The sequence below is a fragment of the Ruminococcoides intestinale genome (genome assembly GCF_040095935.1).
GTDB classification, from domain to species: Bacteria; Bacillota; Clostridia; order Oscillospirales; family Acutalibacteraceae; genus Ruminococcoides; species Ruminococcoides intestinale.
Window position 1 is genome coordinate 288357 of record NZ_JBBMFQ010000002.1, and the last position, 112792, is coordinate 401148.

At 42.6% G+C, this 112792-nt stretch carries 124 protein-coding genes and 1 pseudogene (2 of these 125 only partly in view); 88 read left to right on the forward strand and 37 right to left on the reverse strand.

Annotated elements, in window-relative coordinates; genetic code table 11:
• The 4 genes in view from rfbF to WMO31_RS05035 are tightly spaced (at most 58 nt apart) and all read right to left on the reverse strand, a layout consistent with a single transcriptional unit that may run on beyond the window.
• On the reverse strand, nucleotides 1-185 hold the beginning of the coding sequence (rfbF, locus tag WMO31_RS05020) for a glucose-1-phosphate cytidylyltransferase (RefSeq protein WP_303806672.1). Its footprint begins 595 nt before the window's first position; 185 of the gene's 780 nt are visible here — the first part of the coding sequence; the start codon lies at nucleotides 183-185; the stop codon falls past the left edge of the window.
• 12 nt (nucleotides 186-197) lie between these two features.
• On the reverse strand, nucleotides 198-866 hold the full coding sequence (locus WMO31_RS05025) for a sugar transferase (protein ID WP_303675543.1): 669 nt from the start codon (nucleotides 864-866) through the stop codon (nucleotides 198-200).
• Nucleotides 867-924: 58 nt separating this feature from the next.
• Nucleotides 925-1638 (reverse strand): CpsD/CapB family tyrosine-protein kinase, encoded by a 714-nt coding sequence (locus WMO31_RS05030; RefSeq protein WP_015523144.1) that lies wholly within the window; start codon nucleotides 1636-1638, stop codon nucleotides 925-927.
• 22 nt (nucleotides 1639-1660) lie between these two features.
• Nucleotides 1661-2383, reverse strand: a complete 723-nt coding sequence (locus WMO31_RS05035; RefSeq protein ID WP_015523145.1) for a YveK family protein — start codon at nucleotides 2381-2383, stop codon at nucleotides 1661-1663.
• Nucleotides 2384-3203: 820 nt separating this feature from the next.
• On the opposite strand from WMO31_RS05035, the gene WMO31_RS05040 reads away from it, so the two are divergent.
• Genes WMO31_RS05040 through WMO31_RS05050 form a run of 3 tightly spaced genes read left to right on the forward strand, consistent with a single transcriptional unit; the run spans nucleotide 3204 to nucleotide 5355 of the window.
• Complete coding sequence (locus WMO31_RS05040) at nucleotides 3204-3794, forward strand: hypothetical protein (protein ID WP_117847034.1); 591 nt, start codon at nucleotides 3204-3206, stop codon at nucleotides 3792-3794.
• A 5-nt stretch (nucleotides 3795-3799) separates the two neighbouring features.
• Nucleotides 3800-4525 (forward strand): class D sortase, encoded by a 726-nt coding sequence (locus tag WMO31_RS05045; protein WP_117847035.1) that lies wholly within the window; start codon nucleotides 3800-3802, stop codon nucleotides 4523-4525.
• Entirely contained in the window at nucleotides 4525-5355 is an 831-nt protein-coding gene (locus WMO31_RS05050; RefSeq protein ID WP_367999324.1) for a hypothetical protein, read from the forward strand. The genes WMO31_RS05045 and WMO31_RS05050 overlap by 1 nt, the downstream gene beginning before the upstream one ends.
• Nucleotides 5356-5558: 203 nt before the next feature.
• Here WMO31_RS05050 and WMO31_RS05055 read toward each other — a convergent pair whose 3' ends face one another.
• The 3 genes from WMO31_RS05055 to WMO31_RS05065 form a co-directional block, all read right to left on the reverse strand.
• Nucleotides 5559-6332, reverse strand: coding sequence for a TatD family hydrolase (locus WMO31_RS05055; protein WP_367999325.1), 774 nt, complete (start codon nucleotides 6330-6332; stop codon nucleotides 5559-5561).
• A 298-nt stretch (nucleotides 6333-6630) separates the two neighbouring features.
• A complete protein-coding gene (gene metG / locus WMO31_RS05060) occupies nucleotides 6631-8577 on the reverse strand; it encodes a methionine--tRNA ligase (RefSeq protein WP_293639966.1) in 1947 nt (648 codons plus the stop codon).
• Nucleotides 8578-8771: 194 nt separating this feature from the next.
• Nucleotides 8772-10127, reverse strand: coding sequence for a sodium-dependent transporter (locus tag WMO31_RS05065; protein WP_046431473.1), 1356 nt, complete (start codon nucleotides 10125-10127; stop codon nucleotides 8772-8774).
• A 326-nt stretch (nucleotides 10128-10453) separates the two neighbouring features.
• On the opposite strand from WMO31_RS05065, the gene WMO31_RS05070 reads away from it, so the two are divergent.
• The 7 genes from WMO31_RS05070 to WMO31_RS05100 all read left to right on the forward strand — a co-directional run bounded on the left by WMO31_RS05070 (nucleotide 10454) and on the right by WMO31_RS05100 (nucleotide 18193).
• Nucleotides 10454-12634: an RNA degradosome polyphosphate kinase gene (locus WMO31_RS05070; protein WP_117965913.1), complete on the forward strand. Its 2181-nt coding sequence runs from the start codon at nucleotides 10454-10456 to the stop codon at nucleotides 12632-12634.
• A complete protein-coding gene (locus WMO31_RS05075) occupies nucleotides 12631-13707 on the forward strand; it encodes a 6-phosphofructokinase (RefSeq protein WP_367999326.1) in 1077 nt (358 codons plus the stop codon). The genes WMO31_RS05070 and WMO31_RS05075 overlap by 4 nt, the downstream gene beginning before the upstream one ends.
• A 101-nt stretch (nucleotides 13708-13808) precedes the next feature.
• Complete coding sequence (locus WMO31_RS05080) at nucleotides 13809-14210, forward strand: MmcQ/YjbR family DNA-binding protein (protein ID WP_367999327.1); 402 nt, start codon at nucleotides 13809-13811, stop codon at nucleotides 14208-14210.
• Between the two features lie 175 nt (nucleotides 14211-14385).
• On the forward strand, nucleotides 14386-14904 hold the full coding sequence (locus WMO31_RS05085) for a hypothetical protein (protein WP_367999328.1): 519 nt from the start codon (nucleotides 14386-14388) through the stop codon (nucleotides 14902-14904).
• Between the two features lie 21 nt (nucleotides 14905-14925).
• Nucleotides 14926-15900, forward strand: a complete 975-nt coding sequence (dusB, locus tag WMO31_RS05090; RefSeq protein ID WP_046431532.1) for a tRNA dihydrouridine synthase DusB — start codon at nucleotides 14926-14928, stop codon at nucleotides 15898-15900.
• A 58-nt stretch (nucleotides 15901-15958) separates the two neighbouring features.
• On the forward strand, nucleotides 15959-17215 hold the full coding sequence (glyA, locus tag WMO31_RS05095; RefSeq protein ID WP_015523157.1) for a serine hydroxymethyltransferase: 1257 nt from the start codon (nucleotides 15959-15961) through the stop codon (nucleotides 17213-17215).
• Between the two features lie 570 nt (nucleotides 17216-17785).
• The gene (locus tag WMO31_RS05100; RefSeq protein ID WP_293641867.1) at nucleotides 17786-18193 is read left to right on the forward strand and encodes a type II toxin-antitoxin system HicB family antitoxin; all 408 of its coding nucleotides are present in this window, start codon (nucleotides 17786-17788) and stop codon (nucleotides 18191-18193) included.
• 111 nt (nucleotides 18194-18304) lie between these two features.
• Here the strand turns inward: WMO31_RS05100 and WMO31_RS05105 are convergent, their stop codons facing one another.
• Complete coding sequence (locus WMO31_RS05105; RefSeq protein ID WP_367999329.1) at nucleotides 18305-18493, reverse strand: hypothetical protein; 189 nt, start codon at nucleotides 18491-18493, stop codon at nucleotides 18305-18307.
• 109 nt (nucleotides 18494-18602) lie between these two features.
• On the opposite strand from WMO31_RS05105, the gene WMO31_RS05110 reads away from it, so the two are divergent.
• Entirely contained in the window at nucleotides 18603-18944 is a 342-nt protein-coding gene (locus WMO31_RS05110) for a DNA-processing protein DprA (protein ID WP_101070530.1), read from the forward strand.
• 126 nt (nucleotides 18945-19070) lie between these two features.
• Here the strand turns inward: WMO31_RS05110 and WMO31_RS05115 are convergent, their stop codons facing one another.
• The 3 genes from WMO31_RS05115 to WMO31_RS05125 form a co-directional block, all read right to left on the reverse strand.
• Nucleotides 19071-19619: a phosphatase PAP2 family protein gene (locus tag WMO31_RS05115; protein WP_367999330.1), complete on the reverse strand. Its 549-nt coding sequence runs from the start codon at nucleotides 19617-19619 to the stop codon at nucleotides 19071-19073.
• Between the two features lie 142 nt (nucleotides 19620-19761).
• On the reverse strand, nucleotides 19762-20772 hold the full coding sequence (locus WMO31_RS05120; RefSeq protein ID WP_367999331.1) for a stage V sporulation protein AD: 1011 nt from the start codon (nucleotides 20770-20772) through the stop codon (nucleotides 19762-19764).
• Nucleotides 20773-20845: 73 nt separating this feature from the next.
• On the reverse strand, nucleotides 20846-22564 hold the full coding sequence (locus tag WMO31_RS05125; protein ID WP_367999332.1) for a VanW family protein: 1719 nt from the start codon (nucleotides 22562-22564) through the stop codon (nucleotides 20846-20848).
• 450 nt (nucleotides 22565-23014) lie between these two features.
• On the opposite strand from WMO31_RS05125, the gene WMO31_RS05130 reads away from it, so the two are divergent.
• The 5 genes from WMO31_RS05130 (at nucleotide 23015) to ymfI (ending at nucleotide 29839) form a co-directional block, all read left to right on the forward strand.
• Nucleotides 23015-24157, forward strand: a complete 1143-nt coding sequence (locus tag WMO31_RS05130) for an MGDG synthase family glycosyltransferase (RefSeq protein ID WP_367999333.1) — start codon at nucleotides 23015-23017, stop codon at nucleotides 24155-24157.
• Entirely contained in the window at nucleotides 24154-25503 is a 1350-nt protein-coding gene (locus tag WMO31_RS05135; protein WP_367999334.1) for a serpin family protein, read from the forward strand. Before WMO31_RS05130 ends, WMO31_RS05135 begins: the two co-directional genes overlap by 4 nt.
• Nucleotides 25504-25756: 253 nt before the next feature.
• Nucleotides 25757-27211, forward strand: coding sequence for a glutamate--tRNA ligase (gltX, locus tag WMO31_RS05140; RefSeq protein WP_367999335.1), 1455 nt, complete (start codon nucleotides 25757-25759; stop codon nucleotides 27209-27211).
• Between the two features lie 25 nt (nucleotides 27212-27236).
• Nucleotides 27237-28928 carry a glutamine--tRNA ligase/YqeY domain fusion protein gene (locus WMO31_RS05145; protein ID WP_015523166.1) on the forward strand — a complete coding sequence of 564 codons (1692 nt, stop codon included), beginning with the start codon at nucleotides 27237-27239 and terminating at the stop codon, nucleotides 28926-28928.
• 173 nt (nucleotides 28929-29101) lie between these two features.
• On the forward strand, nucleotides 29102-29839 hold the full coding sequence (ymfI, locus tag WMO31_RS05150; protein ID WP_367999385.1) for an elongation factor P 5-aminopentanone reductase: 738 nt from the start codon (nucleotides 29102-29104) through the stop codon (nucleotides 29837-29839).
• Nucleotides 29840-29916: 77 nt separating this feature from the next.
• On the opposite strand, the gene WMO31_RS05155 is transcribed toward ymfI, so the two are convergent.
• The gene (locus WMO31_RS05155) at nucleotides 29917-31383 is read right to left on the reverse strand and encodes a UDP-N-acetylmuramoyl-L-alanyl-D-glutamate--2,6-diaminopimelate ligase (protein ID WP_015523168.1); all 1467 of its coding nucleotides are present in this window, start codon (nucleotides 31381-31383) and stop codon (nucleotides 29917-29919) included.
• 525 nt (nucleotides 31384-31908) lie between these two features.
• On the opposite strand from WMO31_RS05155, the gene WMO31_RS05160 reads away from it, so the two are divergent.
• From WMO31_RS05160 to WMO31_RS05200, 9 genes are all read left to right on the forward strand, one after another.
• The gene (locus tag WMO31_RS05160) at nucleotides 31909-33246 is read left to right on the forward strand and encodes an extracellular solute-binding protein (protein ID WP_118144367.1); all 1338 of its coding nucleotides are present in this window, start codon (nucleotides 31909-31911) and stop codon (nucleotides 33244-33246) included.
• A 250-nt stretch (nucleotides 33247-33496) separates the two neighbouring features.
• Complete coding sequence (locus WMO31_RS05165; RefSeq protein ID WP_303675822.1) at nucleotides 33497-34996, forward strand: carbohydrate ABC transporter permease; 1500 nt, start codon at nucleotides 33497-33499, stop codon at nucleotides 34994-34996.
• Nucleotides 34993-35856, forward strand: coding sequence for a sugar ABC transporter permease (locus WMO31_RS05170; RefSeq protein WP_046431438.1), 864 nt, complete (start codon nucleotides 34993-34995; stop codon nucleotides 35854-35856). Before WMO31_RS05165 ends, WMO31_RS05170 begins: the two co-directional genes overlap by 4 nt.
• A 71-nt stretch (nucleotides 35857-35927) precedes the next feature.
• Nucleotides 35928-37583 (forward strand): alpha-amylase family glycosyl hydrolase, encoded by a 1656-nt coding sequence (locus WMO31_RS05175; protein ID WP_367999336.1) that lies wholly within the window; start codon nucleotides 35928-35930, stop codon nucleotides 37581-37583.
• 915 nt (nucleotides 37584-38498) lie between these two features.
• Entirely contained in the window at nucleotides 38499-38918 is a 420-nt protein-coding gene (rpsL, locus tag WMO31_RS05180) for a 30S ribosomal protein S12 (protein ID WP_015523173.1), read from the forward strand.
• Between the two features lie 157 nt (nucleotides 38919-39075).
• Complete coding sequence (gene rpsG / locus WMO31_RS05185; RefSeq protein ID WP_021882688.1) at nucleotides 39076-39546, forward strand: 30S ribosomal protein S7; 471 nt, start codon at nucleotides 39076-39078, stop codon at nucleotides 39544-39546.
• Between the two features lie 31 nt (nucleotides 39547-39577).
• Nucleotides 39578-41677, forward strand: a complete 2100-nt coding sequence (gene fusA, locus WMO31_RS05190) for an elongation factor G (RefSeq protein WP_015523174.1) — start codon at nucleotides 39578-39580, stop codon at nucleotides 41675-41677.
• A gap of 115 nt (nucleotides 41678-41792) precedes the next feature.
• Nucleotides 41793-42995: an elongation factor Tu gene (gene tuf / locus WMO31_RS05195; RefSeq protein ID WP_015523175.1), complete on the forward strand. Its 1203-nt coding sequence runs from the start codon at nucleotides 41793-41795 to the stop codon at nucleotides 42993-42995.
• Nucleotides 42996-43523: 528 nt separating this feature from the next.
• Nucleotides 43524-44288: a zinc ribbon domain-containing protein gene (locus tag WMO31_RS05200; protein ID WP_367999337.1), complete on the forward strand. Its 765-nt coding sequence runs from the start codon at nucleotides 43524-43526 to the stop codon at nucleotides 44286-44288.
• Between the two features lie 59 nt (nucleotides 44289-44347).
• Here WMO31_RS05200 and spoVAC read toward each other — a convergent pair whose 3' ends face one another.
• On the reverse strand, nucleotides 44348-44803 hold the full coding sequence (spoVAC, locus tag WMO31_RS05205; protein ID WP_367999338.1) for a stage V sporulation protein AC: 456 nt from the start codon (nucleotides 44801-44803) through the stop codon (nucleotides 44348-44350).
• Between the two features lie 149 nt (nucleotides 44804-44952).
• Between spoVAC and WMO31_RS05210 the strand changes: the two genes are divergently transcribed.
• The 6 genes from WMO31_RS05210 to WMO31_RS05235 all read left to right on the forward strand — a co-directional run bounded on the left by WMO31_RS05210 (nucleotide 44953) and on the right by WMO31_RS05235 (nucleotide 51366).
• Nucleotides 44953-46080 (forward strand): cysteine desulfurase family protein, encoded by a 1128-nt coding sequence (locus WMO31_RS05210; protein WP_367999339.1) that lies wholly within the window; start codon nucleotides 44953-44955, stop codon nucleotides 46078-46080.
• A 39-nt stretch (nucleotides 46081-46119) separates the two neighbouring features.
• Nucleotides 46120-47301 (forward strand): tRNA uracil 4-sulfurtransferase ThiI, encoded by a 1182-nt coding sequence (thiI, locus tag WMO31_RS05215; RefSeq protein ID WP_367999340.1) that lies wholly within the window; start codon nucleotides 46120-46122, stop codon nucleotides 47299-47301.
• Nucleotides 47291-49276: a class B sortase gene (gene srtB / locus WMO31_RS05220; RefSeq protein WP_367999341.1), complete on the forward strand. Its 1986-nt coding sequence runs from the start codon at nucleotides 47291-47293 to the stop codon at nucleotides 49274-49276. The genes thiI and srtB overlap by 11 nt, the downstream gene beginning before the upstream one ends.
• Nucleotides 49277-49287: 11 nt before the next feature.
• Complete coding sequence (locus WMO31_RS05225) at nucleotides 49288-49701, forward strand: hypothetical protein (protein WP_015523180.1); 414 nt, start codon at nucleotides 49288-49290, stop codon at nucleotides 49699-49701.
• Between the two features lie 365 nt (nucleotides 49702-50066).
• A complete protein-coding gene (locus WMO31_RS05230) occupies nucleotides 50067-51134 on the forward strand; it encodes a trans-sulfuration enzyme family protein (protein WP_367999342.1) in 1068 nt (355 codons plus the stop codon).
• Between the two features lie 10 nt (nucleotides 51135-51144).
• Nucleotides 51145-51366 (forward strand): RDAC family protein, encoded by a 222-nt coding sequence (locus tag WMO31_RS05235; RefSeq protein WP_046431414.1) that lies wholly within the window; start codon nucleotides 51145-51147, stop codon nucleotides 51364-51366.
• 398 nt (nucleotides 51367-51764) lie between these two features.
• On the opposite strand, the gene WMO31_RS05240 is transcribed toward WMO31_RS05235, so the two are convergent.
• Both WMO31_RS05240 and WMO31_RS05245 read right to left on the reverse strand, forming a co-directional pair.
• Nucleotides 51765-51974 (reverse strand): DUF4368 domain-containing protein, encoded by a 210-nt coding sequence (locus WMO31_RS05240; protein ID WP_117885774.1) that lies wholly within the window; start codon nucleotides 51972-51974, stop codon nucleotides 51765-51767.
• Nucleotides 51975-51983: 9 nt separating this feature from the next.
• On the reverse strand, nucleotides 51984-52151 hold the full coding sequence (locus WMO31_RS05245) for a hypothetical protein (protein WP_181984210.1): 168 nt from the start codon (nucleotides 52149-52151) through the stop codon (nucleotides 51984-51986).
• Nucleotides 52152-52276: 125 nt separating this feature from the next.
• Between WMO31_RS05245 and WMO31_RS05250 the strand changes: the two genes are divergently transcribed.
• Nucleotides 52277-53296, forward strand: coding sequence for a toll/interleukin-1 receptor domain-containing protein (locus tag WMO31_RS05250; RefSeq protein ID WP_117885775.1), 1020 nt, complete (start codon nucleotides 52277-52279; stop codon nucleotides 53294-53296).
• A gap of 65 nt (nucleotides 53297-53361) precedes the next feature.
• Here the strand turns inward: WMO31_RS05250 and WMO31_RS05255 are convergent.
• Nucleotides 53362-53733: pseudogene (locus tag WMO31_RS05255) on the reverse strand (TnpV protein).
• Nucleotides 53734-53925: 192 nt separating this feature from the next.
• On the opposite strand from WMO31_RS05255, the gene WMO31_RS05260 reads away from it, so the two are divergent.
• The 4 genes from WMO31_RS05260 to WMO31_RS05275 all read left to right on the forward strand — a co-directional run bounded on the left by WMO31_RS05260 (nucleotide 53926) and on the right by WMO31_RS05275 (nucleotide 58284).
• Nucleotides 53926-54894 carry a M23 family metallopeptidase gene (locus WMO31_RS05260; protein WP_367999343.1) on the forward strand — a complete coding sequence of 323 codons (969 nt, stop codon included), beginning with the start codon at nucleotides 53926-53928 and terminating at the stop codon, nucleotides 54892-54894.
• Nucleotides 54895-55014: 120 nt separating this feature from the next.
• Nucleotides 55015-55434 (forward strand): DUF4854 domain-containing protein, encoded by a 420-nt coding sequence (locus WMO31_RS05265; RefSeq protein WP_015523184.1) that lies wholly within the window; start codon nucleotides 55015-55017, stop codon nucleotides 55432-55434.
• 258 nt (nucleotides 55435-55692) lie between these two features.
• On the forward strand, nucleotides 55693-57087 hold the full coding sequence (locus WMO31_RS05270; RefSeq protein ID WP_101105928.1) for an MBOAT family O-acyltransferase: 1395 nt from the start codon (nucleotides 55693-55695) through the stop codon (nucleotides 57085-57087).
• Between the two features lie 39 nt (nucleotides 57088-57126).
• Nucleotides 57127-58284 (forward strand): DHHW family protein, encoded by a 1158-nt coding sequence (locus WMO31_RS05275; protein WP_367999344.1) that lies wholly within the window; start codon nucleotides 57127-57129, stop codon nucleotides 58282-58284.
• A 230-nt stretch (nucleotides 58285-58514) separates the two neighbouring features.
• On the opposite strand, the gene WMO31_RS05280 is transcribed toward WMO31_RS05275, so the two are convergent.
• Nucleotides 58515-59030, reverse strand: a complete 516-nt coding sequence (locus WMO31_RS05280) for a cob(I)yrinic acid a,c-diamide adenosyltransferase (RefSeq protein WP_015523186.1) — start codon at nucleotides 59028-59030, stop codon at nucleotides 58515-58517.
• Between the two features lie 510 nt (nucleotides 59031-59540).
• Between WMO31_RS05280 and rpsJ the strand changes: the two genes are divergently transcribed.
• From rpsJ to rplQ, 32 genes are all read left to right on the forward strand, one after another.
• Nucleotides 59541-59852, forward strand: a complete 312-nt coding sequence (gene rpsJ / locus WMO31_RS05285) for a 30S ribosomal protein S10 (protein WP_015523187.1) — start codon at nucleotides 59541-59543, stop codon at nucleotides 59850-59852.
• Nucleotides 59853-59925: 73 nt separating this feature from the next.
• A complete protein-coding gene (gene rplC, locus WMO31_RS05290) occupies nucleotides 59926-60558 on the forward strand; it encodes a 50S ribosomal protein L3 (protein ID WP_015523188.1) in 633 nt (210 codons plus the stop codon).
• A 16-nt stretch (nucleotides 60559-60574) separates the two neighbouring features.
• On the forward strand, nucleotides 60575-61198 hold the full coding sequence (rplD, locus tag WMO31_RS05295) for a 50S ribosomal protein L4 (protein ID WP_367999345.1): 624 nt from the start codon (nucleotides 60575-60577) through the stop codon (nucleotides 61196-61198).
• Nucleotides 61195-61488, forward strand: a complete 294-nt coding sequence (gene rplW / locus WMO31_RS05300; protein WP_015523190.1) for a 50S ribosomal protein L23 — start codon at nucleotides 61195-61197, stop codon at nucleotides 61486-61488. Before rplD ends, rplW begins: the two co-directional genes overlap by 4 nt.
• A 102-nt stretch (nucleotides 61489-61590) precedes the next feature.
• Nucleotides 61591-62424 carry a 50S ribosomal protein L2 gene (gene rplB / locus WMO31_RS05305; RefSeq protein ID WP_367999346.1) on the forward strand — a complete coding sequence of 278 codons (834 nt, stop codon included), beginning with the start codon at nucleotides 61591-61593 and terminating at the stop codon, nucleotides 62422-62424.
• Between the two features lie 19 nt (nucleotides 62425-62443).
• Nucleotides 62444-62716: a 30S ribosomal protein S19 gene (gene rpsS / locus WMO31_RS05310; protein WP_015523192.1), complete on the forward strand. Its 273-nt coding sequence runs from the start codon at nucleotides 62444-62446 to the stop codon at nucleotides 62714-62716.
• A 20-nt stretch (nucleotides 62717-62736) separates the two neighbouring features.
• A complete protein-coding gene (gene rplV, locus WMO31_RS05315) occupies nucleotides 62737-63078 on the forward strand; it encodes a 50S ribosomal protein L22 (protein WP_015523193.1) in 342 nt (113 codons plus the stop codon).
• 14 nt (nucleotides 63079-63092) lie between these two features.
• Nucleotides 63093-63764 carry a 30S ribosomal protein S3 gene (gene rpsC, locus WMO31_RS05320; RefSeq protein WP_015523194.1) on the forward strand — a complete coding sequence of 224 codons (672 nt, stop codon included), beginning with the start codon at nucleotides 63093-63095 and terminating at the stop codon, nucleotides 63762-63764.
• Nucleotides 63764-64183: a 50S ribosomal protein L16 gene (gene rplP, locus WMO31_RS05325; RefSeq protein WP_015523195.1), complete on the forward strand. Its 420-nt coding sequence runs from the start codon at nucleotides 63764-63766 to the stop codon at nucleotides 64181-64183. The genes rpsC and rplP overlap by 1 nt, the downstream gene beginning before the upstream one ends.
• A complete protein-coding gene (gene rpmC, locus WMO31_RS05330; RefSeq protein ID WP_015523196.1) occupies nucleotides 64183-64386 on the forward strand; it encodes a 50S ribosomal protein L29 in 204 nt (67 codons plus the stop codon). The genes rplP and rpmC overlap by 1 nt, the downstream gene beginning before the upstream one ends.
• A 17-nt stretch (nucleotides 64387-64403) precedes the next feature.
• Nucleotides 64404-64661 (forward strand): 30S ribosomal protein S17, encoded by a 258-nt coding sequence (gene rpsQ, locus WMO31_RS05335; protein ID WP_021883488.1) that lies wholly within the window; start codon nucleotides 64404-64406, stop codon nucleotides 64659-64661.
• Nucleotides 64662-64700: 39 nt separating this feature from the next.
• Nucleotides 64701-65069, forward strand: a complete 369-nt coding sequence (gene rplN, locus WMO31_RS05340; RefSeq protein WP_021883487.1) for a 50S ribosomal protein L14 — start codon at nucleotides 64701-64703, stop codon at nucleotides 65067-65069.
• Nucleotides 65070-65083: 14 nt separating this feature from the next.
• A complete protein-coding gene (gene rplX, locus WMO31_RS05345) occupies nucleotides 65084-65401 on the forward strand; it encodes a 50S ribosomal protein L24 (protein ID WP_015523197.1) in 318 nt (105 codons plus the stop codon).
• A 14-nt stretch (nucleotides 65402-65415) separates the two neighbouring features.
• A complete protein-coding gene (gene rplE / locus WMO31_RS05350) occupies nucleotides 65416-65955 on the forward strand; it encodes a 50S ribosomal protein L5 (protein ID WP_015523198.1) in 540 nt (179 codons plus the stop codon).
• Between the two features lie 12 nt (nucleotides 65956-65967).
• Nucleotides 65968-66153, forward strand: coding sequence for a type Z 30S ribosomal protein S14 (locus WMO31_RS05355; RefSeq protein ID WP_021883486.1), 186 nt, complete (start codon nucleotides 65968-65970; stop codon nucleotides 66151-66153).
• Between the two features lie 19 nt (nucleotides 66154-66172).
• Nucleotides 66173-66571 carry a 30S ribosomal protein S8 gene (gene rpsH / locus WMO31_RS05360; RefSeq protein WP_015523199.1) on the forward strand — a complete coding sequence of 133 codons (399 nt, stop codon included), beginning with the start codon at nucleotides 66173-66175 and terminating at the stop codon, nucleotides 66569-66571.
• A 15-nt stretch (nucleotides 66572-66586) separates the two neighbouring features.
• The gene (rplF, locus tag WMO31_RS05365) at nucleotides 66587-67129 is read left to right on the forward strand and encodes a 50S ribosomal protein L6 (RefSeq protein ID WP_303828690.1); all 543 of its coding nucleotides are present in this window, start codon (nucleotides 66587-66589) and stop codon (nucleotides 67127-67129) included.
• A gap of 18 nt (nucleotides 67130-67147) precedes the next feature.
• Nucleotides 67148-67507, forward strand: coding sequence for a 50S ribosomal protein L18 (gene rplR, locus WMO31_RS05370; protein ID WP_015523201.1), 360 nt, complete (start codon nucleotides 67148-67150; stop codon nucleotides 67505-67507).
• A gap of 17 nt (nucleotides 67508-67524) precedes the next feature.
• The gene (gene rpsE / locus WMO31_RS05375; RefSeq protein ID WP_021883485.1) at nucleotides 67525-68022 is read left to right on the forward strand and encodes a 30S ribosomal protein S5; all 498 of its coding nucleotides are present in this window, start codon (nucleotides 67525-67527) and stop codon (nucleotides 68020-68022) included.
• Nucleotides 68023-68039: 17 nt separating this feature from the next.
• On the forward strand, nucleotides 68040-68210 hold the full coding sequence (gene rpmD, locus WMO31_RS05380) for a 50S ribosomal protein L30 (RefSeq protein WP_015523202.1): 171 nt from the start codon (nucleotides 68040-68042) through the stop codon (nucleotides 68208-68210).
• Between the two features lie 18 nt (nucleotides 68211-68228).
• On the forward strand, nucleotides 68229-68672 hold the full coding sequence (gene rplO / locus WMO31_RS05385) for a 50S ribosomal protein L15 (RefSeq protein ID WP_015523203.1): 444 nt from the start codon (nucleotides 68229-68231) through the stop codon (nucleotides 68670-68672).
• Nucleotides 68673-69983, forward strand: coding sequence for a preprotein translocase subunit SecY (gene secY, locus WMO31_RS05390; RefSeq protein WP_021883483.1), 1311 nt, complete (start codon nucleotides 68673-68675; stop codon nucleotides 69981-69983). It abuts the gene before it with no gap.
• Between the two features lie 23 nt (nucleotides 69984-70006).
• Entirely contained in the window at nucleotides 70007-70639 is a 633-nt protein-coding gene (locus tag WMO31_RS05395) for an adenylate kinase (RefSeq protein WP_015523204.1), read from the forward strand.
• A gap of 3 nt (nucleotides 70640-70642) precedes the next feature.
• Nucleotides 70643-71395 carry a type I methionyl aminopeptidase gene (gene map / locus WMO31_RS05400; protein ID WP_015523205.1) on the forward strand — a complete coding sequence of 251 codons (753 nt, stop codon included), beginning with the start codon at nucleotides 70643-70645 and terminating at the stop codon, nucleotides 71393-71395.
• A 10-nt stretch (nucleotides 71396-71405) separates the two neighbouring features.
• A complete protein-coding gene (locus WMO31_RS05405; protein ID WP_015523206.1) occupies nucleotides 71406-71651 on the forward strand; it encodes a KOW domain-containing RNA-binding protein in 246 nt (81 codons plus the stop codon).
• Between the two features lie 4 nt (nucleotides 71652-71655).
• Nucleotides 71656-71874 (forward strand): translation initiation factor IF-1, encoded by a 219-nt coding sequence (gene infA / locus WMO31_RS05410; RefSeq protein ID WP_015523207.1) that lies wholly within the window; start codon nucleotides 71656-71658, stop codon nucleotides 71872-71874.
• 41 nt (nucleotides 71875-71915) lie between these two features.
• The gene (rpmJ, locus tag WMO31_RS05415; RefSeq protein ID WP_015523208.1) at nucleotides 71916-72029 is read left to right on the forward strand and encodes a 50S ribosomal protein L36; all 114 of its coding nucleotides are present in this window, start codon (nucleotides 71916-71918) and stop codon (nucleotides 72027-72029) included.
• A 54-nt stretch (nucleotides 72030-72083) separates the two neighbouring features.
• Complete coding sequence (gene rpsM, locus WMO31_RS05420; protein ID WP_015523209.1) at nucleotides 72084-72452, forward strand: 30S ribosomal protein S13; 369 nt, start codon at nucleotides 72084-72086, stop codon at nucleotides 72450-72452.
• 15 nt (nucleotides 72453-72467) lie between these two features.
• Nucleotides 72468-72869 carry a 30S ribosomal protein S11 gene (gene rpsK, locus WMO31_RS05425; RefSeq protein WP_015523210.1) on the forward strand — a complete coding sequence of 134 codons (402 nt, stop codon included), beginning with the start codon at nucleotides 72468-72470 and terminating at the stop codon, nucleotides 72867-72869.
• Between the two features lie 26 nt (nucleotides 72870-72895).
• Nucleotides 72896-73498 carry a 30S ribosomal protein S4 gene (gene rpsD, locus WMO31_RS05430; protein ID WP_015523211.1) on the forward strand — a complete coding sequence of 201 codons (603 nt, stop codon included), beginning with the start codon at nucleotides 72896-72898 and terminating at the stop codon, nucleotides 73496-73498.
• A 74-nt stretch (nucleotides 73499-73572) separates the two neighbouring features.
• On the forward strand, nucleotides 73573-74526 hold the full coding sequence (locus WMO31_RS05435) for a DNA-directed RNA polymerase subunit alpha (RefSeq protein ID WP_015523212.1): 954 nt from the start codon (nucleotides 73573-73575) through the stop codon (nucleotides 74524-74526).
• A 72-nt stretch (nucleotides 74527-74598) separates the two neighbouring features.
• Nucleotides 74599-74940 carry a 50S ribosomal protein L17 gene (gene rplQ / locus WMO31_RS05440; RefSeq protein ID WP_015523213.1) on the forward strand — a complete coding sequence of 114 codons (342 nt, stop codon included), beginning with the start codon at nucleotides 74599-74601 and terminating at the stop codon, nucleotides 74938-74940.
• Nucleotides 74941-75292: 352 nt separating this feature from the next.
• On the opposite strand, the gene WMO31_RS05445 is transcribed toward rplQ, so the two are convergent.
• The gene (locus WMO31_RS05445) at nucleotides 75293-76240 is read right to left on the reverse strand and encodes a cohesin domain-containing protein (protein WP_303675513.1); all 948 of its coding nucleotides are present in this window, start codon (nucleotides 76238-76240) and stop codon (nucleotides 75293-75295) included.
• Between the two features lie 306 nt (nucleotides 76241-76546).
• Between WMO31_RS05445 and WMO31_RS05450 the strand changes: the two genes are divergently transcribed.
• The 3 genes from WMO31_RS05450 (at nucleotide 76547) to WMO31_RS05460 (ending at nucleotide 80636) form a co-directional block, all read left to right on the forward strand.
• Nucleotides 76547-78475 (forward strand): CotH kinase family protein, encoded by a 1929-nt coding sequence (locus WMO31_RS05450; RefSeq protein ID WP_367999347.1) that lies wholly within the window; start codon nucleotides 76547-76549, stop codon nucleotides 78473-78475.
• A 207-nt stretch (nucleotides 78476-78682) separates the two neighbouring features.
• A complete protein-coding gene (pyk, locus tag WMO31_RS05455; RefSeq protein WP_021883478.1) occupies nucleotides 78683-80125 on the forward strand; it encodes a pyruvate kinase in 1443 nt (480 codons plus the stop codon).
• 1 nt (nucleotide 80126) lies between these two features.
• Nucleotides 80127-80636, forward strand: coding sequence for a shikimate kinase (locus WMO31_RS05460; RefSeq protein ID WP_101070506.1), 510 nt, complete (start codon nucleotides 80127-80129; stop codon nucleotides 80634-80636).
• Nucleotides 80637-80748: 112 nt separating this feature from the next.
• Here the strand turns inward: WMO31_RS05460 and WMO31_RS05465 are convergent, their stop codons facing one another.
• The 10 genes from WMO31_RS05465 to WMO31_RS05510 form a co-directional block, all read right to left on the reverse strand.
• Complete coding sequence (locus tag WMO31_RS05465; protein ID WP_303806642.1) at nucleotides 80749-81408, reverse strand: sigma-70 family RNA polymerase sigma factor; 660 nt, start codon at nucleotides 81406-81408, stop codon at nucleotides 80749-80751.
• The gene (spoIIAB, locus tag WMO31_RS05470) at nucleotides 81398-81838 is read right to left on the reverse strand and encodes an anti-sigma F factor (protein WP_367999348.1); all 441 of its coding nucleotides are present in this window, start codon (nucleotides 81836-81838) and stop codon (nucleotides 81398-81400) included. The genes WMO31_RS05465 and spoIIAB overlap by 11 nt, the downstream gene beginning before the upstream one ends.
• Entirely contained in the window at nucleotides 81835-82137 is a 303-nt protein-coding gene (locus tag WMO31_RS05475) for an STAS domain-containing protein (RefSeq protein ID WP_021883474.1), read from the reverse strand. Before WMO31_RS05475 ends, spoIIAB begins: the two co-directional genes overlap by 4 nt.
• 100 nt (nucleotides 82138-82237) lie before the next feature.
• Nucleotides 82238-83548, reverse strand: coding sequence for a bifunctional folylpolyglutamate synthase/dihydrofolate synthase (locus tag WMO31_RS05480; RefSeq protein ID WP_367999349.1), 1311 nt, complete (start codon nucleotides 83546-83548; stop codon nucleotides 82238-82240).
• Nucleotides 83549-84373, reverse strand: a complete 825-nt coding sequence (rsmI, locus tag WMO31_RS05485) for a 16S rRNA (cytidine(1402)-2'-O)-methyltransferase (RefSeq protein ID WP_117847070.1) — start codon at nucleotides 84371-84373, stop codon at nucleotides 83549-83551.
• Entirely contained in the window at nucleotides 84370-85110 is a 741-nt protein-coding gene (locus WMO31_RS05490; protein WP_304015515.1) for a tRNA1(Val) (adenine(37)-N6)-methyltransferase, read from the reverse strand. The genes rsmI and WMO31_RS05490 overlap by 4 nt, the downstream gene beginning before the upstream one ends.
• A gap of 76 nt (nucleotides 85111-85186) precedes the next feature.
• Nucleotides 85187-85357: a 4Fe-4S ferredoxin gene (gene fdxA, locus WMO31_RS05495; RefSeq protein ID WP_367999350.1), complete on the reverse strand. Its 171-nt coding sequence runs from the start codon at nucleotides 85355-85357 to the stop codon at nucleotides 85187-85189.
• A gap of 144 nt (nucleotides 85358-85501) precedes the next feature.
• The gene (locus WMO31_RS05500; protein WP_303806641.1) at nucleotides 85502-86368 is read right to left on the reverse strand and encodes a PSP1 domain-containing protein; all 867 of its coding nucleotides are present in this window, start codon (nucleotides 86366-86368) and stop codon (nucleotides 85502-85504) included.
• Nucleotides 86356-87219: a DNA polymerase III subunit delta' gene (locus tag WMO31_RS05505; RefSeq protein WP_303806640.1), complete on the reverse strand. Its 864-nt coding sequence runs from the start codon at nucleotides 87217-87219 to the stop codon at nucleotides 86356-86358. The genes WMO31_RS05500 and WMO31_RS05505 overlap by 13 nt, the downstream gene beginning before the upstream one ends.
• Nucleotides 87220-87280: 61 nt before the next feature.
• Complete coding sequence (locus WMO31_RS05510; protein ID WP_117519783.1) at nucleotides 87281-87751, reverse strand: metallophosphoesterase; 471 nt, start codon at nucleotides 87749-87751, stop codon at nucleotides 87281-87283.
• 57 nt (nucleotides 87752-87808) lie between these two features.
• On the opposite strand from WMO31_RS05510, the gene WMO31_RS05515 reads away from it, so the two are divergent.
• Genes WMO31_RS05515 through WMO31_RS05525 form a run of 3 tightly spaced genes read left to right on the forward strand, consistent with a single transcriptional unit; the run spans nucleotide 87809 to nucleotide 88699 of the window.
• Entirely contained in the window at nucleotides 87809-88045 is a 237-nt protein-coding gene (locus tag WMO31_RS05515; RefSeq protein WP_015523224.1) for a hypothetical protein, read from the forward strand.
• 1 nt (nucleotide 88046) lies between these two features.
• Nucleotides 88047-88400 (forward strand): hypothetical protein, encoded by a 354-nt coding sequence (locus WMO31_RS05520; protein ID WP_021883467.1) that lies wholly within the window; start codon nucleotides 88047-88049, stop codon nucleotides 88398-88400.
• A gap of 14 nt (nucleotides 88401-88414) precedes the next feature.
• On the forward strand, nucleotides 88415-88699 hold the full coding sequence (locus WMO31_RS05525; RefSeq protein ID WP_021883466.1) for a hypothetical protein: 285 nt from the start codon (nucleotides 88415-88417) through the stop codon (nucleotides 88697-88699).
• On the opposite strand, the gene WMO31_RS05530 is transcribed toward WMO31_RS05525, so the two are convergent.
• The 6 genes from WMO31_RS05530 to acpP form a co-directional block, all read right to left on the reverse strand.
• Entirely contained in the window at nucleotides 88700-89944 is a 1245-nt protein-coding gene (locus tag WMO31_RS05530) for a glutamate-5-semialdehyde dehydrogenase (protein ID WP_117949377.1), read from the reverse strand.
• A gap of 13 nt (nucleotides 89945-89957) precedes the next feature.
• Nucleotides 89958-90773: a glutamate 5-kinase gene (proB, locus tag WMO31_RS05535; protein WP_015523227.1), complete on the reverse strand. Its 816-nt coding sequence runs from the start codon at nucleotides 90771-90773 to the stop codon at nucleotides 89958-89960.
• A 121-nt stretch (nucleotides 90774-90894) separates the two neighbouring features.
• Nucleotides 90895-91827, reverse strand: a complete 933-nt coding sequence (metA, locus tag WMO31_RS05540; protein WP_117949375.1) for a homoserine O-acetyltransferase MetA — start codon at nucleotides 91825-91827, stop codon at nucleotides 90895-90897.
• An 84-nt stretch (nucleotides 91828-91911) separates the two neighbouring features.
• The gene (locus WMO31_RS05545; RefSeq protein WP_117949373.1) at nucleotides 91912-92091 is read right to left on the reverse strand and encodes an antitoxin VbhA family protein; all 180 of its coding nucleotides are present in this window, start codon (nucleotides 92089-92091) and stop codon (nucleotides 91912-91914) included.
• Nucleotides 92092-92131: 40 nt separating this feature from the next.
• Complete coding sequence (proS, locus tag WMO31_RS05550) at nucleotides 92132-93571, reverse strand: proline--tRNA ligase (protein ID WP_015523229.1); 1440 nt, start codon at nucleotides 93569-93571, stop codon at nucleotides 92132-92134.
• Nucleotides 93572-93844: 273 nt separating this feature from the next.
• Nucleotides 93845-94072 carry an acyl carrier protein gene (acpP, locus tag WMO31_RS05555; protein ID WP_015523230.1) on the reverse strand — a complete coding sequence of 76 codons (228 nt, stop codon included), beginning with the start codon at nucleotides 94070-94072 and terminating at the stop codon, nucleotides 93845-93847.
• Between the two features lie 246 nt (nucleotides 94073-94318).
• On the opposite strand from acpP, the gene WMO31_RS05560 reads away from it, so the two are divergent.
• From WMO31_RS05560 to WMO31_RS05595, 8 genes are all read left to right on the forward strand, one after another.
• Nucleotides 94319-95164, forward strand: a complete 846-nt coding sequence (locus WMO31_RS05560; protein WP_303693561.1) for a shikimate dehydrogenase family protein — start codon at nucleotides 94319-94321, stop codon at nucleotides 95162-95164.
• Between the two features lie 18 nt (nucleotides 95165-95182).
• Entirely contained in the window at nucleotides 95183-95719 is a 537-nt protein-coding gene (locus WMO31_RS05565) for a shikimate kinase (protein ID WP_021883460.1), read from the forward strand.
• Between the two features lie 110 nt (nucleotides 95720-95829).
• Nucleotides 95830-96846 carry a 3-deoxy-7-phosphoheptulonate synthase gene (aroF, locus tag WMO31_RS05570; RefSeq protein ID WP_015523232.1) on the forward strand — a complete coding sequence of 339 codons (1017 nt, stop codon included), beginning with the start codon at nucleotides 95830-95832 and terminating at the stop codon, nucleotides 96844-96846.
• 88 nt (nucleotides 96847-96934) lie between these two features.
• On the forward strand, nucleotides 96935-97765 hold the full coding sequence (locus WMO31_RS05575) for a prephenate dehydrogenase (protein ID WP_367999351.1): 831 nt from the start codon (nucleotides 96935-96937) through the stop codon (nucleotides 97763-97765).
• Nucleotides 97766-97783: 18 nt separating this feature from the next.
• Complete coding sequence (gene aroB, locus WMO31_RS05580; RefSeq protein ID WP_302115301.1) at nucleotides 97784-98833, forward strand: 3-dehydroquinate synthase; 1050 nt, start codon at nucleotides 97784-97786, stop codon at nucleotides 98831-98833.
• Between the two features lie 36 nt (nucleotides 98834-98869).
• Nucleotides 98870-100168 carry a 3-phosphoshikimate 1-carboxyvinyltransferase gene (gene aroA, locus WMO31_RS05585; protein WP_367999352.1) on the forward strand — a complete coding sequence of 433 codons (1299 nt, stop codon included), beginning with the start codon at nucleotides 98870-98872 and terminating at the stop codon, nucleotides 100166-100168.
• Entirely contained in the window at nucleotides 100149-101219 is a 1071-nt protein-coding gene (gene aroC, locus WMO31_RS05590; protein WP_367999353.1) for a chorismate synthase, read from the forward strand. Before aroA ends, aroC begins: the two co-directional genes overlap by 20 nt.
• Nucleotides 101220-101226: 7 nt before the next feature.
• Complete coding sequence (locus WMO31_RS05595; RefSeq protein ID WP_101029739.1) at nucleotides 101227-102369, forward strand: bifunctional chorismate mutase/prephenate dehydratase; 1143 nt, start codon at nucleotides 101227-101229, stop codon at nucleotides 102367-102369.
• A 203-nt stretch (nucleotides 102370-102572) separates the two neighbouring features.
• Here the strand turns inward: WMO31_RS05595 and WMO31_RS05600 are convergent, their stop codons facing one another.
• On the reverse strand, nucleotides 102573-104108 hold the full coding sequence (locus tag WMO31_RS05600) for an alpha-amylase family glycosyl hydrolase (protein WP_367999354.1): 1536 nt from the start codon (nucleotides 104106-104108) through the stop codon (nucleotides 102573-102575).
• Nucleotides 104109-104336: 228 nt separating this feature from the next.
• On the opposite strand from WMO31_RS05600, the gene WMO31_RS05605 reads away from it, so the two are divergent.
• Entirely contained in the window at nucleotides 104337-104891 is a 555-nt protein-coding gene (locus WMO31_RS05605; protein WP_046431338.1) for an adaptor protein MecA, read from the forward strand.
• Between the two features lie 89 nt (nucleotides 104892-104980).
• On the opposite strand, the gene WMO31_RS05610 is transcribed toward WMO31_RS05605, so the two are convergent.
• Nucleotides 104981-105157 (reverse strand): hypothetical protein, encoded by a 177-nt coding sequence (locus WMO31_RS05610; protein ID WP_015523241.1) that lies wholly within the window; start codon nucleotides 105155-105157, stop codon nucleotides 104981-104983.
• Nucleotides 105158-105271: 114 nt separating this feature from the next.
• Here WMO31_RS05610 and WMO31_RS05615 point away from each other — a divergent pair, with 114 nt between their 5' ends.
• Entirely contained in the window at nucleotides 105272-105610 is a 339-nt protein-coding gene (locus WMO31_RS05615; protein WP_015523242.1) for an SLOG family protein, read from the forward strand.
• 123 nt (nucleotides 105611-105733) lie between these two features.
• Here WMO31_RS05615 and WMO31_RS05620 read toward each other — a convergent pair whose 3' ends face one another.
• Nucleotides 105734-106111, reverse strand: coding sequence for a hypothetical protein (locus WMO31_RS05620; protein WP_367999355.1), 378 nt, complete (start codon nucleotides 106109-106111; stop codon nucleotides 105734-105736).
• 208 nt (nucleotides 106112-106319) lie between these two features.
• Here WMO31_RS05620 and WMO31_RS05625 point away from each other — a divergent pair, with 208 nt between their 5' ends.
• The 4 genes from WMO31_RS05625 to WMO31_RS05640 form a co-directional block, all read left to right on the forward strand.
• Nucleotides 106320-109013: a valine--tRNA ligase gene (locus WMO31_RS05625; protein ID WP_367999356.1), complete on the forward strand. Its 2694-nt coding sequence runs from the start codon at nucleotides 106320-106322 to the stop codon at nucleotides 109011-109013.
• A gap of 732 nt (nucleotides 109014-109745) precedes the next feature.
• On the forward strand, nucleotides 109746-110846 hold the full coding sequence (locus tag WMO31_RS05630) for a zinc-binding dehydrogenase (protein WP_367999357.1): 1101 nt from the start codon (nucleotides 109746-109748) through the stop codon (nucleotides 110844-110846).
• Between the two features lie 33 nt (nucleotides 110847-110879).
• Nucleotides 110880-111581 carry a beta/alpha barrel domain-containing protein gene (locus WMO31_RS05635; RefSeq protein WP_367999358.1) on the forward strand — a complete coding sequence of 234 codons (702 nt, stop codon included), beginning with the start codon at nucleotides 110880-110882 and terminating at the stop codon, nucleotides 111579-111581.
• Between the two features lie 42 nt (nucleotides 111582-111623).
• Nucleotides 111624-112792, forward strand: the 5' portion of a protein-coding gene (locus WMO31_RS05640) for an MFS transporter (RefSeq protein ID WP_304000402.1). Its footprint extends 220 nt past the window's final position; the window shows 1169 of its 1389 coding nt (coding positions 1-1169); the start codon lies at nucleotides 111624-111626; its stop codon lies off the right edge, out of view.

Below are 112792 nucleotides of genomic sequence, written 5' to 3' on the forward strand. Positions count from 1 at the left end.
TCCTTGATTACATGCTGTTTGTAACCTGCACATATGATGAACTCATTCACACCGTAGTGGGTGTACAGCTTCATAATGTGCCACAAAATAGGCATTCCGCCGATTTCAATCATTGGTTTAGGTTTGAACTGGGATTCCTCGGAAATTCTTGTTCCGTATCCTCCTGCGAGTATAACAGCTTTCAAAACTCTGCCTCCTTAAACAGCACCCTCACCCTTGAAAACAGAGGTGATAGTTTTGAGAATAATTTTCAGGTCAAAGCAGACAGAGCGGTTTTTGATATAGCAAATTTCCATTGCCCTTCTGCGTGTGTATGTAGTACAGCTTCTGCCGTTTGCCGCCCAGAAACCCGTAAGCCCCGGCTTAACGCTCAAAAGCATATCACGGTAGTTGCCGTAAATTTCAGTTTCAATCTCCATAACGGGTCTTGGTCCTACAATAGAGATGTCGCCTTTTAAAATATTGAAAAGCTGAGGCAACTCGTCAAGGCTTGTTCTTCTCATAAATTTGCCGACCTTTGTTACTCTGGGATCGTCTTCAAGCTTGAAATTTCTTTCGTACTCAGCTTTTTGCTCGGGAGTAAACTGCTTGATAAGATCTTCGGCATTCGTTACCATACTTCTGAATTTATATATGTTTAAGGGTTTTCCGTCTTTTCCTACACGCCTATGAGTAAAAAATACAGGACCTTTGTCTGTTGTTTTGATAGCTACTGTAAGAATTAAAAAGACAGGCGACAATATAATCAGAGCGGCTGACGAGCATATGATGTCAAAAATCCGTTTAAAAAAATCATAAACGGGCTTTTGTTCAGTTGTATGTCCGCTTGATGGCGCACTTTTGTTTATGCTTTTTACTGATTCCATTTTCCCCTCCGTGGGCAGGACTAGCCTGTTAGTTTATGTTTGCAAAGGCGGTTTGGCATCAGTCATTTGTTGATGTCTTGTAATATCCGCCGTATCTTGAGTAATAGCCCTTGCCCTTACGGGTTTCGTGAGGCTTTACACGGTTAAGAATAACACCGAGAATTTTTGCATTGGTTCTTTTGATAACTTCAACTGTTCTTGAAAGCTCGGGATATGTTGTTGAGTTATTTTTTACAACAATAACAACACCGTCAGACGCCTTCATAATAGGCAGGGCGTCAATAACAACGCCGATTGGCGGTGTATCGAAAATAATGTAGTCGTAATTTTTTTCAAGAGTTTTGATAAGATCAAACATGGATTCACTCGAAAGAAGCTCTGACGGGTTCGGCGGAATAGCGCCGTATGTAATTGCCTTGAGATTCTCGATTTTTGTATCCTTTACAATATCCTCAAGTGAACATTCCTCGTTGAGGTAGTTTGTAAGACCGGGAGTAGGTGTGATTTTTAAAGCTGTGTTAACTCTCGGACGGCGAAGGTCACATTCAACAACGACGACCTTTGTGCCAACCTGCTGAGCAAGAGCAGATGCAACATTGATTGAAGTTACGGTTTTGCCCTCACCTTTTGTTGAAGAAGTAAAGGCTACCTTTTTACAACCCTTTTTGAAAATTGAGTATGCGATGTTTGTTCTTGCTGTTTTGTATGATTCACGAACCTGAAAGCCAAGTGCCTCAGTGTCGATTGAACGGTCGATTTTAGTCTTTTTCATTGCAGTTTCACTCCTTTAACAATTAATAACCCGATTCGTAGTTACCGTACTTCTTTTCGGCTGCCTTCTGATTTGAAAAATATTCAAAATCGGGAATAGCGGCAAGCAACGGAAGGTCAAGAACGGTTGTCATTTCATCATTGTACTTGATTTTAACATCAAGGAAGTCACGGACGAATGAAATGATGAGTGAAATAATGAGACCTGCGGCGAAAGCTATCATAACATTTCTCGAAACATTCGGGGATGTAGGAGCTTTCGGTGTTGTAGCCTTGTCAACAATTTTAAGCTTTGCATTGTCCTTTACATTGGCAATTGTATCTGGTGCAATTTTTGCAATTGCGTTGCCTATGTTTTTTGATTCGGACGGACTGCCCGAATTTACAAGCGCCTTAAAAACCTCGGTATCTTCAATGCTTTCAAACTTAATCATTGATTTAAGCTGTGACGCCGTGTATTTTTCGTTGAGTTCCTTTGAAACGGAATTGTAGAAAGAATTTGAATCGAGCAACTCGATATAGGTGAGAACAAGGTTCTTTGCGTAGTTGATACTCTGATAGTCGTCATAAGCCGACTGGCTTTTGTAGTTGGTTTCAACATAAAGCTTTACGGTTGATGTATATGTTTTCTGAACCAAAAATGTTGTTACAAAATATGACGCAGCCGCACATAAAAGCGACAGCACCGCAATAAACACAATATTTTTCTTGATAATTCTCGTTATGTCCTTGAATGTTATCTCCATTAAATTACTCCTCTTCTCGGCTTTTGTACGCTTATGGCAAGATAATGCCACAGTCGACACGAAAGTGCTGTAGGCGAAAAACGGCACAAAAGCACAAAATACTTTTAAACATGATACTCCTATTATATTTTAAATCAGTAAAAAAATCAATATGAACAAAGGTTTCAATAAAGGAAAAAGATGTCTTTTTTTGCAGAATATGCAATTACTCTGATTTTTCATATGTACAAAATACACATAAAATATGTGATTATTTTGTTGCAGTTAGCCGATAAGTATATAAAATAACGAGCTGAAATAAAGCTCAGGTAAAATTTGCAAAAAAAATAAACAAAAATATGGCAAATAACCGATAAATTTTCTACTTATATATTAGTATGTCACAATATGTCATAATAAGAAAACAATGACAGAAAAAGGTGTAGGGTAAACGGATGAGGTCTATACACGAATATTTGAAAAAGAAGGAATTTATAAATCGGCAGGTGCATTTTTATGTAAAAGGCAAGTGTACAAATGAATTAAAATACAAGATCAGAAGAAAACGATGCAGCGCAAAATTGATTTAAAACGGCATAATGCACAATGAAAATGCCTGATTTGACAAAAGGATTGTAATTTTTCCGAATATAACAAATTTTTATAATAAAATGCTTTACAAAATGCGAAATGTGGTGTATAATACTGTACAAAGAAGTTAAATGGTGAAGTTTTCCATTGTGTTCCCTGCAGTTTTCGGCTTGCAGATGCGTATTATGCCAATGAATCCGTGAGGCTTCTTGCTGATGAAAACAAAATAAAATACAAGGTGGTATGAACTATGAAAAAGTTATCAGCAATGTTAGTAGCGTTCATCCTTGTTGCAGCAACTGCTTTCACTGCTTTTGCAGCAGGAATCAATGACAGCGAACAGGCTGTTCTCAACGAACTCAAGACATCTGTTAAGATGAACGGTTCGGAGATGGTTATTCCGAGCGAGTTTGTAAACCAGGCTGAAAACTACTTTAACACAATCGATATGACAGCAGATGAGTCATCTCAGATCGTTGCTGTTCTCAAGAAGGGCGAGAGCTTCCTTGAGAACTCAGGTGCATCTAATATTGCAGATCTCACATTTGCTCAGAAGCAGACACTTCTTTCTTACGGTAAGGAAGTTGTCGGTGTGCTTGATATGACAATGTCATATGACACATCTTCAAAGAAGCTTACAATTTACGGCAAAGACGGCAAGGTTGCATTCTCAGCTGTTCCTACACTTACAAAGGCAGGCAGTGTTCAGGATAACAGTGTGATCAAGACAACAGGCGCAGAGGCTGACTTCAGCGGCATTATCGCTGTTTCTGCTGTTGCATTTGTAATGGTAGCAGGCGGTGCTTTCTACCTTGCAAAATCTAAAAAAGAAAGAGCTTGATTCTAATGTCTGATAAAAAAATCAGACACGGTCATAAATCAAAGAATGGGAAGAGTTTTATAATTCTTCCCATTATCTTTTGTTTGATAACATATCTTGTGCTGTATCTTGCTTTTGTTCCGTCCTTTTCACCTGTGATTTCGGCAGTAGGTATGTTCTTCTCAGATAATGAAAAGGATTATTCAACAGAGTACGATAATATTTTTGTGCCCGTGTCAGAAAACTCAACCGTTCCTACCGTTACAAAAAAGGATTCAAACGGTCAGGAAAAAACTTATGTTAAAAACGACTCCGTTCAGTACCCTAACTACGGAAATCTGTTCGGTGAGCTTATAATCAATGACTGCAATGTTGACGCAAATCTTTTTTTCGGTGACAATGATGTTGCGCTCAGAAACGGTGTTGGTATTTATGCCGGAAGTTTTGTCCCCGGTTACGGCGGAACAATCCTTGTTGCAGGTCATAACAACACTTATTTCAACGGCCTTAAAAACGCAGCAGTCGGTCAGAAGGTTGAAATCAAGACAAGCTACGGTAATTACATCTATGAAATCACCGACACGGCTGTCAAAAAAGCGACTGACAGAACCGCATATGACCTTTCGGCGGATTATGAAAATCTCATAATGTACACATGCTATCCGTTTGATGCACTCGGTCTTACACCACAGAGATATTTTGTGTATGCAAAGTTAGTGTCGGGTACTCCGATTGATAAGGAGGCGAACTGATGAATTCTAAAGTAAGACATATTATTTACGGAATAATTTCGTTCGTTCTCTCGTTTGTACTGTTTTTGATTTCGTTTGCAATAGTTCTTCAGTCAACAATCCTCAACCCATCGTATATTATGGATAATATGAATGCGAGCAACTATTTTGTTGACAAGCGTGACGAAATCAAAGAGAGCCTTGTTGACCTCGGTTATGCGTCGGGACTTGATGAAAAGTTTTTTGAAAATGTTGTTGACGAAGTGACAATTCACGATAATACACAGGCCTATCTCAACAGCTTTTATGCAGGCGAGAAGGCTAAGATTGACACAACAGCGTTTAAGCAGAAATTCAACAGCGAGCTTGACAGCTACATAAGTAAGAATAATCTCAAGGTTGCAAACGATGGGAGCAGAGAATATCTCATCAATCAGGCTGCTAACATTTATGCGGCGGCGCTCAGAATACCGCTTTTTGCCACACTTTCTGTTTATCTCGTTGCATTGAAAAATATGATGCCGTTGATTATCGGCGGTCTTGCAGTCCTTGTCGCAATTCTATGCGTAATCATCATCTTTACAAATAGTTGGAAGCACAGAGCGGTAAGGTATATCTGTTATTCAACATCTGCGGCATTCCTTACGGTTGGTATAATTCCGGCGGTGTTGCTTTCAACAGGCTATATGAGCAAGATTAATATTGATTCAAGGGCGTTCTACAACCTTTTTGTTCAGAGTATGAACAATATTCTTATTGCCCTTGCAATCTGTTCTGTAATCTTTTTTATAGTTTCGATCGGACTTTTCTTCCTGCACAAGAGTATGCGCAGACACGCAAGTGAAGACTGATGAAATTGAAAGTTGAAAATTGAAAATGTAAAATTACGGTCGGGAAGATAGTTTGCAAATGCAAAACACTGTCTTCCCGACCGTTTTTTATATGAAAGTTGTTGTCTGTTTGTAGGGACAACACGGTTCGCCACTACTAAAATAATGAAAAAATAACACGGTCGGATTTCCAAACGGGGATTCCGACCGTGTTTTTTTATGAATTAATCATCAATATTGTAAAATCGTTTTGCGTTGTCGCAGGTGATTTGCAGAAGTTCGGAAATGCTCATATTACGCAGAGATGCGATTTTTTCTGCGGCATAGATAATCATAGAGCTGTCGCAACGCTTGCCACGGAACGGCACGGGCGCCATATACGGAGCATCGGTTTCGAGCAGAAGCCTGTCAAGCGGAATTTCCGAGGCGACCTCAAGACTGTGACGGGCATTTTTGAATGTAACAACACCGCCGAGGCTGATGTACATTCCCATACGAACCGCTTCACGCATAAGCTCAACACTGCCCGAAAAGCAATGAATCAGCGCATTTGGTTTGTATTTTCTCAGAAGATCGTACACATCACCGTGAGCCTCACGATCGTGAACTATAAGCGGCATTTCAAGGTCAAGAGAAAGCTGGATCTGTTCCTCAAAAACACGCTTTTGCAAGTCTTTCGGAATGTCCCAATGATAATCAAGCCCTGTTTCGCCGATTGCGACAACCTTTTTATGTTTTGAAAGCTGTGCAAGCTGTTCAAGATAATTGTCCGGAATATTTTCGAGATTTTCGGGATGAAATCCGACTGCGGCATACATAAAATCATATTTTTCGGCATATTCAATGCAGGTTTTTGCCGTTTCAAGGTCAACTGCATTGTTGACAATTCCGCACACACCCTTTGTGTGAATGTTTTCCAAAAGTTCAAAACGGTCATCGTCAAACCATTTGTCATCATAATGCGCATGCGCATCGAAAATGTTGTTGTAAAGTGACATCGGTATATCTCCCTAAAAGTATGGGCGGTCATTGACCGCCCACATTGATGAATTTATATGTCCATACACATATGTTTTGATATAACATATGTGTATTCAATTTTGCACGCAATGCGTGCAATCGTGTGAAACGCACACGAACTATGCTACGCTCGGGCATAGATAGCTTTTAATTTATCAAACTATCTACACGAACGGGGAACGGCGGCTCGCCGTGCGGGCAGATGATATCCGCTCCTACAGTTACGCTCGGGCATAGATAGTTTTTAATTTATCAAACTGTCTACACGAACATAAATCAACAGATTTTTGAGCCGACAGGCATATTGTCAACAAAAACAACCTTTAAATCATCGCCGTGAACTGCAGAAAGAATCATACCGCAGCTTTCAACACCGCAAAGCTTTGCAGGCTTGAGGTTCTGAACAAGAATAATCTTCTTGCCGATAAGCTCCTCTGGTTTGTAGTAGTTTGCAATACCGCTGACAACGGTCCTGTCCTTTACACCGTCAAAAATTGTGAACTGTAAAAGCTTTTTGCTCTTTTTAACGGGTTCGCAGGTCTTAACCTCGCACACACGGAGGTCAACCTTGGCAAAGTCATCAATGCCAATCTGTGCAACACCCTCGAGTTCTTCACGGAGTGCCTTTGTTTCTTCACTTTCACCCTCGTTGTTCTTGATGATGCTGTTGAGTTCTTCAATTTCCTTTTCAACATCAATTCGTGGGAAGAGTGCATCTCCCTTGTGAACCGTGACATCAGCAGGAAGAACACCGAACTTGTCGCAGTTTTCGTAGCCGGCACATTTTTCACAAGCACCGATCTGCTCAAGAGCCTTTGGCATTGTTGTTGGCATAAATGCCGAGAGAAGGGTGCAGGCAATACGGATTGCCTCAAGAAGGTTGTAGAGAACCGTTGCGAGTCTTGCTTTCTTTGTTTCGTCCTTGGCAATAACCCACGGAGCGGTTTCGTCAATGTATTTATTTGCACGGGAAACAAGCTTGAAAATTTCGGCAAGTGCGTTCTGGAGCTGAGTCTTGTCCATGAAATCGTCAACCTTTGCACGGAGCGATGTTGCGGTTTCGATAAGGTCATCGTCAAATTCGCCGCTCTCACGCTCTGTGGGAAGTGTGCCGCCGAAATATTTCTGAACCATTGCAACTGTTCTTGAAACAAGGTTGCCAAGACCGTTTGCAAGGTCGGAATTGATACGGTTAATCATAATTTCGTTTGAGAATGAGCTGTCTGCACCGAGAGCCATTTCACGCATAATGTGGTAACGGATTGCGTCAGCGCCGTAACGCTCACCGAGTACAAACGGATCAACAACATTGCCGAGTGACTTTGACATCTTCTGTCCGTTGAAAGTAATCCAACCGTGAACGGCAAGATGCTTTGGAAGCGGAAGGTCAAGAGCCATAAGCATTGCAGGCCAGATGATAGCGTGAAAACGCATGATGTCCTTTGCTACCATATGAACATCGGCAGGCCAGTATTTGTCAAATTCGTCAAATTTTTCATTCTTGTAGCCGAGAGCGGAGATATAGTTTGAAAGTGCGTCAATCCAAACATAAACAATATGCTTTTCGTCAAATGTAACCGGAATGCCCCATTTGAAGGTTGTTCTCGATACGCAAAGGTCTTCAAGTCCCGGCTTGATAAAGTTGTTTACAAGCTCAACCGCTCTTGTCTTTGGCTGTAAATAGTCTGTTTCCGTGAGGAGCTTTTCAATTCTGTCGGCAAAAGATGACATCTTAAAGAAGTATGCCTCCTCCTTTGCCTCTGTAACCTCTCGTCCGCATTCGGGACATTTGCCGTCAATAAGCTGGCTTTCTGTCCAGAAGCTTTCGCAGGGGGTGCAGTATTTGCCCTTGTATTCTCCCTTGTAGATGTAGCCCTTGTCATACAGCTCCTTGAAAATTTTCTGAACTGTTTCAATGTGATAATCGTCTGTTGTGCGGATATATCTGTCATAGCTTATGTTCATAAATTTCCATAAGCCTTTAAAGGTTTTTACAATTTCGTCAACATACTCTTTGGGAGTAACACCCTTTTCGGCAGCCTTCTGTTCAATTTTAAGACCGTGTTCATCCGTACCCGTAAGGAACATAACATCATATCCCTGCATTCGTCTGTAACGGGCGATAGAATCGCACGCAACGGTGGTGTAGCAATGACCGATGTGGGGATTGCCTGACGGATAATAAATAGGCGTTGTAATGTAAAATGGTTTTTTCTGACACATAGTATTTGTCCTCCCTAAAATTCAGCAAATGAGCTGTAACTGTAATTATACCAATTATTGCATATAATTTCAAGAGTTCATGGTATAAACGGAGAATAGTTAATTGTTGTATGCTTAATTTAAAGACAATTACTTATGATTCATTCGGTGATATTACTGTTTGAATTCATAATTAATCGTGTTAAAGTGTCGGGTTAAAGTGAAATAATGCCGAACTGCGCAAGTGTGTAGGAAATTAAGATGAACACAAGGCAGATTGGAGCTATATATTTAATCATAACATCAAACAAAGCCCTTCTGCTGAAACGCTCGCCGTTCCTTGTGACTTCGTCTGCAATAGTCTTTGGCTTGATAACCCAGCCGATGAGAATACAAGTGCAAAGTGCGACAATCGGCATAATAATGCTGTTGCTCAAGAAGTCAAAGAATGTAAGGAAGTCCATTCCGAGAATCTTAACATTTGACCATATACCGTTGCCGAGTGACGACGGAATACCCATAATAAGACAGATGCCGATAACGATAAGACAGGACTTGATTCGTGTAAGCTTGAACTTGTCCATAAGCGAAGAAACAATTGCTTCCATTACGGAGATTGAGCTTGTGATAGCTGCAAAGAATACAAGAATAAAGAACAAAAATCCGATGATTACGCCGGCAGGCATTTCGTTGAATACCTTTGGAAGTGTGATGAACATAAGTCCGGGACCGCTTGCACCAAGACCTTCTTCACCGCTGAATACATAAACCGCAGGAACTACCATAAGACCTGCGAGAAGTGCAACGGCTGTGTCGAAAATCTCAATTTGGTTAACCGACTTTGTGAGGTTTACCTCATTCTTTGTGTATGAACCGTAGGTTACCATAATTCCCATTGCAATGCTCATTGAGAAGAACAGCTGACCGAGTGCCGCCGCAAATGTCCAAATTGACAGTTTGCTGAAATCGGGAATGAGGTAGTACGAAACACCCTCCATTGCGTTTGGGAGCGTGAGTGTGTAGATTGAAATTCCGACTGTCAGAACAAGCAGAACAGGCATCAAAAATTTGCTCAGTCGCTCAATGCCCTTGTTTACTCCGAGCATAATTACCACTGCACTCAACAGCATAAATATTAAGAAAAACACAATGGGTGACAACGGGTCGGAAATAAAGTCCGAGAAAAAGTTGTCCTGTGCCGCAGGGGCAACAAGTCCCTGTGCATAAACGCACATATATTTTGTAACCCAACCGCCGATAACGCAGTAGTACGGAATAATGATTATAGGAACAAGCGTTGCAAGGTAGCCTAAAAACGAAAATTTGCTACATAGCTTTTTGTAGGCGAGAATCGGACTTAGCTTTGTTTTTCTGCCGATTGCGATTTCGGCAGTCAAAAGTGAAAAGCCGAATGTAAGCGCAAGGATTATGTAGATAAAGATAAATGTTCCGCCGCCGTACTTAGCTGCATAATACGGAAATCTCCAGAGATTTCCCAAGCCTACTGCACTTCCCGCAGCGGCAAATACAAATCCGAGTCCGCCGGAAAAGCTTCCCCTTTTTTTACTCATGATAATTACCTCTCATTTTCTTTAGAATTTTTTAAAATCTGTAAATAAAACAATCAACGCAAGTATAACATAATACAGAGATTAAAACAATATTTTTTGAAATTTTTTGAATATTTTGCAAAAAGAAAATTTTGGTTTTATCTTTGCGAATTTTGTCAAATCTATTGCAAATCAATTTTATTTGTGCTATTGTAAAATATATGTAAAGAATGCGTTGCCAAAGGTAAAATTTAGTGCAATTCGCTTGAAATAATCCGTTTTGTATTTTATACTTAATCAGATATATTAAATTGAGTTATATATCAAATTTTATGGTGGTGAATTATATGTCAAATTCAAAAAATAACAATAAAAAAACATCCGAAAAGGCAAAGCTTATGTCAAAATGGCAAAAGATGCCTTATACTAACAGAGAATTAAGCTGGGTTGACTTTAATGCAAGAGTGCTTGAAGAGGCGTTCAAAAAGACCAATCCAATTATGGAAAGATGCAACTTCCTTTCAATTACGGCATCAAACCTTGACGAATTTTTTATGGTTCGTGTTGCAGGTGTGCTTGACCAGATTCATCACGGCAGAACAAGCCGTGACGCATCAGGCATGACTCCTACAGAGGTTATGGACGGACTTGTTGAAAAAATTCACGAGTTTGCCAAAAAGCAGTACAGCTGTTACAACCGTTCAATAATTCCGTCACTTCGTTCGGCAGGCATTGTGTTCAAAGAGGCTGACGAGCTTGACGGCGACCAGAAAGCGTTTGTTGAGGAGTACTTTAAAAAAGTAGTTTTCCCCGTATTGACGCCTATGGCTGTTGATACAAGCCGTCCGTTCCCGATGCTTGCAAACAAAAGTCTTAACATTGCTGTTCGCCTTACAAATGCCGAGAATGAAGAATTTTTCGCATTGGTTCAGGTTCCGTCAATTCTTCCGAGATTTCTTGAGCTTCCGACTCACGAGGGCAGAGCGTTTATTCTGCTTGAAAAAATAATCGCAATGCACCTTGGCGAGCTTTTTGAGCTTTACAACATTAAGCAGTACGATCCTTTCAGAATCACCCGAGATTCCGACCTTGACATTGACGAGGATACCGAGGATCTTATGGCTGAAATTAAAAAGTCAATCAGAAAGCGTAAGAGAGGAGAGCCTGTCCGTCTTGAATTCGGCAAGAAATGCAACCGAGAAATTCGTGAATTTCTTGTTGACGCTCTTGATGTTACGGAGCGTGAAATCTACTTTCAGAGAGGTCCTCTTGACCTTACATTCCTTTCAAAATTTGCCCACATCAAGGGCTGTGAGGATATGTGCTTTGAACCAATCGTTCCCGTAAATCCGCCTGCGGAATTCTGCGGTTATGATGATATTTTTGAGGCTATCCGTGAAAAGGACAGACTTGTGCATCATCCTTATGAAAGCTTTGATGTTGTGGTTGATTTTGTCAAAAAGGCGGCAACCGATCCGAATGTTCTTGCCATCAAGCAAACCTTGTACCGTGTCAGCGGAAATTCACCGATTGTTGCGGCTCTTATCAAGGCGGCTGAAAACGGCAAACAGGTAACTGTTCTTGTTGAACTCAAGGCGAGATTTGATGAGGAAAACAACATTCAGTGGGCAACAAAGCTTGAAAAGGCGGGCTGTCATGTAATTTACGGTCTTACAGGACTTAAAACCCACTGCAAAATCTGTCTTGTAGTAAGAAAAGACAAGGACGGAATCAGAAGATATTTGCATATGGGTACGGGTAATTATAACGACAGCACTGCGAGATTCTATACCGATATCGGTATGTTCACCTGCCGTGAAGAATACGGTGTTGACGCATCATCACTCTTTAATGTATTGACAGGTTACTCAACTCCGCCTGAATACAACAAATTTATCGTTGCACCTCACGGAATGCGTCCGTTCTTTGAGGCTATGATTATTCAGGAAACCGAGAACGCAAAGCTCGGACTTCCTGCCAAAATTACTGCAAAGGTGAACTCGCTTGTTGATCCTGAAATCATCAGCCTTTTGTACGATGCGTCAAACGCAGGCGTAAAAATTGACCTCATAGTAAGAGGTATCTGCTGTCTTGTTCCGGGGGTTCATGGATTCAGCGAAAACATCAGAGTAATTTCAATTGTCGGTCAGCTTTTGGAGCATAGCCGAATATTCATATTTGAAAACAATTCGAATCCGCTTTATTATATGGGAAGTGCCGACTGGATGCCGAGAAACCTCGACAGACGAGTTGAGCTTGTGTTCCCTGTTGAGGACGAGGATATCAAAAAGCGTGTGCAGGAGGTTATCACGGTTTCATTTAAGGATACCGTAAATGCACGCCAACAGCTTTCAACAGGTGTATATAAGTCTGTTGACAAGCGTGGAAAACACAAAACAAATTGTCAGAAATTCTTTTCAAAACTTGCGTTAAAGGCTCAAAAACAGGCGATGAAAAAAACATATGCGAGCACTGTCGGAACTCCGATTGTACCCGTTGAAGTGAAAAAGGAGGACTCCGAACAATGAAAAGAGTAGGCATTTTAACAAGCGGCGGTGATTGTCAGGGACTTAACGCAACAATCCGTGCCGTTGCAAAAACACTTTATAATCAGCTGGGCAATGATGTTGAAATCATAGGCATTATTGACGGCTACAGAGGTCTTATCTATGGCGAAACAAGAAAGATGAAACCCGAGAATTTTTCGGGTATTCTCACAATGGGCGGTACGATTCTCGGCACATCAAGACAGCCGTTCAAGCTTATGCGTGTTGTTGACGAGAACAGCGTTGACAAGGTTGAGGCTATGAAGAAGAACTACAAAAAGCTTGGTCTTGACTGTCTTGTCGTACTCGGTGGCAACGGAACTCAAAAAACCGCAAATCTTCTTCGTGAAGAAGGACTCAATGTGGTTTCACTTCCTAAGACAATCGACAATGACCTTTGGGGTACAGACAAGACATTCGGTTTTCAGAGTGCCGTTGATATTGCAACAAATGTAATCGACTGTATCCACTCAACCGCAACATCTCACGGCAGAGTTTTCATTATTGAGGTTATGGGACATAAGGTTGGCTGGCTCACACTTTATGCAGGTATTGCAGGCGGTGCGGATATTATCCTTATCCCCGAAATTCCGTATGATATAGATTCCGTTGTCAAGACAATCAAGGCGAGAACAGCAAGCGGTAAGAACTTTTCAATTCTTGCAGTTGCCGAGGGTGCAATTTCAAAAGAAATTGCAGCTTTGCCTAAAAAGCAGAGAAAAGCTGCTGTTGCAGAGATGAAATATCCGTCAATTTCCTATCAGATTGCCCATGATATTGAGGAGGCAACAGGTCAGGAAACAAGGGTTACAGTACCGGGTCACTTCCAGAGAGGCGGCAGTCCCGATGCATATGACCGTGTGATTTCAACTCGTTTCGGCGTTAAAGCCGCAGAGCTTATTATCAATAAAGACTACGGCAAAATGGTTGCCCTTGTAAATAATAAGGTAATTGCCGTTCCGCTTGAGGACATCGCAGGCAAGCTCAAGAGCGTTCCGAAAGACAGCGAGGTTGTTGAAACAGCAAGAAAAATGGGTATCAGCTTTGGCGAATGATTTTCACCTTTTGGTTGACATATGCCTTTGTTGTGATAAAAATGAAATCACAATACAGGAATATATTTCACTCATCAAGAAAAAACAGGAGTTAAGGCTTAATGGCATACAATGACAATTCCATGAACAGAGATGTAATTTTAAATTATGCCTTTAGCACATACGGAACAGAACCCGAATATCCGTGGGAGAGCAGTCCCGATAATGCGGTTCTGCGGAATACGATGTCGGGCAAATGGTACGCAATAATTATGCGTGTCAAAAGGCAGATTTTAGGGCTTGACAGCGATGGCTTTGTCGATGTGATGAATGTCAAGTGCGATCCGATTCTTGTCGGCTCACTCAGAATGAAAAACGGCTTTCTGCCAGCCTATCATATGAACAAGGACAAGTGGATAAGTATTTTGCTTGACGGCTCTGTGAGCAAGGAAGAAATCTTTCCGCTGATTGACGAAAGCTACAATCTTGTTATGCCAAAGGCTAAAAAACGCTCAAAAATCTGACATAATAATCAAGTCGGAAAATCGGTTTTGCAATCGGTTTTCCGACTTTTTGTTGTTTGAGCATTAAATGTGTGCAGAAAAATTGTCTGAAATCTTGCAATGAACGCCTGCTTTTGTTATAATCGTAGTATGTATATGAAAATATGTGCCACGCAGAATGAACGGGGTATTAAATATGAAGTCAGATTTTAAGAAAATTTTTAGGAAAAGAATACTTCCGACCGTACTTGCGGTTCTTGCATTGTCGGTTTGTTCAATAACCGCCTTTGCGGTAGGAGAGGACGATCCGCAAACTCCCGATCCCCAGCCTGATCCCGTAGTGACGGAGTATGTTCCCGAAGAAACCGAACCGCAATACACAGAGCCTGTTTATACCGAGCCTGTTTACACCGAAGCGCCTACGACCGAGTATGTTGAGCCCGAAACGGAAGAACCCACAACTGAGTATGTTCAGCCCGAAACGGAAGCTCCGAAACAGGAAGAAACGCAGTATCAGAATCAGTATGTTGAAACTCAGGCGACCGATTCAACGGAATTTCAGGCTCCGACAATCGCAAAAACAGTCAGCGAAAAAAAGTATTCCACAAGCTACACGGCGGGAATCGTTTCGTGGATTTGCGTAGGTCTTGGAATAGTTGCAATTGCGGTTGTAATGATCAGCACAAAAGTCGGTGCAAGAAAAAGAATAAGGTAACAGCATTAAATGTGTAAAAATATGGATAATCTTAACATCGGCGGTGTTCCGCTGAAATCCCACGCAGTTCTCGCACCCATGGCGGGGGTAAGCGACAGGGCCTACCGTGAGCTTTGCGTAAGATTCGGTGCGGCATACTGCGTAAGCGAAATGGTCAGCTCAAAGGCGCTTTCTTTCAACAGTAAAAAGAGCGAAGAACTGATGGAAATTTCAGACTTAGAGCGTCCTTGCGGAATTCAGATTTTCGGTGATGATCCGAAATGTATGGCTGATGCCGCAAAGCACGCACTTGAAAACAAACCTGATATTATTGATATCAATATGGGATGCCCTGCTCCGAAGATAAGCTCAAACGGCAGCGGAAGTGCATTGATGAAAAATCCTCGGCTTTGCGGAGAAATCGTCAAGGCTGTGACAGCCGTTACCGACATACCCGTAACCGTAAAAATCCGCAAGGGCTGGGATGATGACAGCGTAAATGCCGTTGAAGTTGCAAAAATCTGCGAATCGGCAGGTGCGGCGGCAATCACCGTTCACGGCAGGACAAGACAGCAATATTATAAGCCTCCCGTTGATTACGATATCATAAAGGCTGTAAGAGAATCCGTCAGCGTTCCCGTAATCGCAAACGGAGACATTGACAGTGCCGAAAGGGCAAAGGAGGTTATGGACATCACGGGCTGTGACCTTGTTATGATCGGTAGGGCAACGCTCGGAAATCCGTGGATTTTCTCGCAGATTAACGCATACCTTGAAAACCCGAATGTTAAAATTCACACTCCCGACCTTGAAGAAAGGCTCGGTGTAATGATTGAACATATCGGCAAAATGGTTGAATACAAGGGTGAGCATATGGCAATGCTTCAGGCAAGAAAACTTGTAGTCGGCTATTTCAAAGGCATGAAGGGTGCGGCAGCCTTGAGAAATGAGGCAGGAAAAATTAAAACGCTTGATGATTTGTACGAATTAAGGCAAAAAGCCCTTTCGTTGCAATGACATAAATTCAAACGGGATACACAGTATCCTAAAATAAAAATATAAGGGGAATGTAACAATGAGTGAAAAAACAAATATCGCTACTCTTGATTACCTCAACGAGTACGATCCCGCAATCGGTAACGCAATGACAGACGAGCTTAAAAGACAGCGCAGAAACCTTGAACTTATCGCAAGTGAAAACATCGTTTCTCCGGCAGTTATGGCTGCAATGGGCAGCTTGCTCACAAACAAATATGCCGAGGGTTATCCGGGAAAGAGATACTACGGCGGTTGTCAGTGCGTTGATGTAGTTGAAGAAATTGCCCGTCAGCGTGCGTGTGAGCTTTTCGGTGCCGAACACGCAAATGTTCAGCCTCACTCAGGCGCTCAGGCTAACACAGCGGTATATTTTGCAATGCTTAATCCCGGTGATACGGTAATGGGTATGAACCTTAACGAAGGCGGTCACCTTACACACGGTTCACCTGTTAATATTTCAGGTAAATACTTCAATTTTGTTCCATACGGTGTTGATCCAGAAACGCACAGAATTGATTATGATAAGGTTCTTGAAATTGCAAAGGAATGCAAGCCTAAGATGATTGTTGCAGGTGCGTCTGCATACCCAAGAATCATCGATTTTGCAAAGCTCCGTGAGATTGCCGACGCAGTAGGCGCATATCTTATGGTTGATATGGCTCACATCGCAGGTCTTGTTGCCGCAGGTGTTCATCCGAACCCTGTTCCGTATTGTGAGTTCGTTACAACAACAACACACAAAACTCTCCGTGGTCCTCGTGGCGGTCTTATCCTCTGCCGTGAAGAATTTGCAAAGCAGATTGACAAGGCTATCTTCCCCGGTACACAGGGCGGTCCTCTTATGCATGTTATTGCCGCAAAGGCTGTTTGCTTCGGCGAGGCATTAAAGCCTGAGTTCAAGGAGTACGGCAAAAAGATTGTTTCTAACTGTAAGGCTCTTGCAGATGGACTTCTCAAAAGAGGCAACAAGCTTGTTTCAGGCGGTACGGACAACCATGTTCTTCTTATGGATCTCCGTGATACAGATGTAACCGGCAAGGAGCTTGAGGCTCGTCTTGACGATTGCTACATCACAGTAAATAAGAACACAATTCCGGGCGAACCCCGTTCACCGTTCGTAACAAGCGGTGTAAGAATCGGTACTGCCGCTGTTACTACAAGAGGTCTTAACGAGGAAGATATGGACAAGATTGCCGAGTACATCACCCTCGTTCTTAACGACTATGAGAACAGCAAGGAAAAGGTTAGAGCAGGTGTTGAAGAAATCTGCAAAAAATATCCGCTTTATGAGTAATCGTGAGTAATAAATTACTCGGGTAGAAAGTAAAAATGAATAATTAAAAAGTCAGTCGGTTGGTATATTGCCAACCGACTGCTTTGCTGTTACAGTTTGTAATATTAAAATATATTATGCCCGAGCGGAAGTTTTTTAAATTGAAAGTTGAAAATGGAAAATTGAAAATTGTGGTCGGGCAGACAGTTTGAAAAATGCAAATCATTGTTGCCCGACTGTTTTTTTATATATAGAAGTTGTGTTTAAATGTAGTGGCGGATATTATCCGCCCGCACGGCGAGCCGCCGTTCCCTGTTCGTGAAGACAGTTTGTAATATTAAAAACATATTATGACCGAGCGTAACATTGCAATTGTTCGCACAATTCTGTAACGGCGAACACGGTTCGCCGTTACAATATAACAATAACAGTGTGATATTTATAAAATCTTATTTAATATACAATCTGTACCATTATCTAAGGATAATAAAAAATAGTTGACATGTATTGATTGGATATGTATTTTTAAGTATAATGAAACTGTGAAGTAGTTATGAGAATAATATTAGGCAATTTGAAAGGAGCACATGTATGTTATCTATTTATCCTGCGTGTTTTTATAAAGAAAAAGAGGGCAATTATTCCGTGATTTTTCCCGTTCTCGGTATTGCAACCTGCGGTGATACAATTAACGAGGCTATGGAAATGGCTGTTGATTGCCTTGCCGGATATTTGTACGATGCAAAAATTGAAAAGGCAGAAGTTCCCAAACCGCCTAAAATGGAAGATATTAATATTGATTCGGAATATGATGAATATGAAACGGGATTTGTCAATATGGTTACTGTTGATGTTGACGAATACGCAAAAAAGCATTTTGAAGTAAAGAAAACGCTCACCATTCCTTCATGGCTTAATGATTTGGCAGTTAAAGATGGCGTAAACTTTTCTCAAGTATTGCAAAAGGCTTTAAAGGAACAACTCCATATTACCGAATAATAATAGTATTTTAGCCGACTGTTTATAAAACGACAGTCGGCTGTTTTATAATGTTTGTTGATATAACAAAAAGACCGAAAAATTGCTTTTTCGACCTTAAATTAATTTTGATTATTCTGTTTTACTGTCGGAGACGGTGGGGATTTCACCGTGTTTTTCTTCAAAATCCACAATTTCATTTTTAATCAGATGAAGAAGATACCAATTCATTGACCTGTCATCATACTTTGCGACATACTCAAATTTACGCAACAAATCTTCATCAATGCGTAGTGACAAATGTTTTGGCTTTCCTTTCATAAAATTGCACCTCAAATGAACCTATTATGGGTTTATTATAAGTCCTTATTGTGCTATAATGTAAAAGTGAACCCATAATGGGTTCATAAAAAGAGGGAGTGCTTTGTTAATGAAAATTGCGGTTATCGGTTCAAGGACGCTTACAGTCAGAGATCTTGAAAAATATATTCCGAAAGATACAACAGAAATCATTTCGGGAGGTGCAAATGGAATTGACAGATGTGCAAAGGAATTTGCGGTAAAAAACAATATCAGATACACGGAATTTCTTCCTGAATATAAAATACATGGAAGATATGCTCCGCTGAAACGTAATCTTGAAATCATTGACAATGCAGATTTTGTTTTGGCTTTCTGGGACGGAAAAAGCAGAGGTACTAAATTTGTTATAGATAATTGCAGAAAAATAAATAAACCGATAAGAGTGTTGATTAGCAAAGGATGTTTATAACATAATGTTATTGCCACATATTACATAGTGTTTTCGTCACTCAAAAGTTATGTGTACAAACAAAAATGCATCGGAGCCTTGTTCGGGCGACCGATGCATTTCATTTATCACATTATTTTTAAAAAGTTATACCATAGGAAACCACATCGGAACTACGGTATTGAAAATAAGGACAGAGCAGATTCCGCAGGTTAAGCCTAAAATCATACCGGCGATAACATCCGTAAGGTAGTGAACGCGCAGATAAATTCTTGAAAACGCAATCAACATTGCAAGCATAAGAATCGGCATAAAGGTTATGACTTTGCAACGCATAAGCGCAACCCCGACCATTGCAAACGATGCCGTCGTGTGACCTGACGGAAACGAGTAGAATCTCGGTCTGTCAATAAGCTGTTCGTCATCATCAAGGGAGTGGCAAGGTCGCACACGCTTTACTATATGCTTGATAATAATCTCTCCCATAAGGTGAGCCCACGCAAGTCCGAACACAAAGTTTGCACCTGTTGCCCTCCAGTTGGAGTTTATAAGAAACGGCAGGCAGATTGCCCACCATACAATACCTGCATTGCCTGCACGAGATGCAGTAATCATTATTTTGTTTAGTGCCGGCTTATGAATTCGGGATATGTTATCAAGTACCCTGTTGTCAATGTTTTGAATTCTGCCAAACATAAACACAACTCCTGTTCGTAATATTTATCCTGTCTGTCGCAAAATATGCTCGCAAAACAGGCTGATTAAGCATTCTATCATTACTCATACAGGTTCATTATAACACATTAAAATTCATTTGAACAGATATTTTGCAAAAATTTTACTTAATTTTCAGATTCACCAAATGTGCAATTGACGGGATATTTGCCCCCTGTCCGCTTGATGTCGGACTCATGAGCGCACCCGTTGCCATAAACAGGATGTTTTGAACGAGTCCATTTTGAAAATCGTCCATAATTTTTGAACAAAGAACCGATGCGGCGCATCCGCAGCCCGAACCGCCTGCATGAACATCCTGATTGGAGCGTTCAAAAATCATCAGTCCGCAATCGTTGTGTTGTTTCCTTATATTGATTCCGTCACGCTCAAGCAAATCATAAAGTGATTTACTGCCGACTTCGCCCAAATCACCCGTAATAATCATATCGTAATCCTCGGGCGATGTTTTGGTATCCTCAAGATAACATTCAAGGGTCTGAGCTGCCGCCGGAGCCATTGCCGCCCCCATGTTATTGGCGTCGCTTACACCGAGGTCAACTATTCTGCCGACTGTCGCTCTTGCAACGCAGATTCCTTTTTTAAGGCTTTTCAGAATAGAGCTTCCCGCACCCGTAACTGTCCATTGTGCGGTTGGAGTGCGAACTCCGCCGTATTCAAGCGGAAAACGGTACTGCCGTTCCGCCGATGCAAAGTGTGACGAGGTGACACATGCGGAAACTTTTGCTCCGCCGCTTTCAACGGCAGATGCCGCCATAATAAGACTTTGCGCCATTGTTGAACACGCTCCGTACTGCCCAAGATACGGGATTCCGAATTTCATAAGTCCAAAGCTTGATCCGATGCATTGGTTGAGCAAATCTCCTGCGAAAACGCAGTCAACCTCGTTTGCGTGTGTTTTTGAACGCTCCAGAGCTTTTTCAAGAGCTTCGCCCTGAAACATACTTTCCGCCTGTTCAAAGGTGTCACAGCCGTCATAGCTGTCGTAAATAATCTTGTCGAAATAGTTTTTAAGGGGACCTTCGGCTTCCTTTTTTCCGACAACCGACCCCCAGCCGGCAATAACAGGCTGGCTTTCAAAAGCAATTGTATATGCACCTGTTCGTTTTATCATACAAAAACTCCCTTCCGCTTTTATTATCTGCGAAAGGGAGTTTTTTATTATTATCGGAAGTTGTTTTGCTTAATTATTCTTCGCTTGATTCAGGTTCTGTAGGCGTCGGTTCGGGATCGGGTTTTGGCTGTGGCTCGGTTTTTGATTCCGAACTTGACTGGCTTGATGAACTGTGGCTTGATGAACTGTGGCTCGATGAGCTTGATGATGAACTGTTGCTTGAATGACTTGATGAAGAACTGCTTGAATATGACGGTTCACTGTATGATGACTGTGAACTTGATGAGCTTGAACTGCTGTCGTCATTCTTCGGAACTGTTTCATCCGGGATTACAACATCATCACCGTATTTTGCACGGGGATCATTGTTGGCATCAATGAAAACATATCCGTTTTCGGTATCATAGGTTGATGAACTGAGTGACTCGGAATCAATCTCCTTGCCGTCCTTGTAATAAACTCTCCAAGCCTTTACCGTGTAGCTTGAACTACCCTGATTCGTGAGCTTGTTACGAGTCATAATAAGGTCGTATGAATCCGATTTCCAACCCCAGAATGAAACATAAAGTGTGTTGTCAACAACCTTACACTCAAGGAACATCTGGTAATCTGTCGGGTTAGAAAGTTTAAGGTCAAGGTTGCCGTAGTCGATTGTTGCGTCAAGACCTGTGGGAACATAGCTTGATGCCCACTTGTGACAATAACGCTCCTCAACCTTCATATTGGCTCTGACAGCCGCATTGTAGATTGTTGAACTTGACTGACAGATACCGCCGCCGATACCGATGTCGGACTTACCGTTTGAAATTACACCTGCCGGCTTGTAGCCGAGAGATTCAAGGTTTGAGTTGCCTGTGCATTTGTTGAATGACCAAGTTGCACCGGGTTCAATAACCGAACCGTTGCAGGCTTTGAGCGAAACACGCATATTTTCTGTTCCGTTCTCCGTATTGGTGGAAACGGTTTCATATGTTGAAAGAAGAACGATGTTTTTCTTCAAATCGTCAACCGAGATTTTTGCATCTGTTTTTTCAACATCGGCAATAATTCTGTATTCGCTTGCACCGCTTGCAAACACACCCTTAAACTGATTTGCAAGGTCTGTTTCGTTTACTTTCTGTCCCTGTGACGCCTCTGTATATTCAAAACGCTTTTTGGCATAGGGGTGGAACTTTGAAACTCTTGCGTTCTCAGCCTCTTTGTAATTTTTCTTTGCAACCTTCTTTGCTGCTTCGTCAACACTTTCTGCGGTTACGGTAGCTGTTATCGTGTAACTCTTTTTGCTTGTTGAAGTTTCAACAGACGGATCGGTTGCTTCATTTTTGATTTCATTAAGTACAGACTCAATGTCATAAGTATATTTGAAATCCTTTTCGGTCACTTTACTGATGACTCCGTTTACATCAACCGAAATGTCAAGAGGCTTAATAAAGCTTTCTTCCTTTTCTTCAAGAGCTTTTTTTGCCTCGTCGTATGTTTTTCCCGAAATTGAAACACCCGAAACGGTTGTTCCGTCAGGAAACTTAAACTCACCGGCAATAGCCTCCTCAACGCTGTTGAACAGGTTTCCTCCGAAAATGCAGAAACCTGCCACACCGAGAGCTACTGCAACTGCGGCAACGGATGAAATGATGATTGCAAGCTTTTTCTTGCTTTTCTTTTCGCCTTTAGCCATACGACCGCCCGATGAATGTTTTCCTTTCTTGTTATCAGACTGTCTGTTGCCGTCGCAGTTGATGTCAACAAGATCTTCATCAACAACAAGAATATCGTCCATAAAATTCCTGTTCAAAAAAATTCACCTCATATATACCCAATAATTGCCCTTTGAAAACCTACTGCATTTGATTTTCAAAAAGGGAAACGCTTTTATTACTTTCTTTAATTACCCTATACTGAAATATATTACAGTACAGTCTTTATTTTACAATATAATTTCAAAAAAATAAAGTGTGAAAACACAAAATTTAGAAATTATTTTTATAGAAATTTAAGTCCTTTTTACCAAAAGATTTTAGCAATATTTCCGACTCGTATTCCGAGTGTGAATTTTTACCGCCTTAAAAGCTCGGAACAGTTGCCCCGATTAAAAAACACAAACGAAAATTTAATTATTTTTATTTAAAATTCAGATGAAATGCAAAAATAATCTATTGAAATACTTGCAGATTAAAAGTATAATAGTAAAAGCACCCCTGTGTGCAAAACCGTTTTCGGTTATTTTGAATTACGGAGAACTGATATGAAAATAATCATCTTCACAGCATCAACAGGCGGAGGGCATAAGAGAGCCGCTGCGGCTATTGAGGCAAAAATAAAAGCCGTCAGTCCCGACACGAAGGTCAAGGTTATTGACGCCATGAAGACAATCGGCAGGGTATATGATAAAACTGTTTGTGACGGCTATCATTTTATGGCAACGAAAATTCCAAAGGTTTACGGCAAATTCTATAAGATTACCGACAGAAGAACCCTTATGTACAAGGCTGTTATGCAGTCCAACACAATGATGTCGGCAAAGCTGCTTGACACAATCAATGAATACAAGCCCGACGCAATTATTATGTGTCATCCGTTTGTTACAACAATGGTTTCAAAGCTTCGCCGTCAGCACAAGATTGATGTTAAGGCAATCAGCCTTATAACTGACTATGACGCACACAGAACATATATTGTTCCGTATGTTGACGCATATGTGCTTGCAGAGCCTGATATGGCGACAAAGCTTATTGATGAATACGGTGTTGACAAGAGCATAATATATCCGCTCGGCATACCGATTTTTGACCGTTTTACAGAGCCTTTTGACAAAAAGGCGATTTGTGAGCGTGAAGGGCTTGATCCTAACAAGCCTACAATTCTGCTTATGGCAGGTTCTTTCGGTGTTACAAGCGTGCTGAGCTTCTACAAAGCTCTTGCGGAGCGAGCTCCCGAAATGCAGTTTATTGTCATCACCGGCAGAAATATCAAGCTTTTTGCAAACCTTGAAAAGGTAATTGAAGAAACGGGTATGCAGGATAACACAAAGCTTTTGTACTTTGTAAAAAATGTTGAGGATTATATGCACATCTCAGACCTTATTGTTACAAAGCCGGGCGGACTTACCGTTACCGAAAGCCTTGCCTGTTCGCTTCCCATGGCAATCTACAGCGCATTTCCGGGTCAGGAACGGGACAATGCGGAATTTTTACTCAACAAGGGTGCGGCAATTATGCTCCGAAAAAAGACAGGTGCAGATGATATCGTAAACCTTGTTAAAGACAAAGAAAAACTTAATGAGATGAAGGAAAAGTGCAGAGAGTTGCACCGCCCCGATTCGGCAGAAAAAATATTCAGACTGGCGCAAAAGCTTTGTAACGATTCCAAAGGAGGAAATGACAAATGATGAAAAAAGCACTCTCTGTTGCATTGTGTATTCTTATGGCAGGCACGGTGCTTACTGCGTGTTCAAATCCCGATGAATTTTCGGACAGCGAAAACCTTTCGCTGAAATACACACGCTCCGACAAAACCGATGATACATTCAATTATGCCGACGGTGCAAAAACCGCCCCGTCATCATATGATACCTATTCCGCAAAAATAACCGATTTTGAACTCAGGCTTTTCAGAAACCGTCACAAAAGCGGTTCGTATGTATTTTGTCCCGCAAATGCGGTTCTTAATCTTGAGGCTATGGCTAACGGTGCGTCGGGCGATACTCAGGAAGAAATCACCAATGCACTTTGCAGCGGTGTGACGCTTGAAAATATGAACCAATGTGCGTCATATTTTGCAAGCCGTATTCAATCGGTTGCATCTTCGGACAAATCGCCCGAAAGCTCGCAAAGCTCGGAAAAAGATTCCGAAAAGAACAGCGACAAAAGCTTTGTAAAGCTTTGCAACTCGCTGATTTCAAATGACAATGCCGACATTATGACGGGCTTTTTGCAGACAACAAAGGATTATTATGATACTAATGTTCTGCGTTTTAATTTTTCGGACAGCGACGCCTTGAAAAAGCTTGACAAAAAATATGCCGATTTTACAAACAACGGTTCTGTTTTTGAAAATCTTGACACAAAGCAGAGTGTGATTTCACTTTCTGCGACAGATATCTGTGACAGATGGCTTAATCCTTATGCACAGACCGACATTGAAAAGGCTAAATTTAAGTCGGCTGACGGTGAAAAAGAAGTTACATATATGACCTCAAACGAAACATATATGAAGACAAACAAGGCGACTGCCGTTATGAAATATTTCTCGCAGACACCTCTCAAAATGATGGTTATTATGCCGAACGAAGGTATTTCGCTTGATGATTACGCAACCGATTTTACGAGCCTTGAATACACAACATTGCTTGACAGCGTTGATGTGACCAAAACAGCCAAGGCAAAAATTCCTGAATTTTCAGTCAGCGGAGATAAGTCTGCAGAAAATATAACGCAGATTGTTGAAAAAAGCGGAATCAATTCATCATTCACGGCTGACCGTTCAAGATACAAGAATCTGAGCCGTTCAGATGATATTGCGTTCAGCGCAATGTATGACATCGCTCCGTCGCTTTCAATTAACGCAGGCGGTATCGGCGGAACACAGTCAAACGGTGACAAGGCAGAGCTTGAGAAAAGAACAAAAGAACTTTCAAAAACCGATGTGACGGTAGAATTTAATCGTCCGTTTATGTTTGTTATCCTCGACAACGAAAGTGACATTCCGCTGTATATGGGAACTTTTACTGGCTAATCTTTAGATTTTAATTGAAAGTTGAAAATGGAAAATTGAAAATTAAGGTCGGGCAGACAGTTTGCAAAACGCAAAACAAGGTTGCCCGACCGTTTTTTATATGAAATTTTCGGATTGTTCGTAGGTGTATTCATCGGACTTGAAAATGAAAAAACGGTATGATATAATAAATCGTATATATGTAACAACGGTGTTGCGGGCGAAATATGCGCTGACCGACACACCTAAACATAAATTTCGGAGGGATATTATTATGGCTGAAAAAACTGTCCGTACACGATATGCACCAAGCCCTACAGGTTTTATGCATGTCGGCAATCTGCGTACTGCTCTTTATGAGTACCTCGTTGCAAAATCACAAAACGGCAAATTTATTCTCAGAATTGAAGACACCGACCGTGAACGCCTTGTTGAGGGTGCGGTTGATGTTATATATGATACAATGAAGCTTGCGGGACTTAAACACGATGAAGGTCCCGATATCGGCGGTGATTTCGGTCCTTATGTTCAGTCCGAAAGAAAGGATATGTATCTTCCTTATGCCGAACAGCTTATAAAAGAGGGAAAGGCTTACCGTTGTTTCTGCACAAAGGAAAGACTTGAAAAGTTACAGGACAGCATTGGCGGTGGTTATGACAGACATTGCCGTAATCTTCCGCAGGAAGAAATCGACAGACTTCTTGCCGAGGGTACACCTTATGTAATTCGCCAGAAAATGCCGATTGAGGGCAGTACAACATTTACAGACGCAGTTTTCGGTGAAATCACCGTTGACAACAGCGAACTTCAGGATCAGATTCTCATTAAGACTGACGGCTACCCGACATACAACTTTGCAAATGTAATTGACGACCACACAATGGGCATTACTCATGTTGTCCGTGGTTGTGAATATTTAAGCTCCACACCGAAATATAATCTTCTTTATGAAGCATTCGGATGGGAAATTCCGACATATATCCACCTTCCGCTCATTATGGGCAAGGATGCCGACGGCAATGTTTCAAAGCTTTCAAAGCGTCACGGCGCAACAGGCTTCTATGACCTTATTAACGAGGGCTACCTCCCACAGGCAATTATCAACTATATTGCACTTCTCGGCTGGTGTCCAAAGGATAATCAGGAAATCTTTACCCTTGCAGAACTTGAAAAAGAGTTTGATGTAAGCGGTATCAGCAAGTCACCGTCAATTTTTGACTATGACAAGCTTTCATGGTTCAACGGTGAGTATTTAAAGGCTATGACTCCCGAAGAATTTACGGATGTTTGTATGCCATACTATAAGAAGGTTTTCGGTGACAGAGAAATGCCCTTTGAGAAGTTTGCCGAAATTCTTCAGAAAAGAACTACAAAGCTTACGGATATTCCCGAAATGCTCGGTTTCTTTGCAGAACTTCCCGAATATGACAAGGAGCTTTTCGTAAATAAGAAGAGCAAGACTAATCTTGAAAATGCTCCCGTTGTATTGCGTGAGGCTTACGAAAGATTAAAAGCTCTGCCGACATGGGACAACACTTCAATTCACGATTGCCTCATCAATATGGCGGTTGAAAAAGAGATTAAAAACGGCACAGTTATGTGGCCTGTAAGAATTGCCGCAGCAGGCAAAACAGTAACTCCGGGCGGTGCTGTTGAAATTCTTGACATTCTCGGAAGAGAAGAGTCGCTCAAAAGACTTGAAATCGGTCTTGAAAAGCTCGGCGCATAATTCTACTGACGGAGGTACACGGCAAATGGCTGATGAAATAAAGAATGTTGAGGGTGAAGCTGCCGTTCAGGGCAACTTCATCTGGGATTTTATAAAAGAGGATACTGCCGAGGGCGGAAAATTTGAGGGTAAAAAGGTTCACACCCGTTTTCCTCCCGAACCGAACGGCTATCTTCACATAGGTCATGCAAAGGCTCTTTGCATTGACTTTGGTACTGCCGAGCATTTCGGCGGAATCTGCAATCTTCGTATGGATGATACCAACCCTACAAAGGAAGATGTAGAATATATTGACGCTATCAAAGAGGATATCAAGTGGCTTGGTTATGATTGGGACGACAGATTTTTCTATGCATCACAGTATTTTGATCAGATGTATGAATTTGCCGTTGAGCTTATCAAAAAGGGACTTGCATATGTTTGCGAGCTTACTCCCGACAAGGTGAGAGAATACAGAGGCGACACACAGACACCTGCAAAGAGTCCGTATCGTGACCGTCCTATAGAAGAAAGCCTTGATTTGTTTGAAAGAATGAAAAACGGCGAATTTGAGGACGGCAAAATGACTCTCCGTGCAAAGATTGACCTTGCGTCGGGTAACTTTAATATGCGTGATCCTGTTATCTACAGAATTAACAGACTCAAGCATCACAGAACAGGCGACAAGTGGTGCATTTATCCTATGTATGACTTTGCTCATCCGATTGAGGATGCTCTTGAGGGTATTACGCACAGCCTTTGTTCACTTGAATTTGAGGCTCACCGTCCGCTTTATGATTGGGTAATTAACAATATTTCCGTTCCGTGCAAGCCAAGACAGATTGAATTTGCAAGACTCGGAATTAACAACACGGTAATGTCAAAGAGAAAGCTCCGTGAACTCGTTGAAAAGAACTATGTAAGCGGTTGGGACGATCCGAGAATGCCTACACTCTGCGGACTTCGCAGAAGGGGTTACACACCAAAGTCAATTCGTTCGTTCATTGAGCAGATTGGTGTTTCAAAGGTTAATTCAATTGTTGAATACGGCTTTCTTGAGCATTGTCTGCGTGATGACCTTAACGAAACAGCAGAGCGTACAATGTGCGTTTTAAAGCCTGTTAAGCTTGTTATTACAAACTATCCCGAGGGACAGAGCGAAGAATTTGAGGTTGAGAATAACCCGAACCGTCCCGAGGACGGCACAAGAAAGGTTACTTTCAGTCGTGAGCTTTACATTGAAGAAACCGACTTTATGGAAGAACCCGTAAAGAAGTATCAGCGCCTTTATCCCGGCAACGAGGTAAGAATCAAGTCTGCATACATCGTAAAATGCACAGGCTGCAAAAAGGATGAAAACGGCAATGTTGTTGAGGTTTATGCAGAGTATGATCCAGAAACAAAGGGCGGAAATACTCCCGACGGCAGAAAGGTAAGAGGCACAATCCATTGGGTTGACGCTAACAACTGTCTTGATGCGGAAGTAAGACTTTACGATAACCTCTTTACGGTTCCGGATCCCGATACAGGCGACAGAAACTTCCTCGATTATCTTAACGAAAATTCACTTGAAGTTCTCACAGGCTGTAAGGCTGAAAAGAATATTGCAGGTGCAACGGCTCCGAAGAGCTATCAGTTTATGCGCCACGGTTATTTCTGCATTGACAACAAGGACAGCTCACCCGAACACCTCGTATTCAACCGCAGTGTAAGCCTTAAAGACAGTTTTAAGAAGTAAAATAAACAAAGGGCGGTCTTTTCTTTGACCGCCCACTTTAATAGGAATTTGTGTTCATTAAATATGGTTTTGATGTAATCAATAATATGTTTAAATTTGAACACAATGTGTTCAATCGTGTGCAATACACACGAACGGGCGGATGATAACCGCCCCTACCGGGTATTAATATGATGAAAAAAATACTTGTAACAGGTGCGTCCGGCGGAATCGGTTCGCAGACTGCTGTCGCTTTTGCAAAATGCGGTTGCGATGTTGCGTTGCATTACTCGAAAAATTCCGAAAAAGCCGAAAGCCTTGCCAAAAAGCTTACAAATGAATACGGTATAAATACCTTTGCTGTTCAGGCGGATGTTTCCGATTATGAAAGTGTTTGCAAAATGTTTGACGAAATCGACAGCCGTTTCGGTAACCTCGATGTGCTTGTCAACAATGCGGGAATTGCACAGCAAAAGCTGTTTACCGACATAACTCCCGATGAATGGAAGAAAATGACGGGGGTTAATCTTGACGGTGTTTTCTACTGCTCGCAACAGGCACTCAAAAGATATATGATTAAAAGCCACAGCGGTGTTATTCTCAATATCAGCTCAATGTGGGGACAGGTCGGTGCGTCTTGTGAGGTACATTACAGTGCGTCAAAGGCGGGTGTAATCGGACTTACCAAAGGTCTTGCCAAGGAGGTCGGTCTGTCGGGAGTGCGTGTCAACTGTATTTGTCCCGGCGTGATTATGACCGATATGATGAAAGGCTTTGATGAGCAGACCGTACAGGAGCTTAAGGAGGAAACCCCGCTTAATATGCTTGGTATGCCCGATGATATTGCAGAAACTGCTGTGTTTCTCTGCAGCGACAGGGCAAGGTTCATCACGGGACAGATTGTCGGTGTAAACGGCGGAATGATTATTTAACTTAATAAGAGTATGAAAAAACGGTCGGAATTTGATTTCCGACCGTGATTTTTTACTGTGTTTATATGTTAATGGGTTTAGCTTTTGCCGTTGAGAATATCGGCAATGATTTCTCTCTCGTCCATATGGTACTTAACACCCTTGATTTCCTGATAATCCTCATGACCTTTGCCTGCAAGTACGATAATATCTCCGTCCTCGGCATTGTCCATGCAATATTTAATTGCATCTCTGCGGTTCGGCACGACAACATACTTGCCGTCGGTTTTTGCAAGACCTGTCTTGATGTCCTCAATGATGTCCATAACATCTTCAAATCTTGAGTTGTCTTCCGTTACAACCGAAAGGTCTGAAAGTCTGCCCGAGGTTTCGCCCATTTCATAACGGCGAACCTTAGGACGGTTGCCGCCTGCACCGAACATTGTAATAAGTCTGTGCGGATTGTACTGGCGAAGTGTTTCAAGTACATTTTCCATTGAAAGTGCGTTGTGTGCGTAGTCGATGATGAGTGTGTAGTTGTAGGGAACAGGCACACGCTCAACTCTGCCCTTGACCTTGGCAACCTTGAGAGCGTCAATAATCATCTGATCTTCAATTTCGTCAAAGAATGAAACTGCCGAAATTGCCGCAAGTGCGTTGTATGCATTGAATTTGCCGGGAATGTCAACATCAACAGAAAGGTTTTTGATTCCCTCTGTTTCAAAGTGAACACCGACAAATCCGTTTTCGGAGAGAAGATGAGCATTTTTGCCCTTCAAGTCCGCATTGTCGGCAAAACCGTAGGTGAGAACAGAACCCTTGAAATCCTTTGTGATATCCTTCCATGCGGGATCGTCAATATTTGCAGCGGCAAATTTGCATTGTCTGAAAAGCAGACTCTTGCAGTAGAGATATTCCGCAAGGTCTTTGTGTTCAACACCGCCGATGTGGTCATCCGAAAAGTTTGTAAAGATGCCGACATCAAAAGTCATGCCTGCAAGACGGCTGTGTTTAAGTCCGATTGACGATGCCTCAATTACCATAGCCTTGCAGCCGGCGTTAATCATATCACGCATTGATTTCTGAATAATGTATGATTCGGGAGTTGTGTTGTCGGTTTTGTGGGTTTCTCCGCCGTAAACAACACCGAGTGTTCCGATTGTGCCGGTCTTGATTCCTGCGTGTTCAAAAATTTCCGCAACCATTGCTGTTGTTGTGGTTTTGCCCTTTGTGCCTGTGATTGCAACCGTGTAGAGCTCATCCTCTGGATGTCCGAAAAATTCAATGCTCATAAGCGAAAGAGCGTATCTTGTGTCCTCAACCTTTACAACGGCAACATCACTCGGCACTTCAAAGTCGAGGCTGTCGCTGATAACGAGTGCCGACGCACCTTTTTCAACGGCTGACTTTGCGTACCTGTGTCCGTCTGAGGTATAGCCCTTAAGGCACACAAAGGCTGTGCCTTTTTCAACCTTTCGTGAATCATAGATAATATCCGAAATTTCGGTATTAAGATTGCCCTGAACCGTGTATTCAACATTTATAAGAAGGTCTTTCAGTTTCATCATATATATCTCCGTTTCCCCGACATAAAGTCGGCTTGCTTATTTTCGCTGTTTTTATAATTATAACAATTGTCAGCACTTATTACAACTGTATGTTAAAAAATTAATGTGTGATGTTTGAAATAAATGACTTTGTTTTGTGATTGGTCATTTTTTACTAAAATCAGGAAAATTTGCCGAAATTCAAGCTTATTTTATGAATAAAGAATATAATTTGGGTGTTATGTCACATAACCGTCGGGTGTGATTGTGTAACTTGTACAAATGGCATTTTAGCAAAATAAACAATTCAAGTCAATGTAATTTGTGCAATAGGTAAAATTTCAATAAAAAAGATATCATATTGCACAAAAATAATTTTGATTTTTAACAACATAGATAAAAAGTACAAAGGGAGTTGAAATTCAGGCGATTTTTTGATATGATTATATAGCGGATATGATGTACTTCGTGCGTTATATCCTCAAAGAAAGTATGTAATCCGAAAGGACACTACGAAAATATTCAGAAAGAGGGATTTTTCCAATGAAAAAGATTCTCGCCATTTTATTGGCAGGTATGATGACTGCTACTGCACTTGTTGGCTGCGGCGGCGGAGACGCATCATCGAAAACAGACAACGGTTCAAAAGCAGACAACGGTTCTTCGGACGGTGCTGCTAAGATTGAAGGCTCAATCGTTGACGACAGCTACTTCGGCGATGAAGGTACAGACAGCAAGCCTGTAACTCTTAAGGTATGGGCTCCTGATGCTGCTGTAAGCCTTGTTAAAGAGCAGGTTGAGGCTTTCAAAAAGGCTTATCCTAACAGAAAATTTAAGGAAATCTCAGTTGTAGCACAGGGCGAAAAAGATGCTGCTACAAATATGCTTAACGATGCTACAACAGCTGCAGATGTATTCAGCATCCCGAGTGACCAGCTCAACAAGCTCGTTGACGCAGGCGTTATTTCTCAGGTTGCATTTAAGGATGCCGTAACAGAGGCTAATTCTGAGGAAACTGTAAAAGCAGCTACACTTAATGATACTCTCTATGCTTATCCTGAAACAAACGATAACGGTTACTATCTCGTTTATGATAAGTCAGTAGTTTCCGACGAGCAGGCTAAGACACTTGAGGGTATTCTTGAGGCTTGTAAGAAGGCAGGCAAGAAGTTCATTATGAATGCCGGTGACGGTTACTATGCTTGTACTTTCGCTTTCACTGCAGGTGTTAAAATTGACGGTCTTGAAAAAGACGGTATTACACAGAAATTTGTTAAATATGACGAAGATGAAGCTGTTAAAACACTTCAGGCTTTTGCAAAGCTCATCAAGGATTACAGAGGTACATTCCAATCGCTTGACGTTGCTAACATCGCTTCAGGTTTTGCAAGCGGTAAGTGTGGCGCAGGTATCGACGGTTCATGGGATACAGCTTCTAACCAGAAGGCTCTCGGTGACAACTTCGGTGCTGCAAAGCTTCCTACAATCAATGTCAACGGCACAGACAAGCAGCTTATCTCAATGTTCGGTTATAAGTACATCGGTGTAAACGGTTCTTCTAAGTTCCCGGCAACAGCTCAGATTCTTGCTCACTATCTTGCAGGTGAAGAGTGCCAGCTCCAGAGAACTGAGAAGCTCGGTTGGGGACCTGCAAACAAGAAGGTTCAGGAAAGCAAAGCTGTAACAGGTTCTCCTGTTCTTAAGGCTATCGGTGAGCAGTCTCTGAATGCTTGTGTACAGGTTAATATTGCTTCAACATTCTGGGATCCTATGGCTAACCTTGGCAACAAGATCATCGCTGACACATGCGATCCTTCAGATGCAGCTGCTATGAAGAAGCTTCTTAACGAAACAATTTCTAACGTTAGGGATGAGGGCTAATCGTTAAGTAAGTTAAATTAAGTAAGTTAAATTGATTTAATTTAATCGATTAATTAGCTGCGGGACACTCCGAAAACGGAGTGTCCCGTAAAAAAAGAAAAAATGCGGACTGTCCGCTTGCGTTATCAATTTGTGTATTCGCCTGACTAATAATGTTTTATTACGAACGGCAACTATTATAGGATAGCGTAAAAAGTATTATTAGTTTGGTGTATTAGAGAGATTTGCAAATTATTAAGGAGAGCGCCTAATGACATATGTTGAATACAAACAGCTCAATCCTTTCCAGAGATTTGCCTACAACACAAAGAAGTTTTTCTGTAACGTTCCTCATGCCGTTGCCCATTTTTTCACAGCACTCGGCAAGGCAATAGTTAAGTTCTTCGTAGGCATCGGCAAGGGCTTTGCCAACTACGGCAAGACCTTCGTAAAAGGCGACTGGGCTACAAAACTTTCCTACCTTATTTTCGGTGTAGGTGATCTTAGCAAAGGTAAATATTACAAGGGTATTCTTTTCTTCGCTGTTGAAGTTCTCTATATCCTTTATATGGCTTTTTTCGGTTGGGGATATCTCAAAATGTTCCCGACACTCGGTATTCAGGCTCAGAGAACTGAATATATCAACGGTATCATTCCAAAGCAGGTACCCGGCGATAACTCAATGCTTATTCTGCTTTACTCGGTATTGACACTCGTAATCACAGTAGTGGTTTTCGCTATTTACATAACAAACATCAAAGATGCGTACAGACATCAGATTATGAAGGCTAACGGTCAGAAACCGACTTCATTCAAATATGATATGAAGCAGTTCCTTGACGGTAAGTATCATATCACACTTATGTCATTCCCTGTACTTATGATCGGTATCTTCAATGTTCTGCCGCTCATATTTATGATTTTGATTGCATTTACCAACTATGATAAACAGCATATGCCTCCGGGAACACTGTTCTCATGGGTTGGTTTTGACAACTTCGGCTCACTCTTCAACCTCGTTGAAGGTGCTAAGAAGGGTTATACATTTGTTAAGCTCACAGAATGGACTCTTATCTGGGCTGTTGCAGCTACATTCTCAAACTATATCCTCGGTATGATCTTTGCTCTTATGATCAACAAGAAGGGTATCAAGTTTAAATCACTCTGGAGAACACTTTTCGTTATCACAATTGCTGTTCCTCAGTTCGTATCACTTCTTCTCATGAACCAGATGCTCCAGTCAAACGGTGCTGTAAATATCCTGCTTTCAAACATTACAAACAGTCATGTTGAAATTCAGTGGCTGAATCAGGATGCGACGCTGGCTCGTTGGGTAGTTATCATCATTAACTGTTGGGTAGGTATTCCGTATACCATCCTCTCTATGTCGGGTATTCTTATGAATATTCCTGAGGATCTCTATGAATCTGCAAGAATTGACGGTGCAGGTCCTGTCAAGACATTTACGGCTATCACACTTCCGTATATGCTCTTCGTTACAACTCCTCAGCTCATTACCCAGTTTGTCGGCAACATCAATAACTTTAATGTTATTTACCTGTTGTCAAACGGTAATCCGACAACCGAAAAATATTATCAGGCCGGTGAAACCGATATCCTTGTTACATGGCTCTTTAAGCTGACCATGAACTCTCAGGACTACGGACTTGCCGCCGCGATAGGTATTTTGGTATTTGTTATTTGCGCAACGCTCTCACTCATTGTGTATAATAACTCAAAATCAATGAAGGATGAGGAGGCGTTCTCATGATAAAAAGTTACAAATTAAGAAGACATATTGCGAACGCTTTTGTTTACCTGTTCCTTATTGTAATGGGTTTCGTTTGGATTTCTCCGTTCATCTATCTTTTAATGCATTCATTCCGTGGCGGTGCTGAAATTTACGGAAGTACAATTATCCCGCAGGAATGGACACTCCAGAACTACATTGATTTGTTCACGGGTTCAGGCGGTACTGCAAGCCTTAACTTCCCGAGATGGTTCCTTAACACATTCGTAGTTGCTTGTTTCAGCTGCGTAATTTCTACAATTTCGGTTCTTATGGTTAGTTACGCATTCAGCCGACTCAGATTTAAGGCTCGTAAAAAGTTTATGAATGTTGGTATGATTCTCGGTATGTTCCCCGGCTTCATGACAATGATTGCTATTTACTATCTTCTCAAGGCAATGGGTCTTACTCAGACTCTCGTTGCTCTTGTAATCTGCTACAGCTGCGGTGCCGGTCTTGGTTTCCAGATTTCAAAGGGCTTCTTCGATACAATTCCAAGAGCACTTGACGAGGCGGCAACCATTGACGGTGCTACCAAAAACCAGATTTTCTGGAAGATTATTCTTCCTATGTCAAAGCCGATTGTTGTTTACACGGTTCTTACTTCATTTATCGGACCGTGGACAGACTTCATTCTTGCTAAGATTATCATGGGTGACGCTCGTGACAACTATACTGTTGCTATCGGTCTTCAGCTAATGATTGATCAGGACTTTAAGAACACATACTACAAGCAGTTCCTTGCAGGTTCTGTTGTTGTTGCTGTTCCGATTACACTTCTCTTCCTCAAGATGCAGAAGTATTATGTTGAAGGTGTAACAGCCGGTGGCGTAAAGGGTTAATCCCAATATATACAAGCTCTCACGGGCGGCAGTCACAGGCTGCCGTCCGTTTTAATTTTACGGAGGATACTATGAAAAAAATTCTTTCCATTCTTCTTGCCGGTGCAATGCTTGCGGGCTGTGTGCTTACAGGCTGCTCTGATTCTTCATCATCAAAATCAGATTCATCCGACGGAAATACTGCAAAAGTTGCCGACCCGATTGAAGGCGTTAAGGCAACTGCATCAACCGATAAATACAGAAACTACTACGAAATTTTCGTAAACTCTTTCTGCGATTCAAACGGTGACGAAACAGGCGACCTTCAGGGAATCATCTCACAGCTTGACTACCTTAATGACGGCGATCCGAATTCTGGTGACGACCTCGGTGTTGACGCAATCTGGCTTACTCCGATTATGCCGTCAAAGTCATATCATAAGTATGATGTTGAAGATTATTACAATATTGATCCCGACTTCGGTACGCTCGACGATTTCGACAAGCTTATTGAAGAATGTCACAAGCGTGGCATAAATGTAATTCTTGACCTTGTTTTGAATCACGCATCTTCAAAAAATCCGCTTTTTACAAAGGCTGTTGAAGAGGTTGCCGATAATAAGCTTGACGGCAATGCCGAATATTTTGAAATTCACAAGGCCTCATATTTTGACAGCGATACACAGACTATCAGTCTTGGAAACGGTTATGCCTGTGAGGCGAACTTTTCTCAGGAGATGCCCGAATGGAATCTCAATTCTAAAAAGACGAGAGAAGAATTTACAAAAATTGCGAAATTCTGGCTTGACCGAGGAGTTGACGGTTTCAGACTTGATGCTTGCAAATACTTTACAAATAAGGAAACCGACGGAACAGAATTTCTCAAGTGGTTCTACGACACCTGCAAGGGTATTAAGGAAGATGTCTATATGGTTGGCGAGAACTGGTCCGATGATTCCGATATTCAGGAGCTTTACAAATCCGGCATCGACAGCCAGTTTGCATTTAAGTTTTCAACCTCAACAGGCACAATTATCAGCAACATCATTTCGCAGGGCGGTATGGCTACTGCCAAAAAAATTATGAACTACGATAACAAAATGACAGAGTCAAATCCCAATGCTATCAATGCAATGTTCCTTTCAAACCACGATCAGGTTCGTAGCGGAAACGCACTTGAATCTCAGGGACTTTCTTCTCAGAAACTTGCAGCCGCAGTTTATATGCTTGCGCCTGGTAATCCGTTCATCTATTACGGAGAGGAAATCGGTGTTAAGGCTCCGAATACCACAAACGATGCGGCATACAGAACACAGATGGTTTTTGACAGTGAGAACCTTCCCGATATTTATGTAAACGGTATCGGAGATGAGCCAGAGGTGCCTACCGGTGGCGGTGTAAAACAGCAGCTTGCCGACAAGGATTCTCTCCTCAACTACTATCGTAGAATTATCACAATCAAAAATCAGAACCCCGAAATTGCAAGGGGCAGAATTGTGGGCACACAGGGCTTTGATGATAAGGCAGTCGGCGCTTACTATGTTGAGTATGAGGATTCAAAGCTCCTCATTATTCACAACTTCAGCAAGAATGACGCAAAGGAGCTTACAATTACAGACGATATGATTAAGAATGCAACTCTCCGTGCAGACCTTATCCCCGAGAGCAGTTCAAAGCATACCGAACTTAAAGACGGAAAAATCTCTGTACCGCCACAGTCAACGGTAATCATTAAGTCTGCTGAATGATTTTTTGTTCGTGCAGACAGTTATTTTGTATTAAAGACTATATCTCCCGAGCACAACAATGTGCCGAAGTTGACTTTTTTCGTTCGTGAAGACAGTTATTTCGTAGCGGTATCACAGAAGCTTTGCAACATTTGTATAAGGATATATATAAACCACAAAAGGCACATAACCGAAAACAATGACGGTTATGTGCCTTCTTGTTTTTGTAAGGCTGTTATTTCACAGCCCTGCAAGTAATATCACAAAATGTTTGACAGATGTAATTTTATAAATGTCGCAAAATGACTGCTGTTTTGTAGGCGAGAACCATGTTCTCCCGTGAGTAACGGCAGAAATTATATTTAAAAACAAATTTTATAAATTCTCAAATACATTGTTTGCTACTACAAATGATAAAAATTGAAAATTCCGAAAACTTTCTTGTTTTTGTCACACAGTTGTCAATATTGGTGTGGTATAATAAAGTCACAACATAAGGGAACGGCGAACATCGTCCCGATAAAACAGTGTATAAGTATTTATTTGATATATTTTCCTCTCTCCTAAATAAAAAATGAAAACGGAGGCTGTGAAGAACGAAGTCTTAAACTTCATTTCTTTACAGCCTCTTTTTCATTACGGTGTGCCGCCGTTGTCAATTCGTGCAGACAATTTTTTGCTAGTCGCTGTGATTAATAACAGCTTTCATAATATCAAAACATATTCGTGGGAATGTATAATATTTATCAAGCATAAGCCTCGCTTAAATTTTACAAAAAAATGCTTGACAAAAAGTGAGCGGATAGTTTATAATGTTTAATCGTGGGACATTCTGTAATTGCGCCCGTTTTTGGGGATATTATTGATGTTTCACAGGGCTTTGCAAAAGCAAAGCAGTTTTATCAATTCTTATATTTTTTGAAAGGAGGACAAATAATGCCTACATTTAACCAGTTGGTACGCAAGGGCAGACAGGTTTCCGAGAAGAAGGCAAAGGCACCTGCTCTCTTAAAGGGTTGGAACTCAAAAAAGCGTGTTGCTATTGATCAGAGCTCCCCACAGAAGAGAGGTGTTTGTACTGCAGTAAAGACCGCTACACCTAAAAAGCCTAACTCAGCGCTCAGAAAGATTGCCAGAGTAAGACTTTCTAACGGTATTGAAGTCAGTTCCTATATTCCCGGCGTAGGTCACAACCTTCAGGAACACAGCGTTGTTCTTATTCGTGGTGGCCGTGTTAAGGACTTGCCTGGTGTTCGTTACCACATCGTTCGTGGTACACTCGACGCTCAGGGTGTTTCGGGCCGTATGCAGAGCCGTTCAAAGTACGGTGCTAAGCGTCCGAAGAAAGGTAAATAAGGAATTGACAAAACTCTCTTGACTTAAATTATTTAAGTTCTGCTATGCGGCAGGAATTTTACTATATATATTATGGTAGAATGTCTTGTTGGCATACGGGAGTTTGTCGCTTTCGAGTACCTATGATATCTCAATTATTGTGAAGGAGGGAAGCAAAGTGCCAAGAAGAGGTTCTATTGCGAAGCGTGACGTATTACCGGATCCGCTTTATAATTCAAAACTCGTAACTCGTCTTATCAACAACATTATGTACGACGGTAAAAAGGGCGTTGCTCAGAAAATTGTTTACGGTGCATTCGACATTATTGCTGAAAAGACAGGTAACAACCCGCTTGAGGTTTTTGAACAGGCTATGGAAAATGTAATGCCCGTTCTCGAAGTAAAGGCTCGTCGTGTCGGCGGTGCTACTTATCAGGTACCTATGGAGGTTCGTCCTGAAAGACGCCAGACACTCGGTCTCCGCTGGATTTCTACTTATTCAAGAGCTCGCAGCGAAAAGACAATGAAGGAAAGACTTGCAGGAGAAATCCTTGATGCCACAAACAGTGCCGGCGGTGCTTTCAAGAAGCGTGAAGACACTCATAAGATGGCTGAAGCTAACAAGGCTTTCGCTCATTACAGATGGTAATTTTATCATCAGCGTTTATTAGGAGGATTTTATGCCAAGACAGGTTTCACTTGAAAAAACAAGAAACATCGGTATCATGGCTCACATTGATGCCGGTAAAACCACAACAACTGAGCGTATCCTGTATTATACCGGCGTAAACCATAAAATCGGTGAGACACACGACGGTGCTTCCACAATGGACTGGATGGTTCAGGAAAAAGAGCGTGGTATCACAATCACCTCTGCTGCTACAACTGCATTCTGGTTCGGCAGCAAGCATCAGTATGACAAGCACAGAATCAACATCATCGACACCCCCGGTCACGTTGACTTCACTGTTGAAGTTGAGCGTTCACTTCGTGTTCTTGACGGTTCTGTAACAGTCCTCTGCGCAAAAGGCGGCGTTGAGCCTCAGTCTGAAACAGTATGGCGTCAGGCTGATAACTACGGCGTTCCGAGAATGGTTTATGTAAACAAGATGGACATCATGGGCGCTAACTTCTACCATGTTGTTCAGATGATGAAGGACAGACTTAAATGTAATGCTGTTCCGATTCAGCTTCCGATCGGTGCTGAGAGTGATTTCAGAGGCATCGTTGACCTCGTTACTATGAAGGCCGAAATCTATCACAACGAAGACGGCACAGACTACAGTGAAGAGGAAATTCCGGAAGAGATGCAGGATCTCGCTAACGAGTATCATGAGAAACTTATCGAATCAGTTGCTGAACTCGATGAGGATCTTATGGAGAAATACTTCGGCGGCGAAGAGCTTACAATCGACGAAATCAAGAGCACAATCAGAAAGGCTACTATTGACAACACAATGGTACCTGTAACCTGCGGTTCTTCTTACCGTAACAAGGGTGTTCAGATGCTCCTTGATGCTATCGTTGATTATATGCCTGCTCCGACAGATGTACCTGCTATCAAGGGTGTTGACCCTGAAACAGGCGATGAGGTTGAAAGACCGTCATCAGATAAAGAGCCATTCGCAGCTCTCGCATTCAAGATTGCTACTGACCCGTTTGTTGGTAAGCTCTGCTTCTTCAGAGTTTACTCCGGTACAGTTTCTGCCGGCACAACTGTTTACAACTCAGTTAAGGACACCAACGAGCGTCTCGGTCGTATCTTGCAGATGCACGCTAACGACAGAAAAGATATCGACTGCGTATACGCAGGTGACATCGCTGCTGCCGTTGGTCTTAAAAATACAACAACAGGTGATACTCTCTGTGATGAGAAGGCTCCTGTTATCCTTGAGTCTATGGAATTCCCTGATCCTGTAATTCGTGTTGCTATTGAGCCGAAGACAAAAGCAGGTCAGGAAAAGATGGGTATCGCTCTTGCAAAGCTTGCAGAAGAAGATCCTACTTTCAAGGCTTATACAGACGAAGAAACAGGCCAGACAATCATCGCAGGTATGGGTGAACTCCACCTCGAAATCATTGTTGACCGTCTTCTCCGTGAATTTAAGGTAGAAGCAAACATCGGTGCTCCACAGGTTGCATACAAGGAAACTATCCGCAAGGAAGCTTCTGTTGACGAAAAGTATGCTCGTCAGTCAGGTGGTAAGGGTCAGTACGGTCACGTTAAGATCAATATCTATCCTAACAAGGACAAGGGCTATGAGTTCGTTAACAACATTGTCGGCGGTGCTATTCCAAAGGAATACATTCCGGCTGTTGACCAGGGTATTCAGGGCGCAATGCTCAGCGGTGTTGTTGCAGGCTACAATGTAGTTGATGTTAAGGTTGAGCTTTATGATGGTTCTTATCATGAAGTCGACTCATCAGAAATGGCATTTAAGATTGCCGGTTCAATGGCATTCAAGAACGCTATGAAGAAGGCAGATCCTGTACTTCTCGAACCGATCATGAAGGTTACTGTTATCACTCCTGAGGAATACCTCGGTGATGTAATCGGCGACCTTAACTCTCGTCGTGGTATGATCCAGAGCATGGAAGCTGACAACGGCGTTCAGAGAGTTATCGCTCATGTTCCGCTTTCAGAGATGTTTGGTTACGCAACAGACATGCGTTCCAAGACTCAGGGTCGTGGTCAGTATGTTATGGAGCCTGACACATATGCAGAGGTTCCGAAGAACATTGCTGAAAAGATTATGAGTGAAAGAGCTAAAAAGGACTAATCATACCTTTTAAAGCACTTTTTTCAAAAATGTATTGATTTTTTTAGAAAAAATTGATACAATATGATTAAATCTATTGTAAATTCTTTTTACAACAATAAGGAGGAAATTTCCAATGGCAAGAGAAAAATTTGAAAGAAATAAGCCCCATGTTAACATTGGTACAATTGGCCACGTTGACCATGGTAAAACAACACTTACTGCTGCTATCACAAAGGTTCTCAACCTCGAAGGCGATGCTGATTTCGTTGATTACGCTAACATCGATAAGGCTCCTGAAGAGAGAGAGCGTGGTATCACAATTAACACAGCTCACGTTGAGTATGAAACAGACAAGCGTCACTATGCACACGTTGACTGCCCAGGCCATGCTGACTATGTAAAGAACATGATCACAGGTGCTGCTCAGATGGACGGCGCTATCCTCGTTGTATCAGCTGCTGACGGTCCTATGCCACAGACAAGAGAGCACATCCTTCTTTCTCGTCAGGTAGGTGTACCTTACATCGTAGTATTCATGAACAAGACTGACCAGGTTGACGATCCTGAGCTTCTCGAGCTCGTAGAGATGGAGATCCGTGACCTCCTCAACGAGTATGAGTTCCCGGGCGATGATACACCAATCATCAAGGGTTCAGCTTATCTTGCTCTTACAAGCACATCTAAGGATCCTAACGCTCCTGAGTACAAGTGCATCCACGAGCTTATGGACGCTGTTGACGAGTATATTCCAACTCCTGACCGTAAGGCTGACCAGCCATTCCTTATGCCTGTTGAGGACGTATTCACAATCACAGGTCGTGGTACTGTTGCAACTGGTAGAGTTGAAAGAGGTCAGATTAAGACTGGTGAAGAAGTTGAAATCGTTGGTCTTACAGACGAAAAGAGAAAAGTTGTTGTTACAGGTCTTGAAATGTTCAGAAAGACTCTTGACTTCGCTGAAGCAGGCGACAACGTAGGTGTTCTTCTCCGTGGTGTTCAGAGAACTGAAATCCAGAGAGGTCAGGTACTTGCTAAGCCAGGTACAATTCACCCACACACAAAGTTCCGTGGCCAGGTTTATGTTCTTACTAAGGACGAAGGTGGCCGTCATACTCCATTCTTCAACAACTATCGTCCGCAGTTCTATTTCAGAACAACTGACGTAACAGGTACAATCTCACTCCCAGAGGGCGTAGAGATGTGCATGCCTGGTGATAACGTTGAAATGGACGTTGAACTTATCACTCCTATCGCTATCGAAGTTGGTCTTCGTTTCGCTATTCGTGAAGGCGGCAGAACAGTAGGTTCAGGCGCAGTTATCGCTATTAACGAATAATTTTAACCGATTATCGTTTATTTTCTAACATTCAGAGCCGATACATTTGTATCGGCTCTTTTTGTGTTCGCATCGTGTGCAAACACGATACGATTGGTAGCCTTGCGACCGCCGCCGGTGGCGGATAAAGGGGGCAAAGCGCTGTCTGAAATAATGAGCAAAAGGCAGCACATTTATGTGCAACGCATTGCGACTATTTTTCAGACGGGAGAACTCGGTTCGCTGCTACAGATAAAACTTGACTTTGCGATATTTATATGCTTTGTAATTATCATAATGCATGTGCTGTTACCTGCGGGAGAATGAGGTTTTCCCCTACAGATTATACACAACATCCATTACATCAAAACATTTTTTTCAAACATAAGATTTTATCAAGCGGGCGTCAGATGAGCGTCCCTACGGTTTGTTTTGTTCTTTTAATATCAAACTGTCTACACGAATTGGGTACGGCGGTTCGCCGTGCAACAGCAAGTTGCTTGTGAAAAATCACGCTCTGCATTATAATATACGCAAGAGGTGACGGCTATGGATACAAAAGAAATTTTACTGAAATTAAGAACAAAATCGGGCTTTTCTCAGGATGAGTTGGCTGAAAAACTGTTTGTAACAAGACAGGCTGTTTCTCGTTGGGAAAACGGCGACACAGTTCCAAATACGGAAACATTAAAACTTCTCTCAAAGCTTTATAATGTGTCAATCAATACCCTGCTCGGTTCACCCCGAAAATTGATATGTCAATGTTGCGGTATGCCGTTGGAAGATGAGATTATCAGCAGAGAGAAAGACGGCTTTATGAATGAAGATTATTGCAAGTGGTGTTATGCCGACGGAAATTATATGTACAGCGATATGGACGATTTGATTGATGTCTGCGTCAAAAATATGGCAAACGAGGAACATTCCGAAAAAGAGGTGCGTGAGTATCTGTTGAGAACACTCCCGAAGCTCGACTATTGGAAAAGATATAAGGAACTCGGCGGAAACAAGGCTTTTGAGGAATTCAAAAATGTTCTTATTGATGAGATAAATGCCCTAAATATTGAGGGTATGCCAAAACTTACAAAGCTGAATGCGCTTGTCGGAAGATTTGTTAATTTGGGATACAGACTTCCGAACGGCAACACGGTTAAGTTTTTGGATGACAACGCAACATATCTCGGCAATCAGCTTGAATGTGAGTTCGGCGGTGACAGATATTTCGGCATTGTCGGAAATACAGACTTTATCCTGATTTCAACTTATGAGGAAAATCTTAAAAATCCGGAGCTTGTTTTGTACAAGAAAAGATAACAGACAAAGAGGTGTCAGCGTTTGCGACACCTCTTTTTGCAGTTTAAATTATTGAAAAGTCAGAATAAGGTAATCCCGAACATATGCAGTACCCATAAAACAGCACCGAAAACAACAGATGCGGTAACACCGTAAACTATGACAGGTCCTGCGATGATGAACAGCTTTGCGCCGAGTCCTGCAACATATCCCTCGGATTTGAATTCAATTGCAGGCGATGAAACCGCATTTGCAAAACCTGTAATCGGAACAAGCGTACCGGCACCGCCATGCTTGGCGATTTTATCGTAAACACCGATTGCTGTCAGCAAAATTCCTATGAAAATCAGCGTTACCGATGTCAGCGTTTTTGCATCATCTTTGCCGATGTCAAGCAATGAATAGCTGTCGGTCAAAATCTGTCCGATAAGACAGATGAAACCGCCGATGAAAAAAGCCTTAGTCCCGTTCACAAAACATTTACTTTTCGGTGAATTATTTTTCACAATCGTGCTATATTCTTTTTTTGAAATCATAAAATGCCACCTTTGCACCGTTAATTAATTTACATATATTTTTGCCGTATAAATTTCAATTATGTTTGAATTATCACTTTATTTTTTTTGACTGTTGTAGTATACTTATTAATATGTACAGCTATGTAAAACGAAATGAGGGTAAAGTAATGGAGCATTATCTCGATAACAGCGCAACTACGAAGGTGTCGCAAAAGGCGGCAGAAAAAGCGTTTGAGATAATGACCGAAAATTACGGCAATCCTTCGTCACTCCATTTGCGTGGAATGTATGCAGAGCAGGAGCTTGTAAAGGCTCGAAAAGAGGTTGCAAGAAAGCTTGGTGCAACTGCCGACGAAATCTATTTTACAAGCGGCGGCACAGAGGCGAATAACCTTGCAATTTTCGGTGTTGCCGAGGCTAAAAAACGCAGAGGAAAGCGGATTGTTGTGTCTGCCGTTGAACACAGCAGTATTATGGAATCTGCAAAAAAACTTGAGGATAACGGCTTTGATGTTGTCTATATAATGCCCCGTGAGGACGGCACAATTCACAAGGAAGATGTGCTTGAAAATGTTGACGAAAACACAATTCTTGTGTCTGTAATGTGCGTCAACAACGAAACGGGCGCAATTATGAATGTTACGGATATTTTTTCTGCCGTAAAGGCGAAGAACTGCGATGTAATCTGCCACACGGATGCCGTTCAGGCGTTCGGCAAAATCTCGCTTTCTGCGTCAAGGCTTCATGCGGATTTAATCAGCGTGAGCGGTCATAAAATCCATGCCCCGAAGGGTGTGGGTGCAATCTTTGTGAAAAAGGGTGTACGGCTTGTTCCGCTTCACTACGGAGGTGAGCAGGAGAAAAAACTCCGCCCCGGCACAGAGGCGATTCCGTTGATTGCCGCAATGGGTGTTGCCTGCGGTGAATTTAACATAGATAAAAATTACGATTATGTTTCAAAGCTTAACAGCTACGCAAAGGATAAGCTATTAAAAATTGACGGTGTGGTTCTCAACTCCCCCGAAAACGCACTTCCGTATGTGCTGAATATCTCGGCAGGAAAGGTCAGGAGCGAAACCATGCTCCATTTTCTTGAAAATCTTGAGGTCTATGTGTCCTCGGGAAGTGCCTGTGCAAAGGGCAAACCGAGTTATGTGCTTGAGTCAATGAATATCGGTCGTGACCGAGCCGACAGCGCACTGAGAATCAGCTTTTCAAAATTTAACACAGAGGCAGATATCGACGCACTTTGTTACGGTATTGAAAAGGGACTGAAAACCCTTGCTCACAAATAAAATCGTATGAATATATATTAAAACAAAGGAATACATTTTATGAAGGAAATTTTACTTTTGAAAGACGGCGAAATTGTTCTCAAGGGACTTAACCGCCGTTCATTTGAAGATGTCCTCAAAAAGAACCTCAAACACGCATTAAAGAGTGCAGGCCATTTTGAGATTACATCCGCACAGTCCACAATTTATGTAAAACCGCTTGATGATGACGCAGATCTTGAAAAGGCTTGCGAAATCGTTTCAAGGGCGTTCGGAATTATCGCTTTTTCAAGAGCCGCCGTTTGTGAAAAAACAATCGAATCCGTTCTTGAAACCGCTCCGAGATATCTTGAAAATCAGCTTAAAAATATAAAAACCTTTAAGGTTGAGGCTAAGAGAAGCGACAAGAAGTTTCCGCTTAAATCTCCCGAAATTTGCAGAGAGGTCGGCGGTGAAATCCTTTCAAAGTTTCCGCACCTCAAGGTTGATGTTCACAACCCCGACCTTGTTGTAAATGTTGAAATCCGTGACTTCGGTGCTTATGTTCACGGTGAGCCGGTAAGAGGAGCAGGCGGTATTCCGGTCGGCACAGGCGGCAGAGCCGCAATTCTCATCAGCGGAGGTCTTGACTCTCCCGTTGCCGCTTATATGATGGCAAAAAGAGGTATCAGACTTACTGCAATTCACTTTGCAAGTCCGCCCTACACAAGCCCCAGAGCCGAAGACAAGGTTGTCAGACTTCTTCGCAGAGTCAGCAGATATGCAGGCGATATGGTTATGTACACCGTGCCGTTTACAAAGCTGCAGGAGAAAATCAAGGACGAATGTCCCGAGGAACTTTTCACAATCATTATGCGCCGCCTGATGATGCAGATTTCAGAAAAGATTGCCGAAAAGTACGAATGTCAGGCACTCATCACAGGCGAAAGCCTCGGTCAGGTTGCAAGCCAGACAATCGGTGCGCTTTCGTGTACAGATGAGGCGACCGATATGCTCGTGTTCAGACCGCTCATAGGTATGGATAAGCAGGAGATTATCGACATTGCCTACAAGATTGATACCTACGATATATCAATTGAGCCGTATGAGGACTGCTGTACCGTGTTCACACCAAAGCATCCCCGTACAAGACCTGTTCTCAAATATGTAAAAGAGGCTCAGGAAAAGCCGAACTTCGGACCTCTTGTTGAGGAGGCTCTTCAGAACCTCAAAGTTACAAGAATTTCGGCTGATGATGAATAATCAAACGATTGAAAGGGGAATTGACATGGATGTTGAGATTTTTTCCTTAACGGGCAAAAATTCCGCTGACCTTTCTCAAACAAGCGGTGAAATTGCAAAAAAGCTTGAACAAAACGGCTTTTCCGTAACCAAAGTAAAAAGCGTTTCACCTTCATATTCTAAAATTATTTCTGCACTTAACGAGCTTGCGAAAAGCGAAAAAGCGCCTGATCAGGTTGTGATTGCAGAGGCTCTTACAACAAAGGACAGCACATCGTTTCGCAAAAAGTTTGCCGAGGTTGTTGCGGCATCCGAGAAGTATGAGAATACTCCCGTGCCGAAGGACTATTGGCGAAAGAGAAATCTTGATTTTCTCGATGCCAAAAAGCGTAAGGCAGACAAGGAAGAGATGGAACAGCTCGAGGACAAGTACAGAATGTTCCGTAAAAAGTCAAGAATTTTCAGCCTTAAAGATATGGGCAACGGCTATCTTGGCTACTGCTTTATGTACCGTGGTATTCAGGTTGCCGTTCTTCCAAAGTCGGCTCTTGCCGGTGAAAATCCCGAAGATATGGTTTGTCTTGCCTGCATAAGAGCAAAGTCAAACTTTGAAAATTCTGCAATTGACTATCCTAACGGTTTCAGCGACAGGGAATTTGTTCCGGCAAAGACAGGCTTTGTCAACAACTTCATTCCTATGCGTGGTGACGGTTCAAAGGAAGTTACAAGAAAATGCGTTGTAATTGTTTCGTTTCTCGTGTTTCTTACCGCACTTTCGCTGTTGTTCTACAATATGATTTACCTCAGCCTGAGAAATGCCGAGCTTAACGGAGAAATTCAGCGAATTGCTCACAGCGTTGATGACGGTGAAACAACACCCGAAAAGAAAAAGGATGACACAATCAATTGGGATAAACTTCTGAAAATCAACGATGAAATTGTCGGCTGGATTCAGATGAAGGATACCCACATTGACTACCCCGTTCTTTGGCATAAGGCAGACAGCACACCGCAACAGTACTACCTTAACCACAACTACAAGAATGAGTGGGACGGCTTCGGCAGCGTATTTGTTGACTACCGTTCAACAAAGGGTACAGACGGCAAGAACCTTGTTCTTCACTCTCACCACATTCAGGACGGTTCGATGTTCGGTGACCTTATGAAGTTCGGCGGAACAACGGGGGATCTCGATTTCTACAAAGAAGTTCCGACCTTCCGCTTTGACACTCCAAAGGGCAAAGGTACTTATAAGATTATCTCCGTGTTCAAGACAAACACTCTTACCGCACACGGCGATTTCTTCAACTACATGATAAGCGACTTTGAAAATGACAAGGATTTTATGAACTATGTTTACAATGTCCGTGTTCGTTCACTCTTTAATTGTCCTGTTGATGTAAACGAGGACGATGAGCTTGTAACACTTTCAACCTGTTCGTATGAGTTCACAAACTTCAGAACGGTTATTGTTGCAAGAAAGGTAAGAGCGGGCGAGTCAACAAAGGTTGATGTTTCAAAGGCATCGCTTAATAAGAATGCAGTATGGCCGCAGGTTTATTACTCATCCTACGGCGGTACAAGACCTACCGTCACAGACTTTGACACAGCTTACAAGAAAGGTCAGATTACCTGGTATGACGGAGATTACAGCTTTAAGAACCAAAAGGTAACCAAGAAAACCGAGGCTACAACCGCAACAGATACAAAAGGTCAGGTTGTAACGCAAAAGCCACAGCCTACAACAAAGGCAAAGGTTTATTGCAATGTAACCTTCCTTAACTACGACGGTTCAGCTTTGTCAACGCAAAAGGTTGAGTACGGCAAGTCGGCGGTTGTGCCTAAGACCGTACCGAAAAAACCGAGTGATGAGTATTATACCTACACCTTTGAGGGTTGGGACACCACCTATGACTATACAAAGGTAACGGCTAATTTGAGCATTGCACCAAAATTCAAGGCAACGCTGAAACCCGAATACGCAAACGCACAGTAGGAGGACGGAAAATGAATTGCAGGCTTGTATTTTTCGCTGCTCGCAAAACCTCGTTTTGCGAAAGAGCTTTGCAAAAATCCTTTTCCGAGCTTGACCTTGAACTCGTCAAAACCTGCTTTGCAACCGATTCCGAACAACTCGGAAATGAACTTACAGACGCTTTCAAAAAACTGAATGCGGTTTTCGTTGTCGGCGGACTCGGATTTGACGATGAAAAGGGAATAAAAAGCATAATTTCCCGTGCTTTGTGTGAAACCCCTGTTAATGACTGCAAAAAGCTGAAAAATGAAAACGGCGATGACGGATATGTTGTCAGAGCCGCAAATCAGATTCTTATTCTTCTGCCCGATGAACCCGAGCAGATTGAATCCATTATGCAGGGACCGCTCAGAAAATATATTATGGCAAACTCGGTAATGCAATAGCATTGCGAATTGAAAGTTGAAAATTAAAAATGTAAAATTACAGTCGGTGGTGTGCCACCGCTGTCAATTCGAGAAGATAGTTAGATAAAAAGATTGCATCAGATGCCCGAATAAGGTTCTGATGCAATTTTTGTTTTATATGGAATCAGTAGGGGTAGCCTTGCGACTATATTTCAGACAGCGCTATGCTCCCTTTATCCGCCACAGGCGGCGGTCGCAAACCGTGTTTGCCATTTATAAAATTAATCTTGACAATGCAAAAAATGGTGCTATAATTAAAACATACTAAATACATAGGAATAGTAGAAATAAAATACATACATAATCAAGCACATAAAAATCATGCTAAGAAAGGAAGTACAGTTATGGCAAAAAGAAATTTTGGCGATGAATTCGGATTTCAGACAAGGGCTGTTCACACGGGCAATGATGTTGACAGCGAAACAGGAGCAATCAAAAGACCTATCACAATGGCAAACAGCTATGAACTCCCGTATGATCCGAGCGACCTCAACTGGAGCAGTGCAGGCAAAAACCTCTACACACGCAACGGCGGTTCAAATCAGCAGTATCTTCAGGAAAAGCTTGCGTCCCTTGAGGGCGGAGAGGATTGCGTTGTCCTTGCAAGCGGTGTTGCGGCTCTGTCGGGACTTTTCTTTGCATTGCTCAAAAGCGGTGACCATGTTGTATTTTCAAGCGTAACATATATTGCGGTTTACAGACTTCTGAACGAACTTCTCAAAGACAAATTCGGTGTTGAAACAACAATTGTTGACACAACCGACATTGAAAAAGTTAAGGCGGCAATCCGTCCGAACACAAAGCTCATTCACATTGAAACACCGGGCAACCCTACTCTTTCAATTTCCGACATTGAAAAGATTGCAGAGCTTGCCCATGCAAACGGTGCACTTTTGTCGGTTGACAACACATTTGCTTCTCCGTTCAACCAAAGACCGATTAACCTCGGTGCAACAATCAGCCCGTTCAATGCATGGCTGATTATGAGAGGTTCGGTAACACTTCCGTTGCGTATGAAACAGCACAACGAAAATGCACTCAAGGTTGCTCGTTATCTGAAAACGGTCAAAGGTGTAAGCTTTGTTGCATATCCGGGACTTGAGGATCACCCGAATCACGATGTTGCAGTTAAGCAGATGAAAAACGGGTTCGGCGGAGTGCTTTCGTTTGGACTTAAAGCCGACCACGATACCTACAACCGTTTTGTTACACATCTTAAAGTAATCACATCGGCTGTATCACTCGGTCACGATGAAAGCCTTATCGTATTTCTCGGTGAAAACGATGAAAGACAGTATCTTTATCCCGAAGAATTCCACAACGGATTTTTCCGTTTCAGCGTTGGTATTGAGGATGCCGAAGATATCATCGAAGATTTAAGACAGGCTTTTGAAAAAGAAAACCTGATTTAAGGAGCTTATTATGAATTTTTCATATTCACAGGTGCTTGAATTCAAGAGGATTCTTGACGAAAAATTCGGAGTGTATCTACATTTTCACGATGCCTGCGGAGGACAGTATTTTTCATTTGATGAAGCAGAGAAGGACGAAGTATATCAATTTTTAACCTCTTATTTTGCAAATATCGGCGGTAAAATCAATATTGCCGACAATAAATTGACATTTACAGTAGATAAAGCGTAATCAGAAAATTTTTTTAAAAGATTTTCAAAACATTCTCTTGTTTGTCATTATTCTGTCACGATTGCCGTGATATAATAAGCACATCAAGTGTGATTAGACTTATAATTTTGCAAAGTGCTTATTATATCAATTATAGGCACAACATAAGAAAGGGTTAACAAACAACCGTTATTTACAGTTCGTAAAGGCAGAACGGCTTGATTTATAACAAGTCTTGCCCGAGCGTGACAGAATAAGTGGTGATAACCCATGTTAAACAGCTTACAAGATTTTCATTTGATATATTTTTCCTCTCTCTTTAATTAAAAATACGGAAGAAACAGCGAGTTACTCCCCTTCACATAAGGAAGTGAGGGGACGAGGGCGGCTCTGACAAATTACGGTATAGTCATTCGTGACTATGCCGTTTTTTGTTCCTTTGTACGCTTCTGTTTTAAGCGTTCTTGAAACATTTCTTCATATTCTTCAGCAGATGGGGCTGTTATGATACCAACTCCGTTGTAGTAAATGTCTATCGGATATATGGTCTTGCCGTCTATGACCTGTTTTTTTGAAACCATAATGTAATCGATAAACTCATTGACTATGGCAGGCGTAAGGTCCTCGATTTCCGTGTATCACTTGACCTTTTCTACAAATGCACGCACATTTGCAGTTTTATCGTCCTGTGTTTCGATTTCATTACGCAGCATAACAACCACTTCTTTAAGCAATTTTTGCTCTGCTTCATAGCTTGGTAAGATGTAACTTTTTTCAGATATACTCAAAAGTATATCTTCTGCCATTTTTCCGAAATCATATTATTGTGTCACTTTACATATATTAATTTCAATATCATTATCCAAATACTTGATTTATTTTGGAACAATTTGTTATAATGAAAGGGACAATCTATATGAGGAGAAAACTTATGAAAGTATTTATTAGTTGGTCAGGTAATATCAGTTGGAAAGTTGCAGTTATTTTTAGGGATTGGCTTCCATCTGTTATACAATCACTCGAACCATATGTTTCGTCTGAAGATATTGATAAAGGTGCTAGATGGAGCACTGATATAGCAAAAGAACTTGAAGATTCAACATTTGGAATATTATGTGTAACCAAAGAAAATTTAGAGGCTCCATGGCTATCTTTTGAAGCAGGTGCACTTTCTAAGACAATGGAAAAATCCTTTGTCACACCGTTCTTGTTTGATATAAAGCGTTCAGAAGTACAGGGACCAATTTTACAATTTCAGTCAACTATTTTTCAAAAAGATGATATTAAGAAAATGGTTCAAACATTAAATAAAGCTTGTGGTGATGCAGGTATATCTGAGCAACGCCTTGATAAATCATTTGATGTTTGGTATCCGACTCTTGAACAAGAATTAATCGAATTGAGGGATAAAAGTTCAAATAAAGATGAAGATGTTGCACCAGAAGATGTCAATCATTCTTCTGAAATATTAGAAGAAATCCTCGAACTTTCCAGAGACAATCAAAAATTGTTACGAAATCCCGATGATAAACTGTACGACGATATGGAAAAAATTAAAGATTCCTTAGAACGGATTTCTATGAGAAATGAAATGGCATTTGAACGGAAAAGAATGTCAAGAAAATATAGTTCTATGTTTTTTGATGAAATTATGCATATGAGCGGCAAACGTAGTTCTTATGCATTTTTGATGACGCTCAGTCTATTAAAAGAAGATTTTCCTTGGATTTATGATATGGGGAAAGAACTGATTGACATACTAAAAAGTGGAAATAGCTCTGACGAAAAATCAATTGCCATTAGAGAATTTAGAGACATGGTTGATTTTACTTTTAGTCATCCTATGATGAGAGATATGTTTGGTCGTACTAAAGATAGTATAATATTTATTAAAGAGCTTCCATATTCTTTAATGAGATATTTGGATGAAATATCAGAGCAATACAATTGATTGTACTGTAAAAAACAATCTGTATCATTTGATACAGATTGTTTTTTCACATATTGCCTTAAATTTTAAATATAAATTAGTTCATTTAAAATAATTTCTTCAGCTTGCTGCCTAATATAATTCATTTTTTCAACCCATTCCATAGGGCTGTCAGCCTTCATCTGTTCAGTAATACCTTGTGTTGTTTTTAACCGTTTTACAATCCGACAAAAACGTTCTCGTGCCTGTTTGTCAATCTTAAAAAGATATTCAATAAGATCTCCTCTTGTAAGTGAATTGATATAAGTCAATCTGCGGTGCTCCTATAAAAAATTAAAATGCCGTTGCCCATAAATACTAATAGCGTTTTCTTCACTTTTAGGAAATGTGAGATTTGGAATGAGATAATCGCTTTGTTTGCGGTAAGTACCGCCGTATTGTTCAAACAATGATTTCATTGTAGTTTCCTCCATAATATTTTAATTTGCTACAAATTCATCATATCCAACCGTCATTACAAATACTTATAAATGCCGCAAGGGAGACTTCTTTATGTGAAGTGTCCCTTACACCGCTGTTTTTTTCATTTTACGGCAAAGCCGCAATGAATAACTGTATGCCGTTTTTCATATACATTATCGGTGATTGATATGAAAAAACTGCTCTGTGTGTTTTTTTGCGTAATGCTTGCGGCATTGTCGGCTGTCGTGTTTACGGGCGGAAAGGACACGCAAAAAAACTACATAAAATATGTTGAATTTAATGTTACGAAAGACGCTTTGCAAAATGCCGTTGACCTCGACATACAAACTCACGATGACGACAGGCATACCGACTGCATAACCACGCTTGCGTATCTCGGTGCGAAATACGGCGGCGATTTTACAAAGTACAAATACAGCGATATGACAAATTTTGCCGACAAAATCAAAAACGGCGAAACCGTTGAAAACCTGACAAAGGATATGAAATATTTCAACTATTACTCTCAGGCATACGGTGCGGCACTTTCGGGAATTGTCGGTGATTACGAAAAAGAAACTTCAAACGGCACTGAAAAAGACTACGGCTTGTGTTGGTTTTCACCGATTGCCAAATCTTTTCCGTATTCCTGCTATGATGATTTCGGTGCGGTCAGAACCTACGGCTACACAAGACCGCACCTCGGGCATGATCTTATGGCGGCTGTCGGCACACCTGTTGTGGCGGTTGAGTCGGGAACGGTTGAAATTATGGGCTGGAACAGGTACGGTGGTTGGCGAATCGGAATCCGTTCTGCCGACAAAAAACGCTATTGGTACTATGCACACCTAAGGCAGAACCGTCCGTTTGCAGAAAACTTAAAAGAGGGCGACAAGGTTTGTGCAGGCGATGTAATCGGTTATGTGGGAAGAACGGGTGACAGCGATACCGAAAATACAAACGGAATAACCGAAAGTCATTTGCATCTCGGACTTGAGCTTGTGTTTGATGAGAGCCAAAAAGAAAGCAATAACGAGATATGGATTGATGTGGGTGCTATAACGAGCGTTGTTGAGCAAAATCAGAGCGAAGTCGTGCGTAATAACGAAACAAAGGAATTTGCAAGGAAATACAAGTTTACCGTTGGCAATGATTGACAAAAAATAAGAGCAAGATAAAATTAAATTAGCACAAAAATTGAATATTGTATAAACTGTTGACAATATAATGCTATTATAGTACAATTTAGCCACTATGTTTTTAAGGAGAGTAAAACAATGAAAAAAATTGCACTTATACTTGTTGCAGCACTTATCGCAGTAACATCAATCTTCTGCTTTGCAGGTTGCGGTGATTCACCTGAGCAGAAGCTCGCTAACTATGTTGCATCAGACGAATGCCAGAAAGAACTCGACTCTATGAAGTCGACATATGAATCAATGATGGATGTTGATGTTAGGGCTGAAGGCAAGAGCTTAGTTTATGACCTTACTTACAAGACTGAACTCCCTGAGGAATCACTTGATACTGTAAAGTCAGGCCTTGAATCAGCTTTTGAATCATTGTCGTCAACATATGAAGGCATTGCAAACAGTATTAAGGAATCAGTTGGCATTGACGATCCGTCAGTTGTTGTAAAAATCAATACTAAAGACGGTACAAACATTTTATCAAAGACATACAACGCAACTAAATAATTTGATTATTTGCAATCTACGGGCTGTCATCTGACAGTCCGTTTTTTGTGTATAATGTCAAATAATGATTTTACATATCTGAATGTTTTACCGCACGAATGTGATTTATTATCCTATAAAATCATAAACATTACTTTTATTCTTTACGGGCAAAAAATCATATAATTTGTATGTTGACGGCAAATCTTCAATAAGTTAAAATATGTAGGATGGTATTTGAAAAAATTATGAATTTAAATTTGCAGGAGGATAAAACAAGTGGTATTTTCGAGCCTTGTATTTATGTTTGCGTATCTGCCGATTACCTTGCTTGCCTATTATCTTGTGCCAAGGCAGGGACGCAATATTTTTCTCTTTATCGTAAACCTTATATTCTACGGTTGGGGCGAACCTAAGCTTGTTCTGCTCATGGTGTTCAACATCTTCTTCAACTACATAGGCGGTTGGCTTGTTGACAAATACAGAGCCGACGCCAAAAAGAAAAAGCTGTTTCTGATTCTTACCTGCGTGCTTGATATAGGTATTCTTGCGGTGTTTAAATATACGGGAATGATAACCGAAACGCTCAATATGCTGCCGTTTCTCAATATTCCGGAGCTTCAAATCAGCCTGCCGATCGGCATCAGCTTCTACACATTCCAGACAATGAGCTATGTTATTGATGTTTACCGTGACGATGCGCCCGTGTCGAAGAACTTTATCAACTTCGGTACTTATGTTGCACTTTTTCCGCAGCTTATTGCAGGTCCGATTGTCCGTTACCGTGATGTTGCCGAACAGCTTGTAAACCGCCGTGAAACGCTTGAAATGTTCACAAAGGGTGTAAAGCTCTTTATGGTCGGTCTTGCAAAAAAGGTAATTATCGCAAACACCATGGGAACGCTCACAACAAACATTTTTGCAACAACCGATGAAAACGGTGTTGTCGGAACATGGGTGGGTATGATAGCCTATACATTTCAGATTTACTTTGATTTCTCGGGTTACTCCGATATGGCTTGCGGTCTTGGCAATATGATGGGATTCGAGTTTCTTAAAAACTTTAACTATCCCTACATCGCAAAGTCGATTACAGACTTTTGGAGAAGATGGCATATTTCCCTTTCGACATGGTTCAAAGAATATGTTTATATTCCTCTCGGCGGTAACAGAAAGGGCGTTAAAAGGCAGATTCTCAACCTTCTTATCGTGTGGGGACTTACAGGTCTTTGGCACGGTGCGGCATACAACTTTGTACTTTGGGGACTTTACTACGGACTTCTTCTTATTCTTGAAAAATTCGTACTCAAAAAATTTCTCGACAGACTGCCGTCATTTGTTCAGCACATTTACACTCTGTTTATCATAATCATCGGTTGGGGACTTTTCTACTTCACGGATGTCGGACAGCTCGGTGAGTTTATGGTTGACCTTTTCAATTTCGGCAACGGAATTTGCGGTGATCAGGCGTTCAATCTTATTATGAGCAACCTGCCAATGCTTATTATTGCGGCTGTTGCGTCAACTCCGCTTGCAACAATGCTTTACACACGCTTTGAACACAGACGCTTTATGTGGATTCCCGAAACACTCTACTGTATGGGTGTTCTTGCTGTCAGCACGGCAAGCCTTGTTAATCAGAGCTACAACCCGTTCCTTTATTTCAGATTTTAAAACGGCTGTGAACAATTAGAAAAAGTCAGGTGAATATATATGCGTTTTACTGATAACAGAAATAAAATCGGAAAATACATTCCTGCGGTTGTATTTCTGATTTTCATATACGGAATGGCTTTGTGGTTTATCTTTTCTCCGAAACCCGACTACAGCTCTTCCGAAAAAAGATACTTGCAGAAGTTTCCGGAGGTTACAGCCGAAAAATTGCTTTCGGGTGATTTCGGCAGTGAGTTTGAAACATTCTTTGCCGACAGGTTTCCGCAGAGAAACACATGGGTAGGTCTTAACGCATACACCGCCCTTGCGGAGGGTAACAACGGTGCAAGCGGTGTGTATAACTGCAAAAACGGCTACCTTATCAACAAGCCTGTTTCGACTGAAAACAACCTCGATAAGAATATCGGTGCGGTTGCGGATTTTGCAAAATCAATCGACACTCCGACAACGGTTATGCTCGTTCCGTCAACAGGATATATTGTTGATGATGTGCTTCCGACATTCCACGATAAATACAACGATGATGAGGATATAAGCAAGATTTCTTCAACGCTTTCAAAGGATAAAATCGGATTTGTTGATTTGCGTGAACGCTTTAAGAGCGAATACAAAAACGGCAGTCAGCTTTACTATAAAACCGACCACCATTGGACAACAAAGGGTGCTTACACGGGCTACCAAGAGCTTTGCAAGGCACTCGGCATTACTCCGATTGATGATTCAACCCTGAAAAAAGACAGCTACCCCGACTTTTACGGCACAACATATTCTTCAAGCGGTTTTTGGCTCACTCCGCCCGATAATATCGAAATTTGGAATAACCCTAAAAATTCCGACAGGAATATCTCCGTAAAAATCACCGAGGGTGCAAATATTAAAACTTCGGGTTCAATGTACTTTACCGACCATCTCAAAGAGGACGACAAGTACCCCGTGTTTATTGACGGCAATCACGCTCTCACGGAGATTACAAACACCAATGCAAAGAACGGCACAATTCTTCTCATCAAGGACAGCTTTTCGCACAGCCTTGCACCGTTCCTTGCAGAAAACTACAGCAAGGTAGTTCTGGTTGACCTGCGTTATTATAAGGAAAGCGTGTCAGACCTTGTGACGACCTACAACCCCGAGCAGGTTGTTGTGTTTTACGGAATTGACAACCTTGCAACCGATACGGATATCGTATGGCTCAAGTAAGTTCTTTAATATTCAATTGAATTAAAAGCGGCTGTTGCTGATGAATTGACTTTCATTAAGTGATAGCCGTTTTTTTGTAATTCTTTAATCTGTTATATCCCACATTCCTCGTAAAATAATGCAAAAAAATAACCACCCATAAATCGGGTGGTGTCGGATACGATTTTATAAGCGCTACACTCGAGCGTTTTAAGTTTTTTGTAAATTAAACTATCTACACAAACTTAAAATTAAAATTCAACACCGATTCTGCCGGTGATGCCTCGATCGTAGGGATGTTTGATTTTTTTGAACTCGGTTACATAATCGCAAAGGTCAATCATCTTTTGTGACGGGTTATGACCTGTCATAATGATTTCCATGCTTGAGGGAGCGTTGGTGATGAACTCAACAACCTCGGATTCGGTGAGCATTTCAGCATTGATTGCGTCAATAATCTCGTCAAATACAACCATGTCGTACTTTTCGGTCAGGGCAAGTGTGACACTGTGGTCAAAAATACCCTTGAAAATTTTTGCCGCCTGAGCCTTTTCCTTTTCGTTCATCTGAAATGTGAACTTGAGGTCGGCGGGGCAGAGCGTGAGAGTCACATTCTCGGTGTGACTGAGAACATGGCGTTCCCCCGAAAATTCCGTTTTTAAAAATTGCACAAACAGCACCTTGAGGTTACTGCCTGCCGCCCTGACGGCAATTCCTACAGCGGCTGTGGTTTTGCCCTTACCGTCGCCAAAATACAAATGTTTCATTGTCTGTCATTCCTTTTCATAAAACTGCACAATTGACAAAATGGAATCCCTTATATACAATAGTATAGAAAAGACATTTTCGTCTGCCTAATTATAACATAAAATCGGCAAACGGGAGTATGTACAAATTAAACAAAATTAATTAAAAATATTTTAAAAACTTCTATACCGCTTATTTTGCCGAAAAGGTTGAAATAATGCGGTATTTCGTTTATAATAATGCTTGTGTGACTGCACAAGATATGCGATGAAGCGGGAGGTTGCGGCATTAAGCCGGTTTTTCCGTGGAGTATGTCCGATTTTAAACCGGGCGATTAAATTGAAACACAGAGCGATTGAGTGGCAATGGGGTTGCTTTGCCATAACTGCGCTCAAACGCTTTCAGAACTTCCCGGTTAACTGAATAGTTAAACGGGTTTTTTAATGCGGGGTGAGGAAACACCCGGCAGAGTTTCAAAAAGTTTTGAAAAGCAACGCCCGCCAACTAACATTTTTAAGGAGGCGACGATAATGGCAGTCAAGGAAAAGATTAGAATAAGATTAAAGGGTTATGATCATCAGCTCGTTGATCAGTCTGCAGAGAGAATCGTGGCAACAGCTAAGCGCACAGGCGCAAGAGTTTCAGGTCCCGTTCCGCTCCCGACTGAGAAGCAGGTTGTAACAATTCTTCGTGCTGTTCATAAGTACAAGGACAGCCGTGAGCAGTTTGAAATCAGAACTCACAAGCGTCTTATCGACATCTTAAGACCGTCAAACAAGACAGTCGAGGCTCTTATGAGCTTAGAGCTCCCTGCCGGCGTTGATATCGAGATTAAGTTATAATCGGATACCAACCTACAAGCAGACAGGGTCATGTTGGGAAACCAACCAATAACCTATAAGGAGGATACAATTTATGCAGAAAGCAATCATCGGTAAGAAAATCGGTATGACACAGATTTTCGATGAAAAGGGAATCATGATTCCCGTAACTGTTGTTGAGGCAGGCCCTTGCGTGGTAACAGCCAAGAAAACAGTTGAAAATGACGGCTACGCTTCGGTACAGCTCGGCTACGGCGATGTTAAACCTCACAAGGTAAACAAGCCAATGAAGGGCTTCTTTGATAAGGCCGGTGTAGCACCAAAGAAAACTCTTAAAGAGTTCCGCTTTACAGACACAGACGCTTACAGCATCGGTGATCTCGTTAAAGCAGACGTATTCACCCCCGGCGACAAGATTGACGTAACAGGCAAGAGCAAAGGTAAGGGTACAGCAGGTGTTATTAAGAGATGGAACTTCCACCGTCTTAAGGAATCACACGGTACAGGTCCTTGCGTACGCCACGGCGGTTCAATCGGTGCCTGCTCATCACCTTCAAGAGTTTGGAAGGGTAAGAGAATGGCAGGTCACCTCGGCGCAGAACAGGTAACGGTTCAGAACCTCACAGTTGTTAAGGTTGACGCAGAAAACAACCTCATCGCTGTTAAGGGTGCTATTCCGGGTCCTAACAAGGGAATCGTTGTAATCAAAGATTCCGTAAAGGCTTAAGGAAGGGGGATTATAAATGCCAAATTTAGCAGTAGTAGATATGGAAGGCAAGAATGTCGGTACAATCGAGCTTGCTGAGTCCGTATTCGGTATCGAACCAAATGCAGCTGTTATGCATCAGATGGTAGTTAACTACCTCGCAGCACAGCGTCAGGGCACACAGTCCGCTCTTACAAGATCAGAGGTTTCAGGCGGCGGTAAAAAGCCGTGGAGACAGAAGGGTACAGGCCGTGCAAGACAGGGTTCAACAAGAGCTCCGCAGTGGACACACGGCGGCGTTGTATTCGCTCCGAAGCCAAGAGATTACAGATTTTCCGTAAACAAGAAGGTAAGAAGACTTGCTATGAAGTCAGCTTTCTCTTCAAAGGTTATGGAGAACGAGCTCATCGTTGTTGATTCAATCAGCATGGACGAGTACAAGACAAAGAAGATTGTTGCAATGCTCAGCACAATCGGAGCTGAAAAGAAGGCTCTCATTGTTCTTCCTGAGGTTGACAGCAAGGTTATTAAATCAGCTAACAACATCCCCGGTGTTAAAACAGCTCAGGTAAACACTCTTAATGTATATGACATTTTGAATGCTGACAAGCTTATCATCGTTAAGGATGCGGTAAGCAAGATTGAGGAGGTATATGCATGATAGCTCATGATATTGTAATCCGCCCTGTTATTACCGAAAAGAGTATGCTCGGCGCAGTTAACAAAATTTATACCTTTGAAGTTGCTAAGTCAGCAAACAAGATTGAAATTGCAAAAGCTTGTGAAGAAGTTTTCGGCGTTAAGGTTGCAAAGGTAAACACAGTAAGCATGAGAGGCAAATTCCGTCGTCAGGGCAGAAACAACGGCGGCTACTCAAAGAGCTGGAAGAAAGCAATCGTAAAACTTACCGAAGACAGCAAGCCTATCGAATTTTTTGAAGGCATGATGTAATACTGACTCAGGTTCAGTATTGAGTCTGAAAAACATTATTCAGGCAGAATGTATGGGAAATGCCATATTCCCGCAAAGCCATCATGAGGAGAGTGAAACCAAATGGCCATTAAAGTATATAAGCCGACCATTAACTCAAGAAGAAATATGTCGGTTACAGATTATTCGGGTCTTTCAAAGGTTGAGCCGGAAAAAAGCTTGCTTGCTCCTTTAAATAAAAAGGCAGGTCGTAACAGCTACGGCAGAATCACCGTTCGTCACAGAGGCGGCGGCAACCGCAAAAAGTACCGTATTATTGACTTCAAGCGTCAGAAATTTGATGTTGAAGGTACAGTTAAAACATTAGAGTACGATCCAAACCGTTCTGCATTCATCGCTCTTGTAGAGTACACAGACGGCGAGAGGGCTTACATTATTGCTCCGGAAGGACTTAAGGTAGGCGACAAGGTAACAGCAGGTGCAAACGCTGATATTAAGCCTGGTAACGCACTTCCGCTTACAGCAATCCCTGTTGGTACATTTATCCACAATGTAGAGCTTTATCCCGGCAGAGGCGCTCAGCTCGCTCGTTCAGCCGGCAACATGGCTCAGCTCATGGCTAAGGAAAACGGTCTTGCACTTTTAAGACTTCCTTCAGGCGAGCTCAGAAACGTTCCTGAAAACTGCATGGCTACAATCGGTCAGGTAGGTAACACCGATCACGAAAATGTTAAGATCGGTAAAGCAGGTCGTAAGAGAAACATGGGTTGGCGTCCTACTGTTCGTGGTTCTGTAATGAACCCTAACGACCATCCGCACGGCGGTGGTGAGGGTAAGTCACCTGTTGGTCGTCCGGGCCCTGTAACCCCATGGGGTAAGCCCGCACTCGGCTACAAGACTCGTAAGAACAACAAGAGCAGCGACAAGCTTATCGTAAGAAGAAGAAACGGTAAGTAAGGCGGAAAGGAGCTAAAACATGAGTAGAAGTACTAAAAAGGGCCCTTATGTTCAGCCTGTACTGCTCAAAAGGGTTATCGAAATGAACGAAGCAGGCGAAAAGAGAATTCTCAAGACTTGGTCAAGAAGTTCAACAATTTTCCCTGAATTCGTTGGTCACACATTTGCCGTTCATGACGGCAGAAAACATGTTCCTGTATATGTAACCGAAGATATGGTTGGTCACAAGCTCGGTGAGTTTGCTCCGACAAGAACATTCAAAGGTCACGCAGGATCAAAGACAAGCAAATAAGCGGAAGGAGAGTATTGCAGATGGAAGCAAAGGCAAATGCAAAATTTGTTCGTATTTCACCCCGCAAGGTTAATGTAGTTCTTGACCTCGTAAGAGGCAAAGACGTTAAGTATGCGGAAGCTGTTCTCAAGCACACTCCCAAGGCCGCTTGCGAGCCGCTTTTAAAGCTGCTCAATTCAGCTATGGCAAATGCTGAGAACAACCATGACATGGATGTATCCAAGCTTTACATTGCTCAGTGCAATGCAACAGCAGGCCCCATCCTTAAAAGAATTCGTCCGAGAGCACAGGGCAGAGCGTTCAGAATCAACAAGAGAACTTCTCACATTTCCCTCGTACTCAAGGAAAGAGAAGACGACTAAGGGGAGGTTAGATTATGGGTCAGAAAGTTAATCCGCACGGTCTCCGTGTCGGCGTTATTAAAGATTGGGATTCCCGTTGGTTTGCAAACAAGAAGGACTTCGGTGCTACACTCGTTGAGGACTATAACCTCCGTAAGACTCTGAAGGCTCAGCTTTACAACTTCGGTATCTCAAAGATTGAAATTGAGCGTGACGGCAAAAAGGTTAAAATCAGCATCCACTGCGCTAAGCCCGGTCTTGTAATCGGTAAGGGCGGTTCTGAGATTGAAAAGCTCAGAGCACAGTGCGAAAAGATGCTCGGCAAGCCCGTTGCAATCAATATCGTAGAAGTTAAGGCTCCTGAGCTTGATGCACAGCTCGTTGCAGAAAGCATCGCTCAGCAGCTTGAAAAGAGAATCTCTTTCCGCCGTGCAATGAAGATGTCAATCGGCAACGCAATGCGTCGTGGCGCTAAGGGTATCAAGATTATGTGTTCGGGCCGTCTCGGCGGTGCTGAAATTGCTCGTTCAGAGCAGTACCACGAAGGTACTATTCCGCTTCAGACACTTCGTGCCGACATCGACTACGGCTTTGCAGAAGCTAACACCACCTACGGTAAAGTAGGCGTTAAGGTTTGGCTTTACAAGGGCGAGGTTCTTAACGAAGTTAAGTCAAGAAAGCCCCGCAGAGAAGGAGGCAGAAAGTAATGTTATTACCTAAGAGAGTAAAATACAGAAGAGTTCACAGAGGTCGTATGACAGGTAAGGCTCTTCGTGGTAACAAGGTTACTTACGGCGATTTCGGTCTTCAGGCTACAGAGCCTGCATGGATCACCTCAAACCAGATTGAGGCTGCCCGTGTCGCTATGACTCGTTACTGCAAAAGATTCGGTAAAGTATGGATCAAAATTTTCCCTGATAAGCCTGTTACAGCAAAGCCTGCTGAAACACGAATGGGTTCAGGTAAAGGTTCACCCGAGTACTGGGTAGCCGTAGTAAAGCCCGGCAGAGTTATGTTTGAACTCGGCGGCGTAGATGAAGCTACTGCAAGAGAGGCTCTTCGCCTTGCTGCAAATAAGCTTCCGATCAAGTGCAAGTTTGTTAAGAAAGAGGAGGGTGAGCAGTAATGAAAGCATCAGAACTCAGAGATATGTCAGTAGAAGAGCTTCAGACAAAGCTCACTGAACTCAAAGAAGAATTATTCAATCTTCGTTTCCAGCTTGCTGTTAATCAGCTCGAAAACTCATCCAGAATCGGTGCTGTTAAAAAGGACATCGCAAGAATTTCAACAGTTCTTCGTCAGATGGAACTTAACGGCGCTGAAGCTTAAGAGAGGAGGACTTAACAGTGAGTGAAAGAAATATGAGAAAAACTGTTGTCGGAAAAGTTGTAAGCGACAAGATGGACAAGACAATTGTCGTTGCAGTTGAAGACAGCGTAAAGCACAAGCTTTACAACAAAATTGTTAAGCGTACAGTTCGTTTCAAGGCACACGACGAAAACAACGAGTGTGGCATTGGCGACCGTGTAAAGATTATGGAGACCCGTCCTCTTTCTAAAGACAAAAGATGGAGACTCGTCGAGATTATTGAGAAAGCTAAATAAGTTTATTTTAGCGGCTTTGAGTAAAGGAGGAATTACACTGTGATTCAGCAGCAAACTATCCTCAAGGTTGCCGACAACACCGGCGCAAAGGAACTTATGTGCATTCGTGTACTCGGCGGTACCAGAAGGAGATATGCCAACATTGGCGATGTAATCGTAGCCTCGGTTAAAAAGGCAGCACCCGGCGGTGTTGTTAAAAAAGGCGACGTTGTAAAGGCTGTAGTTGTTCGTTCTGCAAAGGGCGTCAGAAGAGAAGACGGTACTTATATCCGTTTCGATGAAAATGCAGCTGTTATTATTAAGGAAGATAAGAACCCGAAGGGTACTCGTATCTTCGGACCGGTAGCAAGAGAGCTTCGTGATAAGGATTATATGAAGATTCTTTCTCTCGCTCCCGAAGTACTTTAATTGGAGGTGTCACAATGAGTAAAGTTCATGTTAAAACAGGCGACACCGTTATCGTATTAAGCGGTAAGGACAAGGGCAAGACAGGTCAGGTTATGGCTGTAAGCCCTAAAGAAGGCAAAGTTATCGTAGAAAAGGTAAACATGGTTTCAAAGCATGTTAAGCCCAAGAAGATGGGCGAGCAGGGCGGTATCATTAAGGCTGAGGGTGCTATGTATGCATCTAAGGTTCAGATTGTTTGCCCAAGATGCAAAAAGCCTACAAGAGTTGCTCATAAGTTCTATGAGGACGGCTCTAAGGGCAGAGTTTGCGCTAAATGCGGCGAAGCACTTTAAGGAGGAAATAAGATATGGCAAGACTTAAAGAATATTATTCAAAAGAAGTTGCACCTGCTCTTATGTCAAAGTTCTCCTACAAGAGCACAATGCAGATTCCTAAGCTTGATAAAATCGTTATCAATGTAGGCGCAGGCGAAGCAAAAGATAACTCAAAAGTAATTGATGCTATCTGCACAGACCTTTCTGCTATTACAGGTCAGAAGCCTCTCATCTGTAAGGCAAGAAAGTCAGTTGCTAACTTCAAACTCAGAGAAGGTATGGCAATCGGCTGTAAGGTTACATTAAGAGGCGAGAGAATGTATGAATTCCTCGACAGATTCTTCAATGTAGCACTTCCCCGTGTTCGTGACTTCAGAGGTATCAACCCTGATTCATTTGACGGCCGTGGTAACTACAACATGGGTCTCAAAGAACAGCTCATCTTCCCCGAGATTGACTATGACAAGATCGACAAGGTTCGTGGTATGGACATTTGTTTCGTAACCACTGCAACAACAGACGAAGAAGCTCGCGAGCTCTTAAAGCTTATGGGCGCACCGTTTTCAAAGTAAGGAGGGATTGTTGTGGCTAAAACTTCAATGAAAGTAAAGCAGCAGAGAAAGCAGAAATTCTCTACAAGAGAGTACACAAGATGTAACATCTGTGGTAGACCACACGCCTACCTCCGTAAGTATGGCATTTGTCGTATTTGCTTCCGTGAACTCGCTTACAAGGGCGAAATTCCGGGTGTAAAGAAAGCAAGCTGGTAAGCAAGGGAGGTAAAGCATAATGCAGATTACAGATACAATTGCTGATTTACTTACAAGAATCCGTAACGCAAATTCAGCAAAGCATGATTCTGTTGAAATTCCCGCTTCAAACCTCAAGAAGTCAATTTGTCAGATTCTTGTTGACGAAGGTTATGTAAAGAATTTCACAGTTATTGAAGACGGCAAGCAGGGCGTTATTAAGGTAACACTCAAGTATACAGACGGTAAGACTCCTGTTATCACAGGTCTCCGCCGTGTATCAAAGCCCGGTCTCAGAATTTACAGTAATGCAGAAGATATGCCAAAGGTAATGAAGGGTCTTGGTATCGCTATCATTTCAACCTCAAAGGGTGTTATGACAGATCGTGAGGCAAGAAAGCAGCACATCGGCGGCGAGGTTCTCGCTTACATTTGGTAAGAGGAGGTGCGATAAATGTCTCGAATTGGAAGAAAACCTATAAATATTCCCGCCGGCGTTACAGCTTCAGTTGACAACGGCGTTATCACAGTTAAAGGTCCTAAGGGTACACTTGATTTCAAGTTTAATCCTGCTATGACTGTTGAAATCAAGGGCGATGTAATCGAGGTTACACGTCCTAACGACGCAAAGGAAAACCGTTCACTTCACGGCCTTACAAGAACACTTATCCATAATATGGTTATCGGTGTTACAGAGGGTTATTCAAAGACTCTTGAGGTTAACGGCGTTGGTTACCGTGTTCAGAAGCAGGGTAGCAAGTGCGTTATGAACCTTGGTTATTCACACCAGGTTATCGTTGAGGATACAGAGGACATCAAGATTGAAGTTCCCGATCCTAACAAAATCATCATCTCCGGCATTGATAAGCAAAAGGTTGGTCAGTTTGCTGCCGAAGTAAGAGAAAAGCGTCCTCCGGAGCCATATAAGGGCAAGGGTATTAAGTACGCTGATGAAGTTATCCGCCGCAAGGAAGGCAAGGCCGGTAAGGGCAAATAATTAAGGAGTGAATAATTAATGGTAAGCAGACCAGATACAAAAAAGGCACGCGCAAAACGCCATAAGAGAGTCCGCAGCAAGATCAGCGGTACAGCTTCTTGTCCTCGTCTTTGCGTATTCCGCTCCACAAGCAACATCTATGCTCAGATTATTGACGATGTAGCCGGTGTTACACTTGCTCAGGCTTCAAGCCTTGATAAGGAAATCACAGGCAATGGCGGAAACAAAGAGGCAGCTAAGGCTGTTGGCAAGCTCGTTGCTGAGCGTGCAAAAGAAAAGAATATCGTTGATGTTGTATTCGACAGAGGCGGTAACATATATCACGGCCGTGTTAAGGAATTGGCCGAAGGCGCCCGTGAGGGCGGCCTCAATTTCTAAGGATTGGAGGAATAACTTTGGCTAAAACAGTAGAAGTAACAGGCGAATTAAAAGAAAGAGTAGTTACTATTAACCGTGTTTCTAAAACAGTTAAAGGCGGTCGTATTTTCAAGTTTGCAGCTCTCGTAGTTGTAGGCGACGGTAACGGAACAGTTGGTTTCGGTATCGGTAAAGCAGGCGAAGTACCCGACGCTATCCGCAAGGGTATTGAGGATGCTAAGAAGAACCTCATGAAGGTTTCACTCAGAGGTACAACAATCCCTCACGAAGTAATCGGTGAGTTCGGTGCAGGCAGAGTTCTTATGAAGCCCGCAGCTCCCGGTACCGGTGTTATTGCCGGCGGTCCTGTTCGTGCCGTTGTTGAAGCAGTAGGTATCAAGGACATCAGAACAAAGGCTCTTCGTTCCAACAATCCCTGTAATGTAGTTAGAGCTACTCTTGCAGGTCTTGGCGCATTAAGAAATGCTGAAGAAGTTGCTGCAATCCGCGGTAAATCCGTTAAAGAAATTCTTTAATAGGGAGGTTGTAAATTATGACAATTAAGTTAGTAAAGAGTCTTATCGGCTCTAAGAAGGATCAGATTGCAACCGCCCACGCTCTCGGTCTTAAGAAAATCGGTGATGTTACAACTCAGCCCGATAACGCTCAGACTAAGGGTAAGGTAGCAAAAATCATCCACCTCGTAGAGGTTAGTGAAGCATAAGCAAGGAGGTGCGAACTAATGAAGTTACATGAACTTTCTCCTGTTGAGGGTTCTAAGAAGGACTCAAAGAGAATCGGCAGAGGTCACGGCTCGGGCTGGGGCAAAACTTCCGGTAAAGGTCATAAGGGCCAGAAGGCTCGTTCAGGCGGCAGCATCCGTCCCGGATTTGAGGGCGGTCAGATGCCTTTACAGCGTCGTATCCCTAAAAGAGGTTTCAACAACATTTTTGCAAAAGCTGTAGCAGCAGTAAACCTCAGCACTTTGAACAGAAAGTTTGAAGACGGTGCGACAGTAGATATTGAGGCTCTTGTTAATGCAGGCGTTGTTAAGAACGGCTTTGATGCTGTTAAAATTCTTGGCAACGGTAAGCTTGACAAAAAACTTACAGTAAAGGTTTCTGCTTTTTCCGAATCAGCTAAAGCTGCAATTGAGGCTGCGGGCGGAAAGGCAGAGGTGATCTAAGTGTTTAAAACCATCAAAAATGCTTGGTCACTCCCCGATTTAAGAAAGAAAATTTTATTTACTCTCTTAATCATTGTTGTATTCAGAATCGGCTCGGTTATTCAGGTTCCATTCTTGGACACTGCGGCTCTCAGAAGTGTTATGAATCCGGATGACTGGTCTAACACAATGCTTTCTTATATGAATACACTCTCAGGCGGTGCATTCTCCAACGCAACATTGTTTGCAATGGGTATCACCCCTTATATCAACAGCTCAATCATCATCCAGCTCCTCTGCGTTGCTATTCCTCCTCTGGAGAGATTGGCAAGAGAAGGCGAAGCCGGCAGACGCAAAATCAGTGCTATCACTCGTTATGTAACAGTCGGTCTTGGTATTATTCAGGGTACTGCATATTACTTCTACCTTCTCAACAGCAAGGTAACACTTTACAACAGCGGTTTTGAACTTTGGTTCTCTGCTATCGTAATCATCCTTGTTTTTACCGCAGGTACGGCGGTTATGATGTGGCTCGGTGAACAGATCAACAGCCACGGCATCGGAAACGGTATTTCCATTCTCCTTTTTGCAGGTATCGTTGCTCAGTTCCCACAGATTATCAACACACTCGGTCAGTACTGGAACCTTGCTGTTAACGGCAGCACACAGTTCTTCTTCCTCGTACCTCTCTGGGTAGTTCTCTTTGTTGCTGTTGTATGGATTATCACATTCATGCAGGACAGCGAAAGAAGAATCCCGATTCAGTATGCTAAGCGTGTTGTGGGCAGAAAGATGTACGGCGGTCAGTCAAGCCACCTTCCTATCAAGGTTGCTCTCGGCGGCGTTCTTCCAATCATCTTTGCAAGCTCAATTCTTTCAATTCCAAGTACAATCAACCTCTTCCTCAAGATTCCTGCAGGAGAAGGTTTCTGGGGTGCATTCTTTGCAGCATTCAGCACCACAGGCTGGCTGTACATGGTACTTTATTTCTTGTTCATTATAATGTTCGCTTATTTCTATACATCAATTCAGTACAACCCTGTTGAAATGGCTAACAATCTTAAAGCTAATAACGGCACAGTTCCCGGTATTCGCCCGGGTGCTCCGACAGCTGATTATATCAGAAAGATTTTGTCAAGAATCACTTTAATCGGTGCAATGTTCCTTGCTGTTATCGCTATGATTCCGCTTATCTACGGCGCTGCTTCCGGAATGGGACAGATGTCAATCGGTGGTACATCAATCATCATCGTAGTTGGTGTTGCTCTTGAAACTGTTAAACAGCTCGAGTCACAAATGATGATGCGTCATTACAAAGGTTTTCTTGACTAATTGAGAAAAAAGGAGTATAATAGATGAACATTATCATGTTAGGTGCTCCGGGTGCAGGTAAAGGCACACAGGCTGCTGTACTTTGTGAACACTTTGGTATTCCCACAATTTCAACCGGAAACATGATCCGTGAAGCGCTGAAAAACGGCACTGAGATGGGCTTGAAGGCTAAATCCTTTATGGATGAAGGCAAGCTTGTTCCCGACGAAGTAGTAATTGGTATTGTAAAGGAAAGACTTTCTGCCGATGACTGCAAGAAGGGTTTCATTCTTGACGGTTTTCCAAGAACTATTCCTCAGGCTGAGGCTCTGGATAATATGGGTGTTGAGATTCAGCATGTCATCAACATCGACATTTCTGATGAAAAAATCATCAACCGTATGTCCGGACGCCGTGTTTGCGAAAATTGTGGCAGACCTTTCCACATTGTGACTTTAAAGCCCAAAAAGGAAGGTGTTTGTGACGATTGCGGCGGCACCCTTGTTCAGCGCAAGGACGACCACCCCGATACCGTGCTTGCTCGTCTCGAAACATATCACAAAGAGACCGAGCCCCTCGTTTCTTACTATGAGAAGCAGGGTAAGCTTGTTACTGTAAAAGGACAGGACGATGTAGAAGCTACTACAAAGGCTATCCTTGAAGGTATTGAGGCTTAATTCATGGTTGTAGTTAAGACAGCACGGGAACTTTCAAAAATGAAAGATGCCTGCAGAATTTCTGCCGAGGCATTGCGTGTTGCGGGAGAGGCTGTAAAGCCCGGCGTTACTACTTATGAAATAGATAACATTGTCCGCTCATACATCGAGAAACAGGGAGCAGTTCCCTCGTTTCTCGGTTACGGCGGCTTTCCTGCGAGTGCGTGCATTTCCGTTAACAATGTGGTTATCCATGGCATACCCAGTAAAGAACTCGTTTTAAAAGAGGGCGACATAGTAAGCGTGGATGTTGGCGCTTTCTACGGGGGATTTCACGGCGACAACGCCTTTACATTCCCCTGCGGCAAAATCAGTGCAGACGCACAGGCTTTGCTTGACGCCACAAAAGAGAGTCTGTATGAGGGAATTAAACAGGCTCTTGCCTTCAACCGTGTCGGTGACATAGGCAACGCTGTTCAGAAGTATGTCGAAGCTCGCAGTTACTCGGTGGTACGAGATTTTGTCGGCCACGGCGTAGGTGCGAAACTGCACGAAGACCCAAGCGTACCCAATTACGGCACTGCTCACAGAGGAGTGCGGCTTATTCCGGGTATGACTATTGCCATTGAACCCATGGTGAACCAGGGCAGGTGCAATGTGCGTGTTCTTGATGACAAATGGACTACCGTCACTGCTGACGGAAAGCTTTCAGCTCATTTTGAACATACTGTTGCAATAACTCCTGACGGACCTAAAATTATGACTTTGTGCGATTAAAGGTGATTTTATGAACACAGTAAAAGGCAGTATCGTAAAGGCTGTGGCAGGAAGGGAAAAGAACGGCTTTTTTGTTGTTCTCGACTGCGATTCCGTTTTTGCTTACATTGCAGACGGAAAGCGAAGAAAGGTTGAGAAGCCTAAAAAGAAAAAGCTTATTCATATTTCTCCTACAGGAACCGTGATAGAGGGTTCAATCAAGACCAATCCGCAGATAAGAAAAATTTTGAACAATTTTAGAAAGAGCGAGGGTTGACAATATGTCAAAACAGGATGTAATCGAAATTGAAGGTATTGTTAAGGAAGCTTTACCGAACGCACAGTTTAAGGTAGAGTTGCCGAACGGTCACGTGATATTAGCTGTTATTTCAGGCAAACTGAGAATGAACTTCATTCGCATATTGCCGGGCGATAAGGTAAAGGTGGAAATGTCCCCCTATGACCTGACAAGAGGCAGAATTACCTGGAGAACGAAATAATTCGGGTAAAAACACGACTTTTTAGAAAGGAATGATTATACATGAAAGTCAGACCTTCAGTAAAGAAAATGTGCGACAAGTGCAAAGTAATCAAAAGAAAAGGTAAGATTTTAGTTATTTGCGAAAACCCCAAGCACAAGCAGCGCCAGGGTTAATTTACCTAACGAAAACAAAACTATATTTTAGAATTTATATGGAGGTGCAACTATATGGCTCGTATAGCAGGTGTTGACTTACCGAGAGATAAAAGAGTTGAGATTGGTTTGACCTATATCTACGGTATCGGCCGTAAGACTGCAGACGACATTATTGCTGCAACAGGTGTTAATCCGGACACTCGTGTCAGAGATTTGACAGAAGAAGATATTGCAAAGCTCAGAGAATACATCGAGCATCACTGCCGCGTTGAAGGTGACCTTCGCCGTGACATCGCTTATGATATTAAAAGACTTATTGATATTGGTTGTTACCGTGGCGTTCGCCACAGAAAAGGACTTCCTGTAAGAGGTCAGCGTTCAAAGACTAACGCTCGTACTCGTAAGGGTCCCCGTAAAACCATGGCTAATAAGAAGAAGTAAGGAGGGCAAAGGACTATGGCAGCACCAAAGGGTGGTAAGAAGGTTATCCGCCGTCGCCGTGAACGCAAGCACATTGAAAAAGGCGCAGCGCATATCCAGTCTACATTTAACAACACAATTGTTACTATTTCCGATACACAGGGCAACGCTGTTTCGTGGGCAAGCGCAGGCGAGCTCGGTTTCAGAGGTTCAAAGAAGTCAACTCCGTTTGCCGCTCAGTCAGCAGCCGAGACAGCTGCAAAGGCAGCAATGGAACACGGCATGAAGTATGTTGAAGTATATGTAAAGGGTCCCGGTCAGGGTCGTGAAGCTGCAATCCGTGCATTGCAGACTGCAGGTCTTGAGGTAACAATGATTAAGGATGTTACTCCAATCCCGCACAACGGATGCCGTCCTCCAAAGAGAAGACGTGTATAGTATTTTAAAAGGAGGAAAATTCTACTATGGCTAAAAATATGCAGCCTATCGCTAAGCGTTGCAGAGCTCTTGGCATTTCACCCGCAGTTATGGGTTATTCCAAGAAGACTTCCAACAGAAATCCCGGCGGTAAGATGAGAAGAAAAAAGAGCGAATACAGCATGCAGCTCACTGAGAAGCAGAAGGTAAAATTTATCTACGGCATCATGGAGAAGCAGTTCAGAGCTTACTACGAAAAAGCTGAAAAAGCTGAGGGTAAGACAGGTGCTGTATTGCTTACACTTATTGAAAGAAGACTTGACAATGTTATCTTCAGACTCGGTCTTGCAGCTACAAGAAGAGAAGCAAGACAGCTTGTTAGTCACAGCCACTTTACCGTAAACGGTAAGAAGGTAAACATTCCTTCATACCTTGTTAAGGTTGGCGATGTAATCGAAGTTAAGGAGAAGAGCCGTTCAACTGCAAGATTCAAGGCAATCGCAGAGGGCGAAACATCTTCAATTGTAACACCAAAGTGGCTTGAGAAGAACGAAAACCTTCTCGGTGGCAAGGTTGTTGCAGCTCCCCAGAGAGAAGACATCGACTTTCCTGTTGAAGAACACCTCATCGTTGAGTTGTACTCCAAGTAATCTTATATTTCACAGGCAGATTACACACAGATGGGCTGCTTTTGCAGTCGCATAATGTTTAGGAGGATTCGCGAATGATAGAAATTGAAAAGCCAAGAATTGAAACCGAGGAATTAACCGAGGATGGAAAGTACGGCAAGTTTGTTGTTGAACCGCTCGAGCGTGGTTTCGGCAACACACTCGGCAACAGTTTGCGCCGTGTGCTGCTTTCCTCTCTTGAAGGCTGTGCTGTTACATCAATCAAGATTGACGGCGTTCTTCACGAATTTTCAACTATTCCCGGCGTAAAGGAAGACGTTACGGAAATTGTTCTTAATATGAAAAGTCTTGTTGCAAAGCTCCATGAAACAAGTCCCAAGGTTATAGAAATTGCAGCCGAGGGTCCCTGTGAGGTAAAGGCTGCCGACATCAAATGTGATGATGAGGTTGAAATTCTCAACCCTGAACTCCATATTGCTACACTCGGTGAGGGTGCTAAGCTCAATATGGAAATCACAGTTGACAAGGGCAGAGGATATATTCCTTCAGAGCGCAACAAGCAGTTAAGCGGCAACAATGTTATTGGCGTTTTGCCGATTGATTCGATTTATACTCCCGTGTTAAAGGTAAACTATACAGTTGATAACACTCGTGTAGGTCAGATTACTGACTATGACAAGCTCACTTTGGATGTTTGGACAAACGGAGTTATCAATGCTCAGGAGGCTGTTTCTCTTGCAGCAAAGGTTCTTACCGAACACCTTAACCTTTTTGTTAACCTTTCCGACAAAGCTTCAAGTGCTGAAGTTATGGTTGAGAAGGATGACAAGGGTAAGGAAAAGATTCTTGAAATGACAATTGAAGATCTTGATCTTTCAGTTCGTTCTTTCAACTGCCTCAAGCGTGCAGGCATTAACACGGTAGAGGATTTGATCAACAAGTCCGAAGAGGATATGATGAAAGTGCGTAACCTCGGTAGAAAATCTCTCGAGGAAGTTGTACAGAAGCTCAATTCTCTCGGTTTTAGTCTTCAGAAGGAAGACGAATAACTTCCCAAAGTCTTTGACAGGCTATTCTGTCAAATTCTTACCAACAAACTCAACGGTAAAGGAGTGAAAGAAATGCCAGGTACAAGAAAATTAGGAAGAACTACTGCACAGAGAACTGCAATGCTTCGTGCTATGGTTACTTTCCTTTTGGAAAACGGCAAAATTGAAACAACTCTTACTCGTGCCAAGGAAGTTCAGGCTATGGCAGAGAAGATGATTACTACAGCTAAAGAAGATACTCTTCACAACAGACGCCTTGTTTTGGCTTTTGTTACTAAGGAAGATGTTACAAGCAAGCTCTTTAAGGAAATTGCTCCAAAATACAGCGATAGAAACGGTGGCTATACAAGAGTTACTAAAATCGGTCCCCGTCGTGGTGACGCCGCTGAAATGGCAATTATCGAGCTCGTTTAATTCTTTTTAAGTTAATACAAGTTCAATTTGACTCCCGACTTTTTAGTCGGGAGTTTTTGCGTTTGTTTCAAAATGTAGGCTCTTTTACTACCCCGACTTTTATTATAGAGCCCAAAAAGTTCATCAGCAGGCGAACACGGTACGGTGCTGTATTGAAATTGTATGAACAACTACAATAATACGCTCGGGCATAAATGCTTTTTATTTGTCAAACTGTATTCACGAACAGGAAACGGGGGTGCGCCGTGCTTTTGTACAAACAAGTCAGGCTGTGAAGAACGAAGTCTTAAACTTCATTTCTTCACAGCCTCATTTTACGATTTTAAAAGCAATTCAATTTTTAGTTGGCAACCTAATCTTTATAAGATGAGCTGAGCTTAAAACCGCTCGCAGGCTTACCCTTTTTGTCGATAAGGTTCTTACTGTCGCTTGCTCTGCAGGCTACTTCCCAGTGATAACTTGGTGATGTTGAGCCGCCGCCTTTAACTTCATATACTACGGTCATAAACGTACCGCCGTTCGTGTAGTCATAACCGTCACCGATGTTGACGCCGCTTAAAGAAATCTCTCCGGCAATCTTTATGTTGAGCATAGCTCCGTTTTTGGCGGGTTCAGACATTTTTGCACTTTTGCAGGTAAGCTTTGATGAATCATATTTGATCCTTGCCTGATAGTTTTCGAGAACTGCCGGTGTTGTCAGATTGTATGTGCATACAATTGTGTCACCGACATTGAATGTTTTGCCGCCGATTTTAAGCGACTTGCTGTTGTTATCAGATTTTGATGAATCCGACTTTGAAGATGAACTGTTATTATTTTTGTTGCTGTTGTTATTTTTATTGCTGTTGTTATTATTCTTATTACTGTTGTTATTAGTTTTGCCTGAGTCTGTTTTTGAAGAACTGTTGTTAATAGTTTTGCTCGTTTCACTTTTTTCAATAACGGAACTCTGCTGACTGTTTGAATTTTTGCCTGAAGAACTGCCGCCTGAGTTTTCGGAGTTATTGCCTGAATCGCCTGACTTGCTGTTGCCGCCGGCGTTGTTGTTTACAGGCACAGCTTTTGTTTCTTTAACATATTCAGTGTTGCCCTGAGCGTCTGTTACAACCTCGGTGTATGTTTCAATTTTTGTTTCAATCTGAGTATCTATGCGTGTTTCGTGAACAATCTCTGTTGCTTTCTGTTCATCCGAATTTTCTCCGCAACCACTCATAACGCTTGCAGCCATAGTTGAAAAAGCCACAAGTGATGCAAGTGCCGCAATAAGACAATAGTTTTTCTTTTTGCCGTAGTTACGCATTATGCCACTTCCTTAATGTGATTTAAAAATTCTGTAAGTGTTACCGTATCTTTACCATAATATTATATCAAATTAATCAACGAAAATAAAGAAATTTCGCAAAATTGTACCGTTATATATTGAAAAATTACTTGTATTAATTTTATGCAAATGGTACAATAATTTTGACGTATGTGATTAACAAGTGAACTTTTTGTGAACATATCTAAAAGTTCCTTATTGATATAATTTTTTAGGAGTGATTATAGTGAGGACAACAAAAAAGCGATTTCAATTGTACTTGCTGGTTTGATGACCGTTGGCGGTATGTCGGTATTTTCTGTTTCTGCCGCTCAAACATCAACACCGACTCTTTCATTTAAAACTCAGAATGCACTTTATGCACACGCAGTAAGCGGTTCTGACGATTCTGACGCATGGGTTGCATGGCAATGTAAACACAACGAGGATATGGAGGAATTGAATACTAATAGGAAGTATTTCTTCCTTCCAAGCAGTGTTTCGTCAACAAGCGTTGAGCTTTATAACGCATATTCAAAAAGCGTTACGGTTAATAATGTAACTATACCGTCAGGCGAGTCGAGAGAGGTTTCGTACACAATTGATAAGGCAGGCAATGTTACTGCCGACGGAAAAACCTATTCCCTCACATTCTTAAAGTCCTCTGCCGAGTCTGCAATCTATGTAAACAACAGCAACGCTGACGGCAACGGTAAGGAACTTATCTCTTATCTTAACGAGGATAAGAGCAACTATTCCTCTGCAACAGGCGCTATTGTTGACAGGAACGGCAAGATTGACAATACTTCAATCAAGAAAATCAAGGGCAGAGGCAACTCAACATGGGGCAAGGCTAAGAAGCCTTACAACATCACATATTCCGATAAGGTTTCAATCGGCGGTATGTCAAAGGGCAAAAAGTTCTCTCTTCTTGCAAACTATCAGGATGATTCACTCACAAGAAACCGTTTTCTTTATGACCTTGCAGATGCAGTAGGAACTCCATATGCTTCGGATTCAAGATATGTTGATTTCTACTCAGACGGTTATTACTGGGGTTCATATCAGATGACCGAAAAAATTGAGGTGGGTAAGAGTGCCCTTGTCAACGACATTGACGATACTGCATACCTTGACGCTGACGGCAATGTAAACAAGGATTTCCCGTTCCTTTGTGAAGTTGATTCCGGTGCTGTAGACGGTGAAGATTACTATGTAAAATGTGATGACGGTATCAAGGTTACAATTAAAGCTCCTGAGCTTTCGGAAGGCGACAAGGGCTATAATGAAGTTAAGAACTATGTCCGTGAAAAGTATAATGCTTTTTACAGAGCCGCTAAAAAAGCAGACTCCGACCTTTCACAGTATGCTGATGTTGATTCATGTGCAAAGCTGTGGCTTATAAATGAACTCGGTAAAAACTGGGATTCAGGTGTTTCAAGCGTTTACTTTGTTTATAAGCAGGATTCCGACGGTAACTATAAGTTCTTCGGCTCACCTGTATGGGACTACGATAATGCGCTCGGTAATGCTGCAGGCAGTGCTTGGGATCTTCAGAACTTCGGCGTTAAGGATTACACACAGTATTCAGGCTGGTGGTGCAGATTCAAGGACAGACAAAAACGCTCCCAGAGCAGCACCAACATTATTAACAACATTTCAAGAAACACTCAGGTTAATAAGGCTGCCGTAAATATCTGGTTTGAGCAGTTTGTTCCTGCAATCAACTATTTTGCAGGCAAGACCACATCTTACAAGGGCTCTGACGAATTCTATACAAAAACACAGTATTTTGACCTTCTCAAGGACAGCGGTGCGATGAATTACAAAAGCGGCTGGCATATAAGAACGAGCAGTTGGATTTGTGACCACACATCAATGAACAAGGCTGACTTTGATATGACAACAGGTACATATACCGTAAGTAACACTAAGACAAGCTACAATCAGGGCAGTTTTACGGATATGTATAACTATGCGGCTGATTGGATGACAAGCCGTGCGGCATGGATCAGCAGTAAGTGGTTTAGCGAGTACACTCCTTCCGCTAAAATCGGCGATGTTGACGGTGACGGCGAAGTTACTGTAATGGACGCAACTCTTGTTCAGAAGTACATTGTAAGTCTTGAAACACTCACAGACAGTCAGCTCAATGTTGCCGATGTAAACGGTGACGGTGAAATCAGCGTTCTTGACGCAACACAAATTCAGAAGATTGTCGTAAATCATGTATAATTCAAGCACAGAATCGGGCAGGAAACTGCCCGATTTTTTGTTATTGTTTTGAAAATTTTTGTACAAGCCACAGAATGTAAAATTTTACAGATCAAAGATTGAAATTGTGTTGTGAATAATATATAATGAGTGTAATCAAAATTTTTACACAGATTTATACATATGCACAATAACAGGATATAAGCATTTTAAAAGGACGGAGAAATCATGAGAAAAACTAAGATAGTTTGTACCATCGGACCTGCCTGCGATTCAAAAGAAATGATGCGTAAAATGATTGACGCAGGTATGAATGTTGCCAGAATCAATATGTCACACGGCGTTTATGACCGACTTGAGGTTACAATCAAAAATCTTAAAGAGGCAATTGCAGAGAGTGGTCAAAATGTTGCAATTCTGCTCGATACAAAGGGTCCTGAGGTCAGAGTCGGCACATTCAAGGACGGTTCTGTTGAACTTGTCGAGGGTGCAGAGTTCAGTCTTTTTAAAAACAAAGAAGAGGGCGACGAAACAGGTGTAAGCCTTTCGTTTCCTAAGCTTGTTGATATTTTTGAATCCGAAGGTCAAAAGGCAATCGGCAGAGAGCTTTTGCTTGATGACGGTATTATCTCGCTTGTCGTTAAGTCGGTAAATCCCGAGTCAATCGTTTGTACCGTAAACAAGGGCGGTGTGCTTAAAAACCGCAAGAGTATCAACATTCCGGGCTACTTTATCAATATGCCGTATGTAAGCGCTCAGGATAGAAAGGACATTGAGTTCGGTCTTAACCACGGTGCAACAGTTGTTGCTGCATCATTTGTCCGCAATCACGATGATGTTAGAACTCTTCGTGACTTTATTGACAGCCTCGGCTATGAGTATGTTGAAATTATCGCAAAGATTGAAAATCAGAGCGGTGTTGACGATATGGACGCAATCATTGATTACGCAGACGGTATTATGGTTGCCCGAGGAGATATGGGTGTTGAAATTCCGTTTATCAAGCTGCCTGAAATTCAGAAAACAATCATCAGAAAGGTTGTTTCAAGAGGTAAGTATGTAATCACTGCAACCCAGATGCTTGAGAGTATGACAACGGCTCCCCGTCCTACAAGAGCCGAAATCAGCGATGTTGCCAATGCAGTTTATGACGGCACAAGCGCAGTAATGCTTTCGGCAGAATCCGCCGCAGGTAAGTACCCGATTGAAAGCGTAAAGGCACTTGACGCAATTTGTTCGGAGGCTGAGGAAAACGGTGAATTTACCGCACTTCATGAGTATGTGGAAGAACACGGAATGAAGGACACTAACCCAATCAGATCAAGTATCTGTAAAGCTGCAAAGAATATTGCACAGGCAGTAGGCGCAAAGGCTATTATTGTTGAAAGTGCAACAGGTCGAGTTGCAAGAGCGATGGTTCATTACAGACCTGACTGTCCCGTTATTGCAGTTGCAACATCACAGCTTGTGTGCAGAAAGCTCTGTCTTAACTGGGGTGTTATGGCTGTCATGGGCGAAGAAAAACGCACATCTGATTCAATTACGAAACAGGCTATGGAAAAGGCACTCAGCACAGGCGTTGTCAAAAAAGGTGACACGGTTGTTGTGCTTTCATCAAACAAAACCTGCCCGACTTCAAGCACAGATTCACTTAATGTAAGGATTCTTTAATATGAAAAATATAGTTTTAATCGGAATGCCTGGATCGGGCAAAAGCACAGTCGGTGTGTTGCTTGCCAAGGCGCTGGGTTATTCCTTTGTTGATGTAGATTTGATAATCTGCAAAGAGGCAGGAAAGCCGTTGCAGGAGATTCTTGATAATGAAGGCCTTGACTTTTTCCTCCACCTTGAGGGAAAAATCGGTGCAGAGCTTGACTACGACAAGACCGTTATCGCAACAGGCGGTTCAATGGTTCTCAGTGAAAATGCCATGGAAAACCTCAGAAAAAACGGCAAGGTAGTTTTCATTGATGTTGACCTTGATGAAATCAAGCGCAGAGTTACAAATATCAAAACAAGAGGCATTGCATTCGGTAAGGGTGAAACTCTTGATGATGTGTACAGAGTGCGTTATCCGCTCTATAAAAAGTATGCCGATATCACGGTGTCAATGGAGCTGAGCAGTATCGAAACCACGGTTGATGCAATTGTTGAAAAGCTGAAGCTTGAAAAACAGAATTAAAGAAAAAGTAAAAGCGTCCGTTATTCGGGCGCTTTTGTTGTTAAATATGAAAATTTTTATGAATAAAAATATGCAGGGATTCATTGAACGCCACATTCGGAAAATCGGTGTGCTAAACCGACATTTTGTCCCGAATGGCGGTGAGAATTTTCTTTTCCCGCCGACTGATTTGAACCTGCGTCATGGAAAGAATTTTGGCGGTTTGAGTTTGTGTTTTGCTCCGATAGTACCGCAGTTGAATTATTTTTCGGTCGGTGTCGCATAGGGATTTTACTGCCTGTTCAAGCGACAATCGTTCCGAGATTTCGTCTTGAATATCATCTGTAGGAACATCAAGCTGTGGGTTGCCCTCGCTGTCATATTCGGCAGTCAGGGAAAGAGGAACTCTTGTGCTGTTGAGTGCGTCAATGATTTTTTCCTCGCTTGTATCAAGCCTTTCGGCAAGCTCGCTCACGGTGAGTTCTCTGCCGTTTTTCAGCTTGCTTTCATTGTTAAGTCTTGATATTGCAAGTGAAAGCTCCTTTAATGTGCGGCTTACCCTGATTGCACCGCCGTCACGGAAAAGTCGCTTAATTTCGCCCATAATTACAGGAAAGGCATAGGTTGAAAACTGCAGGTTACGGCTTTCGTCAAAGTTATTAATCGCCTTTGCGAGTCCGAGACAACCAGATGCAAAAAGTTCTTCGTACTCTATTCCTTTGCCTGAAAATCGTTTGCAACAGGCATGGACAAGTCCCATATTTTTGTCGGCAAGTTTATTTTTATCGGTCATTTTCCGAACCTATATTTTTTTCAAGAGTTACGGTTGTTCCGCTGTCGGGCTTTGAACGGACACGCACCTTGTCGCAAAAGCTCTGCATAACTGCAAAGCCGAGTCCTGCCCTGTCCTCCTCGGGAGCGGTTGTAAACAACGGTTCCATTGCCTTTTTAATATCGGAAATTCCGCAGCCTTTGTCACGGATTGTGATTATCACCTTGTTTTCAGAGGTAATTTTTCCGTTTATGTAAATTTTTCCGCTTTGGTGGCGGTAGCCGTGAACAATGCAGTTTGTCACAGCCTCGGACACAGCGGTTTTTAGGTCGCTGAGTTCGTTCACGGTAGGATCAAGGCTCATTACAAATGCCGACACAACGCACCGTGCAAAAGCGTCATTACAGCTTTTTGACGGCACGCAAAGTTTCATTTCATTTACTGTTTTCATCTCAACACCCCCAAACTTTCAAGTCCCGACATTGAAAAAAGCCTGTACAATCTGTCGGGAATATTAATCACACGCAATGCTCCGCCGACAAGCTTCATCTGGCGGTATCGCCCCATTACAAGACCTATGCCCGATGAGTCCATAAACGATACTTTTGAAAAATCAAGGCACAAAAGTTTCGGTTTGTTTGTCTGAACGGCGGCGTCAATTTTTGTGCGTATTCCTGCCGCCGAATCGTGGTCAATTTCGCCGTCAATGTATGCCGTGAGAATATTATTTTTAAATTCCGTTTTCAGCAATTTTATCAGTCCTTCTAAAAAATAAGAGCTCCGCACCTGTTATCTTAATGATAATAAGTGCGGAGCAAAAAATTTGTTTTATTCTGTTGTAACGAAAAATTTACTTTTCGGCTGATTCGTTTTCAGCCTTAACTTTATTGATAATATACGGACGGATTTCGCCTGCAAGGTAGAGCGAACCGCAGATTACAACTGCACAATCGGTCTTTTCAGCCTGTTCAAAAGCCATATCAAATGCGTGTTCGGCACTTTCAAAGGTTACCGTATCGTCAACAAATCTTGCATACTGTTGCATAAGCTTTGCAGGGTGCATTGCCCTTGGATTGTGAACGGGGACTGTGTAAACTCTGTCAAAAACTCCGTCAAGCAGTTTTACCGAAGTGCTGACATCCTTGTCGGCAAGCATACCCGTGATTGCAATTATATACTTATTCGGAAGGAATTTTTGGATTGCCGATTTAAGCGCCTCAATTCCGTTAGGATTGTGAGCACCGTCAAGCAGAACAATCGGCTTTTCACTCAACAGCTCAAGTCTTGCGGGGTTGACAGCCTTTGCAAAACCGTTTGCAATCTGCTCATCTGTTATTGAAATCAGAGAATTGCAACGGAGCATATCAAGTGCCGCAAGTGCGGTTTTTGCATTTTCAAGCTGATGATCACCCGAAAGCGGAAGGTCAATTTCAACACCGTTAAACATAAAGCGACTGCCCTTTAAGGTGGTTTCGATGACATCAATATTAACGCTCTCGCTCGTTGCAAGCGGAATTTTCTTTTCTCTTGCAGTTGATTCAATAACCTTCATTGCACGGATATCCTGCTTTGAAGTAACCGCCATTGAGTCGGGCTTGAAGATTCCACATTTTTGCTGTGCAATTTTTTCAATTGTTTCACCGAGAATTGCCGTGTGGTCAAGTCCGATTGTGGTGATAACGGCACAAAGCGGTGATTTTATAGTATTGGTGCAGTCGAGCAGACCGCCCATTCCTGTTTCAAGAACAACAATGTCACAATCTGCATTTGCGTGTATATAAAATTGAAGAGCGTTGACATACTCAAATTCTGTGATGATTGTGCCCTCTTCACGCAGTTGCTCGATAATAGGGAAAGTTTTTTCAACCGCATCCGTGAGAACGGACTCGCTCACCATACAATTGTTTATTTGTATCCTCTCACGAAAATCCGTGATATACGGTGAAATGAACAAGCCTGTTTTGTAGCCTGCCGCAACAAGTGCGGATGAAAGCATAGCACAAACCGAGCCTTTGCCGTTCGTACCTGCAATGTGTATAAATTTCAGCCTGTCCTGCGGATTTCCGAGCCTGTCAAGTAAAATTCTCATTCGGCCAAGTCCCGGACGAGAACCGAATGTCAAAAGTGAATGAATTTTTTCAACAGCATTTTCGTATGTCATTTACAACAGCTCCCTGTAAATCTCATTTTTCTTAAAGCCTGTTATACTTGCCGCCTCTTTTGCCGCCTCGGTGGGCTTTGCACCGTTTTCAATCAGCTTGCGGGCGGTTTCAACCGCAAATTCAAGGGTGTATTCTTCGGATTTTTCCTCTTGCTTTTTGCCCTCAAGCACAAGCACAAATTCGCCCTTCAGACTGCCGTCTGCATAATTTTCCGCAGCATATTTTGTTGTGGTGCGGATTACTTCTTCGTGAACTTTGGTGAGTTCACGAACAATCGAAAGCTTTCTGTCACCGAAAAAGTTGTACAAATCTCGGAGAGTTTGCGGAAGCTTGTGTGGTGCTTCATAGAAAATCATTGTTCTGTGTTCGTTTTTCAGACTGTCAAGATGCTCGTTGCGGCTCTTTTTGTTCACGCTCAAAAAGCCTTCAAATGTGAATCTGCCTGTTTCAAGTCCCGAAACCGCAAGTGCGGAAATCACGGCACTCGGCCCGGGAATCACCACGGTTTTTATTCCACGCTCCTCGCAGAGCTTTATCAAATCTTCACCCGGATCGGAAATGCACGGCATTCCGGCGTCCGTTACAATTGCACAATTTTCGCCCTGTTCAATTCTGTTGCAGATGATTTCGCCACGCTCACGCTTGTTGTGTTCAAAATAGCTCACCATAGGCTTTTTTATGCCGAAATGATTCAAGAGCTTAAGCGTTACCCTTGTGTCCTCTGCCGCAATGAAATCAACCGATTCGAGGGTTTCTGCGGCTCTCGGTGAAAAATCTCCGAGGTTGCCGATCGGCGTTCCCGTTACATATAAAATTCCGCTCAATTTATATAGTCCTCCTTGTAACTGCCGTAGATGTTCAGCATTTCTTCGGAAAAGTTTCCGCTTTCGTCCTCAATAAACAGGGTTGGCATAACCTCAAGAAATCCCCTTTTGCCGCCCCTTCTGCCTTCAAGCAAAAAGAGCTTCGGGGCTTTTGATTTTCGCTGTTGAACAAGCCTTAATTTTTTCGGCTCAACCGAATATTTACGCATTGCCTCCATTGCATCGGCAAGCCTTTCGGGGCGTTGACAAATGCAGAGCCGTCCTCCAAACTGCAAAAGCGACGAACCGCAACGGCACACATCGTCAAGCGTACATTCGGATTCGTGCCTTGCAACAAGCTTTGCGTTCTCGGGATTTGTAATTCCGCCTCCGCTGATTTTGTAGGGCGGATTGCAGGCAACAAGGTCAAACGAGCCGAGCGGTAATGCACCGTCAAGCTTTTTTAAGTCCGAGTTTACAATTCTGATTTTGTCCTGAAGATTGTTGTATTCAAGACTTTGTGAAAACAGCTTGCAGGCATTCTCCTGTATTTCTACCGCCGTGATATCAAGGCGGTTGTTGTTTTTGTACCACAAAAGCGGAATAGTTCCGCAACCCGTGCCGATGTCAACACATTTTTTTGCACCGATTTGCTTTGAAAAATCGGCAAGTAAAATTGTGTCCGTTGAAAAACGGTAGCTGTCTGACACATATATTTTAATACCGCTGCCAAGCGGTTCAAGGTGTTTATTATTCATCGGTATTCCCCTGAAAACAGTAATTAAAAAGCGGCAAGGAAATCCCTGCCGCCTGTCTTTGTGGATTAACCCTTAATCAGCCTTCCTGTGGAGCGCCGACGGGGCAAACTTCAGCACATGAACCGCAATCAACACAAGCGTCTGCATTGATTTCATACTTGCCGTCGCCTTCTGAAATAGCGTCGCAAGGGCAGTTGTCTGAACAAGCACCACACATGATGCAATCGTCACTGATAGTATATGCCATAGGGAAATACCTCCTTCATGAATTTCACCTTTATTGTAACATAAATTTTGAAAAAAGCAACCTTTTGGAAAGAATTTTATATTTTAAACTGAAAACAGTTCTTTTTTACTGCAACTTGACGAACGCTGTACGCATTACAAAAAATTATTCAAGTCCCTTGAATTTTTCCATTTCCTTTTTGTCAAGCTTGATGTAGCCGTCCTTAACAAGCTTGCATTGCTTGACTGTGAATGATTTCGGAGCGGCATCTTCGGGAGTGTTGTTTAACTTAACCTTTAAAGTTCCTGCAATCAGGTTGTTTTCAACAACAAGACCTCTGCCTTCGGGAGTATTTACAATTGCTCCTACCTTTGGGGTGTGTTTAAGAAGGTCTGTGTATGCCTCCTGTTCATATTTAAGACAGCACATAAGTCTGCCGCAGGTTCCCGAAATTTTAACGGGAGAGAGTGACAGGCCCTGCTCCTTTGCCATTTTGATTGAAACGGGCTGGAACTCGCCCATAAAGCTTGCACAGCAGAATGGTTTACCGCAGATGCCGAGTCCCCCGAGCATTTTTGCCTCATCACGCACGCCTATCTGGCGAAGTTCAATTCTTGTTCTGAATACACTTGCAAGGTCTTTTACAAGAGCACGGAAGTCAACTCGTCCGTCAGCCGTAAAGTAGAAAAGAATTTTGCTGTTGTCAAATGTGTATTCAACATTTACAAGCTTCATTTCAAGCTTGTGGTTGGCAATTTTCTGTTCACAGATTCTGTATGCTTCCTTTTCTTTGAGTTTATTTTCCGCAAGGTGATTCAGGTCTTTTTCGGTTGCAATTCTGATTAACGGCTTGAGCGGATGCGAAATTTCCGCATCGTCAACGGTCTTGTTCGGAGTTGCAACCTCTCCGCACTCAAGACCTCTTGCCGTTTCAACAATTACCTTGTCGCCTGTGTTAAGTTTATTGTCAAGCGGATCAAAGTAATACACTTTGCCGACTTCTTTAAATCGTACTCCGATTATCTCTGCCATGAAATCCTCCTGTATTCTCCGCACAGCCAAGTTGTGAGAAGATTTATATTTATGTGTTTCGGTATTTTCAGTTTTGCGTTCTCGGTAAGCTCAATCATAGAAATCAGCTTTGCCCGAGTAAATCGTCTTGCAAGCTCCCCGCCATATTCCTCGTCAAAAACCGCATCCGCTCCGACGCTTTTTGCCATTCCGTCACGCAGAATCAGCTTTACGACAAGCAGAATTTCGTCTGCAAGGTTTTTGTCGCTGAGGGCATAGAGTGCCTGCATAAGGTTGTACTCCCGTGTCGATAAAATTCCTTTTACAATTTTCTTTGCGCCTGCAACCGCATCCTCACTGAAAACATCTTTTGTTTTCAGACGGAATACACTTGAACGGGAGAGAATTGTCGGGAGCAGTTTCTTGGAGTTTTCGCAGAGCATAATGAAATATACATTCTGCGGAGGTTCTTCAAGAAGTTTCAAAAACGAGTTTTGAACAATGTCCGAAAGCCTTGTGTCGGCAAAAGGAAAGATATACACCTTTGCATCTGCCTCATTCGGCTTTATGACAGAGTCACCGATTATCTCTCTCATCTGCTCAATTGAATTTTGTTTTCTGTCATTTGGAAGTTCAACATATTTAATGTCGGCGTGTGCCTTATTCTTTGCCTTGTGACATTGCTCACAATGACCGCAAGGCTTTACTGGTTCGGTACACACCGCATACATTGACAGAAACACGGCAAGGTTCATCGCCTTTTCGCTGTCCCTGCTTTCTATTACAACAGCGTGGGGAACTCTGCCCTGAATATCAAGGGTGTTGAAGGTTTGTTTTATATTGTTGTCAAAATCAAAACCGTCAAAATTCAAAATCCCACCTCCGCTTATTTATCACATTTATTATATCATTTTATTTTTGCAATTTCCACAATTATTTTAAGGCTACGGTATTGGTAACAATTTCGCCCTTGTCGGTGATGTCGATAATGCCGTAGGACGCATAGTATCCGTGGCATGAACCGGGGTTCATAATATACAGACCGTCCTCATAGAGTGTGAGAGGCATATGTGTATGACCAAAGAGGAGAATATCCGCTCCTGCTTCTCTTGCGGCGGAGGTAATGCGGTAAAGTCCCGATTTTGCGTCATAGAGATGTCCGTGTGTTACAAAGATGGTTTTACCGCAGACTTTAAAAATCTCCTTTGACGGAAAAAAGCTGTTCCAATCGCAGTTGCCTCTTACGGCAACAATCATTTTGTCTTTGTAATTATCTTTTAAAAACCGCTGTTGTTCTTCACCGTCACCGCAGTGAACAATTATTTCCGCCTTGCGCTGTGCGTCAACGGCTTTGATAAGACTGCGAAGATCTCCGTGAGTGTCCGAAACTACCAAAATACGCATTGAAAATTCTCCGTTCTAAAAATAAAATTTCCGCATAGTATATGTTGAGGTGTTGGTATGTCTGATAATAAAAAAGTTAATAAACTGCTCGGTGAGGTATCGAAAAAGTACGGTATCTCTAAGGAACAGCTTGAAAGTGCCGCACAAAGCGGTAACATAGAAAATCTTTTGAAAAATACAAATCCGAATCAGTCAAAGCAGATTGAGAGCGTTCTGTCGGATCCCGAAAAAGCAAAGAAACTTTTGCAAAGTCCTCAGGCTCAGGCGCTGATGAAACTGCTCGGCGGTGAATGATATGTCTGATTTACAGGATAAGCTCAATCAGATTTTGCAGAACCCCGAGGCAATGAAACAGGTGCAAAGTCTTGGGGCACAGCTTGGTCTGACGGGTGAGCAAAAACAACCGCCAAAGCCGAAACCGCCCGAAAATAACCTTATGTCAGTGCTGGGCGGTGACGACACAATCGGCACAATTGCCAAATTTGCACCGCTTTTAAGCTCACTGAACAACAGCGATGACACCACCCGACTGCTTGATTCGCTCAGACCGTTTCTTTCACATGAACGGCAGGAAAAGCTTGATAAAGCCGAAAAGATGCTGAAATTATTCCGTCTTATGCCGTTACTGCGTGAAAACGGATTGTTCTGACAGGAGGTGATTTTTTGCCGAGTTTTGAAGAGGAGGCTTTTAACCGAGCACAGCAGATGCACCGAAAGCCGCAATTCAATCGTGAAGCACCAAGAAGGGAAGTTCCGAAACAACCCGAAAAGCAGGAAGAACCAAAGTCCGAAATTCCCGAACCGCCCGTTCCGAAAAAGGATGACGGTCTTTTGAATCTGATGTTCAAAAACAAGGAACAGAGCCTAATTCTTTTGCTTGTGATACTGCTTATGGAGGAAAACACCGATCCGTCAGTTCTGCTTGCGCTGATGTATCTTCTGATGTGATTATCGGATTTGTCCGTTTCCTCTGATGATATATTTTGAGCTTGTAAGCTCGTTAAGTCCCATAGGTCCTCTTGCGTGGAGCTTCTGGGTTGAAATTCCGATTTCTGCACCGAGTCCGAATTCTCCGCCGTCGGTAAAGCGAGTTGATGCGTTTACATAAACCGCCGCAGAATCAATTCGTGCCGTGAACTCGTTTGCACTGTTGTAGTCGCTTGTCACAATGCATTCACTGTGACCTGTACTGTACTTCTGAATGTGAGCAATTGCATCATCAAGGCTGTCAACAACCTTTACGGCAATGATATAATCGAGAAATTCGACTCTATAATCTTCTTCCGTTGCAGAAACAACGCAGTCGCCGAGAATCTGTTTTGTTCTGTCACAGCCTCTGATTTCAACATTCTTTTTATCAAGCTCTGCTTTGATTACAGGCAGAGCTTTTTCTGCGATATCCTTGTGTACAAGCAATGTTTCAAGCGCATTGCATACAGATGGGCGAGAGGTTTTGCCGTTGAAAACAATATTCTTCGCCATTTCAATATCTGCACTCTTGTCAACATAGATATGGCAGTTACCCACGCCTGTTTCGATAACGGGAACCTTTGCATTTTCAACAACGCTTTTGATAAGTCCTGCACCGCCACGGGGAATGAGCACATCGAGATAATCGGAAAGCTGCATAAGCTCTGTTGCGCTCTGTCTTGTTGTGTCCTCAACAAGTGCTACGCAGTCACGGGGAAATCCTGCCTTTTCAAGTGCATCACGCATAACCTTTGCGATTGCCATATTTGAATGAAAAGCCTCTTTACCGCCACGAAGAATTACGGCACTGCCTGCTTTAAGGCAAAGAGCCGCCGCATCGGAAGTTACATTAGGTCTTGCCTCAAAGATGATTCCGATAACACCCATCGGAACTGTTACCTTTTCAATCTGCAAGCCGTTTTTGAGGGTTCTGCCGTCAAGAACTCTGCCCACGGGATCGGGTAAAGCCGCAACCTGTCTTACCCCGTCAGCCATACCGTTGATTCTCTCCTCCGACAATCTGAGTCTATCGAGAAGTGACGCCGTAAGACCGCTTTTTTCGCCGTTCTCAAGGTCAATTTTGTTAGCTGCAAGAATTTCTTCGCAGTTTTCGCAGAGTGCGGCTGCAATTGCACCGAGGGCAATGTCCTTTTTTGAACCGGCTGTCATAAGAAATCTTGACGCATCTTTTGCCTTTGCTCCCATTTGTTCAAGTGTAGTCATAATTTTCCTCCGATTATTTAACAGGTAAAAATTTTGTTCCGATTTTGTTTCCGTCAATTACTTCATAAAGATTTTCGGGATTTGAGCCGTTGATAACGCTGACCTCAACACCTCGTTTTGTGGCATAATCAGCCGCCTGAAGCTTTGTAATCATACCGCCTGTACCACGGTTTGAGCCTGTGCCTGCCGCCATTTCAAAAATTTCCGCATTGATTTTTTCGATAATATCAAGCTTTTTGGCATTTGGATTTGTTCGTGGGTTTGAATCGTACAGACCGTCAATATCCGTAAGAATAATGAGTCTGTCTGCGGCAACAAGTCCTGCGACAATTGCGGAAAGCATATCGTTATCACCGAAATTGTTGCCTTCAAGCTCATCAATCGTAACGGTATCGTTTTCGTTGATTACGGGGATAATGTTCATTCTGAGAAGCTCGTCAATTGTGTTGATAACATTCTGCCTTTTCTGTTCTGTTTCAACAGCGTGGCGGGTAAGCAGCAGCTGAGCAACAGAGTGGTTGTACTCGCCGAAAAGTTTGTCATACATAAACATAAGCTCACACTGACCGATTGCGGCAAGAGCCTGTTTTTTCTTGGTTTCGGTAGGTCGCTTGTCAAGACCTGCCTTGCCCATTCCTACTGCAATAGCACCCGAAGAAACGAAGATAACCTGTTCTCCGCGGTTCTGCAAATCGGAAAGCACCTTGCAAAGCTGTTCAACTCTTCTGTAATTTATTTTTCCGTTTTCATAAGTCAGCGTTGAAGTACCAACCTTGATTACGGTACGCTTTTTCTCCATAAAAACACCTGTTTCATTGCAGATTTTCATTTTTGCACTTTTTCATTATGTACAATTAAAATAATTATAACATAATGTACACGATAAATACAACACTTTACATAACAAAACCCCGAAGTTTTGGCACTTCGGGGTTGGTTTTGTATTTAATTTAGTGAGGATATCTGTTGATAAGCTCACGGAGGTCATACGGAGTCGCCTGATAAACGAAATAGTTGAGCCAGTTTGTGTAGAGCAAGGTTGCGTTGCTCCTCCAAATCATCGGCGGAGTTTTTGACGCATCGTCATTCGGAAAATAATTGTAGGGAACATTCGGATTGAGTCCCTTGTTTTTATCTCTGAAATATTCCTTGGCAAGGGTGTCACGGTCATACTCTGCGTGACCTGTAACAAACACCTGTCTGCCGTTTCGACTGCAAATTACGCATGAACCTGCAATCTCGGAAACAGCAAGTACTTCAAGCCCTCTGCATCTTTTCAACGCCTCTTCATCAATTCCCGTATGCCTTGAATGAGGGATTGTGAATGTATCGTCAAAGCCTCTCATAAGCTTGTGATGCGGAACAAGCACCTTGTGGGTGTAAATTCCGCTTAATTTTTCGGGCAAAAGGTGCTTTTTTATGCCGTAGTGATAATAAAGACCTGCCTGAGCGCCCCAGCAGATGTGGATTGTTGAACACACATTATGCTTTGACCACTCCATAATTTCACAAAGCTCACCCCAATAATCGACCTCTTCAAAGTCGAGCTGTTCAACAGGCGCACCCGTGATAATCATTCCGTCAAAGCTTTCGTTCTTCACCTGATTAAATGTCTTGTAAAAAGTTGTCAGGTGATGCGGAGAGGTGTTTTTAGAGGTGTGTGATGCCATCTGCAAAAGCTCGATATCAACCTGCAGAGGACTGTTGCCGAGCAGCCTTAAAAGCTGGGTTTCGGTTTCGATTTTTGTCGGCATCAGATTCAGAATAAGAATTTTCAGCGGACGGATATCCTGCCTGAGAGCAACCTCGTTCGGCATTACAAAAATATTTTCCGATTCCAGCACCTTGATTGCCGGAAGATTACTTTGTACCTTGATTGGCATTTTCTCACCACCTTTTGTTTATCTTAAACTGTCAATCTTCAAAATATTCATGAGGAACAGGCTTGTATTTTCTTATGATACTACTTAAATTGAGTTACAAAAAGAAATAACTTCGGCTTTCATCTGTTCACTCGTTAGCTCACCTTTGGCAAAACGAGCCTGAATAAGTTTTACCTCTTTGGAAACAGGAACACCCTCAATACTGTTTACGGCATTTGCAATTTTTACTGCACGCCTACGCTTTTTTAAATCAACCGACTGCATTCCCGTCACCTCCGAAAATATTATTGACTTTATTTACAAATTAATACTGCTTGCCCCAGAACACCATATGCTTTGCAGGCTTTCCGCAGCATACGCATACATCCGAGAGATGCTCCTCGTTGAACGGGATACATCTGCTTTTTACACCGCCTGTAACTTCTTTGATTTTTTCTTCACAGGCTGTATCGCCGCACCACATAGCCTTGATAAAGCCGGGCTTGTTCTTGGCTGTGTCAACGAACTCATCAAATGTTGTTGCCGTGAATGTCTTTTCCTGTGTGTTTTTAAGAGCACGGTCATACATATCGTTGTGAATTGTAACCATAAGGTTTTCAACAAACGGTACAAGCTCGTCAATTGAAACAAATGCCTTTTCACGGGTATCACGGCGGACAACCACGCACTGGTTCTTTTCGATATCCTTAGGACCGATTTCAACTCTTACAGGCACGCCCTTCATTTCATACTCGGCAAACTTCCATCCGGGAGCGTGGTCTGAAGAATCGAGTTTTACTCTGAACTTTTCGGCAAGTGCCTTTCTAAGCTCCTCTGCCTTTTCAAGAACACCCTCTTTGTGCTGTGCAACAGGAATGAGTGCAACCTGAATAGGAGAAATCTTCGGCGGAAGAACAAGACCGTCATCATCAGAGTGAACCATAATGAGCGCACCGATCATTCTTGTGGAAACACCCCATGATGTCTGATGCGGATAATGAAGCTTGTTGTCCTTGCCTGTGTATGTGATGCCAAAGCTCTTTGCAAAGCCGTCGCCGAAGTAATGTGATGTACCGCCCTGAAGAGCAACACCGTTGTGCATCATCGGCTCGATTGTGTAGGTTTCTTCGGCACCTGCGAACTTTTCTTTTTCTGTCTTTCTGCCGATTACTGCCGGAATAGCAAGAGTTTCTTTGTAGAAATCAGAATAAACATGTAACATTCTGAGAGTTTCTTCTCTTGCTTCTTCTTCGGTTTCATGCATTGTATGACCTTCCTGCCAGAGGAATTCCGATGTACGAAGGAAAGGACGGGTTGTCTTTTCCCATCTTACAACGCTGCACCACTGGTTGTAGAGCTTCGGAAGATCACGGTATGTGTTGATAATCTTTTTATAATGCTCACAGAAAAGAGTTTCCGATGTAGGACGAACGCAAAGACGCTCCTGAAGCTTTTCCTGACCGCCTACAGTAACCCATGCACATTCGGGAGCAAAGCCCTCAACATGGTCTTTTTCTTTCTGTAAAAGACTTTCGGGAATAAACATAGGCATATAAACATTCTCGTGACCTGTTTCTTTGAAACGACGGTCAAGGTCAGCCTGAATATTTTCCCAGATAGCATAGCCGTAGGGGCGGATAACCATACAACCCTTTACGCCCGAATAGTCAACGAGCTCAGCTTTTTTAACGATGTCGGTGTACCATTTTGCAAAGTCCTCATCTCTGCTTGTGATAGCTTCAACCATTTTTTTGTTGTTTGCCATTATATTCCCTCCGTAAAATAAAATTTTACTTATTTTTTAACATATTTTTTTGCATTTTCAAAATGCCGAATACACGGCTGTCATAACATCTATAACATTACTATTATACACTAATTCTTTTATTTTTCAACCTTTTTGATACAGCCTGAATTTTTAAATTTTCAGCCTTTTCAATATACACTAAATCTGCAAATTTTCAACCTTTTTGAGCAAAACAAAAAGAGGCCGTAAAAACGACCTCTCAAAAATTAAGTGCGAAAAAACAAGAGCAAATTATGAGTTAGCCTCGATGTAAGAAACGAGTGAACCAACTGTCTTGATGTTTTCGATTTCCTCATCGGGAACTTCAACCTCAAACTCGTCTTCGATTGACATAAGAAGGTCAACAACATCGAGTGAATCTGCGCCGAGATCTTCCTGAAGATCTGTGTCGGCAGTAATCTTATCCTCTTCAACATCGAACTGTTCAGCAAGAATTGCCTTAACTTTTTCTAATACCATTAATAATTCCTCCCGGTAAAAATATTGATTGTCCAAAGTAAATTATAGACAAAAGCACTTAGTTTATGCTACAATGGTATGAAAGCAAACGGATTGCTTCACTTCCCTTATATTATTGATTATTTACCCCTTTGTCAATATATATTTGAAATTTTTTTGAAAAATTTCTGATTTTTGCATAAATAATTTCTTTTAAGTTTATTTCTGCATAGCTAAAAATATGAACCTCGGAGGTATTTTTTTATTATGGAAACCAAGAAATTTGCCGTAATCGGTCACCCAATCGGTCACACAATGTCACCGTTTATACACACAAGACTTTTTGAACTTCAGGGCGTCAAAGCCGAATATACAAAGCTTGACATTGCTCCCGAAAATCTTGAATATGAATTTAAAAATACCCTTTCAAGGCTTGACGGATTTAACATTACAATTCCGCATAAGCAGGCAGTCATTCCGTTTCTTGATGAAATTGACGCAAAGGCCGAGATGTACGGAAGTGTGAACACGGTTTCAAACAAAAACGGCATTTCAAAAGGTTACACAACAGATCCGGACGGATTTTTAAAGGCTCTTGATGCGGCAGGAATTATGCTTAACGGCAGAATCGTAATCATCGGCTGCGGCGGCGTTGCAAGAACAATGGCATATGAGGTTGTTCTCAAAAAACAGCCCCTTCTCTTTGCCGTAAGAAAAGAGGATTTGAAAATTGCCGAGGCTTTATGCGATGAAATCAGAAAAACAGTTGCAGGTTGCGATGTAAGCTTCTGCCTTATTGACGAACTTTCGGGTGACATTGATGTGCTTATCAACGCAACTCCTATCGGGATGTTCCCTAAGATTGAAAATCAGCCTGTAAGCGACAGTGTAATAAACCGTTGTACAAATGTATTTGATGCTGTTTACAATCCGCTTGAAACAATGCTTGTTAAAAAGGCAAGGGCAAACGGTGCAACAGCCGAAAGCGGAATGGCAATGCTCGTATGGCAGGCAGTTGTTTCTCACGAACATTGGGACGGCTCTGTTTATGACAAGGGCGACATTGCTCAGCTTTGTATCGACTCTGCAAAAGAGCTTGAAAAGAATTTCTGATGAACGGAGAAATTTAAAGTGAACAACATAGTTTTATGCGGATTTATGGGTTGCGGAAAATCAACCGTAGGCAAAAATATTGCAAGAAAATCGGGAAGAAAATTTCTTGATATGGACTCATACATTGAAGAAAAAGCAGGAATGACCGTTTCCGAAATATTTGAAAAATACGGCGAAGAAAAGTTTCGTGATATGGAACATGATGCCTGTGTTGAGCTTGCAGGGCTTGAAGGTCTTGTAATTGCATCGGGCGGCGGTGCGTTTACATTCAAGAGAAACGTTGAGGCCTTCAAGGGCAAGGACAAAATTGTTTTTCTTGATGTTCCGCTGGGAATCATCAAAAGCCGTCTTAAAAACGACACAACAAGACCCCTGCTTCAGCGTCCGGACAGGGACAGGGTTATGAAAGACCTTTATGATAGCAGATATCCGATTTATCATGCCGCTGCCGACATTGTGGTAAAGGGCAAAAATACGCCGTTAAAAACCGCTTTTGCGATAATCGACGCAGTAAGCGGAACAGATGTGGCTGAAAAACCGCATAAAAACGCTTGATTCTGCATTTATTCTATTGACTATCACGCTTTAAAGTGCTAAAATGACTAAAGAAATGTGACGAACTTCGATTCGTTTCGTCAAAAGTGAATTGAAAGGAAATTAAAGCAATGATTATAGTATTAAAACCGTCTGCAACAGAGGAGCAGATTACAAAATTCACAAATATGCTCAAAGAGAGCTATGATGTAAAGGTTAATAAGTGGGACGGTGTTCATTCAACCGTACTCGGTCTTATCGGCGATACAACAAAGATTGACATTGAGTATATTGATGCTCAGGACATTGTTGAAAATGTAAAGAGAGTTCAGGAGCCGTACAAAAAGGCTAACAGAAAGTTCCACCCCGACAATACAGTCATCAAAATCAATGACAATGTAACAATCGGTGACGGCAGTCTGCACATTATGGCAGGTCCCTGCTCTGTTGAAAGCGAGGAGCAGATTGTTCAAATTGCAAAGGATGTTAAGGCATCGGGCGCAACACTTCTCAGAGGCGGCGCATTCAAGCCCCGTACTTCACCATACGCTTTCCAGGGACTCAAGGCAGAAGGACTTGACCTTCTTAAAACAGCAAGAAGAGAAACAGGTCTGCCGATTGTAACAGAAATTATGAGAGCATCACACATTGATATGTTCGAGAATGTGGATATTATTCAGGTTGGTGCAAGAAATATGCAGAACTTTGAGCTTCTCAAGGAGCTCGGCAAAATTGACAAGCCTATCCTTCTCAAGAGAGGTCTTTCCGCAACAATCGAAGAATGGCTCATGAGTGCCGAATATATTATGGCAGGCGGTAACGATAAGGTTATGCTCTGCGAAAGAGGTATCCGCACATACGAAACCTTTACAAGAAACACTCTTGATATTTCGGCTATCCCGATTATCAAAAAGCTTTCCCACCTTCCTGTTATTGTTGATCCGAGCCATGCGTCGGGCAAGTCATGGCTTGTTGAACCGCTTGCAATGGCAGCAGTTGCCGCAGGTGCAGACGGTCTTATCATAGAGGTTCACAACGATCCGCCGCACGCACTTTCGGACGGTGCGCAGTCACTTACTCCAAAGCAGTTTGACGGAGTTGCAAAGAAGGTTTTCGGCTTAAAAAAGGCTGTTGACAAATTAAATTAAGATTTTTACTTTCGGTACGGTTTTTCAGCCGTACCGATTTGGACTTTAATTAACTTTATTAAAGAATACACAAACGGAGGCTAATGCAGTGAATATTGCAGTTGTAGGACTCGGAATTATCGGCGGCAGTTTTTGCAAGGCGATAAAAAAGTACACCGACCACCGTGTAATCGGTATCAACAGAACAAAATCTACTGCCGAAAAGGCTTTAAAAGAAGGTGCGATTGATGAAATCGGCACACATGAAAGCCTTGAAAACGCAGACCTAATTATCCTTTCAATGTATCCGCAGGCGGTTGTTGACTATGTTGCAAGGTACGGAGAACACATAAAAAAAGGTGCGGTTGTAACCGATGTTTCAGGCATCAAGAGGGCAATTTGTCCGCAGATGACAAAGCTTTCCGAAAAATTCGGCTTTGTTTTTGCCGGCAGTCATCCGATGGCAGGCAAGGAAACAAACGGTTTTGATGTTTCGGACGCCGACCTTTACAAAAATGCAAGCTACATTATCGTTCCGTGCAAGGCTGATAACAGCGTTGTAAATATGTTGTCTGACTTTGCAAAATCAATCGGTTTTGGCACAGTAAAAATCACAACTCCCGAAGAACACGACAGAATGATTGCTTTCACATCACAGCTTCCGCATGTGCTTGCGTGTTCATATGTTTTAAGTCCGTGCTGTCCGAACCACAAAGGCTTTTCGGCAGGAAGTTACCGAGATGTTTCGAGAGTTGCAAACATAAATTCAACGCTTTGGAGCGAGCTTTTCCTTGAAAACAAGGATCCGCTCATTTCCGAGCTTGATATACTTATAGATAATATTACAAAAATTAAAGATGCAATAAGTGCCGAAGATGCCGACACTCTCAAGGCACTTCTTGAAAAGGGCAGAGAGGTCAAACAGGCACTCGGAGAATAAAGAGGAAGGAGAACTTTTATGAAAACTATTCATGTTTCCACGGGAAGTCCCTATGACATTATGATTGAAAGAGGTATCCTTGATAATTGCGGCGAGATTATCAAAAAGCTTTCAAATGCAGAAAAAATCACTATTGTAACAGATACAAATGTTGCTCCGCTGTACAAATGGAGAGTTCTCAACTCTCTTTCACAGCAGGGTTATCAGACTACCGCCCATGTTTTTCAGGCTGGCGAGCAGTCAAAGAATCTTAACACAATCGCAGATATCTATGACACACTTGCAGATTTTAAGATGACAAGAAAAGACCTTATCGTCGCACTCGGCGGTGGTGTTACGGGCGATATGGCAGGCTTTGCCGCCGCAACATATCTGAGAGGAATCGACTTTGTTCAGATTCCGACATCTCTGCTTGCACAGGTTGACTCATCCGTAGGAGGAAAAACAGGCGTTGACATTGCACAGGGCAAGAACCTTGTCGGTGCATTCTATCAGCCAAAGGCTGTTTTGATTGATCCCGACACTCTTTCAACTCTTCCCGACCAGTTCATCACAGACGGTATGGCTGAGGTTATCAAGTACGGCTGTATCAAGGACAGCGAATTTTTTGAAATGCTTGCAAGCGGCGACGCTCTTGAACACATTGACGATGTAATTGAAACCTGTGTAAAAATTAAGCGTGATGTAGTAAACCGTGACGAAAAGGAAGCAGGGGAAAGAATGCTTTTAAACTTCGGTCACACACTCGGTCACGCAATCGAAAAAATCTACAACTATACAGGCATCACACACGGTATGGCAGTTGCCGTCGGTATGGTAATGATGACAAAGGCAAGCGAAAAGCACGGACTTACCGAGGCAGGAACTGCATACAAGATTGAAGAAGTTTGTGCAACCTACGGCTTGCCGACTACCGATGACGCAAGCCTTGAAAAAATTGCCGAGGCGGCTCAGACAGACAAGAAAACTTCGGGCTCGTCAATCAATGTTGTTTTGCTTGAAAAAATCGGCACAAGCTTTACCAAGAAGGTTGCAATCTCCGATTTGCTCGACTTCATCACACCGTAACACGGTAAACATATTTTAATGAAAGGCTGTGGAAGTATGGCTTTGTCAACCGACAAAAGCAGTAAGCCGTATGTACGGTATCTTCCGTTTGTACCAAACGGTGAAGTGAACATTCCCCCGTCAAAGAGCGATGTTCACCGTGCAATAATCTGCGCCGCCCTCACAAGGGGCAAATGTACAATTGCACCCGTTGCTCTGTCAAATGACATTAAGGCGACAATCGGCGTGATTGAGGATATGGGATGCACCGCCTCAATAAAGGATGGAGTGCTGACTGTTGACGGTACAAATATTTTTAAAACAGATAATGTAACGCTTGACTGCGGCGAAAGCGGCAGTGCTTTGCGATTTTTCATACCCGTAGCCGCAGCCGGCGGTATTAATGCCACCTTTGTCGGTCACGGAAAGCTTCCCGAAAGACCTATCGGAATTTTCACGGAGGCTCTGCCAAAAGCAGGAGTAAAGTGTGAAACCGAGGGCGGTCTGCCGCTCAAAATCAGCGGTCGGCTTGAAAGCGGAACTTTTGAAATTCCCGGTAATGTAAGTTCGCAGTTCATTACGGGACTTCTGCTTGCTCTTCCGCTTGTTGAGGGCGACAGCGACATTGTGCTGACATCTCCGATTGAGAGCGTCGGCTACATAAATATGACAATTCACACTATGGCACAATTTGGTGTTGAAATTGAAACAACCGACAACGGCTGGCACATCAAGGGCAGTCAGTCATACATTCCGCATGATTACACAACAGACGGCGACTGGTCGCAGGCGGCTTTCTTTATGGTTGCAGGCGCACTCGGCGGAAAGGTGACTGTGAACGGCGTCAACAGAAATTCTGCACAGGGTGACAGGAAGATTGCCGAGTTGCTTGCACGGTTTGGTGCAAAGGTAACGCAGACGGATACTTCCGTAACCGTTGAAAAGGGAGAGCTTAATGCAATTGACATTGATGCTTCGCAGATTCCCGACCTTGTACCCGTGCTGACGGTTTGTGCCGCATTTGCAAAGGGAACAACCAGGATTTACAATGCCGAAAGACTTCGCATAAAGGAATGTGACCGTCTTACGGCAACCGCTAAGTTGATAAACGATCTCGGCGGTAAGGTGACCGAGTTGCCTGACGGACTTGTCATAGAGGGAATTGACACCCTCAAGGGCGGATTCTGTGAGGGCTTTAATGACCACAGAATTGTAATGTCGGCAGGTGTCTGCGCAGTAAGACTCAACGGTGAAATTGAGTCAAGCTATGCGCTTTCAATCAACAAAAGTTACCCTGATTTTTACATAGATTATAATAATATTGGAGGTAAGGCGAATGTCCTCGACCTACGGTGATAAGATAAAAATTTCCGTTTTCGGCGAAAGCCACGGCAACGGAATCGGAGTTGTAATTGACGGACTTCCGGCAGGATTTGAGGTTGACTTTGACAGGGTTCTCACTCAAATGGCCCGCCGTGCACCCGGCAAGGATAAAACGGCAACTCCCCGAAAAGAAAAAGATCTCCCGAAGGTTCTTTCGGGTATGCTCGGCAACAAGCTGACAGGCGCTCCGCTTTGTGCCGTAATTGAAAATACCAACACAAAAAGCGGTGACTACGGCAATCTTCTCGACTGCCCCCGTCCCGGTCACAGCGACTACACAGCCTTTGTAAAATATAATGCGTCAAACGATATTCGCGGCGGCGGTCATTTTTCGGGCAGACTTACAGCGCCGATTGTTTTTGCAGGTGCTGTCTGCCGTCAGATTCTTGAATCAAAGGGCGTTAAAATTGCCGCCCATATCAGCAGTGTCGGCAATGTTTCCGACAGCTCCTTCTGTCCGACGGAAATTGATGACGCACTCATTGAAAAGCTGAACAGCTCATCGTTTGCACTCATTGACGAAACTGCCGAAAAACCTATGAGGGATGCCGTTGAAGATGCCAGAATGGCACAGGACAGCATTGGCGGAACAATTGAATGTTGCGTAACAGGCATTGACGCAGGCTACGGCGAGCCGATGTTTGAAGGTGTTGAGGGCGTTATTGCCAAGGCTGTTTTTGGTGTTCCCGCAATTAAGGGCATTGAGTTCGGCAAAGGCTTTGAGCTTTCAACAATGAGAGGCTCGCAGTCGAACGATCCGTTTGAATACAAAGACGGCAAGGTCGTTACAACAACAAACAACTGCGGTGGTATTTTGGGCGGAATTACAAACGGAATGCCGATTATTTTCCGTGCCGCCGTAAAGCCTACACCGTCAATTTCACAACCGCAAAGGACTGTAAATCTTCAGACAAAAGAAAATGCAGAGCTTGTTATTCACGGCAGACACGATCCGTGTATTGTGCCGAGAGCAGTCCCCGTTATTGAGGCTGTTACGGCTGTTGCAATTATTAACCTTATGTGAGGTCTTTATGAGAGATTTAAAAGAAATCAGAAAAGATATTGACAAAATAGACAATCAGCTTATTGAGCTTTTTAAGCAGAGAATGGATTGTGCAAGGGATGTAGGCATCTACAAGCAGGCAAACAACATTCCCGTTCTTAACGAGGGCAGAGAGAATGAAATTCTTGATGCCGTTGAAGAAAAGGGAGGCGAATACGGCGCATCTGCAAGACTTCTCTACTCAAACATTATGGAGCTTTCAAGGGCGCTTCAGCACAACATTGTCGGCAGCGGCAAAGAGCTTAAAAGCGTTATCAACAATGCAAGCACGGATATTCCGTCAAGCGGAATCAAGGTTGCGTATCAGGGAATCAAGGGTGCTAACGGTCATGAGGCAACTTTAAGACTTTTCCCGAACGGCGAGGCTGTCAACTACAAAAGCTTTGCAGATGTATTTTCTGCCGTTGACAACGGCGAGGTTGCATTCGGTGTTCTTCCTGTTGAAAACTCAAGTGCAGGCTCTGTTTCGGCAGTTTATGACCTTATTCTCAAGCACCGTTTTTACATTGTAAAGGCACTTGATTTGCCGATTGACTACTGCCTTGCAGGTCTTAAACAATCTGCTTTTGAGGACATTGAAATCGTGTGGTCGCATCCGCAGTCACTTTCACAATGTGCGCAGTATATTGCCGACCACGGCTTTGATTCTGTTCCATTCTCCAACACGGCAATTGCCGCCCGTGATGTTGCAAAGGAAAAGCGCCTCAATGTTGCGGCAATCTGTTCATACAAAGCGTGTGAGGAATACGGCTTGAAGGTTCTTGACAATCATCTTCAGGACAATGACGAGAACACAACAAGGTTTATTGTCATCTCCAAAAAGCTGTACATTCCCAAAGATGCGAACAGAATCAGCCTTTGTTTCTCGCTTCCTCATGTTACGGGATCGCTGTACAGTCTTTTGTGCAGATTCAATTCGCTCGGTCTTAACCTCACAAAAATCGAATCCCGTCCCCGTCAGGGCAGACAGTTTGAATATCTGTTCTACCTCGACTTTTCGGGCAATGTCAGAAGTGAAAATGTTATTGAACTTGTAAGTCAGCTTAGCGAAGAAATGCCCGAATTCAGCTTTTTGGGCAACTACGCAGAACCCGAGTTCCCAATTAAATAAACCGCACGGCGAGCCACCGGCAGCGTGTCGCTGCACCCAATTCGTGTAGATAGTTTGTAATGTTAAAAAACATTTATGCCCGAGCGTAGCATTGCAACCGTTCGCACAATGTTACAATTGTTTTGTTCAATTTCAAAAAATTACACCCTTTCGGATTTTATCGAAAGGGTGTTTTTATGCTTAAACTATAAAATTATATTTAATCAGCCGTCAATTTCTACGAGGGCGAAGCTTTGCGGTGACATTGTTACTTTGCCGTTTGCAAATTCAGCGTTGCCGAGAGCATATACTGTTTTGCCTGTATATTTTGCGTTCATTACTGCACTTTCACCGAGGAGGTTGAAGTACATAACGAGGTTGCCTCTCTTGTATGCAAACGGAATTTTGCCTTCTTCATACATAAATTCAAGCTCACCGTTGCCTTTAAGGTCATCGTACTTGTGACGAAGTGCAATGATGTCTGTTACAACTTTGTAGATGCTGTCGGGGTCGTCCTTCTGATTCTCAACAGTCGGAGCGTCGGTACTCTTATCAACTGCAAGATACGGCTCGTCACTTGTTGAGAAGCCGAGGTTCTTACCGCTGTTCCACTGCATAGGAGTACGGGAGCCTGTTCTTGAATAACCGCCCTCCTTGCTTACGATGCCTTTCTGATACCTCATGCCGATTTCATCACCGTAGTAGAGGAACGGAACACCCGGCATTGTGAAAATGAATGCATTCACAAGCTTGATAGCCTCTTTGTCAAGATATGCCGTAACTCTCGGCATATCGTGGTTGTTTGTCATAAAGCTGATGTAGCCGTTGTCCTTTGTCTTTTCGTAGTTAGGAAGATATTCGTCTGCAAATGCTTTGATATCACCCTTGCCGTTAGGATTGAAAACAGCCTGATCGCCGAATTCACCGTAGCGGAAAAGTCTGCTGTAGCCGTTTCCGTAGTGGTCAAGATAGAAGTCCATGTGGAAACCTGCATTGTTGATTGCTCTTTCGGGGTTGCACCATTCTGCAACCATTGCGGCATTCGGATATTCCGTGTCGAGCATATCACGCACCCCACGCCAGATTTTTGCCGTTGCAATTTTATCGTCATCGTTCTTAACAAGTGAGTCAGCCATGTCAACTCTGAAACCGTCAGCACCCTTGTCAAGCCAAAAACGCATAACATCCTTCATTGCCTCTGCCGTTGCAAGACAGTCGGGATGATCACACGGCAACTGCCATTCGGGATGTGTGATTTCGTAGAAACCGTAGTTAAGAGCAGGCTGTGAGCTGAAGTAGTTTACCATATAGTTGCCGTCACGCTCGCAAAGTCCGCACATCATACGGTACTGCGGCGGTGCGTCCCATACGCTCTTTGTAAAGATGTAACGGTTTGAATATTCGCTCTTTGCGGCTTTTTTAGCCTCCAAGAACCATTCGTGCTGGTCTGATGTGTGACCGGGAACGAGGTCAAGCAGAATCTTGATTCCCTTTTTGTGAGCCTCGTCAAAAAGACGAACAAGGTCATCATTTGTGCCGTAACGCTCTGCAACCTTCTTGTAGTTGCGAACATCATAGCCTGCATCCATAAAAGGTGAATCGTAAATCGGGTTGAGCCAGATTGCGTTGCAACCGAGGCTTTTTACATAATCAAGCTTGCTGATGATACCCTCGATGTCACCGATTCCGTCACCGTTGGTGTCACAAAAACTCTGCGGATAAATTTCATAGAAAACAGCGTCATTAAGCCAGTTTGGCATAAAAATCATTCCTTTTGCTTTTTATTTTCTGTGGCTGTATCTTACGGCATCATTGTAGCATTAAATTGTTATGTTGGCAACCTTTTTGTATTGCATACACAAAGCCTGACAATTATGTGTGAAAAAACAGCCAAATTTTATTCCATTAATATTTACTTGCAAAAATGCTTCGTTCATCATAATATGTAAACAGATGTATGTGTATCGGAATTTAGGGGAGGGAGTATTTTGACTGTTGACAAACTCGGTGATAATAAACTGCTGATTAAGCTTGATGAATCGGATATGGAAAATTTTGAGCTTGATTTCGGAAAAATGAGCTTTAAAAACGAGGATAATCAAAAGGTGATTATCGGGCTTATGCGACTTGCCTGTTGCAGGGCGGGACTTGACACGAACGGTAAAAATGTGAAAATAGAGGCTTTTCTGCTCGGCGATGAATGTTGTATCCTTGTTACGGCAAATCCGAAAAAACGAAAATACAGGCTGAAAAAGTCCGACAGCGGTCTGTGCTGGAAAATGGCGAATGCGTCGGATTTTCTGAATGCGGTAGAGGCTTTGTACCGCAGTAACATATGTTGCAGAAAAAGCTCCGCATACGAAATGTCTGGAAATTATTACCTTGTGTTTGATTATTTTTCATTGCCGAAGCATATGATACGGGTGTTGTCGGAATACGGTGAAAGACAAAAATCCCGCAACGCAGCGGCAAGAGTGCGTGAAAACGCAAACCTGTTGTGTCATGCCGATGCAGTTGCGGTGATAGGAAAGTTTCTTGTGTAAATTGAAAATGGAAAATTGAAAGTTGTTTTGTTTGATTAAAAAACACCCTTTCGGAAATACTCCGAAAGGGTGTTAATCTATGCGTATGTTTAATCTTTTTTTACTTCAATTTCGCCGTGTTCTTCTTCAAAGGACTTAACCCTTTGCTTTATATACTGCTCAATTTCACGATTTGCGGAACGACCTTCATAGTCGGCAACATATCTGAATTTCTGAAAAAGCGTGCGGTTAACTCTCAGAGTGTATCGTAAAATATTATCATCCATAATCGGTACTCCTAAATGTTATTATGACACTATTTTAATGTAATTATTGCGTCAAAACGAAAATGGTGCTATTATGATGTCATAATGGTGTCATAATTTTAGGAGTGTGAAAAAATGAAAATTGCGATAGTAGGCTCAAGAAGTATTACAGTGAATAATTTAGGCGATTATTTACCTGAGAATACAACTGAAATAGTAAGCGGTGGTGCTATTGGTGTTGACAGAAGTGCGAGAAATTACGCTAAGACACATAATATTAAACTAAAAGAATTTTTACCCGAATACGAACGATACGGGCGGTCAGCACCTTTGAAAAGAAATTTGCAAATAATTGATTATGCCGATGAAGTTATTGCATTTTGGGACGGTATGTCACACGGAACACGGTTTGTTATAGAGAATTGCAAAAGAAAAAATGTGCCGATTAAGGTTTATGCTTTGGCAAATAAGTAATGTTGCAAACGAACCGAAAATTTCATATATAAAAAACGGTCGGGCAACATAACTTTGCGTTTTGCAAAGCAACTGCCCGACCGAAAATTTTTATTTTACATTTTCAATTTTTAATTTGTAAAACTATCTTTGTTTTGTGAATGAAAACTCAATTCTGTTGTTGTCGTAATTAAGCACCATTGTCAGCACACCGCTGTCATAGCTCAGCTTGTATGCCGTACCGTTTACCGTCAGGTCAACGGAGGTTCCGTTGAATGTGTAGGCTGAATCACACGAAATTCCTGCGAGTGTAACCGTGCAGTTACTGCTGTCCTTGAAATCAAGACCAAACTGATCCTCGTCAATTCCAAGCTCGCTGTATGAAATTGTTTCGCCGTCTGTCTTTGCTGTTGTCGGTACCCATTTGCCGATTATTTCGGCATTTCCGTTGCTTCCGCATCCGCAGAAAATTGATGCGAAAACAAACACGCACAGCACAAGGCACATAACCCTGACTTTCATATAATACACACCCTTGAATTTGTTTGTTCCTCTTATGCAGTATATTTTACCATTTTACGCTTTATTCGTCAAACTTTAAATGTTATAAAATTGAAATTATATGCCACATTTTATTTGCGGATAATTGACAAATCGACACATAAATGAGATAATAAAAAGGTATATGAACTCGGTTTATCCGAACAATAAATCAAGAGGAGTAATGACTATGGCAAAGGAACTTGCTAAATCCTACAACCCGTCAGAGTTTGAGGACAGAATTTACGACTTCTGGCTGAAAGGTAACTACTTTCATGCAGAGGTTGACAAAGATAAAAAACCTTATACAATCGTAATGCCGCCGCCAAACATCACAGGTCAGCTGCATATGGGACACGCACTTGACGAAACACTTCAGGACATTCTTATCCGTTGGAGAAGAATGCAGGGCTACAGCGCACTTTGGCTCCCCGGTACAGACCATGCGTCAATCGCTACAGAGGCTAAAATCGTTGAGGCAATGCGTAAAGAGGGTATCACTAAAGAGGATATAGGCAGAGAAGAATTCCTAAAGCGTGCATGGGAATGGAAAAAGGTGTACGGCGGAAGAATCACAAGTCAGCTTAAAAAGCTCGGTTCAAGCTGTGACTGGGAGCGTGAGCGCTTCACAATGGACGAGGGCTGTTCAAAGGCTGTTAAAGAAGTTTTTGTTCGCCTTTATAATGACGGAAAAATCTACCGTGGCAACCGTATGGTAAACTGGTGTCCTCATTGCTGTACATCAATTTCGGATGCCGAGGTTGAATACAAGGAGCAGAACGGTCATTTCTGGCACTTGCTCTATCAGGTTAAGGAAACAGGCGAGTACCTTGAAATCGCAACAACCCGTCCCGAAACAATGCTCGGTGATACTGCTGTTGCCGTCAACAAGGACGATGAGCGTTACAAGCACCTTCACGGCTGTCATGTAATCCTTCCGCTTCTTAACAAGGAAATCCCGATTGTTTGTGATGAACACGCAGATATGGAAAAGGGAACTGGTGTTGTTAAAATCACTCCTGCACACGATCCTAACGACTTTGAAGTCGGTCAGCGTTGCAATCTTCCGATTGTCCGTTGCTTTACATATGACGGTCACCTTACAGGTGCAAAGGATGTTGAAGAATACAACGAATTAAAGGCAAAGGGACAGCTTGCCGAAAACGAACCCGAGGTTCTCGACTGCGGAAAATATGCAGGCATGACAACAATGGAGGCAAGAGAGGCTATTGTTGCCGACCTTAAAGAAATCGGCGCTCTCAAAGAGGTTGAAGAGCTTACCCACGATGTCGGCACTTGCTACCGTTGTCACACAACAATTGAGCCTATGGTTTCAAAGCAGTGGTTTGTAAAAATGGCTCCGCTTGCAAAGCCTGCAATTGATGTTGTCCGCAAGGGCGACACAAAGTTCATCCCCGAAAGATTTGAAAAGGTTTATTTCCATTGGATGGAGAATATCAAGGATTGGTGTATTTCCCGTCAGCTTTGGTGGGGACACAGAATCCCTGCATGGTACTGCGATGACTGCGGCGAAGTTATGGTTGCCAAAGAAGCACCCGAGAAGTGCTGTAAGTGCGGCAGTACACACATTCATCAGGACGAGGACACTCTCGACACATGGTTCAGTTCGGCACTTTGGCCGTTCTCAACACTCGGCTGGCCCGACAAAACTCCCGAACTTGAGTATTTCTATCCCACAAGCACTCTTGTAACAGGTTATGATATCATCTTCTTCTGGGTTGCAAGAATGATTTTCTCAGCTTGTGAAAATATGGGTTCTGCTCCGTTCAAGACCGTATTTATGCACGGTATTGTAAGAGATGAAAACGGCATCAAGATGTCAAAATCTCTCGGCAACGGTATTGATCCGCTTGAAGTTATTGACAAATACGGTGCAGACGCACTCCGTTTCTTCCTTGCAACAGGCAACACACCCGGTAACGATATGCGTTATTCCGACAAGCGTGTTGAGGCTTGCGCTAACTTTGCAAACAAGCTCTGGAACGCATCCCGTTATGTTCACATGAACATTGACGACCACGATGTTAAGAATGAACTTCCGAAAACTCTCACAACAGAGGACAAGTGGATTGTTTCAACTCTCAACACAGTTGCAAAAGAAGTAAACGAAAATCTTGAGAAGTTTGAACTCGGCATTGCAGTTCAGAAGATTTATGAATTCATCTGGGACTGCTACTGCGACTGGTACATTGAGCTTGTTAAGACAAGACTTTCAAGTGACGGTGAGGACGCTCAGAATGCAAGACAGGTACTTCTTTATGTGCTTGATCAAATTCTCAGACTTCTCCATCCGTTTATGCCGTACATCACAGAAGAAATCTGGCAGACAATTCCTCACGAGGGCGAAACAGTAATGCTCGCAAAGTACCCTGAATACAACGCAGAGCTTGATTATCCCGAGGCATCGGATGAAATGAAAAAAATTATGGATGCAATCCGTGCAATCCGTAACCGCCGTGCAGAGATGAATGTTCCGCCGTCAAGAAAAGCAAAGGTTTATGTTGCAACAAAGTTTGCCGAAACATTCAGAGACGGCACACAGTTCATTCAGAAGCTTGCATCAGCAAGTGAGGTTGAAGTTGCAGAAAGCTTTGAAATTGAGGGTGCCGTAAACATTGTAACGGCAGACGCAAAGATTTACATTCCTATGGACGAGCTTGTTGACAGGGAAAAGGAACTTGCAAGACTCAACAAAGAGCTTGAACAGGTTAAAAAGCGTCTTGCACAGAGCGAGGGCAAGCTTAACAATCAGGGCTTTGTTGCAAAAGCTCCCGAGGCTGTAATTGAAAAGGTTAAGGGACAGGCCGCAAAGGAAAGAGAGCAGATTGCTCTTATCGAGGCCGCAATTGCCGCACTCAAATAATTCGGCAATCCGATAAAACGGAATAAAATTATAATCAAAGGCTGAAAGAGCATAGTTGTTCTTTCAGCCTTTTTATGTTCGAGCAGATAGTCTTAATAGGGAGAGAGTAAGCTTTTTAAATTGAAAGTTGAAAATTGAAAATGGAAAATTATAGTCGGGAAGACAGTTTTCAAAATACAAAACATCGTTTCCCAATTGTTTTGGTTTATATGGAATGAACTGTTAAATTGTAGCGGCGAACACGGTTCGCCGCTACAAAATATCCGTAACTATGGTTTGCTCCATGAACAAAAATAACATCCGAAACGGTCAGGAAAAGTCAAAACGCAGAATTGTCTGCTTTAATAGTAAAATCTGTGAAATAAAGAACATTTCTTCCGAAATCCAAATTATCCCTTTCGTACAATATGTAGCAAAATTTGTACAGAAGCACGCCTGTTTAGCGGTTGTAGGTCGGAGTATGGGCTGATTATTGTTATCTAACTGTTCAATCTTGATAAAAATAACAGATATGTGAAATAAAAATATGTATATGTGCTAATTGCACAAAGAACGGTGTTGTTTTTTAGGCATTGCTACAAATCTGTGAAAAACAGAAAATAATGCTTGAAATCCACATTTTTGTGTTGTATTATATAGGTGTCAAAGGAAATAACCGATTCGGAAAACGGAAATCAAACAAACGAATCGGAAACATTAAATCTTATTTAATAAAGAAAAGGAGAAAATATTATGCATGCTTTAAAAAGATTTGGTACAGCTTTCGGCGGATATAAAATGATGGAAAACTACCCCATTCCCGAATGCGGTCCGGACGACATTATTCTTGAAATCAAGGCAGCCGCTATCTGCGGTGCCGACATGAAACACTGGGGTGTTGACAACGGTTACGATGATACAAACATCACTCCCGATCAGCAGCAGTCGGTTCGTGGTCACGAGTTCGCAGGCGAAATCGTTAAGGTTGGCGAAAATGTAAAAGACTGGCATATCGGTCAGAGAGTTGTTTCAGACAACAGCGCACATGTTTGCGGCGTATGTCCGGCTTGTGAGCAGGGCGACTTCCTCTGTTGCGAACATAAAGTAAACCTTGGACTTGACAACAACACATGGGGCGGCGGCTTCTCAAAGTATTGTAAAGTACCGGGCGAAATCCTCGCAATTCACAAACACGCAATCTGGGAAATTCCTGAGGGCATCAAGTACGAAGAAGCTTGTGTACTCGATCCTATCTGTAACGCATACAAGGCAGTTGCTCAGCAGTCACATCTTATCCCCGGACAGGATGTTGTAGTATTCGGTACAGGACCTCTCGGACTCTTCTCAGTACAGGTTGCAAAGCTTATGGGTGCCGTAAACATCGTAATGGTTGGTCTTGACGATGATGTAAAAGTAAGATTCGGCGTTGCAAAAGAGCTTGGCGCTACACACTGTGTAAACGGTTCTAAGGAAGATGTAGTTGCAAGATGTACAGAAATCTGCGGCAGAGATAACCTCGGACTCGTAATTGAATGTTCAGGTGCTAACATAGCTCTCAAGCAGGCAATCGAAATGACAAGACCAAACGCTGAAATCGTTCGTGTAGGTATGGGCTTCAAACCTCTTGAATTCTCAATCAACGACATTACAGCTTGGAACAAGAGCATTATCGGTCACATGGCTTATGACTCAACATCATGGAGAAACTGCATCAGACTTCTCCAGTCAGGTCAGATTAAGGTTCAGCCGATGATTACTCATCGCCTCGGTCTTTCACAGTGGCAGGAAGGTTTCGACAAGATGGCTAAGAAAGAGGCTATCAAGGTTATCTTCCACTACGATTACGAAGATTAATTAAAGAAAATATGCATCAGGGAGGATTTTCTAATGAGAAAGCTTATGATTGCCCCGTCAGTGGGTTGCTGTGATTTGTTCCATGTTGAAGAACAGGTTAAGCTGATTAACGAAAAATCAGATTACCTCCACATGGACATTAAAGACGGTGTTTATGTTCCAAGTTACGGAATCGGTCCTGATTATCTCGACTACCTTAACAAGCATGTTGAGAATCTCAAACCAATGGATGCTCACCTTATGGTAAAACATCCTCAGCAGTATCTTGAAACCTTTGCAAAGGCAGGAGCTGCTTACATAACACCTCACACAAACTGCATCGAAGGTGACGCATTTGTAACGATTCACAAGATCAAAGAGCTTGGCTGTAAGGCAGGCGTTGCATTAAGTCCCTCGGTTCCGCTTTCTACTATTGAATATTACCTCCCGTTGCTTGATAAGGTTACAATCATGATTGTTGATCCGGGCATCGCAGGTCAGCCGGTTGATCCGCAAATGTTCGTAAAAATCAACCAACTCGCTAAGATCAGAAAGGAAAGAGGTCTTAACTTTTTAATTGAAGCCGACGGTTCAATGAACAGCAGTCTTTACCGTCCGCTTTACGAGGCAGGTGCAGATCTCGTAATTCTGGGACCTCCGGCATTATGGAACAAGGACACGGATTTCAATAAGGCTTGGGACATAATGGAAAGTGAGCTTGAGCGAGAGCTTGACGGTGCTGAGAGAAAAATCTGATTTAAATAAAAAGTCAAAGAGGAAATTAAAAGGAGAAGAAAAATGGCTAACAAAACTTCTGTCAACATTGGCGCAAGACTTGACCGCTTGCCTCAATCAAAATGGCATGTTAAGATCTGGCTGGTTACAGCTTTTGCACTCTTGGTATGCTGGTCAAACGGTATCGGCGGTTCCGTTCAGAACATTCTTTTGAACGAACTTCACTGGCTCGAACCCGGTTCAACACTCCTCGCAATGTGGGGTACAACTTACACAGCAGGACAGCTCTTCGGCGCACTCATTGGCGGTCCTATCGGCGATAAAATCGGCCGTAAAAAGAGTATCCTTCTTTACGAAATTATCCATATCATCGCTATGATCGGCGGTGCTCTTTCACCGAACATCGCAGTTCTTTATGTGTTCAGACTCCTCCAGGGTCTTGCACTCGGCGCTCTCCTTGTAGTTCTTTTCGCAGGCTTCACAGAGTATGTTCCCGGTAAGAACCGTGGTACATGGTCAAGCCGTACATCATTCATCGGCAACTGGGCTCACCCAATCTGCAACGGTATTGCTCTTCTTATCGTTTCAACAGGCGTAAGCATGAATATGAACTGGAGAATCCAGTTTATGATTCCTTCAATCCTTTCAATCATCGCTTGTATCTTCATCTATGTTAAATTCCCTGAATCACCGAGATGGCTCGAATCACAGGGCAGACTTGATGAAGCTGATAAAATTATGACAAGCATTGAGAAAGAAATTGAAAAATCAACAGGCAAACCGCTCCCACCGGTTGAAATTACAAATCCAAAGCCTGTTAAGAAGCTCCCATTCACAGCTCTCTTCAAAGGCAAACTCCTCAGAAGAACTATCGTTGGTTCTCTCGTACTCATCGGTATGAACACAATCCAGTACACACTTATGAACTGGATGCCGTCAATGCTTTCAGGTCTTGGCTATGATACATCAAAGTCACAGTTTATGACAATGTTCGGACTCTTCGGTGCTCCGTTCGGTATCTTTATCGCATCTCTTATCATGGATAAGATTCCTCGCCGTGTAATGGGCGTTATCCTCCTTGCAGGCATGGCAGGTCTTGGTGTTGCAACAGGTCTTCTTGCTCCGACACTCGGAATGACAGGACTCATTGTTATGACATTCCTTCTTAACACAATCATCTATATGTATGTTTGCTACGCATCAGCAGTTTATGTTCCTGAGATGTGGCCTAC

What these genes read in the sequence shown, in the direction of transcription:
- WMO31_RS05025 (WP_303675543.1), bottom strand. Translation starts at nt 866, where the DNA reads ATGGAATCAGTAAAAAGCATAAACAAAAGTGCGCCATCAAGCGGACAT.
- WMO31_RS05030 (WP_015523144.1), bottom strand. Translation starts at nt 1,638, where the DNA reads ATGAAAAAGACTAAAATCGACCGTTCAATCGACACTGAGGCACTTGGC.
- WMO31_RS05035 (WP_015523145.1), bottom strand. Translation starts at nt 2,383, where the DNA reads ATGGAGATAACATTCAAGGACATAACGAGAATTATCAAGAAAAATATT.
- WMO31_RS05040 (WP_117847034.1), top strand. Translation starts at nt 3,204, where the DNA reads ATGAAAAAGTTATCAGCAATGTTAGTAGCGTTCATCCTTGTTGCAGCA.
- WMO31_RS05045 (WP_117847035.1), top strand. Translation starts at nt 3,800, where the DNA reads ATGTCTGATAAAAAAATCAGACACGGTCATAAATCAAAGAATGGGAAG.
- WMO31_RS05050 (WP_367999324.1), top strand. Translation starts at nt 4,525, where the DNA reads ATGAATTCTAAAGTAAGACATATTATTTACGGAATAATTTCGTTCGTT.
- WMO31_RS05055 (WP_367999325.1), bottom strand. Translation starts at nt 6,332, where the DNA reads ATGTCACTTTACAACAACATTTTCGATGCGCATGCGCATTATGATGAC.
- metG (WP_293639966.1), bottom strand. Translation starts at nt 8,577, where the DNA reads ATGTGTCAGAAAAAACCATTTTACATTACAACGCCTATTTATTATCCG.
- WMO31_RS05065 (WP_046431473.1), bottom strand. Translation starts at nt 10,127, where the DNA reads ATGAGTAAAAAAAGGGGAAGCTTTTCCGGCGGACTCGGATTTGTATTT.
- WMO31_RS05070 (WP_117965913.1), top strand. Translation starts at nt 10,454, where the DNA reads ATGTCAAATTCAAAAAATAACAATAAAAAAACATCCGAAAAGGCAAAG.
- WMO31_RS05075 (WP_367999326.1), top strand. Translation starts at nt 12,631, where the DNA reads ATGAAAAGAGTAGGCATTTTAACAAGCGGCGGTGATTGTCAGGGACTT.
- WMO31_RS05080 (WP_367999327.1), top strand. Translation starts at nt 13,809, where the DNA reads ATGGCATACAATGACAATTCCATGAACAGAGATGTAATTTTAAATTAT.
- WMO31_RS05085 (WP_367999328.1), top strand. Translation starts at nt 14,386, where the DNA reads ATGAAGTCAGATTTTAAGAAAATTTTTAGGAAAAGAATACTTCCGACC.
- dusB (WP_046431532.1), top strand. Translation starts at nt 14,926, where the DNA reads ATGGATAATCTTAACATCGGCGGTGTTCCGCTGAAATCCCACGCAGTT.
- glyA (WP_015523157.1), top strand. Translation starts at nt 15,959, where the DNA reads ATGAGTGAAAAAACAAATATCGCTACTCTTGATTACCTCAACGAGTAC.
- WMO31_RS05100 (WP_293641867.1), top strand. Translation starts at nt 17,786, where the DNA reads ATGTTATCTATTTATCCTGCGTGTTTTTATAAAGAAAAAGAGGGCAAT.
- WMO31_RS05105 (WP_367999329.1), bottom strand. Translation starts at nt 18,493, where the DNA reads ATGAAAGGAAAGCCAAAACATTTGTCACTACGCATTGATGAAGATTTG.
- WMO31_RS05110 (WP_101070530.1), top strand. Translation starts at nt 18,603, where the DNA reads ATGAAAATTGCGGTTATCGGTTCAAGGACGCTTACAGTCAGAGATCTT.
- WMO31_RS05115 (WP_367999330.1), bottom strand. Translation starts at nt 19,619, where the DNA reads ATGTTTGGCAGAATTCAAAACATTGACAACAGGGTACTTGATAACATA.
- WMO31_RS05120 (WP_367999331.1), bottom strand. Translation starts at nt 20,772, where the DNA reads ATGATAAAACGAACAGGTGCATATACAATTGCTTTTGAAAGCCAGCCT.
- WMO31_RS05130 (WP_367999333.1), top strand. Translation starts at nt 23,015, where the DNA reads ATGAAAATAATCATCTTCACAGCATCAACAGGCGGAGGGCATAAGAGA.
- WMO31_RS05135 (WP_367999334.1), top strand. Translation starts at nt 24,154, where the DNA reads ATGATGAAAAAAGCACTCTCTGTTGCATTGTGTATTCTTATGGCAGGC.
- gltX (WP_367999335.1), top strand. Translation starts at nt 25,757, where the DNA reads ATGGCTGAAAAAACTGTCCGTACACGATATGCACCAAGCCCTACAGGT.
- WMO31_RS05145 (WP_015523166.1), top strand. Translation starts at nt 27,237, where the DNA reads ATGGCTGATGAAATAAAGAATGTTGAGGGTGAAGCTGCCGTTCAGGGC.
- ymfI (WP_367999385.1), top strand. Translation starts at nt 29,102, where the DNA reads ATGAAAAAAATACTTGTAACAGGTGCGTCCGGCGGAATCGGTTCGCAG.
- WMO31_RS05155 (WP_015523168.1), bottom strand. Translation starts at nt 31,383, where the DNA reads ATGAAACTGAAAGACCTTCTTATAAATGTTGAATACACGGTTCAGGGC.
- WMO31_RS05160 (WP_118144367.1), top strand. Translation starts at nt 31,909, where the DNA reads ATGAAAAAGATTCTCGCCATTTTATTGGCAGGTATGATGACTGCTACT.
- WMO31_RS05165 (WP_303675822.1), top strand. Translation starts at nt 33,497, where the DNA reads ATGACATATGTTGAATACAAACAGCTCAATCCTTTCCAGAGATTTGCC.
- WMO31_RS05170 (WP_046431438.1), top strand. Translation starts at nt 34,993, where the DNA reads ATGATAAAAAGTTACAAATTAAGAAGACATATTGCGAACGCTTTTGTT.
- WMO31_RS05175 (WP_367999336.1), top strand. Translation starts at nt 35,928, where the DNA reads ATGAAAAAAATTCTTTCCATTCTTCTTGCCGGTGCAATGCTTGCGGGC.
- rpsL (WP_015523173.1), top strand. Translation starts at nt 38,499, where the DNA reads ATGCCTACATTTAACCAGTTGGTACGCAAGGGCAGACAGGTTTCCGAG.
- fusA (WP_015523174.1), top strand. Translation starts at nt 39,578, where the DNA reads ATGCCAAGACAGGTTTCACTTGAAAAAACAAGAAACATCGGTATCATG.
- tuf (WP_015523175.1), top strand. Translation starts at nt 41,793, where the DNA reads ATGGCAAGAGAAAAATTTGAAAGAAATAAGCCCCATGTTAACATTGGT.
- WMO31_RS05200 (WP_367999337.1), top strand. Translation starts at nt 43,524, where the DNA reads ATGGATACAAAAGAAATTTTACTGAAATTAAGAACAAAATCGGGCTTT.
- spoVAC (WP_367999338.1), bottom strand. Translation starts at nt 44,803, where the DNA reads ATGATTTCAAAAAAAGAATATAGCACGATTGTGAAAAATAATTCACCG.
- WMO31_RS05210 (WP_367999339.1), top strand. Translation starts at nt 44,953, where the DNA reads ATGGAGCATTATCTCGATAACAGCGCAACTACGAAGGTGTCGCAAAAG.
- thiI (WP_367999340.1), top strand. Translation starts at nt 46,120, where the DNA reads ATGAAGGAAATTTTACTTTTGAAAGACGGCGAAATTGTTCTCAAGGGA.
- srtB (WP_367999341.1), top strand. Translation starts at nt 47,291, where the DNA reads ATGATGAATAATCAAACGATTGAAAGGGGAATTGACATGGATGTTGAG.
- WMO31_RS05225 (WP_015523180.1), top strand. Translation starts at nt 49,288, where the DNA reads ATGAATTGCAGGCTTGTATTTTTCGCTGCTCGCAAAACCTCGTTTTGC.
- WMO31_RS05230 (WP_367999342.1), top strand. Translation starts at nt 50,067, where the DNA reads ATGGCAAAAAGAAATTTTGGCGATGAATTCGGATTTCAGACAAGGGCT.
- WMO31_RS05235 (WP_046431414.1), top strand. Translation starts at nt 51,145, where the DNA reads ATGAATTTTTCATATTCACAGGTGCTTGAATTCAAGAGGATTCTTGAC.
- WMO31_RS05245 (WP_181984210.1), bottom strand. Translation starts at nt 52,151, where the DNA reads ATGGCAGAAGATATACTTTTGAGTATATCTGAAAAAAGTTACATCTTA.
- WMO31_RS05250 (WP_117885775.1), top strand. Translation starts at nt 52,277, where the DNA reads ATGAAAGTATTTATTAGTTGGTCAGGTAATATCAGTTGGAAAGTTGCA.
- WMO31_RS05260 (WP_367999343.1), top strand. Translation starts at nt 53,926, where the DNA reads ATGAAAAAACTGCTCTGTGTGTTTTTTTGCGTAATGCTTGCGGCATTG.
- WMO31_RS05265 (WP_015523184.1), top strand. Translation starts at nt 55,015, where the DNA reads ATGAAAAAAATTGCACTTATACTTGTTGCAGCACTTATCGCAGTAACA.
- WMO31_RS05275 (WP_367999344.1), top strand. Translation starts at nt 57,127, where the DNA reads ATGCGTTTTACTGATAACAGAAATAAAATCGGAAAATACATTCCTGCG.
- WMO31_RS05280 (WP_015523186.1), bottom strand. Translation starts at nt 59,030, where the DNA reads ATGAAACATTTGTATTTTGGCGACGGTAAGGGCAAAACCACAGCCGCT.
- rpsJ (WP_015523187.1), top strand. Translation starts at nt 59,541, where the DNA reads ATGGCAGTCAAGGAAAAGATTAGAATAAGATTAAAGGGTTATGATCAT.
- rplC (WP_015523188.1), top strand. Translation starts at nt 59,926, where the DNA reads ATGCAGAAAGCAATCATCGGTAAGAAAATCGGTATGACACAGATTTTC.
- rplD (WP_367999345.1), top strand. Translation starts at nt 60,575, where the DNA reads ATGCCAAATTTAGCAGTAGTAGATATGGAAGGCAAGAATGTCGGTACA.
- rplW (WP_015523190.1), top strand. Translation starts at nt 61,195, where the DNA reads ATGATAGCTCATGATATTGTAATCCGCCCTGTTATTACCGAAAAGAGT.
- rplB (WP_367999346.1), top strand. Translation starts at nt 61,591, where the DNA reads ATGGCCATTAAAGTATATAAGCCGACCATTAACTCAAGAAGAAATATG.
- rpsS (WP_015523192.1), top strand. Translation starts at nt 62,444, where the DNA reads ATGAGTAGAAGTACTAAAAAGGGCCCTTATGTTCAGCCTGTACTGCTC.
- rplV (WP_015523193.1), top strand. Translation starts at nt 62,737, where the DNA reads ATGGAAGCAAAGGCAAATGCAAAATTTGTTCGTATTTCACCCCGCAAG.
- rpsC (WP_015523194.1), top strand. Translation starts at nt 63,093, where the DNA reads ATGGGTCAGAAAGTTAATCCGCACGGTCTCCGTGTCGGCGTTATTAAA.
- rplP (WP_015523195.1), top strand. Translation starts at nt 63,764, where the DNA reads ATGTTATTACCTAAGAGAGTAAAATACAGAAGAGTTCACAGAGGTCGT.
- rpmC (WP_015523196.1), top strand. Translation starts at nt 64,183, where the DNA reads ATGAAAGCATCAGAACTCAGAGATATGTCAGTAGAAGAGCTTCAGACA.
- rplX (WP_015523197.1), top strand. Translation starts at nt 65,084, where the DNA reads ATGAGTAAAGTTCATGTTAAAACAGGCGACACCGTTATCGTATTAAGC.
- rplE (WP_015523198.1), top strand. Translation starts at nt 65,416, where the DNA reads ATGGCAAGACTTAAAGAATATTATTCAAAAGAAGTTGCACCTGCTCTT.
- rpsH (WP_015523199.1), top strand. Translation starts at nt 66,173, where the DNA reads ATGCAGATTACAGATACAATTGCTGATTTACTTACAAGAATCCGTAAC.
- rplF (WP_303828690.1), top strand. Translation starts at nt 66,587, where the DNA reads ATGTCTCGAATTGGAAGAAAACCTATAAATATTCCCGCCGGCGTTACA.
- rplR (WP_015523201.1), top strand. Translation starts at nt 67,148, where the DNA reads ATGGTAAGCAGACCAGATACAAAAAAGGCACGCGCAAAACGCCATAAG.
- rpmD (WP_015523202.1), top strand. Translation starts at nt 68,040, where the DNA reads ATGACAATTAAGTTAGTAAAGAGTCTTATCGGCTCTAAGAAGGATCAG.
- rplO (WP_015523203.1), top strand. Translation starts at nt 68,229, where the DNA reads ATGAAGTTACATGAACTTTCTCCTGTTGAGGGTTCTAAGAAGGACTCA.
- WMO31_RS05395 (WP_015523204.1), top strand. Translation starts at nt 70,007, where the DNA reads ATGAACATTATCATGTTAGGTGCTCCGGGTGCAGGTAAAGGCACACAG.
- map (WP_015523205.1), top strand. Translation starts at nt 70,643, where the DNA reads ATGGTTGTAGTTAAGACAGCACGGGAACTTTCAAAAATGAAAGATGCC.
- WMO31_RS05405 (WP_015523206.1), top strand. Translation starts at nt 71,406, where the DNA reads ATGAACACAGTAAAAGGCAGTATCGTAAAGGCTGTGGCAGGAAGGGAA.
- infA (WP_015523207.1), top strand. Translation starts at nt 71,656, where the DNA reads ATGTCAAAACAGGATGTAATCGAAATTGAAGGTATTGTTAAGGAAGCT.
- rpmJ (WP_015523208.1), top strand. Translation starts at nt 71,916, where the DNA reads ATGAAAGTCAGACCTTCAGTAAAGAAAATGTGCGACAAGTGCAAAGTA.
- rpsM (WP_015523209.1), top strand. Translation starts at nt 72,084, where the DNA reads ATGGCTCGTATAGCAGGTGTTGACTTACCGAGAGATAAAAGAGTTGAG.
- rpsK (WP_015523210.1), top strand. Translation starts at nt 72,468, where the DNA reads ATGGCAGCACCAAAGGGTGGTAAGAAGGTTATCCGCCGTCGCCGTGAA.
- rpsD (WP_015523211.1), top strand. Translation starts at nt 72,896, where the DNA reads ATGGCTAAAAATATGCAGCCTATCGCTAAGCGTTGCAGAGCTCTTGGC.
- WMO31_RS05435 (WP_015523212.1), top strand. Translation starts at nt 73,573, where the DNA reads ATGATAGAAATTGAAAAGCCAAGAATTGAAACCGAGGAATTAACCGAG.
- rplQ (WP_015523213.1), top strand. Translation starts at nt 74,599, where the DNA reads ATGCCAGGTACAAGAAAATTAGGAAGAACTACTGCACAGAGAACTGCA.
- WMO31_RS05445 (WP_303675513.1), bottom strand. Translation starts at nt 76,240, where the DNA reads ATGCGTAACTACGGCAAAAAGAAAAACTATTGTCTTATTGCGGCACTT.
- WMO31_RS05450 (WP_367999347.1), top strand. Translation starts at nt 76,547, where the DNA reads ATGTCGGTATTTTCTGTTTCTGCCGCTCAAACATCAACACCGACTCTT.
- pyk (WP_021883478.1), top strand. Translation starts at nt 78,683, where the DNA reads ATGAGAAAAACTAAGATAGTTTGTACCATCGGACCTGCCTGCGATTCA.
- WMO31_RS05460 (WP_101070506.1), top strand. Translation starts at nt 80,127, where the DNA reads ATGAAAAATATAGTTTTAATCGGAATGCCTGGATCGGGCAAAAGCACA.
- WMO31_RS05465 (WP_303806642.1), bottom strand. Translation starts at nt 81,408, where the DNA reads ATGACCGATAAAAATAAACTTGCCGACAAAAATATGGGACTTGTCCAT.
- spoIIAB (WP_367999348.1), bottom strand. Translation starts at nt 81,838, where the DNA reads ATGAAAACAGTAAATGAAATGAAACTTTGCGTGCCGTCAAAAAGCTGT.
- WMO31_RS05480 (WP_367999349.1), bottom strand. Translation starts at nt 83,548, where the DNA reads ATGACATACGAAAATGCTGTTGAAAAAATTCATTCACTTTTGACATTC.
- WMO31_RS05490 (WP_304015515.1), bottom strand. Translation starts at nt 85,110, where the DNA reads ATGAATAATAAACACCTTGAACCGCTTGGCAGCGGTATTAAAATATAT.
- fdxA (WP_367999350.1), bottom strand. Translation starts at nt 85,357, where the DNA reads ATGGCATATACTATCAGTGACGATTGCATCATGTGTGGTGCTTGTTCA.
- WMO31_RS05500 (WP_303806641.1), bottom strand. Translation starts at nt 86,368, where the DNA reads ATGGCAGAGATAATCGGAGTACGATTTAAAGAAGTCGGCAAAGTGTAT.
- WMO31_RS05510 (WP_117519783.1), bottom strand. Translation starts at nt 87,751, where the DNA reads ATGCGTATTTTGGTAGTTTCGGACACTCACGGAGATCTTCGCAGTCTT.
- WMO31_RS05515 (WP_015523224.1), top strand. Translation starts at nt 87,809, where the DNA reads ATGTCTGATAATAAAAAAGTTAATAAACTGCTCGGTGAGGTATCGAAA.
- WMO31_RS05520 (WP_021883467.1), top strand. Translation starts at nt 88,047, where the DNA reads ATGTCTGATTTACAGGATAAGCTCAATCAGATTTTGCAGAACCCCGAG.
- WMO31_RS05530 (WP_117949377.1), bottom strand. Translation starts at nt 89,944, where the DNA reads ATGACTACACTTGAACAAATGGGAGCAAAGGCAAAAGATGCGTCAAGA.
- proB (WP_015523227.1), bottom strand. Translation starts at nt 90,773, where the DNA reads ATGAAAATCTGCAATGAAACAGGTGTTTTTATGGAGAAAAAGCGTACC.
- metA (WP_117949375.1), bottom strand. Translation starts at nt 91,827, where the DNA reads ATGCCAATCAAGGTACAAAGTAATCTTCCGGCAATCAAGGTGCTGGAA.
- WMO31_RS05545 (WP_117949373.1), bottom strand. Translation starts at nt 92,091, where the DNA reads ATGCAGTCGGTTGATTTAAAAAAGCGTAGGCGTGCAGTAAAAATTGCA.
- proS (WP_015523229.1), bottom strand. Translation starts at nt 93,571, where the DNA reads ATGGCAAACAACAAAAAAATGGTTGAAGCTATCACAAGCAGAGATGAG.
- acpP (WP_015523230.1), bottom strand. Translation starts at nt 94,072, where the DNA reads ATGGTATTAGAAAAAGTTAAGGCAATTCTTGCTGAACAGTTCGATGTT.
- WMO31_RS05560 (WP_303693561.1), top strand. Translation starts at nt 94,319, where the DNA reads ATGGAAACCAAGAAATTTGCCGTAATCGGTCACCCAATCGGTCACACA.
- aroF (WP_015523232.1), top strand. Translation starts at nt 95,830, where the DNA reads ATGATTATAGTATTAAAACCGTCTGCAACAGAGGAGCAGATTACAAAA.
- aroB (WP_302115301.1), top strand. Translation starts at nt 97,784, where the DNA reads ATGAAAACTATTCATGTTTCCACGGGAAGTCCCTATGACATTATGATT.
- aroA (WP_367999352.1), top strand. Translation starts at nt 98,870, where the DNA reads ATGGCTTTGTCAACCGACAAAAGCAGTAAGCCGTATGTACGGTATCTT.
- aroC (WP_367999353.1), top strand. Translation starts at nt 100,149, where the DNA reads ATGTCCTCGACCTACGGTGATAAGATAAAAATTTCCGTTTTCGGCGAA.
- WMO31_RS05595 (WP_101029739.1), top strand. Translation starts at nt 101,227, where the DNA reads ATGAGAGATTTAAAAGAAATCAGAAAAGATATTGACAAAATAGACAAT.
- WMO31_RS05600 (WP_367999354.1), bottom strand. Translation starts at nt 104,108, where the DNA reads ATGCCAAACTGGCTTAATGACGCTGTTTTCTATGAAATTTATCCGCAG.
- WMO31_RS05610 (WP_015523241.1), bottom strand. Translation starts at nt 105,157, where the DNA reads ATGGATGATAATATTTTACGATACACTCTGAGAGTTAACCGCACGCTT.
- WMO31_RS05615 (WP_015523242.1), top strand. Translation starts at nt 105,272, where the DNA reads ATGAAAATTGCGATAGTAGGCTCAAGAAGTATTACAGTGAATAATTTA.
- WMO31_RS05620 (WP_367999355.1), bottom strand. Translation starts at nt 106,111, where the DNA reads ATGAAAGTCAGGGTTATGTGCCTTGTGCTGTGCGTGTTTGTTTTCGCA.
- WMO31_RS05625 (WP_367999356.1), top strand. Translation starts at nt 106,320, where the DNA reads ATGGCAAAGGAACTTGCTAAATCCTACAACCCGTCAGAGTTTGAGGAC.
- WMO31_RS05630 (WP_367999357.1), top strand. Translation starts at nt 109,746, where the DNA reads ATGCATGCTTTAAAAAGATTTGGTACAGCTTTCGGCGGATATAAAATG.
- WMO31_RS05635 (WP_367999358.1), top strand. Translation starts at nt 110,880, where the DNA reads ATGAGAAAGCTTATGATTGCCCCGTCAGTGGGTTGCTGTGATTTGTTC.